Consider the following 115,343-nt stretch of genomic DNA (forward strand, 5'->3'; position numbering starts at 1 on the left):
GATAGATCGAAAAACATCCACACTTCGGACAGTTTTTGTTGTGACACCTTCAAAAACTCCCTTTTCCTCAAATCTATCATAAACTTATACGAAATCTACCCACACCTTTTTGATCATTATGCCAAATATAACGATACTGACTCGATTTTGCGCTGTGTCTAACCTATTGATTCCAAACGATTTTGCAAACTTCGACCGATTTTGGATCGCCAAAAGCAAAAAATCGGGATTCCAGCGCCAAGGGGAACGCAAGCCTTATCGGCTTGGCTTATGGGCAAAGATATCGACATTTTCCCATCCGGCGACATCAAGGGCGGCGCGGGAAGGCAAAAAGTCAAAGGCCGCCTGAACATAAGCCTGACGCTTTTCGCGGAGCAGCATGGCATCCAGTTTTTCTTTAAGCTGGTGCAGGTGCAAAACATCCGAGGCAGCATAGAATTGCTGTTCTGGGGTCAACGTTTCCGCGCCCCAGTCAGAGGTTTGATGTTCCTTGGACAGTTCAAGCCCCAGCAAATCGCGGCATAAATCTTTCAGACCATGGCGATCGGAAAACGTCCGCGCGATTATCGAGGCTATCTTGGTGCAGTAAATAGGGTGCGGCATCACGCCAAGATGGTGAAAGATCGTAGCCAGATCGGCGCGGGCAAAATGAAACAGTTTGGTGATGGCTGGATCGGCCAGCATCTTTTTCAAGTTGGGCGCGTCATAGCCGTCTTTGGCGAATTGAACCAGATGGGCCGTTCCATCGCCGCAAGAAAACTGCACAACGCACAAGCGGTCGCGCGTGACGTTCAAGCCTAGCGATTCGGTGTCCACCGCGACGCTAGAGCCGAAAGGCAGGTCAGCGGGAATATCGCCTTTGTGCAGAAAGATTTCTGGCTTGGCCATGGTCGGGAACTTTCCTGTGCCGAAGAAAACGAGAGACAGCCCCTTGGATAAAAGGGGTTATCAATCCTCATGGTGCGCCCAAATGGAATTATATCGAACTTTTCAGACGCCCACGAAGTCATTAACACAATGGTTGAGTGGAGCGCAATCTTAAATAAGCTTCAGCAAAATCAGCCGGCTAGCAATATAATTGGTTCTTGTCCAACCATGCTTGGTAAGGACAACCACGACATATCATGAAAGTATTAAATCAAGCAAGAAAATCGAGCAAGAAAATGATAGAATGACGATCAAGAAAGGTCATTGTGATGAGTTATTTCAAACCAGTTATTGCTTCTGAACTTAATACTTACAAAAGCACGCGCCGCGAAAAAATAGGGATATTGGCAAGCTTTGCTTTGGCTGCAACTGCTGTTTGCGTTGGCGCCGCTACAGCATCAACACCGTTGGTGAGTTTATTGCCAGCTATGGCTCATAAAGCTGTTACAATAGCGGGCCTAATGGCTGGCGTTTCTATCATCACACGATTTTTACTGACAAAAAAGGAAGTCTCTTCTTGGAATCGTGATAAATATGAAGATCTTCAACAAACTGCTAAAGAATATAGCAATAAGATGGGTTTACATGAAACGCCTCAGATACGTATATGGCGAAAAAATGTTCCCGTAGGGCCAGCCGCAGCACCTTTCTTTCATAAGTTTGATGTAATTTTTAATGAAGACTCATTTGACCGATACAATCAAGCGCAATTAAGGGGAATCTTAGGTCATGAAATGGCTCACGTGAAGAAAAACCATATGTGGAAAACACAGAGCCTCAATATTCTTGCGATGTGCGCTTCCGTTATGGCTCCCGCATTTGGTATATTGGCACCTCTCTTGATTTTTTCTTCAGCGCGTCGGAACGAATTTCAAGCTGATCGAATTGGTGCCGTTGTTTCACAAAATCCCCTCTCATTAGCATCTGCACTAAGAACGCACGAAAATAATTCTTCTAGAGAAAAATTGCATGATTGGCATTATTCTTCTGTTCCTCAGAAACTTGGGAAATGTGCTCTTGCACCAGTGCGCACGATCTTGAAAGGTTGGGGCTATTGGTTCTTGACTGTTCATCCAGCTACAGAACGACGCATTGAACGACTGGAGACCATGGATAACCCACCTTCAAAATACAGGAGTGATTCAGTGAAAGCCAGATTGGTTAGATTAGCTTTGTAATAATAACTTTTAGAACTGCGCTCGATTTTCTCGAAAATCCGCAGAAACTCTGGGTTTCTGGCGACCTCATAGCCCAAAAAACAGTCCTAAAACTCGCCTTTGACGAGAAACTCAGATACCAAAAAAACGAGGGTTATCGAACTGTGCTAACCTCCCGTCCTTTCAGGTTTTTTCGGCTCTTGAGTGCCGATAACTCAATTTTGGTGCCCAGAAGAAGACTCGAACTTCCACGACATTGCTGTCACAGATACCTGAAACCTGCGCGTCTACCAATTCCGCCATCTGGGCATAAGAGAAGCCTAGGTACGGCCTTGGCCGCCCAAAGTCAAGCCTGTCAGGGAATAAAAAGAAAACGATGGGGTCATTGGTTAATACAGGAGTGAAACTAAAAAAGAAGCTGACTCAAGGGGGATGGGGGCTTATAAGGCAAAATAGAAGATTTATTATAGAAGGGCGGGGACAATAAGAATGACAAAAAAAATAGATGATTTTGGATTTCTGTTGGATTTGGACGAAAAAGGTTTGAGAGAGGCGTTGTCCCAATCGCATCATTTGAAAAAGATTGTTGGAAGCCCTGCTCAAATTAAAGAGCTTTTATGTGTTCTCCATTCTCTCGCCCAAGAACGGGCGCAAGAGCTGGCGTTAGCGGGAGGAACAACAGGGCCATCTTTTTCTACGGACCCCTTTTCGGGAAAAGAGGCTTTAGCCCACCGGTGGCCTCGGGGAAGCAACGTTCGGCCAGAGTTGTCTGTGGCTCAAGCGGCCATCCACACCCAAATTAAATCGCTTGATTATGGGATTGATACGGCCACTCATTTTTTTGGCATGTATACCGCTGGGCGGCCCGATGTTTTTCTTTTTGTGCCACCCGCTGAAAAGCAGCCGAAGAAGGTGGAGCGCGTTGTTCTGGATCTTACGCGAGGAGGCTATCTGACAAGACCTATGTGGAGCGATGGACATTTTAACCCCAGCTGTGTTCGAAAAGACGAGCGTGGCCAAACCCGTTTGTTGAGCGTTGAGGATCAAGGCTTGTTTTTAAGCGGTCAGTTTAAAGCGTTTAAGAAAGAATCTCCCGACAAAAACCTCTCTTATTTTTCAAAGCTTTATGTTTGTGACAAGATGTTTAGTCCGCTGGTTCATGATGGGAGCCAGTTTCTCCACCGTGGCGATCCAAAGCGCCAATCCAACAAACTTCCCCTTGTCTGTGAATAAGGGATGAAACGTTAACCAAAAGCGTGTATAGAGGTGGTTCCATCGAATCCTCTCTTTCCGGCAGGCGGTTATGTCAACTTTTGACGCCTCTTATCTCAACTCGATGCTGTTGGACACGACGGCTAAGTCCAACTCGCTTGTCTATCAGCGTGACGTCAGCCTTCCTTTGAACATCTCGCTTGATACAGCGAACAACCTTGGCACGCTCACGACCGATGAAACAGAGCTGAACGTCAAGGCGCAGGTCATGCGCGAGAATCCTACTCACTTTTATAAATTTACGCTTGATGGGTCTTCCATCAAGATGAGTTTTTCAAACATGACGGGCAGTTCTGGCCTAAGGGTTCAGTTGTTGAACAGTTCGGGCAAGATTGTGGCGGATAATTCGTCGACGGCATTAGAGGCTTTGCAAACGGCCTATAAAAGCATGTCGTCCAGCAGCGGCTTAAATCAAAACGCAGGCGATTATTCGATTAAGGTGACGTTTGACGCGGCGCAGCTCCGCTCCGTTCCTCAACAGTATTCGATCAGCCTTTATTCAGGCACCCGTTTTTCTACCAGCTATCAGACCGTTGCCAAGGCGCAGACCTCTGAGAGGCAATCTGCTTTGGTCGACGATACCATGACCTTTTCGTTAATTAACGCGCAGGCCTATGAAACGGAAACGGCGCATGCTGCCAATGAAACGGTGCTTAGCGCCATCAATATCGGTTGGCTTTATGAAAACAAGGCGGCGTTGTCGGTTTCCAGTCAGCTAACGGATGTGTGTTCAGCGCAGTATTATTCGTTTACTCATCAAAAGGGCGAAACCTTGAAGCTGGCGTTTAACAATCATACAGGAACAAGCAAAGCGCGGGTTCAGCTTTATGATTCATCAGGAACGCACCTGCTGGCCGATTCACACGGCACAGAAGATCAACAAGCGGCCTATGCGGCGCTGTCGTCGTCAACTGGCCTTGATGCGCCCGCGAACCCGTATGTGATTAAGGTTTCGTATGTGGCGGGTGAGCGAGAAACAAGGCAGATTTATGATTTTAAAGTTTTCTCTGGCACGTCTTATGACTCACTTTACTCTACCGCCGTTGGGACGGAATCGGCCAAAAACGCGTTGGCTAATGGCCATTTAACGATGAACTACAGCATGAAGGACTCAGCGGTTTCCTATCTTATGAGCATGTCTCAAGGTGACGAAATCAGCATTATGGATACGCTTAGCCAAACAATTTAGAGTCTTTTATCACCAAAACAAAACCGTCAGGTTGATGCCGCCAAAGCGATCAAGGTGACCAACCTGTCCATCAAACTCTTTCGTGCGCTGGACGAGGGCAAGGTCAAGCCTGGCGGCATCTGACCAAAACAGCGACCCGCCCACTGTAAAGTCGGCGACAAAAGGTTTCTTATCGACGTGTGGGCTAGAGGCGAACGTGTTGCCATCAAGAAAAATGTTACGCGCCACAGCGCGGCCTTGTGTTCCGGCGAAAAGATACCAGCCAAACTTTCCGTTGAGCTGCTGCGAGTCAAACCAGTCTGTGCCCGATGGACCTGGGCGAATACGGCTGGGGCCATAATCGGCGGCAAGGTTCTGGCCAAAACGAAGAAGCGCCGTGCCTTGACCATAGGTCATAATGTTACCTGCGCTTGCTCCCAGTTCCGGAATGATATCAACGGCCAGATTGCCGTAAAGAGGCTGCTGAAAGCGCCACTTGCGCCCATAGGTCAAAATGACACCCGGCTCGTTCTGCAGCTGATTTTCCCAACCCATTGACGGTTTGACATTGATAAACTGATGATAATCATTCTGCGTTACGCCCCCCAATGCCCAGCGCCCCACGACACCTGCCTGCACTTCAAAGTTTTCCAGCGTGTGATGGGTAGGCTGAACGCTTTCTTGAAGCAAGCTCGCCCCCGTATAAAACCAAGCGCCATAAGGACGATCCTTAACGGAAGGGGTGACACGAGATGTGTTTTGCGGCGTGAAAAGACTCTGCCCAAACATAAGACTATATTTTCTTTTCTGAGATTCATTTGAGAAAATGGGGAGGACACTGCCGAGCGATAGAAAAGATTGATCCCAAAAACCATCCGGCGTTACGCGCCCTGATAAATAAGAAAGACGCGCGCCTTGGGTGTAATGACGGTCATCGTTTGAAACGTACCAGTCATTTTCATTAATAAGTTTGAGACGGCCATAGTTGTTATCGCCATCGTTTGCCGTCGTCGTTTTTCCCATGGTAGGGGGTCTTGTTTCTTGATCTGTTGCGCACGCCACCTTGCTACCGAAAGAAAGAAAACAAACGACAAGTGTGAGAGAAAGAACGAGTCTATATAGAAGCGACATGTATTCCTCATCATCATTCAGAAGTTTGACTAAAAAAATGGTCGGTGGATTCCTGATAGATTAGGAAAACACCGTGTGCTGTATTTGGCAGAGTTTTGATAAAAATACGATGTGTCGTAAGAGCCCGTGGATAAGAAACATATAAGGATTTGCATTGAATAAATGGTTATTAAGGATGCCAACCACTTTAAAAGAAGGATGAATTTACTTTTCTCGCTATGCGCCACCTTATGTGATACTAAATAGCTCTGCTGTGCGGTGCCTGAATTAACCCGAAAGGCTCTGAATGCAAAAAAACAAAAAAAAGATTTTAATCATCGATTCCGATCCCCAACTTCAAAAGATGATGTCCATCCTTTTGGAGCCGGAAGAGTACAAAGTTATAGAATGTCTAACGGGAAAACAGGCGTCGCGCTTCTGCCTATCCACAAAACCTGATCTCGTTCTTCTTGCGCTCACGCTGCCGGATATGGATGGCAAAGAAGTTATTACCGCCATCCGTGAATGGTCGCAAGTGCCCATTATTGTACTGACAAAACGCGCCGGAGATGACGATGTTATTAAGGCATTAAATTGTGGCGCGAACGATTATGTTATCAGGCCGTTTAACGCCGATGTTCTTATGGCAAGAATTAATGTTGCTTTACGAAGCGCCGTGGTAAGTGAAACGGGCGAGCCAGAAATCAAAAATGGCCCCTTACGCATTGATCTCGTCAAGCATCAGGTTTTTCTTAATGATGTACTGCTGGGTTTCACGTCCAAGGAATATAGTTTGCTGCGTTATTTCATCGTCAATCGTGGCCGTATGCTAACGCATAAAGAGATTTTGAAAGAGGTTTGGGGGCCTGCCCACGGTGATGATACGCAGTATTTGCGTGTCTTTATCGGACAGATACGCGCCAAGATCGAAAAGGATTTTATCCTGCCAGCGCTTATCACAACGGAGCCGGGGGTCGGGTACCGGATGGAGTTGGCAGAAATTGCGGATTTATGCCCCCTTTCCGACCGCCGAACTATAGAGGAGCGCCGTGCATAGAAAATGCGCCGCTCTTTGTTCAAGAGCGGCGCATTAAGGATCGTGTTGCCGTTATTGCTTGCGCGCCCAAGCCTTAAGATCAGTCATCCATTTGTCTAAGGTTTTGCCTGATTTTTGCAGCAGAGTCGGGTCTTTCTTTGTGATCACGTCTCTCATGTCTTTAACTTCTTTACGCATCTCGACAATGCCTGCTTGATGGGCTTTGTAGGCATCATCTTTTTGCATTTCATCAAGCGCGTCATCGGCATGACCTAAAGCATAACGCGCGCCATCATAGTTTTGACCTCGCAGAAAGTTTTGAGCGATGCTGATATTGTCATGGGCCTTGTCAACAGGAATGGAAACAGTATTGTCAACACTTACGACGGCATCAGTCAGTTCGCCAAGTTTTGTTTGAGCCTCTACAAGTTTGCCTTCCTTCACATAGGCTTCCGCTTCTGTAAGATAGGTCTCAGCCTTATCGTTGCTGAGGTCAAGGGTCAGCATAACAATCTCCGCGTCGCTGACGGCCAGACTATTTCTCGCCCATATTGGCCCATCGCTGACTTCTTTAATCTTCATGGGGCCAGCCTCAAGGGGGAAATAATTATACTTATGGACAGTATCGAACGTGTAATTAACACGACCTGCCGTTACGTTTTGAACGCGCCGTTGATCCGTTGTTGCACTGGTGATAAGGACAACCATGTTACGAGCTTGGCTAATGTGCTGCTCTGCTAAAGCTGCATTTTTCATAGCTAAGGCTACACGCGCATAGTTGACGTGGGCCACAAAGTTTTGTGCGGCAACGCGGGGATCAGAAACCGCATCGCTGCTGATCGGCGCATTGGCTTTAACAACAGTATTGGTTGTGATGGTGTTCGCGGCGTTAGCATACGGTGCCTGCGCCAGCATAAAGCCGGTGCTAAGCATCGTCGTGATAAGAAGAGTTCGTGTTTTCATGGTTGATTTCCTTTTGTTGGATTGATCGTGACGGTGTCGTTTAACGTTAGAGTGACTAAAAACCATCAGGGCATATGCTGCCCCAATGGTTCTTCGTAGCAGGACAGAAAGCTAGGCTGCCTTGTTCGGCTTATTTGTGCCCGAGCATGTTGGGCAGGCTTTTTCAAACGTCTTAATGCGTTTTTCGGCAACTTCTTTGGCGACGCCGTACTTTTCTTTCAAAACGCCGAAGAACTCTTCCTGTTTACCGTTGTAGAGCATAATGTCGTTATCGGTCAGCTTGCCCCATGTTTTTTTGATTTCGCCTTTAACCTGCTCGAACTTGCCTTCGATTTGTTCCTTATTCATAACAATCTCCTTTGTTAAAGTTTTGTTTAACGCTGCGGATGCAGTCGTTCCATGCGTCATGCCCCATTTTTCCGGCAGCGTTAGGCCGGAGCACGACAGATTTCTCCAAGCACCTCGCCACAAAGCTTGTGATTGGTATGTGAAGCCAGATCGCCAAGGGTAACGATTCCGACCAGACGCTTGTTTGAATCGAGAACCGCTAGTCTGCGAACTTTATTCTCACCCATGTTTTTCGTAACGGCATCAGCGCCGTCCGTGTCGCGGCAATACAGAATTTCAGAGCTCATAACCGTTTCAGCCGTTGTGTCTGCACAGTTATGCCCTTTTGCTATACATCTGACCGCAAGGTCGCGGTCGGTTATGATTCCAACAATTCTGTCTTCGCTGATAACAAGGACACAGCCACAATCGCGATTTTGCATCTTCTGCGCGACCTCAGTTAAATGCGCCCCCGGAAGAACAATCTCAACATTCTTACTCATAATATCCTTGATAGTTTTCGAAGACTTTTCAATTTTGATTTCCACGGCATTCCTCTTTCAACATCTTCTGATGTGATGATGTGTGCATTTTTCTATTGACTTAGTTTGTCGAGCTTTGCATTAGGAAGCGATACGCAATGCGAACCCCTGCATAAGGATGCAGTAAGGCAACTAGGCACAAGTCAATTTTGTTAAAATCCTTATGCAAAGAAAATAGGCTGCGCGATTTTCAACATCGATTCATTACAAGGCGAGGCCTAGTCTGTTGATTGTGAGCGCTATACAAAGCGAAAAAAACGAAAAGGGCGCACCGTTTAAACAAACAGCTTTATTATAGGGGAATACAGATGAACACTTATCTGACAAGTCCACCGCAAAGCTATCCCACAGATTTTTTTATGATCGACGATGAGTTTGATTTCTTCGATATAAAAAACGGCGTTGACGGCGCCTTACGAGACGCGATCACGTTAAGTTGCGACGAGCAACGCTTAGATACATGAAACATAACCCAATGGAGGATATTATGAAAAAACTAAACTATGCAACACTCTCAATCGCCATTCTCGTTCTGCTTTCTGCTTGTGGCAGCAAAACAAGCGACCGCACACTCAGCGGTGCAGGTATAGGTGCTGGCGTAGGCGCGGTCAGTGGCGCTCTTATGGGAAGTCCCGCGACGGGTGCGCTTGTTGGCGGTGCCGTTGGTGCAGCAGCAGGCGGTCTAACCAAGCAAGAAGACATCAATCTTGGCGACCCCATCTGGAGGTAAGAGATAAATCCCAGCTTAAGGAGAGCAACATGCTAAGATACATGATTATCTTTTTTCTTCTTGCCGTTTGCGCCGCTTTTCTTGGATTTGGCGGACTCGCTGCTGATTTCGCAGGCATCGCCAGGATTCTGGCGGGGATATTTATTATCCTATTCCTCGGAACGCTCGTTTATCAAATCATAACGGGGCGCAGGGCAAATCTGCCGCCTTTATAAAAAATGTAGACCAGACCAATTGCTGAAATAGTGATGAACTCAACAGGACAACCGAAAGGATATTCCCATGACATACCCCCTTACAAAAAAGCTTGCGATGCTTTTAACAACATCCACGCTCGCGTTAATAACGGCAGCTTGTTCATCCGAACAAAGCCCCCGAAACTTTTATGCCACATCAGGCCCATCAAGCGTCTATGTTGAAGAAGCGCTTGCGGATCAAAATGATTTGACGATGTTTTATCAAGCGCTGCATGTGACAGGCGTAATTAATGAACTTAACGACAACACGGAATATACCATTTTTGCGCCGACAAATGCTGCCTTTTCTCAAATTCAGCCGCGTGTCTATCCTTGCTTTTACGTAGCACAATGCCGTCCCCAAGTTGCCGCTATTTTGCGCAACCACATCGTGCCAAGGAATGAGAGCATTGAGCGTTTCTCTAGATGGGGTGGCAACATCCCAACAATTGGCAATCGTCGTATTGACGTTGAAGAGCCCTATAAAGGCCACTTCACAGTCGAAGGTTATCGCGTGCTCTATCAGAATGAAGGCAGTGATGCGAGCCGTGTCAGAGGCAACAAAATCAGCCTCTATCGCATTGATGGCGTAATTGCCAGTGATCAAGATATGGTGCCGTTTCGTACCGTGCCGTTTGTTGCTATGCCTGCGGGTGTGATGGAAAAGACGGTTACAACCTACCGCACGCCGGTGTCTTCTTCCTATGCACCACAAACCATTATGCCAAACGGCTATTGGGTTCCGGGAGGGTATGCAACCAATCCGGTTGTTTACACGAACGAATATGATGATGTGCCAGACAGCATAACAGAGACGACAACGGTCACGCATACGACAACCAAGTAAGAGAATCTCGCTCAACGTCACAGGCTTCGTAAAATTCCTAAGGGAGGCGTAAATGGTTCAGAAAATAGTTAAGGCAACGTTGGTTATTCTTATCGTCGGCGTTATCGCGCTTGTCGGCTTTAGGGCCCTGAATATGAGGGACCAACGCACGACAGGGCAAAGAATGGGCGACGCCGTTGATGCTGTAAGTGACGGTGTCGATAACGCCGGTCGTCAATTGAAAAATCGCACGCCGGGTGAGAAACTGGGAGACGCGGTTAAGGATGTTGGCGATGACATTAAAGAAAAGAGTGCACCCTAAAATAGGGGGGATAGCTATGAAGGGTCTGTTCATACCATCTATCGTTATTCCGTTTGTCTTATCCTTTTTTGTTGTGGCTCTTGGCTGGATGCGCAGCGTGCCTTAAGTGTCGCGGGGCGTTTGATTTTGGATCAACCCAACCTAGGAAAGGAAAAAGAATGATAAACATACCGTTTACCTCTTCTACTCGCTACCGCGCTTTTTCCATGGAGTTTACGGCTCATTTGGATGACCAATATGTCGAAATGAATATCCTCACGGATAAAGGACGTCCCATCACCGTTGTTTGTGACAAAAGCTCCATCCTATCGATGCAAAATCATATTAAGCAAATGGTTCAAGCCTGTCCCGAAATATCAACGTGGGGTTCTTACAAAGACACGGGTGGTTTTCAGGATAATGCCGCAGGCTCTTAATTTCTCAAGCTCAAAAAAAAGGAAGGTCGTCATGAAAAATCTACGCTCTATCTCCTATTTTATGGCCGTTGGTGTGCTTGGTCTTGCGCTTGGCGCTTGTTCGATGTTTTCCGGTCATGAAACATCTGGTCAATACGTTGACGACACCACGATTACCACAAAGGTAAAGGCCCAAATCTTTGATGACCCGTCCCTTAAGGTTTTGCAGGTCAACGTTGAAACGATGAAGGGTGTCGTTCAGCTTAGTGGTTTTGTCGATTCCAGGCAAAATGAGGCCAAGGCCGTTTCTATTGCGCAAAAAGTTAGAGGGGTTGTCTCGGTCAAGGACGATCTTGTGGTGAGGTAAAGTGCCCCCTTCGTCTTCGCCTGTGGCCCCTCCAGCCGTTGTAAAAACAGAAGACGACCCTATCGATCCCGCCGTCATTGTCATTCATGAGCAAGCGTTGAGCGCGCGCGTGAGGCGCTATGTTGACCTGTTATCAACGGAACATCCTTTTAATAAGGATATTGTGTTCGACAAAAGGGATGTGTTTCATGAACTAAGCGGGTTTTGGCCCATAGTGCCGACGTGGGAAGCGGAGGAACAAAAAATATGGGGCTACATTTCTAACGCTGTTCAATCCGTTACTGCCGCCGGAACAAACGAGCGTGTCTTGCTACAAATACGTGTTAGCGCAGAGCCTTTGTCATCGACGACGCAGGTTGAGTCAGATGAAGCGATGGCAGTGGTTGCCTTTGACGGCGTGCACGGCGATATGAAAAGCTGCCTTGTCCCGCCCATGGCGGATGTTCCCGATCTAGAGGCCGAACAACCTTTATCGGGGATATTGGTGCTTTGCCAGCCTTTTCAAAAACTAATTGGGAAAGATGACGATGAGCATCTTTATGGGGCGAAGGCGGGGGCTCTTTATACTCGTCGCACATTGGACAGCCCTCTTTCTACAAATACTTTTCGTGGAACCAGCGCCGAATCGCTCATGGTTGAGCAAGCACAACGGACGCAGTTTGACATTGATAGGGGTGCGATACTTGCCGCCGCTGCGGCAGCGCTTGCTGCTTCGGCGCTTGACGACGAGAACCTGCTTGAAAAGGCAAGGCTTGAGGTGGAGCAACTTGAAATCAGACAAAATGAAGAAGCTGAGATTCTTAAGGGTAAACAGGAAGATGAGGCGGCGACGAGCGTTTTGTCAGGGGATGTTATGCCGGCTGCAGTTGTTGCTGCAGCTGAAGCAACCGAACCAGCCTTTGAAGAAAAGAAAACCAATCAAGGACTTTCGCCTGCTTTGGAAGAAAGCAATGGCTTAACGGAAATTCTTCCTGCTGCCGCTATTATCAATAATGCAGCAGAGACCGCGCCACCCGTCGCGATGGATACTGTGAGGATAAACAGCGAAAGCGAGACAACGCCTGTCTATCCAGATGATGGTAGCAGGCTTTCAACGCGAGAAAACGAAAGCGGGTTTGAGCGTCGCTTCACCGACGATATCGCCCCTGCTGCCATAATGGCTACCCCCATTGCCATGGCCGCTTCTGGTTCGAAGAGTCTTCCATTGACAGCGGCGACTATGGCACCGCCTCAGACAATTATTGAAGCAACAGTTGATCCAACCCTGTTAATGCCCGCACAGGTCGAGACTGTTGTTTCTGATTTGCCCCATCCTACTGAGCAACCTGCTGTTGCCCAACAACCTATGCCGCAAGACACGACAAAAGTTCAGGATCCCGCTGCCCTTGATGTGATCCAGTCCGTTAATAAAAGCGTGGTAACAAGGGATGTGGTCGCCGTTGGATCAGTGCTTTCTGCTGCGGATTTGGCAGCTCCCTTCGCGGCAGAGGCAACAAGTGATCTTTTGCAAAAAGAACCACACAGACCCCTGACTTCTCCTGTTGCCGCTGCTGATGCGGGAGGGGAGAGTCCTGTCGTTCAAGAGAAATTACCCGTAGGGGCTGAAAGCCTTCCTACGGACTCCTTGGGATCCTTAGAAACTTTGCATCTTGCCACCATGGACGCCGAAGAAGGGAACGACGTGACAGAGCCGCTCGCCGCTGCCAAAAGTGCGGAGTCAGCGACGACATCCCTTCACGGTGTTGAGCCTCCCGTTGCGGCGGCTTCTCCTGCGCAGGACCTTAATGCTCTTGAAAAGACGGCGAGCCTTCCTGTGACGGGCATGGAAACGATGGCCGCTCAGAAGGAGCTTGGCCCTGTCGCGCTCAACGAAACCGTGGCTCAAACACGACAAATAAATGAAGCCATGGTTAGTAAAACTTCTTCTTTTGCTGAGGCTGAACTATCGCCGCCTTCTGGCATTTTGAAGAGCGCTGCGATAACGAAAAACCTGCCCTTGTCTTCAGGAGCTTTTCCCGAACTTATGGCGCATCTGGCTTTATCGGAAAAGCATGACCCGCTGCTTTCTGTATCCGGAAAAGGGGCGGCTGCATCAAGCGATCAGGACGCTCTGTTTCAACAGCATGGCCCCGTCGCAGCGCCTGTTAAGACCGCTGGTTCTTCTGTAAAAGGGGTCTCTTTGCTGGCCATGCTCCAGCCTGTGGCAAGACCCCCATCCCTTAAAGGCGCGGCCTCAAATCTGGGACACGAGACCCCAGTAGCGAGCGTCAAAAAAAGACGCAAGAAAAATGATTCTGAATTGCTAAAAAAGAAAGAGGTTATAGGTAAAATGGTTTTGAAAAAGCAAAGGGGGCTTGTCTTGGCTGCTAAGGGACATCCGCCCACCCTAGAGAATGATAGCTAGAAAAAGGCCCCTCCCCGCGACTTCATCCCATGCCTTTTGTTGACGAAAGGTTGACGGAGCGCACAAAAGCAAAAGCGCCCGAAAGGGCGCTTGTTGTATCTTTTTGATCTTTGGTTGCGGGGCTGCGATTTAGCTCTAACTTAACTAGCCCATAACGAACGCGAAATGTAGGATTCTCACCAACCCAACGCTCGATGAGCTTTGGCTGTTATTGCCGCCAAGGATCCTTCGTAAATGACTTGCCCCTTCTCAAGGACATAGGTGCGGTCGGCCAACGCGGCGGCGGTGTGCTGGTTTTGTTCGGACAGTAAGATAGCCAGCCCTTCGGCCTTCAGTATTTTGATCGCATCCGTGACTTGCTGCACCACGATGGGGGCAAGGCCTTCCGTTGGTTCATCAAGAAGCAGACAGTCGGGATTTCCCATTAAGGTGCGCGCCACTGTCAGCATTTGCTGCTCGCCGCCCGAGAGTTGTCCGCCCTGACGATCACGCAGCTCGTACAATTTGGGGAACAACGCGAAGATGCGTTCTGCCGTCCACGGCTTGAAGCCATCGCGAGGCGGTTGCGTCCCCGTGATAAAATGTTCAAGGACGGTGAGCGTGTTAAACACGCGCCGCTCCTCAGGCACATAACCGATGCCAAGCCGCGCACGACGATAGTTCTTTAGCTTGTGGAGGTTGGTTCCATGATAGGTAATTTCGCCGCTGCTGGCCGGAATCATCCCGATAATAGCCTTCATCGTCGTCGATTTCCCCGCACCGTTGCGCCCCAGAAGAGCCACACATTCACCTGCGCCGACATGCAGATTCACATCGCGCAGAATATGCGCCTGCCCATAATGGGTGTTCAGGTTGGTAAGGGTGAGCATTACTTTTTCCACTTGGCTATATTTTCTTCAGGGGACGGCAGAAACTCTTGCACATCGATATACTCAGGGTTCACGATTGTTGGGATACCATCCACGAATCCTGTCTGCCCAACCCATTCGCCCAAGGTAGACAGACCATCCGCGCGGAACCTGATTGTGCCAGATGGAATTGTGAAAGCGCTTCTGCGTAGAAGTGCGGCGACTTTATCGGGATCATCGGATCCGGCCTTACTAATCGCTTCGGCCAAAATCTTCAAAGTGCTGTATCCCATAAAGGCCTGTAAATAGGGCCATTCATCATAGGTCTTTTTGAACTGTGCGGCAAAAGCTTTGCCCATGGGATCGGTGAGATTCTGCGCGGGAAAGCCTTGAAATGAATACCACCCCACGGGCGCTTCCTTGCCGAGGGGACGCAGATATAGATCAGCGCCACAAATTGGCGATATAACAAGACGATCTTTGAATAGGCCACGCTTGCCAGCCTCGCGAACAAAGCGAGCATAATCGCCGCCCCACATAACAGCAAAAAGGGCATCTGGCTTCGCACGAGATAGGGCCTGTGATGTTGCCCCTGCTTCAAGCTTGCCTATGGGGAACCACTGTGTTTCAACAAATTCAACGGAGGGATCTCGCTTCTTCATTTCTCTTTGAAATCCCGCGACTATTGAGCGGCCCATTTCGTAATCTGCCGACACAATGGCCCAGCGCTTTTTGCCCATGGGGGCAAGAAACTTGCCATAATACCCCGCCCAAGCGCTTGTCGGAGGGCCAAGTTGAAAATACAGGTTGTGGCCACCTTCCTCATTAAGTTTGGAGCTTCCTCCTGCGCCCTTGACCATCAGCATGTGGTTTTGCTTGGCAAACTGTGAGGCAGCAAGGCTCGTATGGCTCAGCAGCGTGCCGAAAAAGATTTTAATTCCTTCACGACCTTTAAATTCTTCAAGGGCTTTGATGGTCTCCGACGGGCTGGATTTGTCATCGCGTGAGATGACGGCAAGAGGATGCCCAAGCACACCACCTGCAGCATTAATTTCCGTCAATGCCATTTTCCAACCTGCATTCCAATCTTTGGCTTGGTCGGGCACAGTCGTGTTGGGATATAACTCGCCAATTTTGATTGGCGTTTTTGTCGCCTCCTGCGCGGCAGCGGGAAGCGCGATGAGGGTCAGCAGGGCAATGGCGAAGAGATGGTTTTTCATCGGTTTTGTTCCTTTCACTTTTTCCATTTTGCCATGTTCTCTTCCGCGCTCGGCAGGTATTTTGCTGGATTGACATATTCGGGGTTCAAGATGGTGGGGACGCCATCACGGAAGCCTGTATAACCGACCCAATCACCCATACTTGAAACGCCATCAGCGCGGAAAGATAACATATTGCCCGGCAGGTCAAATTGGTTGGCTTTTATATAAGTTACGACCTTGTCAGGGTCATCAGAGCCGACGGCATTGATGGCCTGTGCAAGGATTTTGACAATACCATAGCCATACAGGGAAGAAAGGTCGGGGTCGTCGCCGTAGGCTTTCCTGAAGTTTGTGACAAAGGTCTTATGACTTTGTCCCTCGATCTTGTCGACGGGATAGCCATAAGCCGAGTACCATCCAACGGGTGCCTCGTTGCCAAGCGGCTTGATAAAAGCGGAGTATCCCGGATAAGGCCCAATGACAAGGCGATCATTAAAAAGTCCGCGTTTACGACCCTCGCGTACAAATTTTAGGTAATCAGTTCCCCACATGACAACGAAGATCCCATCGGGTTTGGCGTGGGCAACGGCTTGCGTTACGGCACCCGCATCAAGTTTACCGATGGGAAAATATTGCGTTTCGACAAACTCAGTTTGCGGGACGAGTTGTTTGATGTCGCGCTGAAAACCATCGATGACAGAACGGCTCAACGCAAAGTCGGGGGCGACAAAAGCCCAGCGTTTTTTGCCGGATTGGGCTGCCTTTTCTGCCAAAATTCCCGCCCATGTGTCACACGGCGGCTGGATTGTCAGATAAAGATCATGCCCCGCTGTCGTCGTAAATTCGGAGGAACCACCGTGGCCCCGAAACAACAACATGTGGTTTTGTTTAGCGAACGTTGAAGCCGCCAGTCCGACATGGCTGTGCGCCGTGCCCATAAAGAGCTTGATGTGCTCTCTGCTTTTATAATCTTCAAGGAGCTTGATGGCTTCGCTGGGGTTGCCCTTGTCATCACGTGAGACAATTTCCAAAGGATGGCCCAAGACGCCGCCCGATGCGTTCACTTCATTCAAGGCCATCTTCCATCCTTGCTGCCATTTGACAGCAAAGTCATGCATGACTGAATAGGGAAACATCTCGCCGATTTTAATGGGTTCCTTCGCCGGCGTCGCGGCCCACACGGGTGCGGCGAGGAGAAGAACAGCAATAAGGGTGGTAAGCTTTTTCATAGAGATGCCTTTCTCCCCGTTACTTCTGCTGCGGACGGACGGTTTTGACGTAGTCATCACCTGGATAGAAATTGTCACCAGATTCATACATCCAATCAACAAGAGCGGGTTTTCCGTTCTTCAAGCCAATTTTCCCGACCCAAAGGCCAAGGTTGGATTGGTTGTCCGACGCGCGGTAGGTGATCGGCCCGACGAGGCTATCGAACGTCATGCCCTTCATCGCTGCGGCAACGGCATGAGGCTCCGTTGATCCGGCCTTTTCAATCGCCTTGGCCATCGAGATCATCGCGTTGTAGCCCGTGAAAGAAAACCAACCCGGATCGGCGTTGTACTTCACACGGTATTTCGCAAGGAACTCTTTATGTGCAGGTGTCGTTATTTCGTCGAGGGGATAGCCTTGCGTGATCCATCCCATAGGCGCTTCCTTGCCTATGGGACCAAGTCCGCCCTCAGGTTGTCCTAAGAGGACGCTTACGACAGAGCGATTTTCGAACAGCCCTCGTACTTTGCCTTGGCGAATAAATTGGGCGGCATCGCTGGCAAAGTTGCAAACAAAAATAGCATCTGGGTTGGCGTGTTTAAGCGCCGATACAACGGCTCCAGCGTCTATTTTCAAAGTAGGATGATACTGCGTCGCGACAAACTCGACATCAGGGCGGCGTAGTTTTAAGGCCTTCTGAAATTCGGCGACAAGCGAATGACCAAACTCATAGTCTGGTGCGACAAACGCCCAACGTTTTGCGGGAAGTTTTGCGGCAGCTTCGGCTAACGCCCCACCAAACATATAATTTGGTACGTCGAAACGGAAGGCTAAATCATGCCCTTCTTCCCATATTTGTTTGTTTGTCCCATTAAGAGCTTTTAGAAATAAGACGCCGTGTTGTTTGGCATAGCTTGAAACCGCCAAGCTGACATTATCTGCTCCGGTTCCCAATAAGAGCTGAACCCCTTGCCGTGTAACAAGTTCTTCCACGTCGCGAAGCACTTGTTCTGGGGAGCCATCGCCACCATCGCGTGAGATCATTTCAAGCGGTCTGCCTAATACGCCGCCTTTTGCATTGATGTCTTCAAGAGCAAGCTCAAAGCCACGCCTTTGATTTACGGCCATGAGATTCCAAAACTTGGCTTCGGATATCTCCCCAATCTTGATTGGCTCTTTGCCTGTGGCTACTGAATCCTGCGCGGCCCAAGCGGGTGCGGCGAGGAGAAGCAAAGAGAGAAGAAGGGCAAGGCGTTTCATGGGGGTGGTTCCTTTCACAAAGGGAGTGCTTGTGTTCATCAATCTTGACCATTTCCTAAATAAACATCGCGGACGGCTTTGTTGGCCTTGATGTCTTTGGCGTTGCCACGCGCGATGATCTCGCCGTGGTGCATGACGATAATCCAGTCGGCATAGCCAAACACCGCGCTCATGTCGTGCTCGGTGAACAAAACGCCGATGTTGTGCTTTTGCGCGATGGTCTGGGTGAGACGCATCAAATCGTCACGCTCATGAATGCCCATGCCCGCCGTCGGCTCATCCATCAAAAGGAGGCGCGGTTTACAGGCCAGCGCCATTGCCAGCTCTAGCCGCTTGAGATCACCATAGGCCAGCGTCGCGCTATGCCGCTCGGCTTGCGCCGTGAGACCCACCATTTCCAAATAGCGCAAAGCCTCTTTCTTGGCATGAGCATAGGCATGGCCCCACAGCCGCATCCAAATCTTGTGCCGCGCGATCAGCGCCATTTGCACATTCTCGGCCACCGTCATGCTGGCAAAGGTTGCCGTGATCTGGAACGTGCGCCCGATCCCCATCCGCGCAATGCGGCGGGGCAGGCGGCCCGTAATGTCGTGAACTTCGGATCGATGATCATGCTCAAGCTCGCCTTCTTCCTCAAGGGCGATGCGCTGCCTAGTCGTCAGCGCCTTGGGGTTGAACAGGACGCTTCCGCCGTCCGGCTTTAACTGCCCATTGATGCAGTTGAAAGTGGTGGTCTTGCCAGCGCCGTTGGCCCCGATCAGGGCCACAAGCTGTCCAAGGCGAATGTCGAACGACACATCGCTCACGGCTTCAACCCCGCCAAACGATTTGCGCAGGCCAGATACTGTCAGAAGCGGTGGAGAGAGCCTAGGTTTCATTCGTCCTTCTTACCTTCCGCCGCCTTGGCGCGTTGCTCAAGTATCCATGCGTCTGGGGGTGAGTGATCATATACGTGCTCAACGTGCCAGTTCAGAAGAGCTCCCTTACCGTCCTTGACTCCCGTCATCCCAACCCAAAAAGGAGCGTTAGTTGTATGATCAACTTTTCGAAAGCTTTCCTCTCCGAACGGGGTTGGAAAGGAGAGTTGTTCAAGAGCTTCCCGTATTTTGACGGGATCGGAGGCTCCGGCCTGACGCAGCGTCTTGGCAACAGCTTGAACCGCGCTATAACCCGACAAGGCGTAGAACTTCATCCTATCCTTAAATCTGGCATTATAGGCCTGTCTAAACTTTACGAAGCCTTCGTCCTTGATATCGTCAACCGGAAAGCCGACCGTAAACCAGCCTGACGGCGTTTCCTTGCCCAACATATCAAGGCTCTCAGGCCATCCTGCTATTGGCGAAATGATAATGCGATCCTTGAATAAACCGCGTTTATTCCCCTCACGAACGATCTTGGCGAGATCGCTTGAAAACAAGTAGATGAAAAGCACATCGGGCTGAGCGTGCTGAAGCGCCGCGACGGTGGGGCCAGCCTCTAATTTTCCAAGAGCTGGCCATTGCTCAACAACCCATTCGGCGTTTAATCCAAGTTTTTCGGCGCTATACTTGGCCATTTTAACAGCGGCACGACCGGATTCATAACTTGGGGCGACCACAGCCCAACGTTTTCCCTTAATTTTGTCGCCGTATTGTTTAACGGCTTCCTCTATGGCGGCTGATACCCACATATAACTTCCGGCCGCCGTGCGAAAAATGTAATCATGTCCGTTATCCCACATGATGGTGTCAGCCGTGGCACAGGAATTAATAAGGGGAATATGGTTTTGTTTTGCCCAGCCGCTGATGGCCATCGTCGCATTAGAGACGTTGCAATCTAACAGGACGGAAACTTTTTCACGCGCAACAAGATCTTCCGCCGCCTTTACACCTGCCGCAGGATCACCCTTGCTATCAATACTTATAAGGTCAAGCGGACGTCCGTTGATGCCGCCGGTCTCATTAATTTCATCGACAGCCAACCGAACAGCGTTTTGATAAGGAACAATATACTCAGTAATCTTGCTATAGCTCGTGATATCCCCGATCTTGATCGGCTCACCCGTTGCGGGAGAGGCAAGAACGGGGGAAGCCAGTAAAGCCAAACCTAAAACCAAACCTGCAAGCTTTGCCATAGTATCATTCCTAATTAGGATAAATCGAATCATTCTTATTTCGCCACCGCCGTTTTGGCGCGCTGCTCAAGGATCCAAGCGTCAGAGGGCGAGTGATCGGCGGCGTTCTCAACATGCCAGTTCAGCAATGCTCCCTTGCCATTTTTGATGCCAGAAACGCCGACCCAGAAGGGCGTGTTGGCCTGATGATCGATCTTGCGGAAATGACTCGTGCCGAACGGTGTTTCATAGCTGATGGTTTCCAGTGCCGCACGCAGTTTCTCAGGTTCAGGTGACCCCGCTTGGCGAAGCGCGGCGGCGATGGCCTGAATGGTGCTGTACCCTGTAACCGTATAAAACTTGATCGGTTCCTTGAACTTGGCTTCAAAAGCCTTGCGGAACTTCAGAAAGCCTTCGTCCTTAATCTCATCGACAGGAAACCCGACGGAAACCCAGCCGCTCGGCATTTCTTTTCCCAGAAGTTCAATATGATCGGGTACGGCAACAGGCGGTGCAATGACAATTCTGTTTTTGAAAAGGCCACGCTTGTTGCCTTCGCGCACAAACTTGACCACATCCGTGTCAAACAGAATGTTGAAGATGATATCCGGTTTACTGTGTTCCATTGCCGCAATGGTCGCGCCAGATTCCATCTTGCCAAAAGCGGGCCACTGTTCATCAACCCATATGGGTTTGAGGCCGTGTTGTTCGGCTAGCATTTTAGTGACTCTGACGATTGATTGCCCAAACTCAAAGTTTGGCGCGACGATGGCCCAGCGTTTGCCCTTGAGCTTGTCGCCATAGATTTTCTCGGCTTCATTCAGGACGGCGGATGCCCACATATAGCCACCTTGCCCCGTGCGGAATGTGTAATCATTGCCACCTTCCCAAATCGTGCTGTCGGCTTCTGAGCAGGCATTAATAAACGGAATCTTGTGATGCAAAGACCAGTTTGCGATTGCAAGGGAGTCAGCCGATGAATCACAAGTTATCAGAATGTGAACCTTTTCACGGGAGACAAGCTCTTCGGCAAATTTGACAGCTGTGGCAGGATCAATGTTGCTGTCGCGATGATAGATTTCTAGCGGGCGGCCATTGATGCCGCCAGCAGCGTTGATCTCGTCGATGGCCATCTGCGTTGCATTTTTGTAGCCGATGACATAATCACCAAGCTTTGCCCCTACATTAATATCCCCGATCTTGATCGGCTCACCCGTTGCGGGAGCGGCGAGGACAGGGGAGGCCAATAAAGCCAAACCTAAAACGAGTGCGGCGTGTTTTTTCATGTGCGGTTACTCCGTCTTTTTGATGAAACGTTTGTTGAAGGCGCCCACAATGCCTTGCGGGAAAAAGATAACGATGGATAGGATGATGAGACCAAGGAATAGCCGCCAAAGCTCGCTCACGCGGCTGATCTCACTTTCCAAGAAAATATAGATGACGCTTCCGACCAGAGGGCCAGAAAGGGTATTTAGACCGCCGAGCAACGTCATCACCATGGCATTGAGCGTCGTGTGAATGTCGAGTGAGGTTGGAAACACGCTACCCTTGCTATAGGCGAACAGGGCTCCGGCAAGGCCTGCGAAAGAGCCTGCAAGCCCCATGCCCATCCACTGCAAGCGTCGCCCGTTTAGGCCTAAAGCCTCGGCGCGTTTGGGTTGATCGCGCACGGCACGCAACGCATAACCGAATGGCGTGAAGATGAAGTAACGCAGCAATAAAATGCCAGAGCCGCATAGGGTAAAGGTCAGATAGTAAAACGCCGTCTTGTCACTGGCCCAAGGCGCAGGCCAGATGCCCAGCAAACCGTTATCGCCACCCGTCACTTCGTACCATTGGAAACAGACAGCCCACACCATTTGTGCAAAGGCAAAAGTGAGCATCGCCAGATAGATCCCTTGCGAACGCACGCAAAACCATCCAAAGATGAGCGCCCCTAAAATGGCGGCCATGGGCGCGGCGACAAGGGCGAGTGGCATGGAAATCGCAAAGTATTTTGTCAGCAACGCAACGGCGTAAGCGCCAAGCCCGAAATAAAGGGCATGGCCGAACACGCCCACGCCTCCGGGGCCGAAAATGAAGTGCAAACTGGCGGCAAACAGTGCCCAGATCATAATCTCACAGGTCAGAACAAGGCCGTAATCACCAACAAACAACGGCATCGCAAGCATCACCACGCCAACCGCGAGGCCAACATAACCGGCCCATCGCGGGGAGGGGCGCATGGCTCCATCTGCTATAGGGTTGGGCGCGGTGGTGGTGTCTTCGGCGCGGCCAAACAGGCCATAGGGCTTGAAGATTAAAACCGTGGCCATAATCAGGAAAAGCAGGACAAGAGTGATCTCGGGAAAGAGCAAAATGCCAAAGGCGCGAACGACACCGACGATAATGGTGGCCAAAACGGTGCCGCGCAGGCTCCCGAGGCCGCCGATCACGATGACGACAAACACGTCAATGATCATATTCATGTCCATCGACAGACTGACGCTCTCTCGCGGCAGTTGCAGCGCGCCTCCGAGGCCAGCCAGAAAGCTCCCCAAGGCAAAGACAGACGTGAAGAGCCATTTTTGATTGACACCTAGGTTGGCCAGCATCTCACGGTCTTCTGTCGCGGCGCGCACTAAAACGCCCCATCGGGTTTTATACAAAAGAAGATAAAGGAACGTGATGACCGTAACCGCTAAGGCGATCAGAAAAAGATCATAACTGGGGAAAGATTCGCCCAGAAGCTGAACAGCGCCATCCAATCCGGGCGCTTGTGGCCCCAGCAAATCCTCAGGCCCCCAAACGTGCAACGTAATGTCCTGAACGATCATAAGGATGCCAAACGTCGCCAGAAGCTGAAATAGTTCGGGCACATGGTAAATGCGCCGCAGAATGACCATTTCAATTCCCGCACCAATGACGGCGGTTGCGCCTGCTGCCAAAAGCAATGATCCCCAAAAACCGATGCTTTCGGCCCCCAGCCACTGTACGAGGCTATAGGAGATATATGCGCCCAGCATGTAAAGACTGCCATGCGCAAAGTTCAGGATGCGCGTCACGCCAAAGATTAGGGAAAGGCCGCTGGCAACAAGAAAAAGGACGGCGGCGGATGATAATCCGGTCAGAAGCTGGATAAGAAGGAAGGACACAACCGTTTACCACCAGTGTAATTTAACCAGATGCGAAGTTACGTAGAAATGCCGTAAATATCAAGGTGCTATTGGTTGACTTAGACACAAGAAGACAGGAATAGGGGGTGTTGGCTACGCTCATGACAGCCGCTTTTTAGCTGTTCGAGCTTGTTGTGCTGTATTGTGAGAAGGGGTGCCGCCAGTGTGCCACGCAATAAAAAAGAGCTCGCTGTGATCAGCTAAGCTCTTGTTTTGTTGGTTGCGGGGGCCAGATTTGAACTGACGACCTTCAGGTTATGAGCTGCCCTTAGGCGCTTTTCTCAGCAGTACGCTGGGCTGCGCGGAATTGCTTTTTGTTACGATATATCAATACGTTAGTTGACTTCCTTCGCCCTAAAGAGCGACTATCAGGTTATCAGCTTTTCTCGCCGTTTAGAAGCCTCTTGCTTCCACAGTGCTTCCACGAACGGCGGGCGAGGCTGACAAGAACCATATCACGACAGGCTCTATCGCTGTGGCACGACTGACAAAACGCATATTGGAATCCGCCGAGATCAAGGCCAAGGACTATTTCATCTTTGACGTTGAATTGCCGGGGTTTGGCCTGCGGATCATGCCGTCGGGGCGCCGGATAATCTCGTCGGCTCGCGCATTGGTGGTCGTCAGGGTGATAAAGAAGCCTTTCTTCTTTTTCGGCGTGTCGGTTGCGTCATGACGGCTGTTCAGAAGTTTGATATCCGCGTCCTCGACCGAATTGTTACGGATTTTATTCAGTAAATTGATAAAGGTCGGATCTTTCTGGCGATAAACCTTCTCAAGCTCCACCACCTCCAGCTTCGCATCTTTCAGCGCATGAGCACTGAAGAAATAAGGCGTTTTGTAATGTGTCGTGAACAGTTCGCGCTCATTCGATGAAACCACTGGCGGCAACTGATAAGTTCCTCCACGTCCGTGATGCCATCGGCATCGGCCAGAGAAAAGAACTCTTTATCAAGCTGCTCGGCTGGCAGAGTCAAACACGACACAGGCCGATTGATGGCGGCATCTCAGGCATTATTCGGAAAAGATGCAGATTTGCCGTCGCATACTATCGTTGCGGCGGCATTTTTTGCTATCTTATGGCTTCAGAATGAACCTGATCTCTTCTCAAAAAGCTCAACGAGCATAATCTTAATGCGGCTGTTTTCGTGCGAGTGGAGAGACTCTCTGCCTGATATGTCCCCGTTTGACATCCTTTTGGTGATCGTTCATCGGATGAATAGCAAAGCTTTTAAGGCTTATACCACGGATTGGCTTAAAGGACACTTCCTCTGGGAGGCCCACATAAGTTGGGCCGAGAGAAAAAATCAAAAGAAGCGATAGCTCCTCGGTCAAATTAAATGACCCCAATCGCAATTCTTCGTACCCATATATACGCTTGATTACGCTCTGGTTTTCGCCCTCTTGCTTCCACAGTGCTTCCAAATGTGGGAAATCGGAACAGGAGAGGAACAAAGCGGCGTTTTTTACGACTGTAACTATTTGAATTATTTGATAATTCTGGTTGCGGGGGCCAGATTTGAACTGACGACCTTCAGGTTATGAGCCTGACGAGCTACCGGGCTGCTCCACCCCGCGACACCAAGAATATAGTTTAGCGATCCCTTTGTCTTGTGTCCTTCGCTTACGCTCCGGACGGGCCCGCGTCACCCAGAAATAAAGAAGCTGACGTATGGAAGCTCCTTTTATCAAGAGAGTGCTCTTTTAGAGCCAGAATCCTTTTGAAGCAAGCTTTTAAAACGCTGTTTTTGCTTTCTGTGCTTGTTTCCCTGAAAAAAGAAGGAAAAAGACCCTATGGCTTGATTAAACTAATCCATTTGGTAACGTTTTTGTTATGTTCCGTCAGCGTTTTTGCAAAGGCATGCCCCCCCGTGCCGTCTGCGACAAAATAAAGGAAGTCGCTTTTCTCAGGATGCAACACGGCCATCAAGGCGGCGCGTCCCGGATTGCAAATGGGTGTCGGCGGCAGCCCCGCGTTGACATAGGTGTTGTATGGCGAGCTGGACATCAGATCGGCATGGGTCAGCGTGCGCCCCAGCGCCCCTGTTCCCCCCGTCAGCGCATAAATGACCGTCGGGTCGGATTGCAACGGCATGGACGACCGCATGCGGTTGATAAAGACGCTGGCGACCAAGGGGCGTTCGCTGGCGTGCTTGCCCGTTTCTTTTTCAACGATGGAGGCGAGGATCAGCGCGTCCTGTGGCGTCTTGAGCGGCAGGGTTTCCTCGCGGTTTTTCCAAAGCTCCTCCAGCATCGCCCGCGCCTCGCTTTGCATGCGGGCGATCACGCTTTCGCGGCTGTCGCCGTAGCTGTAGCGATAGGTCTCCGGCATCAACGAGCCTTCGCGGGGCACATCCTTAATTGTGCCCGTTAAGGCCGAGGCGCTTTGCAAGATTGTCGTAATTTCATGCGAGGTGAGGCCTTCGGGGGCTGTGATCTGACGCAAGACGGTCTTGCCCTCGCGCAGCGCGCCCGTCACATCCAAAACATTCATGCCGACGGCAAACGCGTATTCCCCCGCCTTAAGCTGGTCTTTGGCCATAAGGCGAGAGGCAAGGCGAAACAACAAAGGATTGATCAGCACGTCGTTTTGATCGAGAAGCGTTGCTATTTCCTGCACGCTGCTGCCTCGTGGAATGATGACCGTTTTGGATTCCTTCATGGGGCCGGGAAGGTAGAGGGACAAAAAGAACAGTGGCCCTGAAAAGAAAGTCACAAGAGAAATGAACAAAAGAACATAGGGAAAGATGACGCGCTTTTTGGCGGGCTCTGACGGCGTGGCAGGGGGCGCTGGAGGAGGGGGAGCGGCTTCGTTCAAGGATAACCCATGGGGTAAGGGGGCAGGGGAAAAGATCGTGACGTCTTCTTTAAACTTTCGAATACGAACAATGGTGTTAACACACGGGCCTGATGGGGCGCAATCTTAAACAGGCGTTAGCCGTCTGCTATGGAAAAACCTGCACCGCGCCACGAGAAAGAAGCGTTTGAACAAAAGGACAAGGCTGCGTCCGGCTTGGCGAGCCGCAAGGCTGGGCGGTGATGACTTTGCCTTGAGCATAAGCCAGTAGCATGCGCAAGGTCGAAGCATAACCAGACGTTAAGGCAAACGGATCATCCTGTTCGCCCAGCGTCATGCGTTCATCTTGGCGATGGCTTCCGTTCCGATGAGGAATGAACAACACGCTTGAGGCCCGCCCGCTTTGTTGCAGGATGGCGCTGTCATGGCCGGGGCCGGACGGCATTGTTTGGAATTTAAGCCCAAGCTGTTCTGCCGCGCTGGCAAGGCCGCTCACCAAAGCAGGGTTCATTTGAATGGGTTTTTGAAGAAGGACATCCTCTTCTTTTATGGTGAAGGTAAGGCCGCGTTGTTTTGCAACGGTTTGTCCCGTGCTTCGGACGATTTCCATCGCCATTTGGAGAGCGCCTTCATCGCTGCTTCGAATATCAAAAAGAACTTCGTTGTTGGGCGATACAATGTTGAGGCTGCCGCCCCCTTTGACACGCGTGTCGCCAAAAGAGAAAGTGAGGTCGGGGGTTTGTTGCCGAAGGAGAGCCAAACCTTCTTCCAGTTTAACCATGAAGTGCGCTCCGCCTAACACGGCGTCATGTCTCTGCGCTTGGGGGCAGGCCCCCGAATGGTCGGCGCGACCATCAAAACGCACATAACCGCAGCGGTGGGTTCCTTTGATGCTGTGAACAATGCCGATATCAAGCTGCGCATCGGCGAGATCGTCGCTTTGCTCGATATGGGGTTCTACGAACGCGGCCATTTCTTCGTGCGGCATCAAGGCGTGAGAGGCAAGGAGGGCTTCTTGTAACTTTTTTGTATCAAGGCCGTGGTGAGTCTCCATCGCATAGGCCAAGGTTTCGCCAGAGCCAAGTTTGTCTTGCGCTATCAGCGCTGCAAGGGGGAGGCGACCCGTAGCGGCTTTGGCGCTGACCGCAAACTGGAAGCGTGAGCTTTCTTCGTTGGGGAAAAGAACGGTGACCAAAGGGGCATGAAAGGGGATCCTTTGGCGCGCCACGATTTCCATGGCTTGAAGACCCGCGATAACACCCGCCATGCCATCATATTGCCCGCCGTTAGGGACGGCATCCGTATGCGACCCCATGGCCAAGGCGGCCTTGGCGCGATCCTGCGGGTCGGTGGGTTCCATAACAATGTAACACGTCCCCGCTAAATCTTGATAGGCGATCGCGCCAAAGGCGTTATGGGCTCCTTGGCATAAAAGTTGAGCGGCCTGCCGCGTTTCTTTCGTATAGCCCAAGCGATTAACGCCATGGGCAAGCGCATAATGTATTGTGGCAAGGCGGGCAAAAAGGGTGCGGGAAAAGATAAGGTCTTCTTGTGTCAATGTTGTCATTTTAAGTCAGCCTTTTTATGGTTTAATAAAAAGTAAGCGAGGCAAACAATATGAAAAAAACCCAAGGCGATCCATAACAATCAGCGTTAATGGCTTTTTTTACGCACAGCATATCCGATAAACAAGCCTAAGGGCGTTCTCAAAAACGCGTTAACCATAAGAATTTTTTTGCGCAATTATATCGCGCATAATATACGTTGAATTCACAGAATTACAATCATGCGCGGCGCATATTTGTATTTAGGAGAACGATAATGAGCGAACTTATCATCGATAAAAAGTCTATTGCCTTGGCCATGAGAGTCTTGGCGCGTAATGCGCAACAAGATCCAGCGGCTTTTCAAACAGAGGTAAACGTCTTTGCACAATCCAGCCCAACTGAGTTTTCTGCAATTCAAAACGCGATGCGGGAAGTCGGTTTGGAATTTGGTGGCGCATCCGTCACTTCGACAACCGCAGTCACTGAGAATTCGGTAAGAATCTCGGATTCGTATATCGGTAAAAAATATGGCAATGAAGAAGGTTTGTTCCTTGGCTACTTCGATTTGGGGAATGACGTAGGCGAAAAGCCCATTTTCGTTCTTGAACTCACAAAAGAAAGCATGACGTTCGTTCATACAGTGAAGGCACAAGGCACTCTTCCGAATGGATACGTTGCTGATCCGTATACCTATGATGCGAGACAGGGGTTGCGCGAAGGTAAAACGGTTATTGCAACTTTTGATATGGTTATGGCCGCGTATAAGGAACAAGACAAATTCGAAGAGAACGGCAAAAACGGTAAGCCTCAGAAGATGTTTAAAGATGCTGGATGGGTTTTAACCAGTTCGCCCCATCCCGTCAATCCTTACGGTGTAAGGATCGTCGGTTTCAGGGTCGGGGGCGTCGACTGGGGCTTTAAAGGCTACTTTCTTGCGCCTAGCCTCTTGGTGCGCACGGCGTTAACCCTTTAGTTATTTAATTATTTTCTTTCTGTCCGCGCGAAGAGGGCGGCGGATTTGCCGCAGCGTGGCATCGTCGCGATACTTTTTTGCGCAGCCCGCGTACACGTGCGCGGGCTGTCGTTGTATTGCTCGGTTGTGAACTTACACTTCGCGGAAGTTCGAGCCTGCGTGACAGACAAAAGCTAACAAAAAAGCCGCCCATAGGGCGGCCATTTGTTAGCTGGTGCGCCCAAATGGAATTATATCGAACTATTCAGACGCCCACGAAGTCATTAACACAATGGTCGAGTGGGGCGCAATCTTAAATAATCTTCAGCTAAATCAGCCGTCTATGAACGCGCCCGTTTTATAGAGCGGTGCGGGTTTAGTTTCCGATCTGAGATTCAAATCGTTAAGATTTTAACCTTTGGCTTTGCCATCCCATTCACCCCAGAAAACAAGGAGCACCGCTATGGCGTTTAGTACAGATGAAGCGCACATGATGGATTTGAGGCGGCAAGAAATTACCTTATCCCCAAGGGCATGGATGCGCCCGACAGGGAGCGTAGCGAAGGGTTGTCACCACCTTAAGAATACCATAGAAGGCAGATGTAGGTTTTTCTATTTAAAGTAACACATTGTTAGAGAAGAATCTCCTAAGGTGAGGGAATGCCCACTCCTTATTCAGAGTAAGCCATGGGGTCTTCACCAGAAGATAGCAGCACAGACTATATCCGCTTTGCTTACGAAGAAGGTGCCGTTGCGGCTTTTTTTCTTGCCGATGAACTTATCGTTCATTGCAACGGGGCGGCCGTAAAAGCCTTTGGCATGAAATCAAAAAAAGATTTGATCGGCCAACATCCGGGCGTTCTATCACCTAAATACCAACCGGACGGAAGAACGTCGGCGCAAGCAGCCGCTGCGCGTATTAGTGAATGCCTTCAAAAAGGGTCGGCGACTTTTGAATGGATTCACAAACGCCAAGACACAGGTGAAGTTTTTCACGTCATCGTAACGCTGACCTTGGGACGGGTGCATGACAAAGACATGGCGATGGCTTCTTTTCAGGATATCAAAGAGCTTGTGGAAGCCAGAAAAGCGCGTGAGGAAGTTGCCAAGAACCTAGAAAATGAAGTTCAAGCGTTGGAGACAGCCAAAAAACAAGCCGAGGCCGCCAATCGTGCCAAAAGCGATTTCTTAGCCAATATGAGTCACGAAATTCGTACGCCTATGAACGCTGTTTTAGGCCTCTCCCAGCTTTTGTTAGAAACAGACCTAAAACCGGAACAGCATTCATGGGCGCAGATCATTTATCAATCAGGGGATGGGCTTCTTGGTTTAATCAACGATATTTTGGACTTCACTAAAATCGATGAAGGACAACTGCGCCTCGAATCTATTGATTTTGATCTTTGCTCCACCGTTGCTGATGTGACGGACGTGCTCACAATTAAGGCGTGCGAAAAGAAATTTGAATTAATCGTGTCCTTTGCTAACAACCTGCCTCACCATGTTCTTGGCGATCCAGGGCGGTTTAAACAAATCCTTTATAATTTGATTGGCAACGCGATCAAATTTACGGCGCATGGACACGTTCTCATTAATATGAGCCTCTTAGAGGAAGATGAAGAAAATATCACGCTGCAAATAGGCGTCGAGGACACGGGCATAGGCATCCCCAAAGATAAGCTTGATTATATTTTTGAAAAATTCGCTCAAGGAGAAGAATCAACAACGCGTCGTTTTGGCGGCACGGGCTTAGGACTTGCCATATCGCGTCGTCTCGTCCAGCTCATGGGCGGCCAGATGCGGGTTACAAGTGATGAGGGGGTCGGCTCGGCTTTTACATATGATTTGCATCTCAAACGCAGTCACCATAAAGATGTAACCAGTTTACTCCCAGAAGTCGTCTTAAAAAACAAGCGTGTTTTGATCGTTGATGACTATGACATTAACTGCATGATCATTAAAAAAAGCTTGGACAGCCTTTTCTTGCGCTGCGACGTGGCTGTTTCGTTCGCACAGGCCAAACAAAAAATTAAAAATGCGATCCAAGAAAACGACGCCTATGATTTCGCAATTCTCGATTACAAACTCGATCAAGAGGATGGCTTGATCTTATGCCAAGAGATCACGCGCTCTGACGGCTTCAAGCCGTTACCTCTGGTGATCATGCTTACAGCCTATGGGCGCTTTATCTCGCTTGATCGCATGACAGAGGCTGGCGCTTCCGGCTTTCTGGTCAAGCCCTTTTATCCAGTCCAGCTTGAGGCGGTCTTAAAGCTCATGTGGCAACGGCGAGAAGAAAAAGGCTCCCCCCTCATTGTTACGCGGCATACGATCATCAAGATGATGGAGGAAGATGACGCTGTTCCTCAAGAAAAGGCCAATCTTGAAGAAATAAGAATCCTGGTCGTCGAAGATATGCCCGTTAACCTTATGCTGATGACGAAGATTTTGGACAAATATGGCTGTCAGGTTGATACCGCAGATGGCGGCGACGAGGCCATAGAAAAGGTCAAGAAAAATCATTACGACATCGTCTTTATGGATTGCCAGATGCCTGAGATTGATGGCTATACGGCGACGCAAAGAATAAGAGAATTTGAAAAACCGCTAGGCCAGCACACAACAATCATTGCGTTAACCGCCGATGCTATGACAAGCGACAAAGAGTGCTGCCTTCTTGCGGGAATGGATGATCACGTGGGCAAGCCGTTTAAACAAAGCCAACTGATCGAGGCAATAAATAAGTGGTGTCATAAAGGAAAGTAAACCGTTCCTATCTTAAATTTTCTCCCACAAACGCAAAGCGTTTAATAGATGGTGCGGTCAAGAAGACTTGAACTTCCACGAGATTTCTCCCACAGCGACCTCAACGCTGCGCGTCTACCAATTCCGCCATGACCGCACGGGGCTTATCGCCAGTAGGAGGGTAGGGGTAGCAGATCACGGGCAGGTAAATCAAGCGCCTTTTCAAAGAGAATTATGGAAAAAGGAGGCCGGATATTGAGCTTTGGCCTATGGATGGGGTAGGTTGTGCCCATGATCAATCCGAAAACCCCAGTTTCTCCCTTCGAGTGGAAGGTTTCCACGGGCCTTGTGCCCTATGAGGAAGCCTTGGCCGTTATGGACGCTCGCGTGGACGCGGTGCTCGCGGGGGGGGCGGGTGAGCTTGTCTGGTTGCTGGAGCATCCGCCCCTTTACACGGCGGGCACGAGCGCCTGCGCGGAGGAGCTGATCGATGCGGCGCGGTTTCCTGTTTACCAGACGGGGCGCGGCGGCAAGCATACCTATCACGGCCCTCAGCAGCGGGTCGTATATGCGGTGATGGATTTGACGCGCCGCGATCGCGACCTGCGTGCCCATGTCTGGCGGCTAGAGGAATGGGTGATCCGCACGCTGGCCGCGTTTGGCGTGAGTGGCGGGCGGCGCAAGGGCCGTGTGGGCGTTTGGGTCTTGGCGGACGGGCAGGATAAGAAGATTGCCGCGCTGGGCGTGCGGGCGCGGCGTTGGGTGACCTCACACGGCGTGGCGATCAACGTGAACCCCGACCTGTCCCATTTTGCGGGTATTGTGCCGTGCGGGATCAAGGGCTATGGCGTCACGTCGCTCCACGATTTAGGCGTTTGTGCCTCGATGGATGAGGTTGACGCGGCTCTTCAAAGGCAATTTAAGGGCGTGTTTCTGGCGCATAAAGCCGGAGATAATGCCCAACTCATTGAAAATGATGGATAAAACAAAATAGAAACAACCCTTGACGGGTGGTATGATTCCTGCTATTGACATTACCACGCGGAGCTTTGTCCGGATTCACCTCCCTACGCTAAAGCTTCGGGAGGCAGGGGGATTCAGGATTTAGCATTCGGCATTCAGGGAAGAAGGGGCTTCGTCGCGGCGCGAGGCCTTTTTTGTTGCCCTTTCCGTCATCCCCGACACGCGGAACGCGCAGATCGGGGACCCAGGGGACTGGGCAATGAACGAACGATGGTGAGCGCGGATAGATCGGCTGGATCCCACGTCCATTTTCTTTCGTCTTGCTTCGCCGCGCCGAAGAGAAAATGTCTTGGGATGACGAAAAAGAAGAAAGGCTTCGTGGCGGCGCGAGGCCTTTTTTGTTGGGCGAAGGGAAAGGTGGTGGAAAGAGCGGCGTGCTTTCCGTTACGCCCATCCGTCATCCCCGACAAGCGGAGCGCCAGAGGCGTTCTGCGCAGATCGGGGATCCAGAGGACTGGGCGATAAACGAACGATAGTGTGCGCGGAGAGGAAAACTGGATACCGGCTTTCGCCGGTATGACGGTAGGAGCGTGGCGGGGATGACGGAAGCAAGGCTTAATGATCCACCGTGGTCACGGTTGTTTCGGCGCGGAAGGTTATGGCGGAAATCGTGCCGCCTTTTTGGCCGTAAGCTACTGTTGTTAGAGGTTCAAGGGATCCTGTTTCACAATCAGACCCTGTGCAAGAGGCGACGTCAGGGCGTTCAACCGCATAGGCTACGCCTCCCGATGATCGTGAAAAGTCGTGAGGAAAGCTTATGGTAAGGGGTTGAGCCAGCTCATGAAGGGAGCCGCAGGTTATTTTAAACACGGGGGCTGTATGAGGCCTTCCATCCGGCAGGTTCAGGCGACCCTTTTGAAGGGCCACGGTGACGAGGGTGTTTTGGAGCAGCGCCCCCGCCGGAAAGGTTAGCGTTGCGCCGTAAAGGGGGGAGGTCTTTTGGTCAAAAACGATACTGCCGCCCTCTGGGCCAAGAGACTGGCTTGTCAGGGTTTCTAAGGGGCCATATTCAAAATAAGCGCCGCGTTTGGGTTCTTTTGCATTGGCGGCAAGGGGTGACGTCAGCAGAAAGGCAAGAGCAAAAAAAAGAGCAAGATGAACACTGTTTTTTTTCATCTTGCTCTCCTTGTTTTTATAAGGGCTGTGCCTTTAGGCGCGGCTTTTGGCCAGATCGGCTAGCTGACGCTGCAGGTTGGCGATTTTTTGCTGCATGTCGTCGGCCCCTGTGCTGGCGGCCGCGCTGGCGACGCTAGGCATTGGCGTGTTCGTCGCGGCAGGCGCTTCGGTACGGGGCTTGTTGATATTGGTCACCGAGGCCGAGGGAGACTCCGTCGTTGTTTTACAGCAAGTGCTGTCGTTCTTGTTGGCGCTGGCCGAGCAGCAAGAGGCGGCGGGGGCCGTGTCATGGCTGCTTTTTGTTGAGCAGCATGAAGCGGTTGATGGTTTAGAAGACGTTGTGGACGAAGAAGGTGTAGCGGCCTCGGTCGTGCTTTCGCTACCGCCCAAGATGGAGCCCATATTAAACGGCGTGAACATACGCATGGTATTTTCGAACATGGACATGTTTTGCTTGCCCATTTCCTCAAGCGTCGTGCCAAAGGGGAACATGCCGCCGAAGGTGTTTTTGTAATGATCGCGGATTTGATCCTGATTGCCTGTGAGCATATCCATGCTGTGTTCAAGGTATTTGGGAACCATCCACTGCAAATTGTCGCCATAAAAGCTGATCAACTGGCGCAAAAAGCCAATGGGAAGAAGGTTTTGCTGACCCGTTTTGTTTTCTTCTTCGACAATGATTTGCGTGAGAACGGAGCGCGTGATGTCATCGCTGGTTTTGGCATCATAGACGTTAAAGGTTTCGCCCGCCTTGACCATCGTGGAGAGATCCTCCAGCGTGACATACGAACTGGTCGCCGTGTTGTACAGGCGACGGTTGGCGTATTTCTTGATGGTGATGCTCTGCTTGGCCGTTTGTGCGCACATGATTTTGTTCCCGCGTGATGAGTGAGGACTGAAGGGAAAGGATGGGGGCAACGACGCGCCCGAATCCAAGAAAGGAAGATTAACCAATTTTCCCCATCCTTGGAAAAAATACAAGAGCCTTTTAATCTTTTGGTAAAGATTTTTTGAGTTGTGGCAATTGGGAATCGCCGCCAAGGAGATTTGATCACCATTTACATTTGGAAAGGAGCGTGTTTTAGTTATGTCTATGAGCAATCAGGATGAAAACGAGAAGCCTCGCGCGGACTGGGGCCAGCTGGCGCAAGAGGCGCTGGATTTGTGGCAGAGTCATTTGACCTCGCTTGCCTCCGATACGGCGGCCAAGGACGAGATGGCGCAATTCGTCGCGCCCATGTCCCAGATGTTTTCACAGTGGACCACCATGATGCAAAGCGGCTTCGCCAGTGTGATGCCACAAGATTGGGGTGGGACAGCAAGTGCCCCCTCTACCGATGATCAAGAAACGCCTTTCACGGCGGCTTCGCCCGAGACAACAACCGAAGCGGCGCAGACAGGGGCAGAGCCGGTTGCACAGACAGCGCCGCAGGACGAGCCGTCAAAGGATCAACCCCTAGAATCGCTGCCGACCAATACAGCCTCAACGCAAAATCAAACTGAAGCGAAGGCTCCAGAAGTGACCGCAGCAGCCCCCGTTGCGGTTTCGCCTATCGTTTATGTGCCGAACAAGGAGGAGGAAAGCCTTGCACCCCCTTCAAAACCAGCCCCCGTTGTTGAACGACCAACCGACATCGCCAAATCCGTCCACGGCGAACAGGGCGTCCGTCGGCGCGCCGCTCTTGCCGATGGCACTGGGGACTTGGCTCAGCTTGCCGGCCGTTTGGCCAAGCTTGAGCGCGAGTTGGAGACCCTGCGCGCCCGTCCCAAGCGCTCTGCAAGCGATGGTAGCGCCGTGGCTGAGCCAGATGCCGATGCCGAAGGCTCTGCCGTTGGAGATGATGAGCGCGTGGCTCGCGCCCGTTCGTGACAAGCTCCCTGACGATCTAACCATTGAGGAATCTGCTGCGTTGATGCAAGCCGTGATGGCCGAGGCGTTGTCGCGGCTGGAGGCGTTTATGGCGGGCGTTCGCGCCTATCAAGAGGTACAGGCTGCGCCCGTTGATCGCCGCGACGCGCAGGTTATTTGGCAGGCGGGCACGACGCGCCTTTTGGATTACGCACCGGACAATAAGGCGGGTAAGGTGATTTTGGTTGTCCCCTCGCTGGTCAATCGCTTCGCGATTTTGGACATTGATGAGGCGCATTCGTTCCTGCGCTTTCTGGCGGCGCAGGGATTTCATCCTTTGGTCGTTGATTGGGATGCTCCCGCGCAAGAGGAAAAAGACTTCGCGCTATCGGATTATATGACGCAGCGCCTTGTCCCTGTCCTTGCCACCGCCAAAGTAAAGGCCGGTGGCAAGCCTGTTCATGTCATGGGCTATTGCATGGGCGGGGTCCTTGCGATGGCGCTCGCCCTTATGAAGCCGGACGAGGTCAAGACGCTGACCTTGATGGCAACGCCGTGGGATTTTGGCGTGGGCGGTGTGGGCGGGGTTCCCGCCGCGCATACGCCGGCAGGACGTTTCTTTCTGGATCATGCGTTGCAGATGCAGCCATACTTGGAAAAGGCGGGCATCGTGCCGCCGTCGATTCTGCAAATGGTGCTGACCGGATTCCAGCCCTTGCAGATTTTGCAAAAGTTCACGCGCTTCGCCTCGCTAGAGCCGCAAAGCGAAAAGGCGAAGAGGTTCGCGCTGACGGAGGATTGGCTCAATGATGGCGTGCCTCTCACGGTTTCCGTCGCGCGGGAATGTTTGCAAGAATGGTATGCGAAGAATGTGCTGGCCTCTTGTGCGTGGAGCGTTGCGGGTGTGCGCGTTGATCCCGCTGCGCTGACGATGCCGTGCTATGTCCTTGCGGCGAAGCAGGATAAAATCGTGCCGCCTGAAAGTGCGTTGCCTTTGGCGGAGCTCATCAAAGGCGCAGCGCTACATGAGCCGGACATCGGCCACATCGGATTGATGGTGGGCGATAAGGCGAAGACTTTGGTGTGGGAGCCTTACGTTCAGTGGCTGCTTCGCAATAGAACCGCGTGAGACTGAATCCTAACGGGCGCGCATCAAGCCCATTGCCGGAAGTGCGGTGGTCACAAGGAACAGGCTGCCAAGGCAAAGAAAACCCGTTTGGATGTTCGTGAGGTCAATAAGGTGCCCCATGCCTGCGGAAAAGGCGATGAAGACAAGGCGTCCGCTCATGCTGGTGACTGACAGCACCGTGGCGCGGATGGAGGAGCCAGTGTTTTTATGCAAAATATCTCTAAGGAGGGGGATCGATAAGCCCCACAAAAAAGAGTTCAGAAAAACAAAAGGCAGCGACCATAGGCTTTGCAAAAGGCCGATGGCAACCATGCACGTGCCCATAAAAAGGGGAAGGGCCAGCGCAAAGCGTTCGCCCATCTTTTTGTCAAGGGGGTGAAGGGCTTTGCTTCCCAACGCGGTCATTAACGAGCACGTGGCGGCAAGAAAACCGAAATAGGTCACGGTAATCCCGATCTTGCTGTAGAGCAGATATTCCATCCAATAACCGATGATGCCAAGGCCGTTGATCAGCGCCATGTAAAGCGTGGCGTTGCGCAGGATGGGGTGCTTGGCGCAATAGAGGACGGTGCGGCCCATGTCCTTGGCATGTGCTTTGGCGTTTTGGGATTGGCTGGATTCTCGTTTAGGTTCTTTCGTCGCAAGAGCAAGCGGCAACAACACTAACGATGTGAAAACGTTGACGACAAAGGGAAGCGTGAGCGAGATGGTGGCCAAAAGGCCGCCCAGAATGTTGGCGATGCCGCTGCCAATCTCTCTTAGGAAAAGGGCGGTTCCTTCGATGCGTTTATGTTCCTTTTCGCGCTTTAGCTCTAGTAGCGTGTCATAAAGAAAGGAGGAGTCGGTGCCAGAGCGGAAGGCAAGGGCAATCCCCATGATCGTCTCGGCCCCCGCAAAGGCCCAAAAGGTATGGGAAAAGGCATAAACGGTCATGCTCACGGGAATAAGCGCCGAGCCGATGACAAAACATTTTTTGCGTCCGATAACGTCAGAGAGATAACCCGTCGGGATTTCCGATAAAGCCGTCACCACGGCAAAGATGGTTTCGGTCAAAAAGATTTGTGTGGCGCTGAGGCCGTTGGACTCAAAAAACGGAACAAGGATAGCAATATGAAGCCAGAAGTTGCTAAAGAAACGATCCGCCTGAAGCTTCCAGATATTGCCCGCGATGTTCATAATAACTAACTTTCTTAGACCCTTTATGGTATTAGCGCGTCTTCGCTGACGTTATACTTCTTGAGGAAATTTATAAAGAGGGCTCTGTTTTCCGGTGTTGTTGTGTCGGTCATTTGCTGCACGAACGCGCCCCATCGGGTGTCGCCCTTCTTGTTCGGGAAGGACATGGTCGCGGTGAAAACAGGCGTGTCCTCATAGCGGCGAACAACGTCCGGATTGTTACGCATATAATTCAGCGCCGAAAGATGCTCGTTTAGCAAGACATCCACTTTGCCGTATTTAAGGTGGTTATAAAGATCGGCCAGAGACGACGTTTGGGGAAGGCTTGTGATGGTGGATTTCGGAAAATACTCCAGCGTTTTGGGCGATGTGAGATAGCCATCCATCACGGCAAAACGCGCGGTTTGCATTTGCGCCTTGGTAATGGTGCTATTCTTGGCAACATAAAGATAATAAGGCAGCTTGCCAAAGCTTCCGGCAAAATCAAACTGCTTGCGGAAATCATCATTCGGGCTGCATGGCACGCAAAACATATCAATGCGATTATAGTTGATGGCGGGCAGAATTTGATCAAACCCAACCTCTATATCCCATACGATTTTCTTGCCCACACGCGCGGCGGTTTGCTCCAGATAATCGACGGTCAGGCCGCTCATCTTGCCCGTGTTGGGGTCTTTGGAGATATACGGCTCATAAATCCAATAGCCGCAGCGGATGTTCCCCGTCTTCTCGACGCGATCAAGGACGGAAGGCTGCGCCTCGGCTTGGTCTGTCTTTGCGGGATGGGACGTAGGCAAAACCACCCAGAGCAAACCCAAAGCGCCAAGAAGCGCCAATCCCAAAACCGCCTTTTTCATCGCTTTTCTCCCAGATTATTTTGATTAGGCTACCTTAAAATGTGTGTTGAGGTAATTAAAAATGTTATCTGACCCTAAACCTCCCCCATTTTTGGCACGCGGCTGAAGGAGATCTTGGAGCGGATGATGGATCCAGAGTTGCCAAAAACAAGCGTGCCGCGTCCGTATTTTTCGTTGAGGCGATCGACGGCGGAGGTCAGCGCGGCGTTTTTCGGACGGTCGAACAGATCATATTGATGCGACGCGACGGGGACAAGATCGGCCAGCGTCACACCGATGCGAAGCGGGCGGAGAGGCGGCGCTTGCGCCCACAATTGTATCAGCGTTTGCATCAGTGCGCGGGTGTCTTGCGTTTCCTTAAAGCGCAGGTCTTGCACAAAATAGCCCATCTGCCCCGTCCATTTGATGTCGAAGATCAGGCGGCGGCAGTAAAAGCGCTCATCGCGCAGGCGCAGCGCCACACGCGTCAGAAGTTGGCGAATAATGGGCGTTGCCTTGATGATCGTGCGCTCCTCGGGGGGCAGGACGTGCTGATGCCCCATGCTGCGGCGCGGGCGCGTGGGGGATGGCAAATCCGCGCCATGGAGCAACGCGTGAAACCGCGCCCCCATAACGCCGCCCCACACGCGGCGCAAGGTGGCCGCGTCGGCCTCCCACAAGGCGGGCATTGTCGTGATGCCGTGGCCTGCGAGGCGGGCGTTCATGTTCGGCCCAATGCCGCAAATGGCCGAAGGCTTTAGATGGATGATGGCGCGAGGCATATCATCGGGGTGCAGGATCGTGAGGCCGTCCGGCTTTTGCATGTCAGAGGCAAGCTTGGCCAGAAGCTTATTGCTCGCCACGCCGATGGAGCAGGTGAGCTGCTCACCGAGCCTCTCGCGCATGGTGGCCTTGATGCGGGCGGCCAGCGCGGTGGCGGCGGCAGGCGTTTGCTGCGTGCGATCCAGAAGGCAGGCGACCTCATCCACCGACATGACGTCTTCAACGGGAAGGCATGTTTCAATCGCTTCGATAAACTGGTGATGGATGGTGACGTAGAGTTTCGGATGCGCGGGGACAAGGATCAGGTCGGGGCACAGCGCCCGCGCCTCACGAATGAGCGTGCCTGTCTTGATGCCACACGCTTTGGCCTCATAACTGGCCGCAATCGCGCAGGTGCTCTCTGCCTCCATCGGCACGACGACGATGGGCTTACCGCGCAGGGCAGGGTTCGCCTGCTGCTCGCACGACGCAAAAAAGCTGTTCATATCCAAAAACAGCCAGCGCAAAAGGGGCGCATCCCCTTTGCCCAAACCCTGCACATTGTTCATGGTTTGTTCTATATAACGGTTGGGGCTAGTTTGGCAACACATCCTTGAAAAGAGAGATTTACCACACAGTCGGAGATTAAAAAGAGATCACTCTTTCTCGGAGAACCGCTTTTGGAAGTTTTGGAGCGGGGCGAGAGAAACAATATCGGTTAGGTTATCTTTCTCATAATAGCTGAAGGGGTTGTCCAATTCCTTGATCAGCAGCACCATGTAAATAAGGACAAAGGAAACAAAGGCCACGAAAAAGACGCTCTCGTGGAAGGGTTTTATTTCCGTGAAGATAAGACCAAGGCACAGGACAAAGGAAAGAATCTCGGCAATGGCATAGCCTGCTGGGTTAAAGTCCGTTTCGCGAATGGTGTGAATGCGCGTGATGATGCGGCGCATGTTGCTTTGTTCTTGCTTCAGGCGAGCAATAAAATTGGCTTGGGTGAGCGGTTCGAGCGCCAGAAAAACAGTGTTCAGCGCCGAAAGCTTGCCGAAAAGCTCAGCCGTCTTTTCTTTTTTGTAAAGCCAATCCATTAAGGAGTCGGTGAGCATGTGAACGTGGTGGATCAGATCCGTTGCCACGGGACTTTTTTTGTTGGCCAAGATAATGGATGCCTCATCCAGCAGAACTTCAAGGCTGCATGCGAGCTCGCCGGGCAATTTTTCACTTTCTTTATAGTCGCTCAGCACACCCGATATCAAAAAGCCGATTAAGAAAACATTGGCAGATATAAGAGCGCCCATTAACGGGCTGAGGGATAAAAACTCACCCCCCAAAGTGTTGGCGGTAAACTTTATAAGAATAATAAGGACAACAAAAGGAATGACGCGGAACGTCAAGTGCCATTTAAGGGAGGAAAAGACGGACATAATCGGGAATCCTTATGTAGAAGAAACTTGTTGATAACACGGTTGTTAAATTTGTTTCCACAAAAAACGGCGGGAGAGGATCCCGCCGTTTTTTCTTTAAAGAAAGAGAAAGGCCTTAGGCTTTTCCCTTATAGATCGCGATGAGTTGTTCAAGGAGCTTGAGGGCGTCCTCACGCGGGCGCTGGAAGCAATTGCGTCCGATGATCGAGCCATTACCGCCGCCAGCATAGATGGCTTTGGCATCGTCGATTACGCTGTCCTCGCCCTTGGCCGCGCCGCCCGAGAAAACAACGATGCGCTTGCCGTCATAGCAGCACTGCATGATGTGACTGACGCGCTCGGCCATCGTCGCGACAGGGATGCTTTCCGATTCATAGACCTTCTTGGATTCTTTGAAGCCCAAGAAAGCTGTTGGCAGCTTGACCTTGATGATGTTTGCGCCAAGCAGGGTGGCCATATGAGCGCCATAGGCGATCACGTCCACGGCCATCTCGGCATCCTTGCTCAGATCGCCACCGCGAGGATACGACCACACGACAACGGCCAAACCCTTGGCCTTAGCTTCGCGTGATAGGTCGCGGATTTCCTCGAACTGGTTATACATATTGTCCGAGCCCGGATAGATCGTGAACCCGATAGCCGCGCAACCTAAACGCAGCGCGTCATCGACGCTGGCGGTAACGGCTTGATCCGCGTTTTCTTTTTGGCGCGAAAGGCTGTTGGCGCTGTTCATCTTGAGGATGGTGGGGATTGCACCCGCGAAGGTATCGGCTCCAGCGGCCAGTGAACCTAGCGGCGCGGCGTAGGCGCTTAGCCCCGCGTCAATCGCCAGCTTATAGTGATAATGGGGATCATAAGCAGCGGGATTGACGGCAAAGCAACGGGCGGGGCCATGCTCAAAGCCTTGATCGACAGGCAGAATGACCATCTTGCCTGTGCCGCCCAACTTGCCCGCCATCAGCATGCGCGCCAGATTGGCTTTGGTTCCGGGCGTTTCGCCTTCATAGTTGTCAAGAATTTCACGGACGCGGCGGGTTAAGCTCATCATCATCCCCTTGGTTGGTGTGTTAAATAACGGATTGGCAAACTAATCGATTTGCGCCGTTTTGTCCAATTCTGTCTTTGCCGTTTCCTAAAACTGGAGTAGATTCCTTCGTGAAACAACAAAAATCCGTGAAAATGGAGAAAAGGAGTCGCCGTGAAGCGTCTTGATTCAACAGCGGGCATTGCTATTGGCCCGATCCTTTTTGTCCTTGCGATGTTGGGGATATTGGCCACTGTATTCGCCTCGGGCGGCAGTAGTAGCCTTGGCTCGGCCGGCATTACGGATCGCATCACGGCGGACGTGGTGGGGCAGGCGAACCTTATCCGCTCAAAAATGAGCGAATGCCAAATGCAATACTTGGTGAACGGAACCAACTTTGCCAGCGCCCCTTGCGCGAGCGACCCTTATCCCTGTTCGGATCAAACGGACGGGACGCTTGTTTCCGCGTTGACGTGCCCGAACGACCCTTTGACGGGCGGCGGAGCCGAGCAAGGGTTATGGACGGGCTTGCGTCCTGCCTCGCTGCCCGTGGCGAGTCAGGGGATGAATGCTTGGATGTATATCAACGCGGGCGAATCCGGCGGGCGTTGCATCTGGACTGCGCCAGCTAGTGGGAATAGCAGCGCCGCCATTGTTGACGGGCTGACGCGCGCGGTTAATAAGTTTACGACGCAGGAATTGTCGTATGATAGCGGCAGCGCCTCGCAGAAGTTTGTCGTCTTTATCACGCGCCCGACGGGGGCTGCGGATAGTCATTGCACCGTGCCGTGAGGGGTCTGATGAGAACCACAAGGCTTGTTGTGGCGGCGGTTGTACTTGGTGGTCTAGCGGCTTTCCCTCCAGCGGCTTTTGCCGCGCCGCAGACGTCGCTGGCTATGCACGGGATGGCCAAGCAAGCGGAAGGCTTCACGCACTTTTCCTATGTTAATCCTGAGGCTCCCAAGGGGGGAGTTCTACGGCTTGGCGTTGTCGGCTCGTTCGATAGCTTGAACCCGTTTATCGTGCGTGGAACCGTGCCGCAGTCGCCAGCTTTTGGCCTTTTCGCGTCAGTGGCTGTGTATGAAAGCTTGATGGCAAGAAGTTGGGATGAGCCGTTTGCGCTGTACGGTCTTTTGGCGCAGTCGGTTGAGGTTCCAGAGGATCGCTCATCGATCACTTTTCACCTGAACCCATTGGCTAAGTGGTCGGATGGTCAGCCTGTGACAGCGGACGATGTTCTGTTTTCCTTCACGACGCTGCGTGATCAGGGTCGCCCCAACCATCGCACCTATTACAAAAAGGTGGACAAGGCCGAAAAGCTGGATGCGCTGAGCGTCAAGTTTTCTTTCAAGCGTGAGGCGAGCGGCGCATGGGATCGCGAGATGCCGCTGATCATGGGGCTTATGCCTGTGCTCCCCGCGCATGATTGGGCGGATCGGCCTTTTAACCAGACAACGCTTCGCCTGCCCGTGGCCAGTGGCCCCTATCGCATCACGAAGGTCGATGCGGGACGCAGCGTGACGCTCACGCGCAATCCTGATTACTGGGGACGCGACCTGCCCTCGCAAAAGGGGATGTATAATTTCGATGAGGTGCGGATCGATTTCTATCGTGACGACAGCATTGCCTTGCAAGCGTTTAAGGCGGGCGCGTTCGATTTACGGCGCGAGCCTGACCCCAAGAAGTGGGCAAGGGCCTATGAGCATCCCGCCGTGAAAGACGGGCGTATTGCGAAAGAGCGTTTTGTTCACAAGCGCACCGAGGCGCTGTCGGGTTTTATCCTCAATACGCGCCGCCCGTTGTTTAAAGACGTGGCGCTGCGTGAGGCGGTAGGGTTGGCATTCGATTTTGACTGGATTAATCGCACGCTGTTTCAGGGGCTTTATAAGCGCTCGCAAAGTTTCTTTCCGAACTCTGAACTGGCAGCAAACGATGGCGCGGCGGACGAAAGCGGTGGTGAGGATGCGCAGCGCGAGCAGCTTTTGAAGGCGGCGGCTCTTTTGAAGAAAGCGGGTTACGCCATGCGTGGCGAGAGCCTGTATTCTCCGGCGGGGGAGGCGGTGGCGTTTGAGGTGATGCTCAGCGACCCAGCGGAGGAAAAGGTGGCCTTGGAGTGGGCGCGGGGGCTTAAGCGGCTGGGGATTGAGGCGCGGGTGCGCACGGTGGACAGCGCCCAGTATCAAGCGCGGCTGAACGGGTTTGATTACGATGTGACGACGGGGCGCTGGTTTAATTCGCTCTCGCCCGGCAATGAACAAATGTTTTTCTGGGGCTGCGCTGCCGCCAAGCAAAACGGTAGCCGCAATTATGCAGGTGTATGCGATCCCGTGATTGATGCGCTGGCGGCAGCCATTCCGGCGGCGCGGTCAAGGCAGGCGTTGGTGGAAGCCACACGTGCCTTGGATCGCAAGCTGATGGCGGGGCATTACGTTGTGCCGTTTTATTATCTGGGCGCGGATCAGGTCGCGTATTGGCAAGCGCGCTTTGCGCATCCTGCCACAACGCCTCTCTACGGCCCCATCTTAGAGAGCTGGTGGAAGCCATAACCGTCAGCAATCCCACTTCCGACTTCGTTTAATGGGCTGTTGAAAATGTCGTTGAGCGAGAAGAAAGCCAAAGAAAATTCTTGTCGGACATCTTCCTGCATAGGGGGGGCGCGCATGTATAGGGCAACAGTTATTAAAGGTCGTTGGTTGGCAAATGCATGCGCCTGTTAAAGGCGTCGCTTCTTGCTAACTCGCGATCCTTTGCTTCTAACGCTTGGCCCGTTAGAATCTTGTTAGCTATTTGTTGCTTTTCTGGTTCTAAGGTTAGCCCTTTGGCCAGCATTGTTTTTAGCACAGGAAGCATAAGCGGTCTATTTTTGTCGTTCATCTCCACCTTTTCTGCTAGTTCATCGAAGGCCATTTGTAAGGATTCTTGATCGAGAACACCGCGTTCTTCGAGCTTGTCGATCAGATTAAGAATCTGAGGGGTTGAAACCTTGTTAAAATGACGAGCCTTGATTGCTTCGGCAAGATATCCCGACTTAACTTCTGCTCCCGCCTCTACGTAAATAAGGCCGACATCGATATTACCTTCGCTAAAAGCTGTCTCGATCGGTGTTCTCTGGCTATACTCCTGATCCCTTACGTTGATCGGATATTTCTGGTCAGCGAGATATTGGGCAAATGCTTTTCTTTTTCCTGCTTCCTCAGCATTGTTATTATTTCCAAAACAGCCAGCCACCATATGTGCGTAAGTTGGCACATTTAATTTGGCAATGGCGTCTTTAGCCAAGCCACGTTGTTCTAGCCATTTAAAGGCGGGAAGGTCGAACTTCCCCGCGACTTCGTGGCCTGCATTTTGTTTCGAGCGATCTGTAACATTAACATCCTTAACATAAGGCAAAACAGCTTCCATCATCGCAATAGCTAAATGGGGGCGGTGATAAGGATCTGCGGCGCTTACAAAATGCGCGTCTTTAATTTCTACGCCAATCTCGGCCAACTTCGGAACCATTTCTGAACGTCCCCATGTTAGAGTATTGTCCATTGTCCATTCCGAAACCAAATCAAGAGGATTGAGGCCTTTTTCCTGCATATTGGCAACCAAAGCGTCGAATAGCTGAATGCGTTGCGTCGGAGTGTAGAGGTCTGTTTGGTAGTTCTTATGGCGCCGCTCTGAGGATTCTTTATTATACGCATCATCAATGAAAGCCTTAATATCTGCCATTGAGCTCGGCGTCTCTTGCGCAGATTCAGGGACACGGGCGGTCAACAAAAAGTCGAGGGCTTTTTGCTCACGGTTTCCAAAAACCTCTTTCCGTCCTGCGGTAGCCTCTGCGCCCGTCTGGGCTAAATACAGTGCGGCATCAAAGGACCCATTATGCAGCGCAACCATAAGGGCATTTGTTGTCTCTTCTGGTTGAGAGACGCCTTGGGGGCCAAAGCAAATTGTGCCAGAGCCGAGTGTGATATTAGCTTTAAAATCTATATCAGCTCCTTTACTGCGGAGACGTTTCATCTCTGAAACATCGTTGTTTCCAGCAGCGAAAATAAATTCGATCGAGAGGTCAGCAACCTTTTGTGGATCGGAAGGCGGTGTGTCAACTCTCGGCGAAGGCGTAAAAAGGGCGGTTGAGAGGTTTTTCAAGAGAGAAATAATTTTCATTTTTTAATCCCGTAAGAATGCGTATTTTCTAGTACTGCGGCAATTATAAGTAATTTGCACGCGGAAGGGATACTTAATTAAATAGTTTCATGGTTCCGGAGGCTGGCTATTAACCAAAGGTGGGACATTCTGTCGTGCCTCTCTACGGCCCCATCTTAGAAAGCTGGTGGAAGCCGTAACCGTGGGGCATATGGTTAAAATCAGACGCTAAAAGGGTGGTTAAGGGGTGTTTCCGATAATGTAGGCGAAATATCCAATTATAATGCCTCTCACGGGGCTTAGGATGAGGCTGGACGCGTTATTTCGAGTCCTCGGCCACCTACCCGGCCAAGAAAAGTGTTAACGCGCTCTAGGCTCATTTAAATCGATTTTGTCTGGTGGCTCCATATACGGCCAAAATATACAGCCGATCCGAAATAAAATGATGTCATCTTGTTGATGAAACACTGCACCCGTCATCCCGCACGCAGTTCCGCGCTTAGCGGGACGAAGATGCGGGATCCAGTTGAAAGTTTTTTCTGTCCACAATCCCAATCGTCAGGTTTTGTTGAAACGAAGAGAATTCAACTGGATCCCGCATCTGCGCGATGCTTACGCATCGCTTCGTGCGGGAGGACGAAGAGGGAGAGCGTATATCATCCCGTGGAGTCTTTTTTGATCACTCTATTCTGGATCAGCTATAGCCTATCCAATAAACATCTTACATAACCTCGTGATGAAATCCAAAAAAACCCCGCTGGATTGCTCCAGCGGGGGTTTTATTCGTTGGGCCTGAAGGGTATAAGGCGCAAGGAGCGCCTTACCCCAACAGGTCCAGCGGCGGCTGCCGCTTACTCTTCTTTCTTTTGCGCACGCTTGATGGCTGCGCCCAAGATATCGCCAAGTGAAGCGCCTGAGTCAGACGATCCATATTCGGCCATAGCCTTCTTCTCTTCTTCGACTTCACGCGCCTTGATCGACAGGTTGACCTTGTGCGCCGCTTTGTCGATGACAGTGATCTTGGCGTCGACCTTTTCACCGACCGCAAAGCGATCCGTGCGTTGGTCGGCACGATCACGTGCCAAGTCGCCGCGCTTGATAAAGCCAGAGAAGGAGTCCGCTTGATCGCCCAAGCTGACTTCGATCCCGCCATCGTTAATCGCGGTCACAGTGCAGGTCACAACGTCGCCCTTCTTGAAGTTGACGGCCATGCCTTCGAACGGATCGGCGGTCATCTGCTTGATGCCCAAGCTGACACGTTCCTTTTCGACGTCGATGTCAAGAATCTTAACGTCGACCATCTGGGCCTTCTGATAGGCTTGGATGGCTTCTTCGCCAGCCTTGTCCCACGACAGATCCGACATGTGAACCATGCCGTCGATGTCGCCCGGCATGCCGACAAACAAACCGAACTCGGTAATGTTGCGGATTTCACCCGACAGCGTTTCGCCAATCTTGTGGTTCGCACGGAACGATTCCCACGGATTTTCGATGCACTGCTTGATGCCAAGGCTAATGCGACGCTTGGACAAATCGATGTCCAAAACGATGACTTCGACTTCTTGGCTTGTGGCCACGATCTTGCCCGGATGCACGTTCTTCTTTGTCCATGACATTTCGGAAACGTGGACGAGGCCTTCAATGCCCGGCTCTAGCTCAACAAATGCGCCGTAGTCGGTGATGTTGGTGACGCGGCCCTTCAGCTTGAGGCCAGCGGGGTAACGCGCAACGACGCCTTCCCAAGGATCGGCTTCCAGCTGCTTCATGCCAAGGCTGATGCGCTGTGTTTCGGCGTTAAAGCGGATGACCTGAACGGTGACTTGAGCGCCGATTTGCAGGACTTCCGAAGGATGGTTGACGCGCTTCCACGCGATATCGGTGACGTGCAAAAGACCGTCCACACCGCCCAGATCGACGAACGCGCCGTAATCGGTGATGTTCTTGACGACGCCTTGCAGCACTTGGCCTTCCTTAAGGTTGGCCACCAGCTCACTGCGAGCTTCGGCGCGCGACTCTTCAAGAACGGCGCGGCGCGAGACAACGATGTTGCCACGGGCGCGATCCATTTTCAGAATCTGGAAGGGTTGGGGCGTTCCCATAAGCGGCGTGATATCGCGCACGGGACGAATGTCAACTTGGCTGCCCGGCAGGAACGCGACAGCGCCCGAAAGGTCAACCGTAAAGCCGCCCTTGACGCGACCAAAGATAACGCCAATGACGCGCTCGGCCTTTTCGTGAAGCTTCTCAAGAACGGTCCAGCTTTCCTCACGCTTCGCTTTTTCGCGAGACAATGAAGCTTCGCCATTGCGATCTTCCATGCGTTCCAAGAACACTTCGACGGTGTCGCCAACCTTGACTTCGGAGGGCATGCCCGGTGCGGCAAATTCTTTTAAGGGGACGCGGCCTTCGGCCTTCAGACCCACATCGATGATCGCGCAATCTTTTTCAATGCGCGTGATAAGGCCCTTGATAACAGTGCCTTCCATGCTGCCTTTTTTACCAAAGGAGCCTTCGAGCAGTGCGGCAAAGCCGCTTGTGGGCGCATCCGCGCCGACCATGTCTTCTTTGAAAAGACGTTTTGCACTTGATTTAGCCATGTTAGATTTTCTCTTTCTGATCCCTTGGGATCGCCCGCCTGCCTGTTAAGGCCTCCGGCACGATGCAGGGTTTTTGAAAACCCCGCTGCTTTCGGTTTTGCCCCGATCAAGGGGGCGTTGCAGTCAGATAAGGAAAAACAAAAGAGGCTGAAAGCAGGGCTGTTCTTTTGTTTCGTCTTCATCCGTCGCCAGCACCATGCCGACTAATTTATCTTTTTCTCCACAATCCCGACCGCCTTTTCAAAGGCCTGATCCGCATTCAAATCGGATGTGTCCAGTAGGACAGCATCAGCCGCCGGTTTTGTTGGAGCGGTTGCCCTTGAGGCATCACGCGCATCACGCGCCTGCATGTCTGCAAGAACAGCGGCCTCAGTAACATTTTCGCCCCGTCCCTGCAACTCAAGAAAGCGCCTATGGGCCCTTATTTCCGGTGCGGCTTCGACAAATATCTTAACGTTTGCATGGGGCGCGATCACCGTGCCGATGTCACGGCCATCCAAAACCGCGCCTTTTTTGCCCAGCGGTGGGAGCGCGGCAAAATCCTGCTGGAATTTCAACAGGGCATTGCGAACGCCTTGGATGGCGGCGACCTTAGAGGCGGCGTCGGAGGCAGCGGGGGTGCGCAAAGAGCCGTCCGCCTCCATAGCCTGAAGCGAATGAGGGTTAAGGGCGAGGGCTGCCTTTTCGGCTGCAGCGGGGTCAGATGAATCGCCGCCTGCCTGAAGGACGCCAACCCCCACGGCACGGTAAAGCGCCCCTGTGTCAAGGTAGGCATAGCCCCAATGCGTCGCTAGGCGGCGGGCGATGGTGCCTTTGCCTGTGGCGGCAAGGCCATCCACGGCAATGATAATCGGAGGGGTTGTCATAGGGGCCTTTATAAAGTCAGGGAGAAAAAGAACAAGCCTTTCTTATGCTGCTTCCACATGCTGCGCGGGATCAAAGGTCGGCGTGGTGGCCATGAAAAGCACCATATTGCCATTCCATGCGAATTTTTCTTTATTTTCGATAAAAAGAACATCGCCCTTGGTAAAGGCGGTTTCTTTGTCCGTTGTGATCAGCGTGCCAGAGCCTTCCAGCACATAGACAAGCTCTTTACATTTTTGATTGATGACAAAGCCTTGTTCGGGATAGCGCCCCTTGATTACCGCCACGCCACTGCTGATTTCCCGATCATGCGTTTCGTATTCATGGATGGTCACATGGCTGAGCGGCTGGAGGGTGATCCGCTGATTCTCTTTAATGATTTCCATTGAGGACATTCCTTTTGGGGGAGGGAAGGAATTATAAAAAAAGGCTCGCCGGTTGGCGAGCCTTTTTAAAAGCATAAAGCAAAGGAAGCTTACGCAGCCTTGGTGTTGGCAACGGCCACTTTCTTTTCCATGGCTTTGCGAATCTTCAAAACATCATCAGACAGGCGGCTTTTGCGAGCGCCCAAGACCCAAGCGTCGATCCCGCCATTGTGTTCAACCGTGCGGATGCCGCGAGCGGTTAGGCGCAACGTTACGGCCTTGCCCAAGATGTCGGATGGGAATGAGCAAACTTGCAAGTTCGGCTGCCAACGGCGGCGATTCTTGTTGTTCGCGTGACTAACGCTGTTTCCAAATTGCGGCTTCTTGCCGGTTACGCTGCATACACGTGCCATGTTTTCCTCGGCGGGAGTGTCCCGCAATCTTCAAAAGGTGAACCCAAAAAAAGCAACGCTGCCGCCAGCCCAAAACCGGCGCAGTGATCGCTTAGAGCGGCGATTTATAGGGGGCGAGGCCGCGTGAGTCAAGCTTTCCTGCTCTCTTTTTTGCTATTCCTGCTTTTTGCCCGTCATAAAATAGTTAATGGCGGTTTTTTCTTTTCTGATCGCAAAGTGCCGTGACAGGGGATTCAGGGCAAAGCCCGTGCAATCAAGGGGTTTTATGGAATGCTCTTCCCAAAGCGCGGCAAGCTCGGACGGTTTGACAAAGTGATCCCAATCATGGGTTCCGGCGGGAATCCATCCCAAAATGTACTCGGCTGCCACGACGCCTAGCAAAAAGCTGCGCTTGGTGCGGTTCATCGTCGCGACGATCACAAGGCCATTGGGTTTAAGAAGGGTGGACACAGCGGTCATAAACGATTTGATGTTGGGGACATGCTCAACGATTTCCAGTGCAAGAATCACGTCGAAACGTTCCTTGGCTTGGGCGAGACCTTCTGCCGTGTTTTGGCGGTAGTCGATGGACAAACCAGCCTGATGGGCATGATCTTTGGCGATTTCGATGGCCTCGGGCGAGGCATCGATTCCCACCACGTGGTAGCCTTGGGTGGCCATGGCCTCGGCCATTAAGCCCCCGCCGCAGCCGATATCAAGGACGGACAGCGTGGCCGCTTTCTTTTTTAGGAAGGCCGCATCAATTTGATTGCAGACATACTGCGTTCTTAAAGGCATCAGGTCATGCAAAATGCGAAAAGGGCCGTGCGGATTCCACCATGCGTGTGCTTGCGCCGAGAACCTTTCGACATCGTCCGCGCAGACGCTGGATAAAAAAGCTGTGGACATTATGGCCCTGAAAGCAAAAAGGAGGTTGGAAAACGCGTTCTTTGTGCCATAACATAAGCCTCTTCATCATAGGAAAACAAGGGTAGAGCCATGGCTCTTTTGGTAGTGAAATTCGGCGGCACATCCGTCGGCACGATAGAGCGGATCAAAAACGCCGCCAGCAAAGTTGCCGAAGAAGTGCGCCGTGGGCATAAGGTTGTCGTCGTTGTCTCGGCCATGGCGGGCGCGACGGATCAGCTTTTGGCCTATTGCCGCAGTGTCACGCCGCATCCCAACCCGCGAGAGATCGACGCGATCGCGGCGACGGGTGAGCAGGTTTCTGCGGGGCTGATGGCCTTGGCTTTAGAGCAGCGCGGCCTGAACGCCCGCTCGTGGCAGGGCTGGCAGATGCCCTTGCTGACCGATAATGATCACACCAAGGCGCGGATTTTAGAAATTAACACGAAAACCATGAAAGAGCGCCTTGATAAAGGTGAAGTTGCTGTCCTTGCGGGCTTTCAGGGCATTGGCGAGGATGGCAGCATCACAACGCTGGGGCGTGGCGGCTCGGACACGTCGGCTGTTGCGCTGGCTGCTGCATTGGGCGCGGATCGCTGCGATATTTATACGGACGTGGACGGCGTCTATACGGCGGATCCGCGCATTGTAAGCGATGCGACGAAGCTTTCGAAAATATCGTATGAAGAAATGCTAGAACTGGCGGCTCTCGGTGCCAAGGTTCTGCAAACGCGCTCCGTCGAAATGGCGATGCGTTATCGCATGCCGATCCAAGTGCTCGCAACCTTTGCCAACAAATTCGGCAGCGATCTGCCTGGCACTCTTGTAACCGATGAGGATGAAACTATGGAAAACAATCCTGTTACGGGCATCGCCCATTCTTTGGGGGAGGCGCGCATTACTTTGGCTGACGTTTCCGATAAGCCGGGGGTGGCTGCTGCCATTTTTAATGCTTTGGCGCAGGCAGGAATTAATGTCGGCACGATTGTGCAAACGGGCTCCCAAAACGGCCATACGACGGATCTGTCCTTTACTGTGCCGCGTGGCGATCTTGAAAGAGCCGAGGAAACTTTAAAGGCCGAGCAAAGCGCTGTAGGGTTTACGGCCCTTTTGGCGGATAAGGATATTGCCAAAATCTCGCTCGTTGGGTTGGGGATGCGGACGCGTCCGGGTGTGGCCGCGCTGATGTTCAAGACGTTGGCGGAAAAGGGCGTTAATATCCAGTCGATTGAAACATCTGAGATCAATATCAGCGTGCTGGTCGCCGCCGAGTATCTTGAGCTGGCGCTGCGCTCCTTGCATAAAGCGTTCGGGTTGGATAAGGAGTAAGCGCTTGTTGACAGTTTCTTCTACGGCTTTGGCTTTTTGCCGTAGCGAGATTGTGATCAGGTTCTAGTAACAAAATTGTTTTGTCATCACACAGGTGAATTGATCCCATGGTAACTATTTCTTCCCGTTTAAAGCCGCTCATGCAGCGTGGCTGTGATTTTCTGGGCACAAAGCTGGCCGTGATGGGCGGTGCGATGAGCTGGGTGTCTGAGCGCAATCTTGTCGCCGCGATTTCCAATGCGGGTGGTTTTGGCGTTTTGGCCTGCGGCTCGATGACGCCTGACCTTCTTCGTACAGAGATTCAAGGAACAAAGACCCTTACCCGCCTACCTTTTGGCGTGAACCTGATCACCATGCACCCGATGCTTGATGAGCTCATCGATGTGTGCCTTGAAGAAAAAGTCGGCCATATCGTTCTGGCGGGCGGCGTGCCTTCGGCTCCCGCCATTAAGCGCATCAAAGACGGCGACGCGAAGGTGATTTGTTTTGCTCCTGCTTTGTCTCTTGGTAAGCGCATGATCCGCAATGGCGCCGATGCCCTCGTGATTGAGGGCATGGAAGCGGGCGGCCATATTGGCCCCATCAGCACCACGGTGCTGGCGCAGGAAATCCTGCCCGAATTGCACGATAAAGTGCCTGTTTTTGTCGCGGGCGGCATTGGGCGCGGTGAAGCTGTCGTGTCCTATTTGGAAATGGGTGCAGCGGGTGTGCAGTTGGGCACGTTGTTCGTTTGCGCCACCGAATGTATTGCGCACGAAAACTTTAAGAAGGCCTTTATCCGTGCCGCCGCGCGGGATGCCGTGCCGACACAACAGATTGACCCGCGCTTTCCCGTCATTCCCGTTCGCGCCATCGTTAACGAAGGCACGAAGCTCTTTATGGAAAAACAGCGCGAGGCGATTGTCAAGTTTGACTCGGGCGAACTCACCAAAGAAGCGGCGCAGCTGGAGATTGAACATTTCTGGGCGGGCGCATTGCGCCGCGCAGTTGTCGACGGTGACATTGAAAACGGCTCGGTCATGGCGGGGCAGATTGTTGGTTTGGTCAAGGAAGAGCAACCTGTTGAGACGATCCTTACCGAACTCGTCCGTCAAGCCGAGCAGGCGCTGTTGCACCGAGAGTTGTAAGACACGTCAAACGATCCGTTTTTCTTCTAAGGAATCCCCCATGCCTGAATCCATCAAAATTACCCGTGCGTTGATCTCTGTTTCCGATAAGACGGGTCTTGCCTCTTTGGGCAAAGATTTGGCGGCGTTGGGGGTCGAAATTCTCTCCACGGGCGGCAGTGCCGAGGCCTTGCGGCAGGCGGGCGTGCCCGTGGTCGAGGTCGGCGATTACACGGGCTTTCCTGAAATGATGGATGGGCGCGTCAAGACATTGCATCCCAAGATTCACGGCGGCCTTCTGCAGGTGCGTGATAATGACAAGCATCTGTCCGAGGCCAAGAAGCACGGCATTCCGCCCATTGATCTGGTGGTTGTCAATCTGTATCCGTTCCGTGAGACGGTAGCAAAGGGTGCGGACTTTGAAACGTGCATCGAGAATATCGATATTGGCGGGCCCGCGATGGTGCGCTCGGCCGCGAAGAACCACGCGTTTGTGACGATTGTCACCGATCCCGCGCAATATGACGTTCTACGGGCCGAGCTGCGGGATAATCGTGGCGGCACGACGCTGCCCTTCCGCAAAAACTGTGCGGCGGCGGCCTATGCCCATACGGCCAGCTATGATGTGGCTGTCAGCGGTTGGTTTGCGCAGCAGCTTGGGCAAGAGTATCCCGACACGTTGACGGTGTCCGCTTCCTTGCGCCAATCTTTGCGCTATGGCGAGAATCCTCACCAAACGGCAGCCTTTTATACGACGGATCTGTCACGCCCTTCGATTGCTACCGCGATTCAGGCGCAGGGCAAGGAGTTGAGCTATAACAACATCAACGACACCGATGCGGCGTTTGAGCTTGTCAGCGCGTTTACGGACTTGCCCGCAATTGCGATCATCAAGCACGCCAACCCTTGCGGCGTCGCGGTGGCCGATGATTTGTGTGAGGCTTATAAACGCGCTCTTGCCTGCGACAGCACCAGTGCCTTTGGCGGCATTATCGCGTGCAACCGTCCTTTGGATGGCAAGACGGCGGCCGAAATTGTCAAGATTTTTTCGGAAGTCGTGATCGCGCCCGATATGGACGACGAGGCGAAAGAGATTCTGGCGACAAAGAAAAACGTGCGCGTTTTGCTGACCCGCACTATGCCCGATCCTTTGGCTAAGGGGCGTGTGATGAAGTCCGTGACGGGGGGGCTGCTTGTGCAATCGCGTGATAACCTGATCCTCGATAAGGCCGCTTTGAAATGCGTGACCAAGCGCCAGCCGACTGAAGCCGAAATGCGCGATATGATCTTTGCCTTTACGGTGGCCAAGCATGTGAAGTCGAACACCATCGTTTATGCCAAGGATATGGCAACGGTGGGTATCGGCGCGGGGCAGATGAGCCGCGTGGACAGCGCTCGTATCGCGGCGCGTAAGGCGCAGGATGCCGCGACGGCCTTGGGCCTTATGCAGCCTTTGACCAAGGGCTGTGCGGCGGCATCGGACGCTTTCTTCCCATTCGCGGATGGCCTTTTATCGGCGATCGAAGCGGGCGCAAGCTGCGTGATCCAGCCGGGCGGCTCTATTCGTGATGAGGATGTGATTGCGGCGGCGGATGAGGCTGGCATCGCCATGGTGATGACGGGAATCCGACACTTTTATCATTAGGCGAACATGTCGTCGATTTTGCTTTGATCAAGGGCGACGGTATAGCCGTGAACGATGGCAGCGCCGTCATCAATCATGCCCTGCAACTCCATAGAGTGCAGGTTGGCCATGTCTTTAAATTTATCCATTTCATCGGCCTCCATTGTTTGACGGAGCCTTAGGCGCGTTTCAACGATGAGCATGCTCATTTGCGTTGCGATCTTTTCAAAGCGTTCGCGCAGCTCTGGGGGCGAAACCTCATAACACTCAATTGCCAAGGGCGCAAAACCAAGGCCACTTTCCATGAAGTGCTCACGGTAGGTTTTAAAATCCCACTTGTCGATGTCGTCCAGAAGTTCGGGCATATCGCCAGCCATGCCAAGCATCATAACCACTTCGTTGAAGTGGTTGAAGTAGTCCGTGGACAAAAGTGAGCGGGGATCGATGTTCGTTCCCTCAACGCGCTCTTTATATTGTTCTAAAGAAGTCATGGCGGCTCATTGTGAGGGAGCAGGCCTAAGAATTAATTAAAAATAGGATGAATGGAGCGCGAAGAAAGCAAAATTTCTTCGTTTCTTTTTGATGTAGAAAGGGGTCCATATAATAATAGATATTTTAATGAAGCAGCAAAATCGAAACATTAAAATAAATAAAAACAGAATGTAATTCCGTTAAGAATAACAATCTATAATAAACAATGTTATAGCAGGTTTCTCTATACAAAGGCCATACATCTATTGTTGTATTGTGTTAAGACAAGGCTTCTTTTCTTTAAAAAGGGACGGTTTTTGTGTTTTATATTGAGCGCGCTCTAACGGCTTGAAAAAAATGTACGAAATCGCAACGACCCGTGCTAAACCTAGAGTCGGAAAGACTTTTGGCAAGCTCACGATTCGAGGCATGTTATGGCGACGGTAAAAAAGAACACGGCAAAACCGCAAAAAACGGCCACGGCTAAAGCCGCTCCTAGGCCGCCTGCAAAAACAGGTGCGGGATCGAAAAAGAGCGCTGTGCCTGCCCAAAAGAAAAGTGTGGTTGCCCCCTCTTCTGCCAAGGGATCTTCTTCCCCCGTGATGCGGCCTGTGGCCAGTCCGGCAACAGCGCGGTTGCCCGCCACGATGCAGGCCGTTGTTGATAAAAACGAAATTGGTGAGGTGATCTACCGTTTTGCAAGGGGGCTTGATCGCATTGACGAAACGCAATTGCGCTCGGTTTTCCACCATGACGCGACTATTGATTTGGGCCCAGGGATGTTTCAAGGCACATCCAACGATTACATCCATTGGGTTGTTGGCGTGATGGGGCAGGTTCGCTCCTCCCATCATTTGATCGGCAACATTCTCCCGATGCTGGAGGGCGACGTGGCTTTGGTCGAGTCTTATGCTACCGCCCATTTCCGTATGGATAAGCCAACGGGGCGTGAGGATGTGTTTATGGGCAGTCGTTATCTGGATCGCTTTGAGCGCCGTCCTTCGGGCGCGGCAGGTGTCTGGAAGATTATGCATCGTAAGCAGGTGCTTGATTGGGTGCGTACCGAGGCGGTGGCAGATATTTTCTATCACCAAAACCCCGACGCGCTGTGGAGCTATCGCACTAAGACGGATCCTTCCTATCAAATGGCGCAGTTTCCGGGCAGTCAGTCGGGCAGCAAGCTCCCCGCGTTCCTTGGTCGCCGTTATGAGACCAAGAGCGTGAAGTTTTAAGAATCTCTGACAACCCATTAACTATAAAATATCGTTCTGAAAGTAATTGCGTCTTGCTATGTCTCCGCTGTGATTTTTCAGGTTTTTATGGAGAAGACAATGGACAAGAAAGAAAACATGACAGTCGATTATTCGTTAACCGTGCCTTTTATTAAGGTCATCGATGTTCTGACGGCTGGCCTTCAGTTTTTTGCAGGGAGAGCCATGGGCACGAAAGAGATGACGAAGACAGACTATGCTTTAACGGGCGCTACCATTTTGGCCATTGCGGCTTTAGCGACGAGCCATCAGTTTTACAATGCCTATGTTGAGTTAAAGCCTGTTGAGGCGGAATTTAAGGCCGCCCAGATGCAAATTAACGGTTATGTGAAGGAAACAGGGCAGGGGCAATGGAGCTGTTTAGAGAAGGGGCAGAAAGTCACCTATGATGGCCAAGTTGTTAAGAGAGATGAGCCCTTGCGCCAACTCATTGATAAAGGGATTAAAGAAGGCACTTGCCGCGCTAGTCTTACCGTGAAGCCGTCGTTGAGCACGCCCGCCCCGTTATAACCCGATGCTTTTCCTTGCCATCCTGTCGCCTGTCTGCCATAAGCTGCCCGCTAGGGGTTTCAGGGGATAGTCGTCTTGTTGGGTGATATCGACGTTTTTTTGCGCGGCCTTGGTCTTGGCGTGATGGTGGCGGCTCCTGTAGGGCCGGTTGGTCTTTTGTGTATCCGGCGCACGATTCAAAAAGGTCTTTTGGTGGGTTTTGCCTCTGGCTTTGGGGCCGCTTTTGCCGACGCGTTTTTCAGCGCGTTGGCGGCGTTTGGTGTCACAGCGATTACGGACATCCTACAGACCTATAACGACCCGATCCATGTGATTGGTGGGGCGTTTCTTGTTTTTGTGGCGTGGCATACTTGGCACGACAAGCCACGCGCTGCCGATACGAAAGAGGTTGAGAAAAAGTACCTGCAACGCGTTCATCTCAAATTGGGCGGTGCGCTTAAGGCGATGGCGACAAGTTTTATCATCACCCTAACAAATCCGGCGACGGTGTTTGGTGTGATGGCGGTGGTGGCGACGTTTGGTGGATTGAAACACCGCCTAGAGGCGGGGGTAATGATTGCGGGGATTTTTGCGGGATCGTCGCTGTGGTGGTTGATGTTGAGTGGCGGGGTGGCTTTGTTGCGCAACCGCTTTACTGAGCAGCGTGTGATGGTGCTGAATCGTGTGACGGCGGCGGCGTTGGGGCTGATCGCTTTCTGGGCGTTTTGGGCAGGCTTGAAGAACTTTTTATAATAAGAAAGATGAAAGAGAAAGACAATGAAACTTCGTAACATCGCCATTATTGCGCACGTTGACCATGGGAAAACGACGCTTGTGGACGCTCTTTTGCGTCAATCCGGCGTCTTTCGCGACAACCAACAGGTTGCCGAGTGCGCGATGGACAGCAACGACCTAGAGCGTGAGCGCGGCATCACCATTTTGGCGAAATGCACGTCGATCATGCACGGCGATATGCGTATCAACATCGTTGACACCCCCGGACACGCCGATTTTGGCGGCGAGGTGGAGCGCATTCTGTCGATGGTCGATGGCGTTGTTCTTTTGGTGGACGCGGCCGAAGGCCCCTTGCCGCAAACGAAGTTCGTGGTGTCGAAGGCTTTGGCGATTGGCCTGAAGCCGATGGTGATCATCAATAAGGTTGATCGTCCTGACGCACGCGTTAATGAAGTGCATGATGAGGTTTTCGACTTGTTCGCCGTTCTTGACGCGACGGATGAGCAATTGGATTTTCCGACGCTGTTCGCTTCGGGTCGTCAGGGTTGGGCTGTTGAAAAGTTAGAAGATGCCACGAAGGAAGATAAGGATCTCACGCCGCTTTTTGATCTGATTCTCAAGCATGTGCCGGCTCCGGTTGTTGATCCTGATGCGCCGTTTACGATGTTGGCCACGCTGCTTGAGGCCAATCCCTATCTGGGCCGTTTGCTGACGGGTCGCATTCAGTCGGGTCGCATTAAACCCAACATGGCGATCAAAGCGATGCGGCACGATGGCACGCTCGTTGAAACGGGCCGCATTACCAAGATTTTGGCTTTCCGTGGGCTGGAGCGCGTCGCGCTTGAAGAGGCCGAGGCGGGGGATATTGTTTCTATTGCTGGTTTGAGTAAGGCGACCGTGGCCGACACGTTGGCCGATGCTGTGGTGACCGAGGCGCTGCATGCACGGCCCATCGATCCGCCGACGATTGCGATGACCTTTTCGGTGAATGACTCGCCGCTGGCTGGAACCGAAGGCGATAAGGTGACAAGCCGCATGATCCGTGACCGTTTGATGCGTGAGATCGAGGGCAACGTCGCCATTCGCGTGAACGAAACGGATCAAAAGGACAGCTTTGAGGTTGCAGGCCGTGGCGAGTTGCAGCTGGGCATTCTTATCGAGACGATGCGCCGCGAGGGCTTTGAGCTGACAATCAGTCGCCCGCGCGTTTTGTATCAGGAAATCGATGGCCAAAAGATGGAGCCGATTGAGGAAGTGCAAATTGATGTTGACGATCAATTCTCGGGCAACGTCGTGAGCAAAATGTCCGAACGCAAGGCTGAGCTGACAGACATGCGCCCTTCGGGTGGCGGCAAGGTTCGCCTTACCTTCCTCGCTCCGGCACGCGGCCTTATTGGCTATCACGGCGAGTTTTTGTCGGACACACGCGGGACGGGCATGATGAACCGTCTGTTCCACAGCTATATGCCCTATAAGGGGCCCATTCAGTCGCGCCGCACGGGCGTGATGATCTCGAACGCCAAGGGCGATGCCGTGGCCTATGCGATGTGGAAGCTGCAAGATCGCGGCCCCATGATCATCGTACCGGGCGTCAAGGTCTATGAGGGCATGATCATCGGCGAGAACAGCAAGGACAATGATCTGGACGTGAACGTGCTGACCGGCAAACAGCTGACCAATATGCGCGCTTCTGGCAAGGATGAAGCCATCCGCCTGACCCCGCCCCTGCAACTCACCCTTGAAAAGGCTATTGCCTATATCAACGATGATGAGTTGGTGGAGGTTACGCCCAAGACCATTCGTCTGCGCAAGCGCTACCTTGACCCCAATATGCGTAAGCGTATGGCCAAGAAGTCGGACGACTAAACATACTGAAAACAGTTCAAGCGTTGGCTAACGGCAAAAAAACAAACGGGATCCCCGCTTTCCCCCTACGCTGCTTCGCAGCTTCGGCGCGACAGGTCGCGGGGATGACGATAGAGGGTTAAAACTAAACACACATCCTGTCATTCCCGCGAAAGCGGGAATCCCGTTTTCTTTTGATTTTCTTGTCCTATTCTTCCAACTCTTGAAGTGTGGCATAGGTAAGAAAAAGGACTGACAGAGCCTCTTGCCCTGCCTGCGTGCGGGCTGCTATGCTGGCTCTTGTGGATCGCGTTCGTATGATTCATAATCATTTTGGCGGCAGGGCTCTGTCCTTTCGCTATCCTCTGGTTGTCAACCGTTCCTCATCATCCTGTTCCTTGTAAGGGGGCTTTTTACCTATGACCTTCGCCGACAAACACCCCACGGAAGTTCTCGCCAATCTGGTTCCCATGGTCATTGAGCAAACCTCGCGCGGGGAGCGTTCATTCGATATTTATTCCCGCTTGCTGAAGGAGCGCATCATTTTTCTGATGGGGCAGGTGGATGACCATATCTCTAGCCTTGTGTGCGCCCAATTGCTGTTTTTGGAGTCCGAGAACCCGAACAAGGAAATCTCAATCTATATCAATTCGCCGGGCGGCGTGGTGTCATCGGGCTTGGCCATGTATGACACGATGCAATATGTCAAATGCCCTGTCTCGACGGTGTGTATGGGGCAGGCATGCTCCATGGGCTCGCTTTTGCTTTGCGCGGGCGAAAAGGGCAAGCGTTTCTCGCTGCCCAACAGCCGCATCATGATCCATCAACCGTCAGGCGGCGCACAGGGCCAAGCGACGGATATTGAGATTCAGGCGCGTGAGATCCTTAAGCTGCGTGTTCGCCTGAACGAGATTTATGTTAAGCACACGGGGCAGACGCTTGACGCCATTTCGGCGGCTGTGGAGCGTGATAACTTTATGTCGGCGGATGAAGCCAAGGCCTTTGGGTTGATCGATGAAGTCGTGAACAAGCGCCCTGAAGCGCCAGAAGGTGAAAAAAAGGCAGCCTGAGGGGTTCTTAATAATCAGGTAACCAACGACCGTTAGGGTGGCTTGAGTTACCGTTTGAGGGAGTAAGTCGTTATGACGACAAAGAGCAGCGACACGAAAAGTACTTTGTACTGTTCATTCTGTGGCAAAAGCCAACACGAGGTTCGCAAGTTGATTGCGGGGCCGACGGTGTTCATTTGCGACGAATGCGTTGAGCTTTGCACGGACATCATTCGCGAAGAAAGCAAAACGACGTTGGTGAAGTCGCGCGATGGCGTGCCTGTTCCCAAGGATATCAAGGCCGTTTTGGATGATTATGTGATCGGGCAAGACCACGCCAAGCGCGTGCTCTCGGTTGCCGTTCACAACCATTATAAGCGCCTTGCGGCGGGGGCGCGCAGCGGCGAGGTTGAGCTGGCCAAGTCCAACATCCTGCTTCTTGGGCCCACGGGCTGCGGCAAGACGTTGCTTGCGCAAACGCTGGCGCGGATTATCGATGTGCCCTTTACGATGGCGGACGCCACGACGCTGACCGAAGCCGGTTATGTCGGTGAGGACGTTGAGAACATCATTCTGAAATTGCTGCAAGCTTCCGACTACAATGTCGAACGCGCACAGCGCGGCATTGTCTATATCGATGAGATCGATAAGATTAGCCGCAAGTCCGATAACCCTTCGATCACCCGCGATGTGTCGGGCGAAGGCGTGCAGCAGGCCTTGCTGAAAATCATGGAAGGCACAGTAGCTGCCGTTCCGCCGCAGGGTGGGCGCAAGCATCCGCAGCAAGAGTTCTTGCAGGTTGATACGACCAACATCTTGTTTATCTGCGGCGGCGCTTTTGCGGGGCTGGACAAGATTATCTCGGCGCGTGGGCGCGGCTCCTCCATCGGGTTTGGCGCGGATGTGCGCGGGCCGGATGAACGGCGTCAGGGCGACATTTTGCGTGAGGTTGAGCCGGACGATCTGCTTAAATTCGGCCTGATCCCAGAGTTTATCGGGCGTTTGCCCGTTTTGGCGACGCTGTCGGATTTGGATGAATCGGCCTTGGTCGATATCTTGACGACGCCGAAGAACGCTATCGTCAAACAGTTCCAGCGGTTGTTTGAGATGGAGAATATCTCTTTGGATGTGACGGAAGACGGCCTAAGCGCTATCGCGCAGAAGGCCATCATCCGTAAGACGGGCGCGCGCGGCCTCCGCTCGATCATGGAAGGCGTTTTGCTGGAATCCATGTTCGATCTTCCCGGATCGGAAGGCATCGAAAAGGTTGTGGTCAACCGCGATGTCGTTGAGGGTAAAGCCAAGCCCATCGTCGTTCACGCCGAGCCTAAGGCAGCCGAAGCCAGCGCTTAATCAAAGAAAACAAAGGTACAAGCCACATGAAAAACAAACTTTCATTATTGGCTGTGGTCTTGGCGGCTCTTGCGCTGGTTGTTTCCCTTGGGCAGCCCAAAACGGTAGGGACAATAACAGCCAAAAAAGAAACAGCCTTTGAGCGCGTCATGCGTACGCGCACACTGCGTTGCGCTTATTCGGTGTGGCCCCCCTATCTTATGATCGACCCGAACACAAAGCAGATTAGCGGCTTTGATCATGATATTATGGAAGCCATTGGCAAAGCGGCCAATCTTAAAATTGAATGGAAAGATGAAGTTGGATTTGGAAACTTTCCTGAACAGCTAAGCAGTGGCAAAGACGATGCGTTTTGTGTCACGGTTTGGGTTAGCGCCATGCGCGCCCAGCGGGTTGAATTAACAACATCCCCAGATTATGCCTCGCTTTATGCTTATGTGCGTGAGGGTGATACGCGTTTCGATAACACCCTTAATTCTCTAAATAATGAGAGTGCCACGATTGCCCTTGTGGATGGCAGCACGCAAAAGGCCGTTGCGGATGGCTCTTTCCCTAAGGCCAAGCAATATGCCTTGCCCGGCGATTCAGATGGATCTCAAGTTCTCATGGCGTTGGCGTCCGGCAAAGGTGATGTTATTTTTGCTGATGAGTTTATTGTGCATGAATACAACAGCCACAATGCCGATAAGCCACTGAGGCGGGTTGCCGGAGCGGCGGCTGTTCGTGTTTTCGGCAATGCCTTTAGCGTAGCTAAAGGCGAATGGGAGCTGCGCGACCTTTTAAATGCTGCCCTGACAGAGCTGCAAGGAGCCGGAATCATCGATCGTATTCTCAGTAAATATGAGGTTACGTCCGGTGCCATTCTTCGCGCTGCGCCCTCTTACGCAAAATAGTGTTTGCCTCTAGGTGTCGTTCACGCCGAGCCTAAGGCGGCCGAAGCCAGCGCTTAAGCTTCTTTAAGAGAGCCTTGTTGCGACAGGGTCCTTAAGGGCTTGGTTAATGAGGTGTGCTCAAAATTATTCCTTTTTGAGCCTTGGCCGCTCCTTGAAAGTCAGGCCGCGAGACACCAAATCAACGGCAGGTTATTCTGCCTTCTTTTTCCTATTTTTTTAGGGGCGATTCAGGCATGATCACAAAGTGATTTGGGGTGATTTGCGCCCTTTGAAAGGATGATGTCCATGGTTGTTTCTTCTCCTGCAGGGGCCCTTTACCCCGTCCTGCCACTCCGCGATATCGTTGTGTTTCCCCACATGATCGTCCCGCTGTTCGTGGGCCGTGAGAAATCCGTGCGGGCGCTCGAAGACGTGATGCAAGAAGACAAGCATATCCTGCTGCTGACCCAAAAGGACGCCTCGCAGGACGATCCCACGCAGAACGATTTGTATCTGCAAGGCACAATTGGCACGGTTTTACAGCTGTTGAAGCTGCCTGATGGCACGGTCAAAGTGCTGGTGGAGGGCGGGCAGCGCGCGCGCGTCGTGCGCTTTACGGAAACCCCCGATTTCTTTCAGGCCTTTGCCGAACCCATTGAGGAATACACGGGCGATAAGCCTGAGCTGGACGCGCTCTCGCGCGGCGTTGTCTCGCAGTTTGAGCAATACATCAAGCTGAACAAGAAAATCCCGCCAGAGGTCATGGTTACGCTGGGGCAGATTGATGATCCCGCGCGTCTTGCGGATACCATCGCTTCGCATTTGGCGCTGAAAATTGCCGAGAAACAGGCTCTCTTAGAGATCACGTCCGTTAATGATCGCTTGGAAAAAATCTTTGGCCATATGGAAGGTGAGATTGGCGTTTTGCAGGTTGAAAAGCGCATCCGCACCCGCGTCAAAAAGCAGATGGAGAAGACGCAGCGCGAGTACTATTTGAATGAGCAGATGAAGGCCATTCAAAAGGAACTGGGCGAGGGCGAAGACGGCAAGGACGAATGCTCTGAGCTGGAAGCCAAGATCAAAGAAACCAAGATGACCAAGGAGGCCAGCGAAAAGGCTTTGAGCGAGCTGAAAAAGCTGCGCTCGATGTCGCCGATGTCGGCGGAAGCCACGGTGGTGCGTAACTACCTTGACTGGATGCTGGGCATTCCTTGGCAAAAGCGCACCAAGACGCGCCGCAACATCAAAGAAGCGCAAAAGATTTTGGACGTTGATCACTTTGGCCTTGAAAAGGTCAAGGAGCGCATCCTTGAGTATCTGGCGGTGCAGCAGCGCCAAGGCAAGCTGAAAGGCCCCATCCTGTGCCTCGTTGGCCCTCCGGGTGTTGGTAAAACCTCGCTGGGCAAGTCCATCGCGCGCGCGACGGGACGCACTTTTGTGCGCATGTCGCTGGGCGGCGTGCGTGATGAGTCCGAAATCCGAGGCCATCGCCGCACCTATATCGGCTCGATGCCCGGCAAGATCGTGCAGGGTATGAAGAAGGCCAAGGCCTCGAACCCGCTTTTCCTTTTGGATGAGGTGGACAAGCTTGGCTCTGACTGGCGCGGCGATCCATCCTCGGCTTTGCTAGAGGTGTTGGATCCCGAACAGAACAACACTTTCAACGATCACTATCTAGAGGTCGATTACGATTTGTCGGACGTGCTTTTTGTTTGCACCGCCAACTCGCTGAAAATGCCTCAGCCGCTCCTTGATCGCATGGAGATCATCCGCCTGTCGGGCTATACCGAGGACGAGAAAATCGAAATCGCGCAGCGCCATTTGCTGGCGAAGGTGATGAAGGAACATGGCTTGAAAAAGACCGAGTTCTCTATCTCTGAAGACGCGCTTCGCGATATCGTGCGTTACTACACCCGTGAGGCAGGCGTGCGTAGCCTTGAGCGTGAAATGGCGACCTTGGCGCGTAAGGCGATCAAAGAAATCCTTGTCAAGACGACCAAGACGATTCACATCACGCGCCGCAATATCGAAAAGTATTTGGGCGTCAAAAGGTTCCGTTTCGGCGAGGTTGAGGCCGATGATTTGGTCGGCGTGACCACGGGTCTTGCGTGGACGGAAGTGGGCGGCGAGCTTCTCTCAATTGAAGCGGTGGCGCTTCCGGGGAAGGGCAAGATCACGATCACGGGCAAGTTGGGCGACGTGATGCGCGAATCCGTGCAGGCGGCGGAAAGCTATGTCAAGGCGCGCGCGGCGCAGTTCGGTATCGCACAAAGCATTCTGGAAAAGCGCGACATCCATGTCCACGTTCCCGAAGGCGCGACGCCTAAGGACGGCCCCAGCGCGGGCGTGGCGATGGTGACGTCCATTGTCTCGGTCCTCACGGGTATTCCTATCCATAAGGACGTGGCGATGACGGGCGAGATCACGCTGCGCGGGCGCGTGCTCCCCATCGGCGGGCTTAAGGAAAAACTGCTGGCGGCGCTTCGCGGCGGCCTGACCACCGTTTGCATCCCCAAGGAGAACGAGCGTGATCTGGCCGAGATCCCCGACAACGTCAAGAAGGGGCTTAAGATCATCTTTATCGCGACGGTGGATGAGGTTTTGAAGGTTGCCCTTATGCGGCCTCTTGTTCCCGTGGTGTGGGAAGACGACAGCGTCCTTGCCGACAAAGCGCTTGCCACCACGAAAGAAAAACCTGCGGAAGGCAAAGGCCTGCGTCATTGAAGCTTGTCCACGAACGTCTTTTTTGTGTGAAGAACGGCGTGGATTAATTTGATTTTCCTGTGTTTTTTCTCATCGCACGGCGATTGCGCGTGAGGGGAAGGGGGCGCATGGCCATAAAAAAGGGCAGAAAAGCTTGCTTTTTTAACCTTTCCAAGGATTGACACATAAAACCAACAGCGCCTAGAGTCTTCCCTATAAAAGGCGTCGCTGCAGGATTTGAAGGCTTAGGCTAAAAATCTTGGTGCAAGGGCCGCACTCTAACGAAGGGGAGAACACCGCCGTGAACAAGAACGAATTTATCGCCGCTGTCGCTGACAGTAAGGCGCTGGCCAAGCTGGATCTGTCCAAGACCGCCGTGGCCACCATCATCGATGCTGTACTTGACACGATTGAGGGTTCCTTGAAGAAGGGCGACGAAGTTCGCCTCGTCGGGTTTGGTAATTTCTATGTTGCCAAACGTGCCGCTTCCAAGGGCCGCAACCCACGCACGGGTGAGCCTATTGCGATCAAGGCGTCCAAGTTGCCCAAGTTTCGCGCGGGCAAGCAGTTGAAGGACACTGTTAACGGCGTCAAGAAATAAGCCTGTTTAAAACGGTAGGAAAAAGCGTTCCACGGATCCCCTTTGCGAAAGCAGGCGGGATCCGTGGCCGTTTTGGCGGTTGGTTAGGGGGATAAGGCTTAAGACAAGTTTTTGGATTCAAAGTCCAAAACGAACGAAATAAAGCTGTATTTCTTCTCAAAGTTTGCTAACAAGGACGCGGGTAGGGGCAGTTAGCTCAGCGGTAGAGCATCTCGTTTACACCGAGAGGGTCGGGGGTTCGAAACCCTCACTGCCTACCAAAACAAAAGGGAAGCCAATTGGCTTCCCTTTTGTTTTGGTAGGCAGTGAGGATTGCCGAAGCCCATAAGGGGGTTCGATGACGAGCCATTCAAAAAGCGCCCGCGAACGCGTACGCGGGCGCACAAAATATAAAAGCATGGCGAAGACACCGCGCCGCCGCAAAGCGGCAAGCGAAACCCTCACTGCCTACCAATAAAAAACCGACCCTTTGGGTCGGTTTTTTATTGGTTAGATTTGGGTGTTTTGAACCCCCGAGGAAGGGGGCGACAACAAGCTGTTCATTGACGATGCGCGGACGTGTACGCGCATCGGACAAAGAAAAAGAACAGCGCAGTTGCCACGAGCCGCGCTCCGCGCGGCGAAGTAAAACCCTCACTGCCATTATGCAAACTATCGTAAGCCAAACAAAGGCTTTGAAAAACTGAGTGTGGAAGATGCTGCTTGGCGTCCAGGGGCACACATTCGCAACCCTAGAGAATTTTTCTTCGGTTGTATGGCGTGTGGAGCAAAACCACCATCGGCTCGGATTTCATTGCACAGAACGTCGCAACTTTTTGTCGTTACAAGTCGAATGCGTTCGGGTGATATCTCGGTAAAACACAAGACCTCCGGTATATGATGGGAAAGCTTTTGTTTAATGTAGGAGGATAAGTGAACTGAGCTATTCCAGTAGTCCCTTTTTGTCTTCATCAGCGTTGCTTCATCGGTTTCATTTTTCCCCCGATACTCTGCCCTTATATTTGGCGAATAATCGGCAACGCGGACATCATCGCTAGAAGAAAGGGTTATCTCAAGCAGTGAGATTGTTTCCCCAATATCTCGTAAGACTGTTTCAAGTAGCGGTTCGTCATAATGAAAAGTATTCTCACACCAGCTGTGATCCATGGGGTCTAAAAGACCAAAAACTGCCCCTTCGGTTGCCTCTGGCAAACCCATAGCATACCCCAATGAAAGTGAAATGACGCGCTTCTTAGGCACAAGACCTGCCTTGGCATTATCTCTGTTTCCAAAAATCTGGGTTAACCGCTCTGCATTTGTATAATGATAAAATTTCATGCATTAATATTATCAGAACAGTTTGAAAGTAATTACTAAAATCGATCAGGAAGCTAAGTCGTACCCCAGAATTTTGGTTCGTATCTATATAGTTAGCAAGCCTTGCTTCTACCCAATAGCATTGATTCTATTAAACCATCTTTCCTTTTATACCGAGAGGGTCGGGGGGCGACAACAATCTCTGCAAAAAAAAGGGCATAGCACCGCACTGCCTACCAAACAAGAACGGCCTAGCTGCCCCCCCCGCCCATTAGACATCTTGCATAACCTTTAAAAATCATGTCATGCCCGCGAAGGCGGGCATCCAGAGGTTTCAATACCCAAGTTTATCGCCCAGTCCTCTGGATCCCCGCCTGCGCGGGGATGACAGAGAATGGGTTATGCAAGAGGTCTATTGATATTCCCGCGCTACGCGGGGGCCAAGGCTGGTCATGATTTCATAGGCGATGGTGTGGGCTTCGGCGGCTATGGCATCGATGGTGCGGTGAGGGCCAATGAGGGTTGCCTCGGCGCCGATAGGGGTTGCCGCTTCGGGAACAGCCGTCACATCAATCGTAATCAAATCCATCGAGATGCGCCCGACGATGGGTGCAAGGTGCTGCCCGATCATCACGCTCCCTTTGTTGCTCAGCGCGCGGTGATACCCGTCGGCATAGCCCATCGCCAGCGTGGCAATCCGTCCTTGACGCGGCACAGTATAGGACGCGCCATAGCCCACGGTCATAACCGCGTCCACGGGGCGAACCTGCACGATGGGGGCGCGAAGCTCCAGCACAGGGCGCATGGGGTTAGGAAGGTGCGGGGTCGGGTTGCCGCCATACAGCGCAAGACCCGGACGGACAAGGTCGAACAGATAATCTGTGCCCCAAAAAATTCCCGATGAATTACACAGGCTAACGGGCGCGGGTGGTAAACGCCGCAGGATGGCTTTCATCTTTTCCAACTGCTGCGGCGTCATGGGGCTGGTCACATCGTCGGCACAGGCGAAATGGCTGACCCAAGCTTTGATGGCGAGGCTCTCTAGCAATTCCGGATGGTCGGCCAAATGGTCTTGCTCTTGCGGCGAGAGGCCAAGGCGGTTCATGCCCGTATCAAGATGGATCATCGCCTCAAGCCGCATTTCCTTTTTCCGCGCCAAGGCCGTCCATGCCTTCAGCGCGGGAAGCGAATTGATCATGGGCGTAATCTGTGCGGCGAGGGCTTCTTCCTCATGGACGGGATCGATGCCGTGAAGGGCGATGATGGTGGCGTCTTGGATGGCTTCGCGCAAGGTCAAGGCTTCTTCCACGCTTGCGGTGAAGAACGTCTGGCATCCCGCTTGGCGTAGCGCACGCGCGATGGGGATCATGCCAAGGCCATAGGCATTCGCCTTCACTGCCGCGCCGACAGAGGCGGGAGCGGCTCGGCGCTGCAAAAAGCGGTAGTTTTCGAGCAAGGCATCAAGATTGATAAGGGCGCGAGGAGTCATGGCCGCCAGCATAAAGGGAAAGAATCTTCCTTGGCAAGGGGCGCATGGAAGCGGGCAACAAAAAAGGCCGCACCCCCGAAAGGATGCGGCCTCTTTTTGTTAGGCCTTAGCTATAAAGCCAAGGGCGCTAAACCTTACTGCGCAATCACAGAAACAGCGCGGCGGTTTTGAGCCCAAGCGGCTTCGTTGCTGCCCAGAACGGCAGGACGTTCCTTGCCATAGCTAACCGTCTTGACGCGGCTGGCGTCGATGCCAGAAGCAACAAGGTAGTTCTTGGCGGCTGTCGCGCGACGTTCACCCAAAGCAAGGTTGTATTCGCGTGTGCCACGTTCGTCGGCATGGCCTTCCATCGTGATCGAAACCGCAGGATACTTCTTCATCCAAGCGGATTGACGATCCAATGTGGCGCTAGCCTCAGAGGTCAGATCGGACTTGTCAAAGCCGAAGAAAACGCGGTCGCCAACGTTGACAACCAAATCTTCTTGCGTGCCGGGACGTGCAACGCCCATCTTGCCACCAGCGCCGTTGCCGTTGGCATCAGCAGAACCGTCGTCAACACCCGTCGTATCGCAAGCCGAAACCATAACGAGTGCCGCCATTAGACACAGAAACTTTTTAAACATGGTCTTCTCCCTTTGTGAACCTCTGGCGGAGTGGGGCAAAAAAGTCCGACTTTTCTGCCTTGGCCGAGATGATTGTGATTGTTGTTGAAGATTGCTTGCGGGAACCCGCTTACAACCCATGACCTTGCCCCCTTCTTGTCAGAAGAACTTTCTGATGAAAGAAAAGCAACAAAACCGAGACCAAGTTAACTCTTGGGGTCGCGGGAATCAAGGGGCGTGTTTCTTGATTAGGAAATAAAGAATAAACCGCTAAGAGTGAGTGGCCAAATCGCCACAGAAAGTGGCAGAAATGCCTGAATTGTGGCACAAGGCTGTGTGCTCTGCCACAATTGTGCCTTAAAAGAAAAAGCCGCCCCTCTTTTAAGGGACGGCTTTTTCTTTTTACAAAAGATGATTCCTTACGGAATCAGCGGTGACCAAGCGGGGTCAGAGGCATCCATCGGCGTGGGAACCTCGCGCTCATTATAGCCCGTCAGATCAATGCTATAGAGCTTGGCGCTCTTGCCGCGTCCCCCCGGCCCTGTTGGCAGATCCTTGAAGTACATCAAGACGCGGCCGTTGGGGGCCCATGTGGGGCCTTCGACGTGATAGGCCTCGGTCAGCAAGCGCTCGCCCGTTCCATCGGGGCGCATGACGCCGATATAGAAGCGGCCTCCATGCTGCTTGGTGAAGGCGATCAAATCACCGCGAGGCGACCAGACCGGCGTGGCATAACGGCCCTCGCCAAAGCTGATGCGCTTCACGTCGCTGCCGTTTGCCGACATCGTGTAGATTTGCTGGCTGCCGCCGCGATCCGATTCAAAGGTAATGCGGTTGCCATCGGGGGCATAGCTTGGCCCCGTATTGATGGACGGGTGGCTTGTCAGCTGCGTGGTTTTGCGCGAGCGCAAATCCATCGTGTAGATGTCCGAGTTGCCCCCCTTCGACAGCGAGAAGATCACCTTATTGCCACCGGGCGCAAAGCGCGGGGCAAAGGTCATGTTCTCGAAATCGCCCAAGACTTCCTGCCGTCCGCTATCGATATTGAACAGGTACACGCGGGGGCGGTTGTTATAGTACGCCATATAGGTGATTTCTTGAAGCGTAGGTGAGAAGCGCGGCGTCAGGACAAGGGCGCGACCATCGCTGAGAAGGCGGTGGTTTTCGCCATCCTGATCCATGATGGCCAGACGCTTAACGCGGGCTGTGCCGGGGCCGCTTTCCGCAATATAAACGATGCGCGTGTCAAAGTAACCGTCTTCGCCCGTGATACGTTTATAGATCGCATCCGCGACAATGTGCGCGACGCGCCGCCAGTTGTTGGGAATGGTGAAATAGGCAAGACCCGTCATTTGTTGTTCGCCGAAAACGTCCCACAGACGGAACTCGACTTTCAAACGGCCATCGGCTTGCGCCTCAATGCGTCCGACGACAAGAGATTGAGCGTTCAAAACGCGCCAATCGGCAAAGCGTGGCGCAACCAAAAGGGAATCGCGATCCTGAATAAAGGATTTGGGATCAACGGCAGAGAAAAGGCCAGAGCGTACCAAATCCGCCGACACCACCTTGGCAATATCGCGGCCAAACTGGGCTTCGTTGCCGCCCGCGCCGTAAAAGGCGGGGATGGCGATGGGGATGGGCTCCACCACGCCGCGCGTGATGTCGATGCGAACCTCGGCCTTGGCGGGCGCGGCCGCCAGAAGCGGTAGGAGGAAAGCGAAAAGAGCAAGAACGCGGTTGGTTTTGTTCATGGTCATAACATGTCCCTTGGGTCAAAATTAAAGCGGATGGTTTTCCATTGCTCGTATTGATCGGGCGGTAGGTCGAGTGGCGTGCATTTCGGATGATGAAGCGCGCGCATGGCGGCCTCGGCAGCGGCGCGGAAGTGTGAATCAGTTGCCATGCGCACCTTGTCCACCACTTCAGCTGTGCGGACTGTACGATCCTCGTTCACTTCAATCAAGACCTCAACGATCAATTCTTGCGCGTTACGCGCGCCGATGGGCATGTTCCAGCACCCGCTGATTTGGCGGCGCAAAGAATCCTCTTGGCTGATCGTCAGGCGGTCGGACAACGCGGGGCCTTGGTTGCTGGCCGCGCCTGTCTGGGCCGCACCATCGTTTTTCTTGACGTCGGGGCGGGCATCCTCAGTCTTGGGGGCCGCAGGTTTTAATTTAGCGACGTTTTTCAAGACGCTAGCCAAAGGATCCACCTGCGGCTGTTGCTTGGCAACTTCCTTGGGCGGCGTTGGCGGCGTGGGCTTGGTGGAAGGCTTGGGAAGGGCGGCATCATCAGGCGCAGGCACATCCTTGGCGGCTGGCTTGGGCGGCTCCACAGGCTTGGGCGGCTCTGGCTCCTTGACTTCGGGCGCAGGCGCGGGTTTGGGGGGCGCGGTTTTCGCGGCCTCTTGCTCTTCAGTGTCCTTGATACGGGTGTTGGTAATCGCGCCAATCTCGACGATATCGACGGGAACAGGCCGCCACGGCGGCGCGGGTGGCGGCTTGAAAAAGCTGGGGATGCCAAAATACAAAACAAGCATCGCCCCGACATGCAAGGATGTCGAGATAATGATTGGTGTTTGTAGATTTTCTTGGCGGGTCATCAGGGGACAGAGTTCAGAGTTCAGAGTTCAGGGAAGGAGAGAGCTTCTTTTCTAGACCAGCGAGCAATCCGTTAATCATTTTTTCGATTTCAGAGAGTTCACTTATCAAACAAGATATATCGTGTTCCGGCGCATAACCCAATTGTTCTGCAATCATAATTTGTGTCTCAAGTTCAGCCGCCGAACCATACGAGATATTTGTAAACCGGATAAACTCTCGCGTTGTTCTTTTTGCGTGGCCTTCGGCCAAATTGGAAGGTATGGATATGGCCGCGCGACGCATCTGGCTTGTCAAACAATACAATTCTTCTTTAGGAAATGTTTTCGTCAGACGATAGACCTTGACGACAAAGTCCATTGATCTTTTCCAGACAGCTAGATTTTTGTGCCCCATCCCAAGCGTGCGACATGGCTGATTCCCTGAGCTCTGAACTCTGATCTCTGAACTCTGATCTCTCATTTCTTCTTCCCCCTCGTCGGCTCTGGCGTGGGCAGCTCAGCGACAAGGGCAACCTTGGAAAAACCAGCGGCGTTGATGGTTCCCATGACTTCCATGATGCGGCCATAGGCGACGCCCCTATCGCCGCGCACAAAGATGCGGGCATCGGGATTGGACCCTGTAATGGCTTTCAGCTTGGCGACCAGATCGTCCAGCTCAGACTTGGATTCCTGCAGGTACACGTTGCCTTTCGAGTCGATAGAGATAACCAAAGGCTCCTTATCCTGCCGCACCGATTGCGCTTGCGCCTTGGGCAAATCCACGGGAACGGCGACGGTCAGCAAGGGCGCTGTCACCATAAACACGATCAGCAAAACCAGCATCACGTCCACAAGCGGCGTGACGTTGATATCCGCCATGGGGCGATAGCCGCCGCGCCGTCCGCGCCGGTGGCCGCCTCCGCCAGATTGCATGGTTCCGCCCGCCATTAGTTTTCTTCCATGTTGCGCGACAGGGTCGCCATAAAGTCGTTGGCGAAGTTTTCAAGCCGTGCGCCATAGCGACCAATCTCGGTTGAGAACTTGTTATAGGCTGCCGTGGCGGGGATGGCGGCGACAAGGCCGATGGCCGTGGCCAAAAGGGCTTCGGCAATACCGGGAGCGACAACGGCGAGGCTGGTGTTTTGTGCCGCCGCGATGCCGATAAAGCTTCGCATTATGCCCCAAACCGTGCCGAAAAGACCGATAAACGGCGCGACCGAGCTAACGGACGCCAAAAAGGTCATCCATGTTTCGATGAGCGCCATCTCGCGCCCGATGGTGACTTGCAGCACGCGGTCGATGCGGTTTTGAATGCTGGTGCGGCCTTGCGGCGTGGCGAGGAGGCCCTTATCGTTCGCGCTGCGCCATTCCTTCATGCCCGCGACGAAAACGGCCTGCATAGGATCGGCGGGGCGCTTGATTTTCTCGTACAGCATATCAAGGGAGCCAGCCGACCAGAAACGCTCTTCAAAAAACTCGGCGCGGTTTTTAAGACGCGATATTTTTGAGATTTTGTCAAAGATCAAAGCCCAAGTGAAAACGGAAATGCACAAAAGGCCAAGCATCACGGCTTTGCCGACCAGATCCGAATGGCCAAAGAGGCCAAACAGCGACATATCAAGCGGCGCGACCGATCCGGCCAGTTTAACGGTATCAACAATAGGTTGTGGGTCCATCGGGTTTTAGCTCCTTGTCGTATTACTAGAAATTCGTCATCCCCGCGAAAGCGGGGATCCAGAGGACTGGGGAATTAACTTAGGTGTTAAACCCACTGGATTCCCGCCCCCTTTTTTTCGCCCGCCGCACAGGCGGCGGGACGAGGGCGCGGGAATGACACTGTGCAAATTGATTCAAATCACCCCATAAACCCCTCAAGCTTTTGCCGCCAATCGGGGGGCAAGCGCAAGACCTTTCCGTCATGTGTAACGGTAACTAGTGTCACTTTTATGGCAACGAGGGTTTCTTCGCCACGCTTTATATTTTGGGTCATGGTCAGGCTCGCGCCGCCCAAACGATCCAAAGAAGTCGTTACGGTTAGCCAATCATCAAGCCGAGCAGGGGCTTTGTAGTCCGCCTCAAGGTGTCGCACGACGAAAAGAGGATCATCCGCCGTCCACAAAGCGCCTTCCCGCCCCGTGACGACCCGCAAAAACTCCGTCCGCGCCCGCTCGGCAAAGGCCAGATAGCGGGCATAGTACACGACCCCGCCCGCATCGGTGTCCTCATAATAGACGCGCAGGGGGAGTTCAAATACGAGATTTGGGAGGGGGAGTTTTTTCATATGGTTAGTGTTGGCTTAATTTATAGGCGGGGGCAACGTGTAACAACGAATCTGCTCCATCTTTATACCGATATAGAATATTTTCAATCTGGCCGCTGTCGAGCAGTTCTTGTGTGGCCGTATTCAGCATTCTGCGCAGTTTATCCTGCCCTTGAGCAAGAGCAATAGTGTTGCCAAACACGCGAAGGGGGGCTTGCGCAAGCACACGGCGAATCTTTCTGGGATTGTGATCCATGAACATCTTGGCCGTTGCGCGGTCGGTAATGAAAACATCCGCCTTTTTCGTTATCAGCGACATGAAGGCATCTGATGGAGCGGTCATTTGTGAAAGCTGAAGCATTTTTGCTTTTGGAAAGTCATTTGTCGCGACCATACCACCAACTTCGCCATCAATCGCAATGATGGTAACTGATGGATCGTTAATTGTCTTAATGTCGTTGTCGAACCGTTTGTCCTCCGCACGAACGTATATATCTTGGGCTATAAAATATATTGGGTTTGTAAAATCAACCTGTCGAGCCCGTGAAGCATTAGGCCAGACCGAAACGCATTCGGCATCGATCCGTCCTGTTTCCAAAGCGACCGGAAAATCTCCCGTTCCCGTTTCTTCCGCCCACTCAATTTTGATGTGAAGCGCTGTCCCAAGCGCAGCCATGTAATCATAGAACAATCCTGACATTATCCCCGTTGTCGGGTCTTTCGCGATAAAGGGTGGCCAAACAACGTAACCACACCGCAGCGTGTTGGTTCTTATCACTCTCTCATACGCGGATTCTTTTGGCGCGGCGGTTGTCGTGGTGGCGGGGCGCAGCGCAAAGTTTTGGATGCCCAGTGCGATCACAACGGCGAGAAGGATAGTCCCAAAAGTTGAATGGTGTTTCATCAAAGTTTCTTCCGTTTGTTTTGATGGGGGCGTGGGGTGCCTTCCTCGTAAAGGCGTAAGGGGCGCCTAGATTCTCGGTTTAGGGGAAATGATGCCTTTCCCATAGTCTTTGCCTGTTTCCGTTTTTAGTATCCTGTCGACAACGCCGTTGTCGATTAAATCATACAAGGACGCATTGATGACGTTCATTAAGGCCGTTTCGTGAATGCCCACGGCGATGACGCCCGAAAGGGTATTAAGAGGGCGCATAAGCTGCACTTGTCGAAGCGCCGTCGCCTTATTGTTTTCATTGTAGAGGGACAGGTTGCTGGGGCCGCTGATCGTAAGGTCAGCCTTCTTCATCGCGACATCAAGGAAAAGCTGATCCTCGCCGCCTACAGTGCCGCGATAAACAAGTGTGGCCTTGGGGAAAAAGCGCTTGGCGATGGCTTCCGAAAGGTCGCCCATGTTCACTTCGATCTTGATGTCGGGACGATTGATGCTGTCGGGATTATTGTCAAAGCGCGTATCGTTTTTGCGAACATAGGCTTCGATGGCTCCATAGGAGAAGGGGGTTGAGCCAAGAAGAACACGTCCGCGTGCCGGTGTCATGGCCATGCCTGTGCAAAAGGCGTCGGCTTTGCCTGTTTGAAGTGTCGGCGTGATGTCGCCAAAATCAATTTCCGGCCCCCATACGACATTAAGGCCTGTGGCCTTTTCAACCTCGGCCATAAGAGCGGGTGCAATTCCGCCCAGTTTGCCTGTGTTTGGGTCTTTGCTGATAAAGGGCGGGTAGAGGGCGTAGGCGCAACGCAGCGTGTTGGTGCGCATCACCCGATCATACGCGGATTCTTTGGACGCGCTTGCCGTGGTGGCGGGCCGCAGCGCAAAGTTCTGGATGCCCAGTGCGATCACAACGGAGATCAAGATAGTCCAGATTGCAGATTGGTTTTTCATCGAATTTCCTTTCGTTCATCTTGATAAGGCCGCGCGATGGCCTGATAGTGTTTTCCGGCGATCAGGCCGTTCTTTGTCAAAATCTGTTCAACAACGCCAAAATCCAATAAATCGCTGATGATTTTATCAAGGGTATTTGCCCAAACGATATCGTCAACTTTTGTGCCGAAAAGTGTGAGTCCAAGTGTAATAAGAGGCTTGTTGTCCCAGCTCACCTTTTTCAGGGAATTAGGGTTATAATCCAGAAACCGTGTTGCTGTTAGTTGCTCAGAAACGGTTGCATCATCTTTGCCGTTCTTTACATCCATAAGAACCTGTCCTGCTCCCAGTATCGCGGGCAGGCTGTTGTGATGGGCTTGGGGAAAAAGTGTCGTAGCGAAATACCGCGCCGCCGATCCATCCAAGGATAGTATAGACGTATCTGGTTTGTTCAGAATATCGCGCGAGGCGTTAAACCGGTTATCTTTCGGGCGAACATAAATGTCGAAACTGGCATACAAAACAGGCGCGGCAAAGTGTGCCAGAGGCCTTAAAAAAGGCCCCGGAATAAGGGGACCACAAACGGCATCGACTTTGTCGGAATTAGCAAGCGAACCGAAGTCGTCGAAAGACGCTTCCTGTTGCCACACGATTTCCGCGCCCAACGCCTCCCCCACCTTGTTGATAATATCGACAAACGCACCGCTCATAGCGCCCGTGTTGGGATTGCGTTCAATAAGCGACGGCCAAATCCAATAAGCGCACCGCATTTTCTTAGTGCGCATAACGTGATCAAGGGTGGATTCTTTGGACGCGGCGGTTGTTGAAGGGCTTGGTCGCAACAAAAGATTCTGCACGCCCAGTGCAATTACAACGGCAATAAGAATGGTCCAAATGGCAGAGTGGTTTTTCATGGCGGGCCTCTTCTATTCTTCTTCTTCAGTTTCACTAAACAAAAGATTGGTCTGGATTGTCTTCGGCACTGTCAGTCCCAGATGCTTGTACCCCGTTTCAGTCATCATGCGGCCACGCGGCGTGCGTTGAAGGAGTCCTTGCTGGATTAGGTAGGGCTCAATCACTTCCTCCAGCACGTCGCGCTGTTCGGACAGGGCGGCGGCGAGCGTTTCAACGCCCACGGGGCCGCCTGTGTAATGCTCGGCAATCATGCTCAAATAGCGGCGGTCCATCGCGTCAAAGCCGCGCCCGTCCACCTCAAGGCGCATAAGCGCTTGGTCGGCCAGCGCGGCATCGATGGCTGTGGCCTTTGCCACAGCGGCGAAATCGCGCACGCGCCGCAACAGGCGCCCCGCCACGCGCGGCGTGCCGCGTGAGCGCTTGGCAATCTCATTCGCGCCGTCTTGCGTGATGGCCAGCGCCAGCTTGGTGGCGGCGCGGTTGACGATGAGCGCTAATTCCTCGACGGAATAAAACTGCAGCCGCAAAGGAATGCCAAAGCGCTCACGCAAAGGCCGCGTGATCAAACCGCTGCGCGTCGTCGCGCCGATAAGGGTAAAGGGCGGAAGGTCAATCTTGATCGAACGGGCGGCAGGCCCCTCGCCGATCATCAGGTCAAGCTGGAAGTCCTCCATCGCAGGATACAGAATTTCCTCAACGGCGGGGGAGAGGCGGTGAATCTCGTCGATAAACAGAACGTCGTGGGGCTGCAGGTTTGTCAGCAGCGCGGCAAGGTCGCCTGCGCGGGCGATCACCGGCCCCGATGTGCCGCGAAAGCCAACGCCCAGCTCATGTGCGACGATTTGCGCCAGCGTCGTTTTGCCGAGGCCGGGCGGGCCAAAGAACAGGACGTGATCCATCGCCTGTCCGCGTCCTTTGGCGGCGTCGATAAACACGCGCAGATTGCCGCGCAACGTTTCCTGTCCGATAAAGTCGGTCAGCTTATCGGGGCGTAGCGCGACATCGTGTGCGGTGGCCTCATGCGGCACTTGTGTCGGCGTGATCAAGCGGTCAGGGGGAGGGGATGTCATGCGGTTCCTTGCCTGTTAGACAGTTCAGCCAGCGCGGTGCGGATCAGCGCGTCGATCCGTGCGTCCGCGCCCAGCTTTTCATAGGCGGCCGAGACGGCGGCAAAGGCTTCCATTCGGCGATAGCCAAGGTTGAGCAGCGCGGAAAGCGCATCGTCGGCCACGCCGCCTTGGGGTAGGGCGGCGACTTTCGATGCGCCCAGTGAGGCGGGCAGCGCCAGATGGGCGACCTTGTCTTTTAGCTCGGTTACAATGCGAAGACCTAGCTTTGGCCCCACGCCATCGGCGGCGGTCAGTGCCGTCTTGTCGCCGGAGGCAATCGCGCCGATCAACCGTTCGGGGGACAGGATGCCAAGGATGGCCAGCGCGACTTTCGCGCCGACGCCTTGCACGGTGGTGAGGAGGCGGAACCAACCCTGTTCATTCACCTCGGCAAAGCCGAAGAGATTGATGGCGTCCTCGCGCACCTGCGTCTCGATCCATAGCGCGGCGGTGTCGCCGACCTCGCCCGCTAGGCGCAACGTGTGCGCCGAGACGGATACCAAATAGCCAACGCCCTGCACGTCAAGGATCAGGTGCGTGCCGTCGATTCTTTCGATCCGTCCTGTCAGTTTACCGATCATGCGGGCGAGCCTTCCCCTAAATGCTGAATGCCAAATGCTGAATGCTTTTTATGATGCGCATGACAAATGGCGATGGCAAGGGCATCGGCAGCGTCAGGAACTAACTTCCCCGTTTGGGGCAAAAGAAGGTTGATCATCGCCTGAATCTGGCCTTTGTCCGCGTGGCCAAAGCCTGTGACCGTTTGTTTGATGGTGTTGGCGGAATACTCGGCGACGGCCAGCCCGGCCAAAGCCGCCGTCAGCATGGCCGCGCCCCGCGCCTGCCCCAGTTTAAGGGCCGAGGCCGCGTTTTTGTTGACAAAGGTTTCCTCAATCGCGGCCTCATCGGGCGTATGGGCGGCGATGATTTGATTAAGCCCTTCCGCCAGAACCTTAAGCCGCTCGGCCATCGGCAAGGTCGGGTCGGGATTAATCCGCCCCGCCGCCAGAAAGGACAGGCGGTTATCCTCTTGCCGGATCACGCCCCATCCCGTGTGGCGCAGGCCCGGATCAATCCCCAAGATGCAGCGAATCACTTTCATAAAAGAGAGGATAGGCGGTTTGCTCCGTGGGGGCAAAAGAAGAACAAAGAAGAATAAAATAAAAGAGGGCAAAAAAACACCGCCGCAGGGAGGTCATCGCTGCGGCGGCGGGTAGGGCGGGGATTCCCGCCTGAATGACGCTTAGATATGAAGTTGTTTTGGATTAAGCCTTTGTCCTTTTTTGCCCGCATGAGGCTGTGAGGAGCTGGGAGAAACAAACTCACGCGCTGCGCGTTGAAAGGGCGTTTTTGAGGGCAGCTTGAAATCCGGTTGGATTCCGCCGTGAAATAAACTTGTCATCTTAAACCTCCCTTCCGGCACGAAGCCGGAGAATTATCCATTGAACTCGACTATGCCCCCATCATAGCGCGAAAAGGTTAGGATTGGGTTGATCTTGGATAAAATACCGGCTTTCTTTTCTTGGCAATTTGTTTACCATAAGGGTGGAAGGGATGGATTGCGGCGAAAGTGTTTCTTGCCGTTTTATTCTAGCCCTACCCTTTTAGCGTCATCCCGTACGAAGAGATGCGTGAGCATCGCGTAGATACGGGACCCAGTTGAAAGCTGTTGTATTCTGTAAGCACCTTTAAATATCGTCCCCAGTCCTCTGGGTCCCGCATCTTCGCCTAGCGCTTCGCGCAAGGCTTCGCGCGGGATGACGAAAGGAAGACGTTCCCTGAACCCTGAACTTTTAGGACATTTGCATGATCGATCTTTTCTGGTGGCACTGGGCGCTTGTCGGGTTTGGCTTTATTCTGGCCGAGCTTTTGCTGCCCGCCTTTGTCCTGATTTGGTTTGGTCTTGGCGGCTTTTTGGTGATGGCCGCGCTGCTGCTTTTGTCCTCGCTTTCTCTCGCCGCGCAATTGCTGGTCTGGACTCTCTCATCGATTGGTATGATGCTGCTCTGGTTCCGCGTTTTCAGGCGCGGGAGCCATAAAAGCCTTATTGGCCGTTCCTCGGCCAACCTTGTGGGCGAGATTGGCATGATCGCGGAAGGGGTCGCGCCGTTCAAAGCGGGCAAAGTGCGTTTCCAAAAACCTATCGTTGGCTCTGATCTGTGGGACTGCATGGCTGACGAAGAAATCATCGCGGGCACGCGCGTGCGCGTCGAAAGCGTCGAAGGTAACTCTGTCATTGTCAAAAAACTGGAAGGATAACCGCCATGAACCCCTCACTGATTTTCGTTATTGCGCTTTTCATTTTTGTGTTTGTCACGTTGGCGAAGGGTATCCGCATCGTCCCGCAGGGCGAGGAGTGGATTATCGAGCGCCTTGGCAAATACAATGAAACCTTTATGCCTGGCCTGAACATCATGATCCCCTATATCGACCGCGTGTCGCAACGGGTGGTGACCAAGGACGTGCTGCTTGACGTGCAGGAACAGGAAGTGATCACGAAGGATAACGCCGTGATCCTGACAAATGCGATTGCCTTTGTGAAGGTGACCGATCCGGTTAAGGCCGTGTACGGCGTCGTCGATTTTGCGGGCGCGATCCGCTATCTGATTATGACCACGTTGCGTTCGATTGTGGGCGAGATGGAACTTGATCAAGCGCTGTCCTCCCGCGATCAGATCAAGACGCGCCTTCGCGAGTCCATTGCCGACGAGGTTCTGGATTGGGGCCTGACCGTTCGCTCGGTTGAGATTCAGGACATCAAACCTTCGCCTACTATGCAAAAGGCGATGGAGCTGCAAGCCTCAGCCGAGCGCGAACGTAAGGCGACGGTGACGAAGGCCGAAGGCGATAAGCAGGCCGCGATTTTGCAAGCGGAAGCGCGGCTGGAATCCTCGCGCCGCGATGCGGAGGCACAGATTGTTCTGGCCGATGCCTCGGCGAAGGCGATTCAAATGGTCATGCAGGCCTCTGCCGGAGCCGACACCTCGCTCGCCTATTTGCTGGGCGAGAAATACATTCGCTCGATGGAGAAAATGGCGACCTCGCAAAATGCCAAAACGATCCTTTTGCCCGCCGATATCCAGGATACCGTGCGCGGCCTGATGGGGCGGATGAGAGGGGCGTAAAAGGCTCTTTTATCCTTCCAAACGCCTATTTTCATGCCCATGCCGTAGGGCGTTAGGGCAACAGGCGCCTGCTTAATGAAAGCGAAGACGGCGTGGCCGTTCGCTCGTCATTGAGTAAGAATTCTCGGCGCAAAGTAATGGGCAGCGCTGGCAAGAAAGCCTGTGGAATGTACGGGGGGAAGGCTTGGCTGTTCTGGTTGCGGCTTGGTCAGCGGGAGCATAATGGCTAGCGCAGACCCGTACCTGTCTTGAACAGCCTTGATGGATTTAGCTTTTTCAATTTCATTCATAACCTTATCGGCCTCCTTGGCAGACATGACCCCTTGAACCGACCGATAGACTTGTTCGCGTTCGTTGTTGCTAAAAGGGTTGCCAATATGCTGATCCAAGGTTTGGCGCACATCCTTATACCCCTCTCCCACAATACGAAAGTTAGGCGTGTTTTTTGTTTCGGCGATAACCGTATAGGCGTTATAAAAATCACGTGCCGTAAGAGTGCCTGATACCTTTGGATTATCCTCCATATTTCGAAGCATGGATACCACGTCGAATTGTGATGTGGTTTCGTTTGCGGAGGACATCGTCACCACGGTTGATCCCTTGGGCAGCGCGTTTGCGCTGGGAAGGCCAGAGCCTGAATGACAAGGCAAAACGACCAGATCGACAGGGTTACCCCTTGCCGCATGCGCGACTGTTTTATAAAAGATATCGCCGTCCATGGTGTTGTACCCATCGTTATAGAAAACGAATTTGCCGTTTATTATATCGCCATGAGCCATCATAACGATCGTGGTGTGGTCATTAATAATGTCAGGTTTTTCTAAGCTTTCTTTAATTTCCTTTAAGCTGAGTGGGTCGGAACCATTCCCGATGACAACTGTTTTTGCGCCGACGGACGTGAATGTGCCTTCGGTGAGGTCTGTAAAGACTTTTCCAAAGAAGGCATTAGGCATGGAAATAAGGACGATGTCATGGATCTGCGCAGCGAGATCGGCTTGGGCCTTCGGCGCCATGACTGTTGTGCCTTTGACAGCGCAACCTGAGGCAACAGCCGTCAAAGAAAGCGCGATGAGCTTAAACACAAAAGATTTAACATTATAATTTATTGTCACAAGCGATTGGCCTTATATTTCTTGTAAAAACACGAAGCAATGGGTTGGTTTATCCAGACAGACACGTGTAAAAACTATCGACATAATGTCTTTAGCTAAAAAACATGTTCCCGTATACTACCATAATACCCGTACGAAAAAAATACATTCATCCGCCTTCGCTGCTACGGCGTGACGGGAGGCGCGAAGAGAAAGTTTTCTGGGATGACGGAAGACGGAAATTTGAGATTGAGTTTCTTCCCTTTGAACGCCTTTTTCACCCCCAAGAACCGACGTCGGCCAGACCCGTCCTTTAGAATGCCTTTTGCGGGCGTTTTAAGGGGTGCTGGACGCGCTATCTTGACCCTTCCGCTACCACCCTAGCGCAGGAATTTACCCCCTCTCAAATTGCCTTAAAACACACAGAAACGCTATGCCTTTTTGGGTTCGAAACAACCCAAAAATTAACCATAACGCTCCCTTCTTTTCGCATAGGGATGACAAGGCGGGGAGGCTATGCGAAAAGGTTGTCTTAAGGGAGAAACCATTTGCTCGTTCTCGGCATAGAAACCAGTTGTGATGAAACGGCGTGCGGCATCGTGACCGATCAGGGCGCGGGGCAGGCGCGTGTTCTGGCGCATGTTGTGGCGACGCAGTTTGACGAGCATCGCCCCTATGGCGGCGTCGTGCCGGAAATCGCGGCGCGTGCGCACTTGGGCAAAATCGATGAGGTCGTGCGCCGCGCTTTGTCGGATGCGAACGTGACGTTGGATCAAATTGACGGTATCGCGGCGACGTGCGGGCCGGGCCTTATCGGTGGCGTGATGGTCGGCGCGATGACGGGCAAGGCTTTGGCCGCCGTGTCGGGCAAGCCGTTTATCGCGATCAATCATCTTGAGGCGCATGCGCTGACCGCGCGGCTCACGCATGACGTGCCGTTTCCCTATCTGCTGCTTTTGGTGTCGGGCGGGCATTGCCAGCTTGCGCTCGCCGAGGGCGTGGGGCGCTTTCGCCGCCTTGGCACGACGCTGGATGATGCGGTGGGCGAGTGCTTTGATAAAAGCGCGAAGCTGCTGGGCCTTGGCTATCCGGGCGGGCCTCTTTTAGAAAAAGCAGCGGCAGGTGGCAATCCCAAGGCCTTTGATCTGCCGCGCCCGATGATGGGGCGCGAGGGCTGCGACTTTTCTTTTTCCGGCCTAAAGACGGCGGTGCGTCTGGCGGTGGATGCGCAGAAAAAAATTATTCCATCGTCAGAAGATGATGCATGGTGTGAAACAAAAACAACACCGTCATTCCGGCGACCTGTCGCGCCGAAGCTGCGAAGCAGCGTAGGGGGAAAGCCGGAATCCAGCTGCGCCGCGTCCGCGGCGCAAGAGAGCCTTTTGCCTCGCGGACGCTCGGCGCTGGATCCCGCTTTTCAGCGGGATGACGCGTGTGTTAGGGACAACAAAACGCCCAAGCCTTTGTCCGAAACCTTTGTGGCCAATATGGCCGCCAGCCTGCAGGCCGCGATTGCGGCGATCCTTGTGGATCGTACACGGCATGCGTTTAAGGCGGTGGAAGGGATATCCGACAACAATCCCGTCACTCCCGCGAAAGCGGGAGTCCCGTTTGTTTTAACAAGTAAACGGGATCCCCGCTTTGCCCTTTCGCCCGCCGCAAGAGCGGCGGGACGAGGGCGCGGGGATGACGAAAAAGAGTTAAGTCAGCCCGTTACGGCTCTTGTGGTGGGCGGCGGCGTGGCGGCGAACGAGGCCATTCGCACGGCGCTCACGGCGCTGGCCGCCGAAAACGGCGTGCCTTTTCTTGCGCCGCCGGTTTCCCTTTGTACCGATAACGGCGTGATGATAGCATGGGCGGGGCTTGAGCGCTTGCGCCTTGGCCTTACCGACGGGCTTGATTTCCGCGCACGGCCACGGTGGCCTCTGGATGAGATGAAAAAGGAAACAGCATGACTCAATTTCAGCATTTTGGCGTGATCGGTGGCGGCGCGTGGGGCACGGCGCTGGCGCAAGCGCTTATCCGCGCGGGGCGCGACGTGACGCTTTGGGCGCGTGAGGCCGAGGTGGTGGATGCCATCAACAACGCTCATGAAAATTCTGTTTATCTGCCCAACGTGCCGTTGGATGAAAAGCTGAAAGCCACCGCCGATCTGGCCGTGCTTGGTGCGTGCGAGGCGTGGCTGTTGGTCACGCCCGTACAGCATACGCGGGGCGTGTGTGCGCAACTTGATGCCGTTGCTGCTTCACGTTCCATCCCCATCGTGCTTTGCTCCAAGGGCATAGAGATGGGCACGCTGAAATTCCCTTCGACCGTGGTGAGCGAGGCTCTGGCGGGGCAACCCGTCGCGGTGTTGTCGGGGCCAAGTTTTGCTCTTGAGGTTGCCAAGGACATGCCGACGGCGGTGACGTTGGCGTGTGAGGACGAAGCGTTGGGCGCGGCGCTGTGCCAAGCGATTAGCTCTCGCACCTTTCGCCCCTATGGCAGCGCGGATGTGCTGGGCGCACAAATAGGGGGCGCGATTAAGAATGTGCTGGCCGTGGCGACGGGCATTGCATCGGGTTGCGGCATGGGCGAAGACGCTCGCGCCGCCCTGATCACGCGCGGCCTTGCCGAGATGATGCGTCTTGGCGCGGCCTTGGGCGCGAAGGCCGAAACGCTGATGGGGCTGTCGGGCCTTGGCGATCTGGTTTTAACCTGCTCCTCCACGCAATCGCGCAATATGTCGCTGGGCATGGCCTTGGGGCAGGGGCGCAAGCTGGCCGACATTTTGGCCGAGCGTAAAAGCGTGGCTGAGGGCGTGCCCACGGCAGCCTCGGCGGCGGCGCTGGCGCAGCTTAAGGGCGTGGATATGCCGATTGTGCAGGCCGTGGACGCCATCTTGAACAAAGGCGCGCGCGTGGACGACGTCATCGCGGGCCTTCTGGCAAGACCGCTGAAGGCGGAGAGAAGTTAACAAAACTTCTATGGTTAACGGGTGACGAAAGTATTTAGTTGTCTCTAAAATTTGATAATGTGCCTCCCTCAATCAGTTTTGTTTGAATTATTGCCAACGGAGAAAAAACATGAGTGCTCTTAATAATTTTTCTGAAATCGAAATTGTTGCGATTGATAACCAAAATCGTGCGGGCGGCAATGGCCGCCTGAATGGTATTCTTGGGCATTTTAACAAGAAGCACAAGACAGAACTCCAAAGGTACGGGCGTGATGTTGTAAAGAAAACGCTTATCCCACCTAGCTCATCGGATGGGAAAAACCCGATCAAAATGATTAAGGCTAACGTTGGCATGGGATGTAGGATTTCCTCGACTATTGATAACGCGATTTGGCTTAGTCGTGAACTTGCCTTTGCACCCGTTCAGTTTGATTTTAACGGGGAAACAATTACGGTTAAAGGGAAAGACCGTCCTCAAGAAATTGTACAGCAGAGGAATGAAGCACAGGCTAAAGCCCGCAAGCTCTATCAAGCTGAACGCGAGGCTTACGATAAATCGCTTGAAGGAATCTGGGATCGGGAGCGAGAAGAAGCTAAGCGCCTAGCGCGTAAAGAGCTGTTGGCTAAAGCACAGATCGTTATTGATCGCACCACTCTTGAAATTACCGACAATAAGGCATGGGCAACGCGTGTTCAATCCGACAAAGAGTCGATGTACAAAGGCGGTATTACGCGGTTCGCCGAGCGTTGGGGTAAGCTGATGCAAGCTTCTTTGAGAACATTGGACAGAAAAGATGGCCACACATTCGAGAGTATTGCCAAGGCAACGGAGCGTTTGGCGGATGATAGAGTCAATTCAGGGCACGTGTATAATTGTGCCGTCGCGCAATTGGCGTCTTCTTAGGTCTTCGGCGAACAACTTCGAAAGATGCACAATAGACAGTGTGGCGTTTCTGAAGATCAAGATGATGGCAGTGTCATTATCCCATCGCTTTTAAGATCGACCAGCAATGGCTTCGGAGCCGTTTGTGTTGGTGGTTCATCGAATCTGGGAACAGGTGAGCAAAAGCAACTCGCCGGAAGCAGGCCTTCTATGCAAAAACGCCGTCTTATGCGTCGCGCCAAGCATCGCAAGGGTAAGTTGTTGTATATGTTCGGTTAAGACGCGAAGGGCGGAGCGGGCGTAGTTATTACGTCTGTAAAAACGTGCGCTCCGTGCCATCCAAAATAAGGCAGGTCAGGTGGCCAGAGGCATAGGCTCCTGTATCGATGCCGACGCGGTTAGCTCTGATGTCAGGTTCGGGACTAATGGTGTGGCCATGCACGACGACCTTGCCGAAGTCGGCGGTTGAGGCCAGAAAATCGCCGCGCACCCACATTTGATCCTGCGGCTTTTGCTTTTCCAATGAAATACCCGCCCGCACGCCCGCGTGGACGAAATAATAATCGCCATAAGTTACGGCGAAGAGCGTATCTTCCAAAAACGCGCGATGGGCGGGGGGCACTTTTTCCACAAGGCTTTTGTGCAGCACGTCCATCTTGTTTTCTTTGACTCCTCCAAAAACGCTTAGGCCATAACTGGCCGCCGTGGCCGTGCCTCCTAATTGCAGCCAAACGGGGGCGACCGATAAATCGCCCTTGATCATATCCAGCAGCATGTTGTCATGGTTGCCGCGCAAAAAGATGGGGGCAAGGCCTGCGGCAAAGCCGCCCGTCAGGCGCTCAATCACGCCGCGCGAGTCAAGGCCGCGATCAACATAGTCGCCAAGGAAGATCAGCTTCCCCTTTTTGTCCGCATGGTTTGTGGCGTCCGCCTCGATCATCGCCAGAAGACGGTCGAGCAAGTCTAGGCGGCCATGAATATCGCCGACGGCATAAAGCCGCGTGGCGGCGGGCGTGGAAGGACGGGTCTTGTTCATAGGGCCTATTCTAACCGTCCCCCTTTAAAAGCGCGATAGTCTTGTGAACAAAAAACAGATATTTTGGGTAACCCTGCCGTCATGTTGCCCCCTTCGTCATCCCGCATCTACGTTCCGCTAACGCGTCACTTCGTGCGGGATGACGCTATTCTTGGGATAGGTTTATACAAAAGAGCTAATAGTTTCTCCTTGAAATAAGGCTGTTTTTGTGGATACTTGTTCTTATGACGAAGCCAAGCAGCCCTTTCACCATGAACACCGCGCTCTCTTTGAGCCTCGCGGCGCTGCTTCTTGCGCGTTCAGCGCGCACATAAGGCTTCCTTTCCCCCAAGCTATCGGACTCCCTTTTTAAACAGCAACGGTGATTGCCATGTTGAAACAGCCATGCCTGAAATATAGGCGCTTTGCGGCTATGCCCTTTCCTCAAAGGACGTGGCCGAATAAGATCATAACCCAAGCTCCCATCTGGGCCAGCAGCGATTTAAGAGATGGCAATCAGGCCATTAAAAAGCCGATGGATGTCGTCACAAAACTGGCCTTTTTCGAAAGACTCTGCGCGATAGGGTTTAAGGAAATCGAGGTCGGTTTTCCTTCGGCCTCGGAGATTGATTTTGCGGTTGTGCGCACGTTGATCGAGCAGGATTTGATCCCCAGGGATGTTTGCATCGGGGGCTTAACCGCGGCTGTCCCCGAGCAGATTGATAAAACGATTGAGGCTTTGGCAGGGGCGAAACGTGCCAACATCCATGTATTTGTCGGCACGTCGCCTCAATTCCGTGACACTGTTTTTAAAAAGTCAAAAGCAGAAATCATGCAGATGGCGATCACGCATGTCCGTTACATTAAAGAGCAAGTGGCCCGCCATCCCGAAACGGAATGGGTGCTGCAATTCAGTCCAGAGGCTTTCTCGCAAACGGAAATGCCCTTTATTTGTGATGTGTGCAATGCCGTCGTTGACGTTTGGGGGGCAACGCCTGAACGCAAAGTCATCTTGAATCTGCCGGCAACGGTTGAGGCTTGCTCCCCCAACCAGTACGCGGACATGATCGAATGGGTGGGCAGCCATCTGGAAAAGCGCGACAGCTCTGTGTTGAGTTTGCACACCCACAATGATCGTGGGACGGCTGTGGCGGCGGCGGAAATGAGCCTGTTGGCAGGCGCGGATCGCGTCGAAGGCTGTTTGCTGGGCAATGGGGAGCGTACAGGCAATATGGATTTGGTCACGCTGGCCTTGAATCTGTATGGGCAAGGGGTTGATCCCAAGCTGGATTTTTCGAACTTGGAGGAGACGAAAAAATTCGTTGAATCCTGTACGGGGATCCCGACGCATGCACGCCATCCTTATGCGGGCGACTTGGTCTTTACGGCCTATTCGGGAACCCACCAAGGCGCGATCAAAAAAGGGCTGGCGGCGATGGAGACCAAGGCTTTTTGGGATGTTCCCTACTTGCTGATCGATCCCAAAGACATCGGGTATGGCTATGACAAGCTCATTCGCGTCAACAGTCAGTCCGGCAAAGGGGGCGTAGCCTATCAGTTGGAAACGCATTACGGCGTGCTGCTGCCCAAGGCGATGGAAAAGCCCTTTAGCCTTGTCGTTCAAAAGGAGGCCGAGGCCACGGGGGCCGAGGTCGATCCCCGAAGGATTTGGGAAATCTTCCATCAAGAATACCTGAATGACCCACGCGCGGTGGTTCGCTATGTCGGCCATACCTTGTGCGACGCGCCGGATTCGGGGCTTCAGGGCGTATCGTTGACGGTCGCTGTCAAAGGGCAAGAGATGACATTCCAAGGCGAAGGCAATGGCCCGATTGATGCGGCTGTTCATGCCTTGGCGTTGCCCGTCGATGTTCGCGTGTATGAAGAGCGCTCTTTGGGGCAGGGGTCTAACGCGCCCGCCTTGGCTTGGGTCGAGATGGCCGCGAAGGGTCAGGCCGCTCCGTTTTTCGGTGTGGGCCTTAACGACAACACCGTCACGGCGTCGATTCAGGCCGTTGTCAGTGCCGTCAATCAGGCCGTTAAACAGGGTGGCGTTGACATAACCGTGCCTTGCCGTAAGGCACGGCCTCAAACAAAAGGGGTTCAAAAGCTGATTGTTTAAGAAAAAGCAAGGGACGGTTCTTAACGGGGCTGTCCCTTGCCTTTTTCCTGTTTGCGCCCTCTTGTGCTTTGCGGGTTTAGCCCGTAAAGTCCCGCCCATGACGAAAACAACCGATCCTCAGGGGCTTGCCTTGCCGCCCGACATTGCGGCGATGAGCTTTGAAGAAGCGATGGCCGAGTTAGAGAAACTTGTCCGCCAGCTTGAAGATGGTCGTGCCAAGCTTGACGACGCCATCGGCGCGTATGAGCGCGGCGCGCTTCTTAAACGCCATCTTGCGGCCAAGCTGCAAGAGGCGCAAACGCGCATCGAGTCCATCACGGTACTGGATGACGGCTCGGTCAAAACGTCCCCCCTTTAACCCGCTTGTTTTAAGAAAAAGAGAAAAGACCACCATGCCTTCGATCAGCCCCTCCCTTTCTGCCGCCATGGTTCATGCGGCGTCTTCTGTCGTTGAAACGATGGAGCGTATCCTTCCCAAGTCCGAGTTTGCCGAACAGAAACTGTTCGATGCCATGCGCTACAGCGTTCTTGGCGGCGGCAAGCGCTTGCGTCCGTTTCTCGTCTTGAACACCGCGCAGATTTTCGGCGTGGATGAAGATTGTGCCCTTCGCGCGGCGGCGGCCATCGAATGTCTGCACTGCTATTCTTTGGTGCATGATGATTTGCCCGCCATGGACAATTCCGAGCTGCGTCGTGGCCAGCCGACAGTGCATATCAAATTTGATGAAGCGACAGCCGTGTTGGCGGGTGATGCCTTGCTGACCATCGCGTTTGAGATTCTGGCCGATCCCCGCACGCATGAGGATCCCAATGTGCGCTGTGCGTTGGTGTCGGCGCTGGCGCGGGCGTCGGGTGCGAATGGCATGATTGGGGGGCAGATGCTCGACCTTATCGCCGAAACGACGGCGCTCGATATCGGCGCGATCACGCGCTTGCAGCGCATGAAAACGGGCGAGTTGATTGCTTGCTCCACCGAATTGGGCGGCCTTTTGGGTAAGGCCTCACAGCAGCATTTGGCGGCGCTTCGTGCCTATGCGCATGATCTGGGCCTCGCGTTTCAGATTATCGACGATCTTTTGGATGCCGAAGGCACACCAGGGGAAACGGGCAAGCCGACAGGGCGCGATGAAAAGGCGGGCAAGGCGACGTTCGTTACCATCCTTGGCGCTGACCGCGCTCGTCATCAGGCGAAACTTTTGTCCGAGCAAGCTATTCAGCATCTTAGCATTTTCGAAGGCCGCGCCAAAAACCTTGAGGACGTCGCCCGCTTTGTCGTGGATCGCAAGGCCTAACTTAACCGGCAATCAAACTGCGAAGCCATGCCACAAAGGTTCTTTTGGGAGGTCTTTTAGGAGCGTGGGGTTTTGCGGCTTTGGGGTGGCTCTTGGCGACGAAGGTCAGAATTTCCGCTTTTGTAAGGTGGCGTGGTTTTTGATCATCCTCGCAACGGGCTACAAGAACAGCGGCCACCGAAGGCCACTGTTTTTTGATTTCAGAGGGTTCTTTGACCGTCACACTAGTGCCATCTGGACTTAACTCCCCTAAAATGAGATAGGGAAAACAGGCATAGCCTGTGTCTGTGCAGCCCGCAGGGCCAAAATAGGCGTCTGTCATGAAAAGCCTCCAAATGTTGACATAGCGCCACTCCAAAAGCCCCAAAAGTGCGACCGCGCTCCGCGCGGACAGAAAGAAAATGATTAAATAACTAGAGGGTTAACGCCGTACGCACCATGAGGCTAGGCGCACGATTGAAGTCTATAAGGCTCCAGTCGCGGTCCCCGCCCCTGAAAGCGACGATCCGTACATCGAAAGGACTGCCGGGACGGGGCGAACTGGTTAAAACCCATCCGGCATATTTAAACATTTTCTTAAATGCGCCTTTGTTTCTCTTTTCGTACGCTGCATATACAATATCAAACGGTGCGATAACCGTTTTACCTTTGCGCAACCCCTGTCTCGCATCATAGGTATACGGATCAGCAACGTATCCATTCTGTAGATTACCTGTCATTTTCACGGTTTGATTGAACGTCAGATCATCATTTGTTAGATCAACAACAAAGATGGGTTTTTCGCCTACGCCATTCCCCAAATCAAAGTAGCCAAGGAACAAACCTTCTTCATTACCATATTTTTTACCGATATACGAATCCGAGATTCTTACCGAATTCTCAGTGACTGCGGTTGTCGAAGTGACGGATGCGCCGACAGAAACCATGTTTGTCGGTGGAACAAGTTGGTCGACTATGTCTCTAACCTCGTCAGGAGACTCAGTAATAAGGGCTGTTAAAAAAGCCCTCCCGGCGGCGGTAATTTTGCATGACATAAAAAACTCCTATAAAAAATATGTTCGACCATGATTATTGAGAGGCGACAGGATGAAAGCAATAAGAATCTATAATTAATTTTCAGAAGCTTGAACGCACCAATACACACACCAAGTGTCCCTTTTTCTTATTTTATGCCCCATTTTAATAAGAAGAGGGTTCTTAAGCCGTCCCCTTTATCATAATTTAACAAAATTCCTTGTAAATGGCCTGCGCCTAGCGAATAAAAAGGAAGTATATCCAAAACAGGTCAAGAGTTGATCATTGGAACAAAACAAACGGGATGCCCGCTTTCGCGGGCATGACGGGGTTTTTGTTTTGTTTTAATCCTACTCGCGTCATCCCCGCGAAAGCGGGGATCCCGTTTTCTTTTGACTATCTTGCTCAATTATCCCAACTCTTGAAGCGGAAGGGATATATGTTAAAGGATTCCTATGAAAAAAGCAGAAATCACCTCCCGCGCTATTGCCTTTGATATTTTGCAAATGGTTTTGCGAAAGGGGCAGGCCTTAGATGAAGTTATGGCGCGTCATGAGCCTCTCTCCGCCTTGGAAAAACGTGACCGCGCTTTTGTCCACGCCCTTGTGGCCTGCACGCTCCGGCGCTTGGGACAGATTGACGCGGCGGTTAAGGCTTGCCTTGAAAAACCGCAAGAGGTCAAAGCTATTGTTATGGATCTTTTGCGTCTTGGCGCGGCGCAAATCTTGTTTTTGGGAACGCCCCATCACGCCGCCGTCGATACGATTGTCGAGGTTGCGGCGGCGGGCAGTGCTACCCTTCCTTACAAAGGCTTGATCAACGCCGTTTTGCGTCGCCTGACCCGCGAGGGAGAAGCGATGGTCAAGGCGCAAGATGCCGCGCGGCTTAACACGCCCGATTGGCTCTGGCTGTCGTGGCGGCAGGCTTATGGAACAGCGTTGGCGCGGGAAATCGCGCTGGCTCATTTAGGGGAAGCGCAGACCGATCTTTCGGTCAAAAGCGATCCGCAGGATTGGGCGAAAAAGCTTGGTGCGACCTTGCTGCCGACGGGAAGCCTGCGCCTTGATGGTGGCGTCGCGATTCAGGATTTGGAAGGATTTGAGGAAGGCGCGTGGTGGGTACAAGATGCCGCTGCGGCGATTCCCGCCACACTTTTAAAGGACATTGATGGCCACCGTGTTATGGATCTTTGCGCCGCTCCGGGTGGAAAAACATTACAACTCGCCGCGCGCGGCGCGCGCGTGTCAGCGGTGGATCGCTCGGAAAAGCGGCTTGTACGGCTGAATGAAAATCTGGCGCGAACCAAGCTGGAAGCTGCTGTTTTTTGCGCTGATGCGTTGACTCTCAAGCTGGGCGATAAGGTGCATAATGTTCTTTTGGATGCGCCGTGCAGCGCGACGGGCACAATCCGCCGTCATCCCGATGTGCAGCGCCTTAAGACGCCAGAGGATGTAACGCGTATGGCCGATTTGCAGCGCCGTCTTTTGGATCATGTGGCGGCGGATGTTTTGGCCGCAGACGGCACGATGATCTATGCCGTCTGCTCCTTGCAGCCCGAAGAGGCCGAGGGGCAGGTGGAGGCTTTCCTAGAACGCCACCCGCGATTCAGGCGCGATCCCATTCTGGCCGAAGAAATTGGGGAAAGCAGCGCCCTCTTGACGCCCGTAGGCGATGTTCGCTGCCTGCCCTGTCACTGGCCAGAAAAGGGTGGCCTTGATGGCTTTTTCGTGGCAAGGTTAACAAAAAGAGGAGCTTAGCCCCCATAACCTTGTTGGGGGTGGTTTTTTTGGCAATCGATTCAATTGGTTGCCATTGTGTGTTGTAGCCTACGTCAGATAAAATGATTCAAAAAAACGGGATCCCCGCTTTCGCGGGGATGACGGTAAGGGGTTAAATTAAAACATAAATCCTGTCATTCCCGCGCCCTCGTCCCGCCGCGCTTGCGGCGGGCGAAAGGGCAAAGCGGGAATCCAGTTTGTTTTCTTTTTTTATGATCACTTTATCGGAGATAGGCTATAAGAATTTCTTTACTTAACGATCCTATCCTGACGCCTTCACTTTTTGTCGTTTTCTTCCTGTCCCTTAACCAATGAGGTTCTTTCCATAAAAAAAACAGCCCTTTTACTATCGCTCTCTCTTTTTCTGATACCGTCTTTCGCCCAGGCGGCGGTTAATTTTGGCGTTGCCTTTAATCGGGGTGAGCTGAAATGCCGCGAGGAATGGGCTGAAATGATCCGCTATCTTGAAAAAGAAGTAGGGGAACCCGTCACTTTATTTCCTGTCAACATCGACTCGGCTATTCAGGCTTTTACCGATAAAAAAGTTGATTATCTTGTGACCAACCCCGTGATCGCTGTCGTTATTCACGAAAAACACAGGGCGCAACCGTTGGTGTCGATGAACACCAAAAAGGGAACTGAGTTTGGAGGAGTCATCTTTGCCAACAAGGCCAGCGGCATCACGAAGCCTGAAGACATGAAGGGCAAGAAAGTCATGTCCTATACCAAGGACTCGGCTGGCGCGTACACTTTTCAGGTTTATGAGCTGATGAAAAAGGGGATCAATCCGGAAAAGGATTTTGCCTCTTTTGTCATTGCCAAAAAACAGGATAGCATTGCTCTGGCGGTGAAGGCTGGCTTATTCGATGCTGGCTTTGCCCGCACGGGCATCTTGGAAGCGCTAGTTAAAAGCGGTGCGGTCAGCATGGATGATTTCGTGATCGTCAATCAGGTCAAGGATGCCTTCCCCGAAGTGCATTCAACGCCGCTTTATCCCGAATGGATGATCCTTGCGCAAGAGGGGGCCGACCCTGCTATCACACAGAAGCTCAAGACCGTGCTTTTGGGTGTGAAGGCCGATTCGCCTGAAGCGCAAAAAGCCGAGATCCAAGGGTTTGTTGCACCGCTTGATCTTGCTGCGCTGACGACAGTTCTGAAAGAGCTTAAGGCCCCACCTTTTGATCAATAAGAGATGTTTTGAAAGCCCCTTTGTTTCACGGCTACGAAATCAGGTTAACAAACGCCTTAAAATCACCCTCCCACATGGGGCGGGCGATTTTTATGACATTCTCCTTCGTCATTAACCTAAGTTCGTGTTTTTGAACAGAAGCTCTTGTTTTTTATAGGGCTAGACCTTAGGGTCTTGTCATGAAACAAACCCTGCGCCTTGCCCCGTCCATTCTCTCTGCCGATTTTTCCTGTTTGGGGGAGGAGGTTCGCGCTATCGATAAGGCTGGCGCGGATTTGATCCATATCGATGTGATGGATGGCCATTTCGTTCCGAACCTGACCATCGGCCCTGCCGTTGTTCAGGCGCTGCGTCCCCACACCGCCAAGTTGTTCGATGTCCATCTTATGATTGCGCCAGCCGATCCCTTTATCGAGGCCTTTGCCAAGGCAGGCGCGGATATCATCACGGTGCATCCGGAAAGCGGCCCTCATCTGCACCGCACGCTTCAAACCATTAAGGCCTTGGGCAAGAAGGCGGGCGTGGCCCTTAATCCCGCGACGTCCTTGTCCGTGATCGAAGGCCTTTGGGGTGATATCGATCTTGTGCTGGTGATGTCGGTGAATCCCGGATTTGGCGGGCAGTCCTTTATCGACTCCCAACTTGAAAAAATTAAAGCGCTGCGGGCGATGATCGATGCCAGCGGGCGCGTTATTGATCTTGAGGTTGATGGCGGGATCAATATAGAAACAGCGCCGCAAGTGGTTTTGGCTGGAGCCGATATACTGGTGGCGGGTACGGCCGCATTTGCCGGCGGCGCGGCGCGATATGCTGCCAATCTGGCCGCGCTGCGCGGTTAAACAAGGGGACTTGGGCGCGTATGGATAATAGCCCCGTTAAGATGCTTCAACAAATCAGACGGCGCGTTCAGGCCGTTACTTATGGCAACCCTCTTTATCGCCTGATGCTTGATCAAGGCTCTGTGCCGGATCGGTTGAGGCTTTCCATCCCTGATCCTTGGCCGGGTGATGCCAAGCTAGGGCAGGCGCTGATCGCCAGTCAGCCCGCTCTTTTTGATGATGCAGCTCCCTTTGGCGAGATGGGGCGGAAAAGCCTTCTTACGTTTGATTTTCTGCGCGATCTGCGGGCGGTCGGGAGCGATCTGGCGCGGCGTAAGGCCGTTTCCATGATTCACGAATGGCTAGAGGATCAAGAAGAATGGGATGAAGATGCGTGGGCCCCCGATGTGCTGGGCGCACGCCTTGCCAACTGGATTGCCTTTTTTGACTTTTATGGCAGTGCGGCCAGTCATGACTTTACGAAGAAAATGATTGTCAGCATGGTGCGCCAATTGCGCCATTTGATCCATGTCGCACCCGCCCACTTAACGGGGATTGAAGGACTTTGCGCGATCAAGGGGCTGGTCTATGGCGGTCTGGCGTTGATTGATGGGCAGCGAGCCTTGGGAATCGCGCTGACTCTACTGACCCGCCAGATCGATGCCGAAGTTTTGCCCGATGGCGGCACTGTTTTTCGCAATCCCGTCCTTCATGCCGAGATGCTGCGTCTTTTGATCGATTTGCGCACGGCTTTGCGCGTGGCACAGATGGAAATGCCCGCCGAGTTGACCTTGGCAATTGCGCGGATGGTTCCCGCGCTTAAGTTTTTCCGGCATGGCGATGGGGGGCTTGCGCTGTTTAATGGCGCACGCGAAGGGTCGGCGCTGACCCTTGATGCGACCTTGACGATGGCCGAGGTTAAGGGGCGCGTTCTCAAGCGCCTTGCCCATATGGGCTATGAGCGTTTGACAGCAGGGCGCAGCCTTCTTTTGGTGGATAGTGCTGGCCCGCCGCCGCGCCCTTATGATCAAGGGGCGCATGCGGGCCTTATGAGCTTTGAGTTTAGCGTTGGGCGCGAGCGTCTGATCACCAATTGCGGCGCACTAGAAAATCACGACCCTGCATGGCGGCGAGCCTTGGCGGCGACGGCGGCGCACAACACGGTGACACTGGGGGATACCAACGCGTGCGAGGTGTTGGTAGAGGGCGGAATAGGGCATCGTCCCCGCACCGTGGATTTGCAGCGCTATGAGCAAGAAGGCGTGCAATATGTCGATATGACTCATGACGGTTATGCGCCACGCCAGCGCGTCATGCTACAGCGTGTGCTGGCCTTGACGGAAGAGGGTGACGAGCTGCGCGGCAAAGATGTTCTGATGGGGGCCTCGGGCCGCGATTTTACGGTGCGCTGGCATATCCACCCCGATGTGAACGTGATGCTGGCGCAAGGCGGCGGCTCGGCGTTGCTTCGCACGCCTTCGGGCAGCGGGTGGCGCTTTCGGGTTCATGGAAGGTTTGGAGAAGGATTAGGGCTGGAGGCAAGCGTCTATTGCGCTCACGGGGCTCCTCGTCGTACGCTCCAGTTGTTTGTGACGGGGCGGACAACCGAGGAGCCGTTGTTTGTGGAATGGACGCTAACCCGCGAAAAAACAAAGAAAGGCAGTCGGGCATGAAAACGATTTCTTTAAAGACCAGTCAGCGTGGGTTCTCTCTGACAGAAACGGCCATTGTTTTTGGCGTGATAGGGTTAGTTCTGGCGGCCATTTGGGCGACAGCCAGTGTCGTGCGTGAGCGGCAACCCATTCAAGACACGGTTCAGCTTGTGACCGAAATTGCCAACAATGTGCGTGGCGTTTATTCGGGTTTTTCCAACTCTACGGCCGCGCCCCCGTCGACGCCGAGTGCGCAGGTTGCCGCTGGTCTTTTTCCTGACAGTGTCGTCAATAAGGCTGAGGATGATACCATCAATGCATGGGGTGGGACGTTTTTAATCCAGTTTCCTGCTGCGCCGCGCTATGGCTTTTCGATTGAGATGACCTTGCCCGCCACGATGGACAAAACCGATAGGCTTACAGCTTGTCTTGGGATGATTACGCGCTTACCTGCCACGGCGACGAATTATGGGGGTGGCTTTGCGGGGTCGCTTCCATCAGGATTGGTCGCGATTGACCCTACGCAAAATAATTCTCCTTCTCTTGCTTTTGTTCGCAATGGCGGGGCATGGGTGCCTGTCACGAAAAAAAGCGTCAATCAGATTACGACTGATACGACGGACTGCACTGGCGTCGCATTTTATTATAAGCTTTAGACGTTTTTTCGTCATCCCGCGCCCCTCTACGCCCTTCGGGCTTCGCGGGGCAGGCAGCGGATGGCGCGGAAGCGTCATACCAACCGCTATAATAAACGACACATGGACGGACGAACCCACTGCGTCATCCCGCTGACCCTGCTTCGCTCTGACGAGCTTCGCAGGGCTGAAGCCTAGCCCGGCGAAGCTGCGGAGCAGCGTAGACGGGAAAGCGGGATCCAGCGCCGCGCCCCGTGTCAAGCACGGGGCAGGCTAGCGCGGCATAATACCAAAAAGCGAATGAAGTGACTCGTAGAGAAAAAACAAACGGGATTCCCGCTTTGCCCTTTCGCCCGCCGCAAGTGCGGTGGGACGAGGGCGCGGGAATGACGGTGTTTTTTATGGCGATATTTCCCTTTAGCGTCATCCCCGCGAAAGCGGGGATCCCGTTTTTCTTGTTGTTTTTGCGTGTCAGTTCATAGGCGGATTGGTATAAGACTCTTATGCGCCGTGGACATGGCGCGACTGGATACCGGCCTTCGCCGGTATGACGGAAAAAGACCTTAATAAAATGGGCTTTAGACGCTTCCGTTTTCGCGTTCTTCCATGCGCTCATAGTGGCGCAGATAGCGATCCGTGATCAGCTCGGTACGAAAGATAATGCACACGTCAATCGTGTTGAACTGTTGATCGATGTACGCGCCGTCGCCAATGGCGCAGCCCACGCGCAGATAGCCCTTGATCAAGGGCGGCAGGGCGGCAAGGCCCGCTTTGGGATCCAGCTTGACGATATTGTTAAACTCTAGGCTGTCCAGCGCGGCTTCGGGATCAAAGGCTTCCTTGGGCAGGCGGTTCATCTCCACATACACATCCGGCAAAGCGCGGGCGCGAAGCGCGGGCGGCGCTAGGTGATAGTGATACAAATAGGATAACGCGATCTTGTGGTCTTCGGGATCGGTTCCGTGAAGGCTGGCGCAGCCGAACATCAGTTTGATGTTGTGGCGGAACATATAGGCGGCAAGGCCTTTCCACAAAATGTTCATCACAATGCCCGTGCGATAATCCTTATGAATGCACGAGCGACCCAGCTCTAGAATCTCGCCCTCATAGTTAAGCAGGGGGGTGATATCAAACTCGCTGGCGGAATAGAACGCGCCGTTCTTGGCTGCGGCCTCGCGGCGGATCAGGCGATAGGTTCCCACAACTTTCCGCTCGGCCTCTAGCGCGTTGTCGATAACCAGCAAATGTTCACAGTAATCGTCCATAGCATCGAAGTCGCGCCTTTGCGCCTCAACCTCTGGGGAGGGACGTGCGCCCATCTCTTCGAAAAAGACTTGATAGCGAAGCTTTTGGGCGGCGATGATTTCTTGGGGGGATTCCGCCATCCTGACTTGAAGGGAGCCAACGGTCAGGTCTTTTTCAAGCAAGGCGAGAAGTTTTTCTTGGCGCATAACTATCCTTTGTCAGGCGATGGAATCGGAGCTGGGATCAATAAAAAAAGCGCCCGCTTTCTATATCATGGGCGTTCGCGTGGCGCAAAGCCTGAAAAGGAACAGAGGTCTGATGTTCCAAACTGCCTTAAAAAACAAGGGCCTTGCATGAAAATAGACCTCTTGCATAACCTTTAAGAACCATGTCATGCCCGCCCCCGCCTTCGCGAGGACAGGCTCCGGCGGGCATCTAGGGGGTTCAACACCCAAGTTTATCGCCCAGTCCCCTAGACCCCCGCCTGCGGGGGGGGGGGACAAAAAATGGGTTACGCAAGAGGTCTTATCTAAACGGAAACTGCTCTAGTGGTGGAAACGACAGGAGATGGATCCCCCTGCGCTGCTTCGCAGCTTCGGCGCGACAGGTTGCCGCGCTCCCGTTGGTCGCTCGCAATGACGGGAGATATTATGGAAATTACTCGATTTGGCTATAAAGTGCTGCCCGCCGCTGTTTAGGCTGCCTTCTTACCGGTGCGACGCGCTGTGCCAAGGCCGATTTGCTTGGCCAGCTTGCTTCGCTGCTTGGCGTAGTTGGGCGCGACCATGGGGTAATCGGCGCCAAGGCCCCAGCGCTCGCGATATTGTTCAGGGGTCATGTTGTAGGCGGTCTTTAGGTGACGCTTGAGCATCTTCAGTTTTTTGCCGTCTTCAAGACAAACAATGTATTCCGGCATCACCGATTTGCGAACGGGAACGGCAGGATCGGGACGCGCTTCGGGCGCGGCGATGTTCGCGCCAAGGCGCGACAGGTTTTGATAGATAGTCGCCATCACGGCAGGAAGCTCGGCGGCGCTGACGGTGTTGTGGCCGACATAGGCGGCAATAATCTGAGCGGCCAAAGTCAAAACTTTTTCGTTGCTGGCGATCTCGCCGCTTGATTTTTCAACGGCATGTTTCTCGGACATTATAACTCTCCTCAATAGGGCAAAGGTCGAATCTTAGGCGCTTTTACGGCGCGGGTGCAGATGTATGCCTCCCGTTTGTCTTTGTTGTCAAGGGCGGGAAGGGCACTATTTCTGCCCTTTTATTAAAAGGACTAATCAAGAAAAGGGAGAAAGAAAAAGAATTATTGTATTACGGCTAATAATCCGTCTTTTAATTCACAGGCGTGATCCATGCGTGCCGCCAGCGCGTGATTGTGGGTGGCCATGAGCAAACCAAGGCCTTGATGGCTGACAAGGTCTTGCAAGATGGCAAAGACATGATCGGCCGTGTGGGGATCAAGGTTGCCCGTTGGTTCATCCGCAATCAAAAGGGCGGGGCGATTGGCTAAGGCGCGGGCGATGGCGATGCGTTGTTGCTCACCGCCCGAAAGCTGCGAGGGGCGATGACTGGCGCGGGCGCTTAAGTCGATGAGGGACAAAAGTTCATCGGCGCGTTTGCCTGCATCCTGTCGCTTCACACCCGCGATCATCTGGGGGAGCATGATGTTTTCACGCGCCGTAAATTCGGGCAGCAAATGATGATATTGATAGACGAAGCCGATGGCTTGCCGCCTAAGCGCGGTGCGTCCTTCGTCGCCAAGACTGTCTGCCTTTTGTCCGTCGATCAAAATTGCGCCTTCATCCGGCTTTTCCAAAAGCCCCGCGATTTGCAAAAGCGTGGATTTGCCAGAGCCGGACGGGCCGATCAGGGCAACTTTCTCGCCACGCTCGATGGTCAGTTGGCAACCGCGCAGAACATCCAGCTTGCCTTCGCCTTGCGTAAAGCTGCGGCGAATGTCTTGAAGGTGAAGGGCGGGACTACTCATAGCGCAAAGCCTCCACGGGGTCGAGACGCGCCGCCCGCCAAGAGGGATAGAGCGTAGCAAGGAAGGAAAGCGTTAACGCCATGACGGCAACCTGCGTGACCTCACCCCAGTCCAGAACGGCGGGCAGGTGCGAGAGAAAATAAATCTCAGCCGAAAACAAATCGGTTCCCGTCATTTTCTGCAAGGCTTGACGAATAAACTCGATATTTTTGGCAAAGGCGATGCCCAAAGCAAGGCCAACGCCTGTTCCCAAAACGCCGATGGACGCGCCCGCTAAAAAGAAGATACGCATGACCATGCCGCGCGTTGCGCCCATGGTGCGCAGGATCGCGATGTCGTGGCCTTTGTCTTTGACCAGCATAATCAGGCCAGAGATAATGTTAAACGCGGCCACCAGAATGATGAGGGTGAGGATGAGGAACATCACGTTCTTTTCTACCTGAAGCGCGGTGAAGAAGCTGGAGTGGCTTTGCTGCCAATCCAAAAGGCGCGTGGGTGTGCTGCCCAGCGCCTCAACAACCGCCATCTTCGTATGATCGAATTTGTAGGGCTGCGTGATGAAAATCTCTAGCGCCGTTATGCCGCCAAACGTGCGGAAGAACGTCTGGGCTTCTTGCAAGGGCATAAAGACAAAGCCGTTGTCATATTCATACATGCCCACGTCAAAAATCACGCCGATGGGGTACGCCTTCATGCGCGGGGCCGAGCCGAACACCGTCGCCTTACTGGTGGGGGAAATGAGAGTCAGGCTGTCGCCGACATGAAGGCCAAGGCGCTGTGCCATGCGTGCGCCAATCGCGATCTTGTCGCCGTTAAAATTGGCCAGCGAGCCTTCGGCGATATGCGTTTTGATAATAGTGCGACTCGCAAAGACCTCTGGCAAAATGCCGCGCACCATCGCGCCCGATGCTTCGCCTCTGGCTGTCACCAGCGCTTGTCCCTCGACGGAAGGCGACACTTCCAAAACTTGCGGCACGGCGCGGATTTTGGCGGCCAGCGCGTCATAGTCCGTGAGGGGGAGGCCGTCTTGGCTATACACATTCAGATGGCCGTTTAGACCAAGGACGCGGTCGAATAATTCGGCGCGAAAGCCGTTCATCACCGCCATCACAATGATGAGCGTGGCCACGCCAAGCCCGATGCCCAGCAGCGAAAACCAGCTAATGACCGAGATAAAACCCTCTTGCCGCCTTGCGCGCAAATAGCGAAAGGCCACCATGGTTTCAAAGGGGGAGAAAGGGGTCATCATGTGATAAATCCAGCGAGTTCAAGGGGGCTTATGCTTAGTTCCCGTTCTTAAATTTATATGAAAACTTTTCAATTTCAGTTTTGAAATTGGAAATCTCATGCAAGTGGCTGGGGGTTTTTGTGAGTTTATAAGAAGCGTTTGCCTTTTTCTCCATGCTAACCAAATTTCCTGCTTTGCCTGTAACAACATCGGCTTTTGACCAGACACCAAAGTACAAATTTGCTGGGCACACACCCAAACATAGCAATGCTTGATATTCTCGATGGTATCTAATGTGATTGAATTGAAAGTGATTGCTCGTATCTTCAGTGGCTGTTTTTAATTCAAATTCAATGTCATTAATTTTAATATCCCAAGGGCTTTGTGAAAGTCGTTTTCCATTGGAATTCAGGGGAAATGAACATGGGATGATTAATTGGGCACACAATCTTTCTATAAAGGTTTGACCGACACTTCCCACCTTTGTATTGTTAATTGTTTTAATTTTTCCCAAAATGGCGCCATCCCATTTTTTTTCATTATCGAACTCTGTCAACACAGAAGCAAATAGGCCTATAAAATCACACATCTGTAAACCCCGCTTCTGTTAGAACGGCCCTAATATGACACATGCTTATATGACGACAATTATGGCTAGCAAGATTACTGTGTTTTTTCCAGTCGGCCTTGCGAAGGATTTTTATAATCTCGCGTTTTTTCTTCTTAATAACCATCCCATAACCACACACATATCGGACTTGGTCAAAACTAGTAACAAGAGTTGGAGGATTGGTATAAAAAGTCCGTTGCAAAAAGAAATCAGCTTCACTTAATCTTGTTTGCCCACAAAGACGTTCTTTCCTCATATCTACGGTGAATAAGTCAATATATTGATCACAAGTTTTTGGGGCAGGTTTAGTGTTTCCTTCCTTGCGTGCCCATATTTGCCATAGAGCATTAACTTTGACGCTTTTCCCATCAACGCTCACAAAACTATCGGGTGGCAATGGCGAAGAGTGAATAAGGTTTAGTCCTTTCACCCTATCCTGTACATTGCTTTTCCCCCTGCTTTGAAAGGCCATAGGAACGATAAACCCAACGTAATCAGAAAACAAGGACGCGTGATTTAGAAAGGCCAACGCAAGCCAAGCCCTATACCCGAAGGGGGGGTTTCCTATAGAGGCATAGCGATAGCCGTTCTTTTTAGGCCCCCACGAGAGAAAGTCGCTTAAGATAAATTCTGGCCTATAATTGAAAACATCAATTCCAATACGACGATCATCTGGCAATAAATCATAAAAAGCCCCAAGACCAGCAGAAGGCTCTACAAACTTATAATGAGATATGTCTTCGCCCTGTGCGTTCATGTGCTTTATCAAAGATTTCCAGCATTTTTCTGCAACATCTGGACGCGTGAAAAATTGATCTAATCCTACATTCTCAACGTCAACCCATGTGGGTATATAATCACTGTTTTTCCATGCCTTGTTTCGAATTTTTACGGCAACATCAAGTTCATTTGGTTTGTTAATTTGATGGCCCCGAATTTTGGAGGTAATTTGATCAAGCATCGTGGGCTGAAAGGACATAACAAACTTTCCTATGCTGTAAGGGGGGCTTGATAAGCAAGGCGTTAACCGAAAGATGTTTCTTTTTAACTTTCGATTCGACGTACAGTATGCCACTCAACATTCTTATCGTTAAGTTAATTTTTTTCTAAATGCCCATCTTAATACGCTCTTGCAAAGATAACGTCTAGCGTGGCGGGTTTGCCGGTTAGGACGCATACGCCTTCACGGCCATCCTGATCGAACGGGATGCAGCGCACGGTCACGCCCAAAACGTCCAGCTTGGCCAGCGAGGTTTCATCGCCGCACCATTTGGCGCGGATAAAGCCTTGGCCGCCTGTAAAGCCGCCGTCCTCATCCTTGCTGAAATAGGCTTCGAACGCCGCCCAGTCCTTAATGTTGGAGACAAGGCGCGAGGCGCGGAAGGCCGCCGCCGTATCGAACAGCGCTTGCTGAATCGTGGCCAGCTCTAGCCCGATGTTGCCGACAAACGTGCCGCGTTCGTCAAAGCGCTTGCCGTCTTCCAGCTTGTCGCGGCGCGTGACGCACACCTTGCCGCTGGCGATATCCTTCGCGCCAATCTCGACGATTAGCGGCGCGCCTTTCTTAATCCAGTCCCAACGCTTTTCGCTGCTTTGGATATCGCGGGCGTCCACCTTGACGCGCAGAGGCGTGCCCTCCAGCGTTTCGTTGAGCAAATCGGCCTTTAGCTTTTCGCAGGCGGTCATAATTTCATCCTTGGGCGAATCCTCGCGCAGGATCGGGATAATCACAACCTGATAGGGCGCAACGCGTGGCGGCATTTTCATGCCGTTATCGTCGCCGTGAGTCATGACAAGCGCGCCAAGCAGCCGCGTGGACACGCCCCATGATGTCGTGTGGACATAGTCCAGCGAGCCTGTGCGGCTTTGGAATTGAATGTTGCAGGCTTTGGCAAAGCTGTGTCCCAGATAATGCGACGTGCCCGCTTGCAAGGCGCGGCCATCTTGCATCATCGCTTCGATGCAATAGGTGTTGACCGCACCCGGAAAACGCTCAGCCGCGATCTTCTCACCTGTGATAACTGGGACGGCCAAAACTTCCTCACAAAAGGCGCGGTACACTTCCAGCATTTGCTTTGTTTCATACATTGCGTCGTCTTTTGTCTCGTGCGCGGTGTGGCCTTCCTGCCAAAGGAACTCGGCTGTGCGGAGCAAAATGCGTGGCCGCATTTCCCAGCGCGACACGTTCGCCCATTGGTTCAAAAGAAGCGGCAGATCGCGATAGGACTGAATCCATTTGCTCATGGACTCGCCGATGATGGTCTCAGAGGTCGGGCGGATGATAAGCGGCTCTTCTAGCTCGCCATCAGGAACCAGCTTGCCGTCCGCGTTTTTCGTCAGGCGGTGGTGGGTGACAACGGCCATTTCCTTGGCGAAGCCCTCGACATGATCGGCCTCGCGTTGGAAGTAGCTCAGCGGGATATACAGGGGAAAATAATAATTCTCATGCCCCGTATCCTTAAACCGGCGATCAAGGTCATGCTGCATTTGCTCCCATGTGCCGTAACCCCATGCTTTCAGGATCTGGCAGCCGCGCACGCCCGATAGCTCGGCAATGTCGCTGGCGCGCACGATCTTCTGGTACCACTCGTTATAGTTTTCCGCGCGGGTGGGCGAGATGGCGGTCTTGGGGGCTTTGGTGTTCATGGTTTTCATCACTTCATTAAAGGAAGGAATTACCATACGGCATTTTTGATCCGTTTTCTATACGCTTTTTGCGCTTATTTCGTCGGTTTCAGGCACAATACGGCCAGATTATCCTGCTGCGCATCGGAAAGGGGTTGGCCGTTGAACAGAACCTTATCTCCCCGCAGGGTGAGCGTTCCCAGTTGAATGTCGTTCCTTGCCATGGCCGAGGCGGGCAGGGCGGAGGCGTCCATTTTCAAAAAGCTCATCAAATCGACGGTAAGCGGGATGGTCAGTTCGTCCGGCAGGGCAAAGGTGTTAGAGTTATCCAAATCCGCAGGAACCACGGCTTTACCGTTCACGTCCACTCCAGCCTGATAGGCCATGTCGGCGCTGGGCGTGTGTTTGACAAGCTGCTGGCAAAACCGGTCATCGACGGCTGGCGCAGGGGCGGCGAGGGTAGAGACGCTCGTTATAGAAAATAAAACAAACACCGTCATCGCGAGGCGCGAAAGCGCCGTGGCGATCCAGCTTGCCGCGCGTCCGCGCGGCAGAAGAGTCATATGCGCCGCAGACGCGGCGCAGCTGGATTGCTTCGTCGCATTTGCTCCTCGCAATGACGTTAAAAGGAAGAGGTTGTTTCTTAATCTCACCTTATCCCTCCAGTCCCTTTCGTGCGGCATCAAGCTTGGTGATCATAGAGGTTGCGTTTTCTTTGCGCTCGCGATGTTCGTCCAAGATTTCCTGAGGCGCGCGGGAGACGAAGTTTTCGTTCGCCATCTTGGCGTCCACCTTTTTAATCTCGTCCTGCCACTTCGCAATTTCCTTGGCGAGGCGCGCTTTTTCCTGCGCGATGTCGATCACGCCTTCCAAAGGCAGAATGAGCGTCGCTTCATCGACCACGGCTTGCGCGGCGTTCTTGGCTGCCGCATCCGTGAGAGTCATGTCGCTAAGTCGCGCCATCTTCTTGATGATTGCGTCATGCGTGGCAAGGCGCGTTTTTGTCGTCTCGCTCGCTCCCTTGATCAAAAGCTTGATTTGCGCCCCTGCCGGAACATTCAGCTCGGCGCGGACGTTGCGCACCGACGTGATCAAACGCGTGACCCAATTCATTTCCGCGCCCGCGTTTTTATCAATGGCGATAGAGGAAACAGGCCACGCGGTTGTGATCAAAAGCGTGCCGTCGCCGACGATTTGCTCCCACAATTCCTCGGTGATAAAGGGCATAAAGGGGTGCAGAATCTTTAGCATTTGCGCGAGCACCCACGCCGTCGTGGCCTTGGTTTCCGCCGCGATGGCCGCATCGCCGCCTTCGGCCAGCAAGGGCTTCGTGAACTCCAGATACCAATCGCAGAACGTGTTCCACACGAAATCGTAAACCGCATGGGTGGCAAGGTCGAAGCGATAGGCGTCAAGATGCGCGGCCACGGAATCCGCCGCCGCCATCGTCTCGCCGATGATCCATTTGTTGACGGTGTGCTGGGCGCTGGCGGGATCGAACGCGGCATCCCACGCGCAGCCGTTCATCTGGCAGAAACGCGCCGCATTCCACAGCTTGGTGGCAAAGTTGCGGCTGGTTTCGATGCGCGAGGTGGCAAGTTTAATATCGCGTCCCGGTGTGGACAGGTTCGCCAGCGTAAAGCGCAACGCATCGCAGCCATATTGGTCAATGGTGACCAAAGGATCGATGATATTGCCCTTTGACTTTGACATCTTCTGGCCTTTTTCATCGCGAACAAGCGCGTGGATATAAACCTTGCGGAAGGGCACATCATCCATAAAGTGCAGGCCCATCATCATCATGCGGGCAACCCAGAAGAAGATAATATCAAAGCCCGTGACCAGCACATCGGTGGGATAATACCGCGCTAGCTCCGGTGTTTTCTCTGGCCAGCCCAGCGTCGAGAACGGCCACAGCGCGGAGGAAAACCATGTGTCCAAAACGTCTTCATCACGCGTGAGGGTAACTTTGTGGCCATGTTTTTGTTCAGCTTTCGCATGGGCTTCCGCTTCGTCATGCTCGACAAAGACGTTGCCTTCTTCGTCGTACCACGCGGGAATCTGATGCCCCCACCAAAGCTGACGGCTGATGCACCACGGCTCGATATTGCGCATCCATGCGTAATAGGTGTTCGTCCATTGCTCTGGCACGAATTGGGTGCGGCCATCTTCAACGGCTTTCAGCGCGGGCGCGGCGAGTGTTTTGGCATCGCAATACCATTGTTCGGACAGCCACGGTTCAATGGGCACGCCAGAGCGGTCGCCATGCGGAACCGTGTGAACGTGCGGCACGATTTGATCCAAAAGCTCAAGCGCCTCCATATCCGCAACGATCATCTTGCGGGCGGCAAAACGCTCCATCCCGCGATATTTTTCCGGCACGTCGTCATTCAGATGCGCGTGCGCGTCAAAGATGTTGATGATCTCCAGCTTGTGCCTTTTGCCGACGGCAAAATCGTTGAAGTCATGCGCGGGGGTGATCTTCACCGCGCCCGTGCCTTTTTCAGGGTCGGCGTACTCGTCGCCGATGATGGGGATAAGGCGTCCCACCAGCGGCAGCTTGACCCTCTTGCCGATCAGGTGCTTCAGCTTCTCATTTTCGGGATGAACGGCGACGGCGGTATCGCCCAGCATCGTTTCGGGGCGTGTGGTGGCGACGATGATAAACTCATCTGTGCCTTCAATCGGGTATTTGAAGTGCCACAGGTTGCCTTTGACTTCCTTGGCCTCTACCTCCAAATCGGAAATGGCGGTCAGCATCTTGGGGTCCCAGTTCACAAGGCGGTTGTCTTTATAAATCAGCTTTTCATTATAGAGTTGCACGAAAACCTTGTTCACGGCCTTGTTCAGCGCGGGGTCCATCGTGAAGCGCTCACGCGGCCAATCGAGAGAAGCCCCCAGACGGCGCAGCTGCTTGGTGATTGTGCCGCCGGACTCGGCCTTCCATTCCCAGACTTTTTCCAAAAACTTCTCGCGCCCCATCTCACGGCGGCCAACATTGTTGCCTTGCGCGGCCAGTTGACGCTCCACCACCATTTGCGTTGCGATGCCCGCGTGATCCGTGCCCGGTTGCCACAGCGTGTCCTTGCCCTTCATGCGCTGATAGCGGATGAGCGTGTCTTGAATGGTAAAGGTAAGACCATGCCCCATATGAAGGCTGCCCGTCACGTTGGGGGGCGGGATCATGATGCAATAGGGTTCCGCCTTAGATGTTGGATCGCAGGCGAACGCGCTGGCCGCTTCCCACTTGGGATACCATTTGGCTTCGGTGGCGGCGGGGTCGTAATTCTTTTCGATAGGCATAGAAGGGATCCTGTACTTTTATAAATTGTTCACGGGTTTCAAGATAAAACGGAAAAGACCCCTAAGTCCACCCGAAAGCAGGAGAAAACGATGCCTTATCGCGATCTTTCCCACCAAGAAATCCTCGCCCTTATGGCCGATGTCCACACCATTGCTCTTGTGGGGGCCAGCGATAAGGAAGACCGCGCCAGCCACGGCGTCATGCGCTTTCTGCAAAGGCAGGGCTATCGCGTCATTCCCGTTAACCCAGCTTTGGCGGGGCGGGAGCTGCTCGGCGAGGTCGTTTACGCCAATCTGGCCGACATTGCCGAGCCTATCGATATGGTGGATATTTTCCGCAATAGCGAGGCCGCAGGCCCTATCACGGACGAGGCCATCGCCAAGGGCGCAAAGGTCGTGTGGATGCAGCTGGAGGTTGTTAACGAACCCGCTGCCGAGCGCGCTCTGGCCGCTGGCCTAAGGGTCGTCATGAACCATTGCCCCGCCATGGAGCTGGGGCATTGAGGGGGCGTCCTAGGCCGTTCTTTTGGGCGCGGGTTTTTCCGTGATCGCATAAGCCTTGCCGCTTGGCGTGAACGAGGCGAACAGCGCATCGATAGAGGCGGCATAAAGCCCGTCGCGGTGCTGCGACGGCGTGGCATACTCCGTGTCCAGATGCAAAAAACCGAAAAAGAGCCCCTGCAAAGCAGCCGCCGCTGTGGCGGGAGCCCATGGAGCGGCCAGTTGGCCGTTCTTTTCGGCCTGATGTAAAATACGGATTAGGCGATCACGCACGCGATTACGCGATTCCGTGTTGCTGGCGCTTAGGGCTTGCATCTCGGCAACATATTCGCAGCGTTGTGTCAGGATGGTAAAAACACGCCGCCGCATCGGATCGTTCAGCATGGCGTGAAGAGTCTCTAGCCCCGTTTTATGGAGAAGGCCCAAGGGGTCGTCGCTAGAGTCCTGAGCTAACCGCTCTAAAAGAGCCTCGTTGGGTGAGAAAACCTCGGTCGCCAAGGCCGTCAGCAAAGCCACCTTGTCCTTAAAATGCCAGTAAATCGCGCCGCGCGTCACGCCCGCAGTTTCTGCGATTTCCTGCAAGGACGCCCGCGCCACGCCGCGTTCGTAAAACACGGTTGTGGCCGCGGTCATAATGGCCTCACGGGTCTTTTGCGATGCTTCTTTTGTTTTACGGGCCATTGGATGTTCAGGGGTTAGGGTTCAGAAAAATTATCCTCCCCTTGCGGGAGGGTCGAAATTGCGTAGCAATTTCGGGGAGGGGTTAGAATTTGATCAGGCATGACAGTTTGACCCCTCCCCGAAAAATTATCCCCCTTCGGGGTCTTATTTTTCGACCCTCCCGCAAGGGGAGGGTGATTTTGACTTGTTTACTCTGTTAAAAGTGAACTGTTTTGGGGATAGTCTCTAGCCTTCCTTGATCATTTTTTCTCTTGACAAACATACATACATGAATGTATGTTATCAACTGAATTCTTGAGGAGGATTTGAAATGCCGATGGATTGTTTGGTTAATTTTCTGTTAAAGTGCTTTACCTGCTTGGGAAATAGGTGCGCTATCAGGGCGCTTTTTTCCCGACCCCATCCCGCGAAAGACTATAACATGATGAAATTCAACACTGTTTTTCTTTCGTCTTGGCTTTTGGCCGCTTTGCCTCTTTTGGGCGGTTGCGCCGTTGGCCCAGACTTTAAAACGCCGGAGGCTCCGACTGTCGCTTCCTATGGCGAAAACGGGATGCCAAAGGCCACGGCTGGTGCCAAAACCTCGCTGGGCGGCGTTCAACGCTTTTTGGCGGGCGGCGATGTGCCTGCCGCGTGGTGGACTTTGTTCGAATCCGCGCCGCTCAACGATTTGATCACGCAAGCTGTTAAAGCCAACCCGTCGCTGGAAGCCGCCCGCGCCTCTCTTCGAGTCGCGCAGGAAACGGCGACGGCAAGCTACGGCGGCTTTTTCCCATCACTGGATGGCAGCGCCTCGGACAATCGCAAAAAAACGTCGGCGGCAGGGCCATATACGCTGTACAACGTCGGCGTTTCTGTTTCCTATACGCCCGATATTTTTGGCGTGACGCGTCGCACGACCGAGGCGGCGGATGCCGCCGCCACCGCGCAGCGGTTCGAGCTTGAGGCCGCCTATTTGACGCTGACGGATAATGTTGTCACGACGGCGGTACTAGAAGCCTCGCTGCGTGAGCAGATCAAGGCGACACAAGAGATCATTGCCGCGCAGAAAAAACAGTTAGAGCTGACAAAAGCGCAGCTGGACGCCGGCGCTATTGCGGCGCCTGCCTATCTGGCGCAAGCGGCTACCGTCTCGGCCAGCGAAACGGCACTTCCTCCGCTTGAAAAGCAATTGGCGGCCTCGCGGAATTTGATGGCGGTGTTGCTAGGGCGTTTCCCCAGCGAAGGCGTAGGCGCGACCTTCACGTTGGCTTCGTTCAAGCTGCCCAGCGATTTGCCGCTCACGTTGCCCTCCAAACTGGTGGAGCAGCGCCCCGATATCCGCACCGCGCGCGCCAATCTGGAAGCCGCCAATGCCGAGATCGGTATCGCGATGGGCGCAATGCTGCCGCAGTTTCCTTTGACGGCTAGCTATGGCGTGAGCGCGGGCGAAATCGCCAGCCTGTTCACGCCCGGCACGGCTTTGTGGGGGCTGGGTGCGGGCTTGCTGCAACCACTCTTCAAAGGCGGCGAACTCCTGCACAAAAAACGCGCCAAAGAAGCCGCTTTTGATGCCGCTGCCGCGCAGTATCGCGCCACCGTTCTGGCCGCCTTTCAAAACGTTGCCGATAGCCTGAAAGCTTTGGAGAGTGACGCCGCTTCGCTGAAGGCGCAACTGGCGGCTGAACAAGCCTCGGCCCAGTCGCTTGCGCTAACGGAAACGCAATTCAAGGCGGGCGCGATCAATTACGTCGCCCTTCTGGCCGCGCAAAGCTCTTATCAAACCGCCAAGATCGCGTTGATCAAGGCTAAGGCCTCACGCCTGTCCGATACCGCCGCTTTGTTTCAAGCGCTGGGCGGCGGCTGGTGGGGACGGACAGCAGAAAACGGAGAAGCCCAATGAAGAAACGCATGGCTATCATGCTGGTTTTATGCGTCCTCGTGTTAGGGGGCGTATTTGGATTTAAACTCTTTGGCAAGTCGATGATGATGAAGGGCATGGCGGCGATGAGCAACCCGCTTCAGACGGTTTCGACCATCACGGCCACGTCCCTGCCTTGGCAAAGCGAGCTTAAGGCCGTGGGCACGCTGCGCGCGGCCAAGGGCGCGGATCTGTCGCCCGAAATCGGTGGCATTGTGGAAAATACCTTTATGGAATCCGGCCAAGATGTGGATGAAGGTACGGTTTTATTCCAACTGCGCAGCGGTGACGATATTGCCAAGTTGCAGGCTCTTGTCGCGCAGGCGAGGCTGGCCGAGCTTACCGTGGCGCGTGATCAGGCCTTGATCAAAACGCAAGCCATCAGCCAAGCGACGCTAGAGACCGATATGGCGGGGCTGGAAAACCTGAAGGCGCAGATCGAGGCGCAAAACGTCACGCTGCAAAAGAAAACAATTGTCGCGCCTTTTTCGGGACGCCTTGGGATCCGGCAAGTCGATGTCGGCCAGTTTGTACCTGCGGGCACGACGATGGTGACGCTGCAACAACTGGATCCTTTGTTTATGGATTTCTTTGTGCCGCAACAGGAGCTGGCGAGAATTCAGGTTGGCCAGAAACTGGCCGTAAGCGCCGATGCTTATAAGGATAGGATCTTTGAGGGCGAGATTGTGGCCATCGGGGCCAAGGTGGATGACAAAACGCGCAACATCGACGTGCGGGCGTCGCTTAAGAATCCAGATAAAGTCTTGCGTCCCGGTATGTTTGCCTCAGCGGCGCTATCCACGGGCGCACCGCAAGCCTTTGTGACGTTGCCGCAAACGGCGATCACGTTCAATCCCTATGGCAGCACGGTTTATATTATCAAGGACGGCGGCGTGGACGAGGGCGGGAAGCCCAAGAAAACTGCGACGATGACCTTTGTGGAAACAGGCTTAACGCGCGGCGATCAAATCGCGGTTTTGAAGGGCGTTGCCGAAGGCGATGAGGTCGTGACCGCAGGACAACTTAAGCTGCGCAATGGCTCTTCCGTGATTATCAATAACACGGTTGTGCCGACGAACGATGAAAATCCGGCCCCCAAGGATCGATAAGTCATGAATTTCACCGAAATCTTTATCCGTCGTCCTATTCTGGCCACCACTGTCAGCTTGCTGATTTTGGTTTTGGGGCTTCGCGCCGTTTTTATGCTCCCCATTTTGCAATACCCGCGAACCGAAAATGCGGTGGTCACGGTCACAACCGTTTATTATGGCGCGGATGCGGATATCGTGGCGGGCTTTATAACCACCCCGCTTGAAAACGCTATCGCGCAGGCGAACGGCATCGACTACATGACCTCTAACAGTCAAAGCGGCGTTAGCACGATCACGGCCAATTTGCGCCTCAACCACAATTCCAACAACGCGCTGTCGGAAATCACGAACAAGGTGAACTCGGTCATCAATCAATTGCCGCCGCAGGCGCAAAAGCCCGTGATTTCGATGAGCATCGGCCAGACCATCGCCGCGATGTATATCGGCTTTCGAAGCAATAGCCTTTCGCGGGGCAGTATTTCCGATTATCTTTTGCGCGTCGTGCAACCGCGCTTGCAAGCTGTTGAGGGCGTTCAAACGGCGGCGATTTTAGGGGCGCAGAACTTTGCCCTGCGGGCATGGCTTGATCCGGAAAAATTGGCGGCTCATGGCTTGACGGCGGCTGACGTGTCGGCGGCTTTGGCAAAAAATCATGTCATTTCCGGCCTTGGCATGACCAAGGGTCAAATGGTGCAGGTCAGCCTTAGTGCTTCCACCGATCTGCGTTCCTTGGACGAATTTCGTGAGATGATCGTCAAGCAAGAAGGCGGCGCGATCCTTCGCCTTAAGGATGTGGCCAACGTTACGCTTGGCTCTGACTCGTATGATGAGCGGGTTGGCTTTGACGGCAAGGATGCCGTTTATATCGGTATTGAAATCGCCCCTACCGCCAATTTGCTGGATGTGATCGGGCGTATCCGAACCGTTTTTCCTACCATTCAGGATGAGCTTCCCACAGGGCTTGAGGGCGAAGTCATTTATGATTCCACAAAGTTCGTCAACAACGCGATTAACGAAGTGGTGTGGACGCTGGGTGAAGCGGGGCTTATCGTCACGCTGGTCATTTTTCTGTTCCTTGGCTCGCCTCGTTCGGTTTTTATTCCCACGATTGCCATCCCGCTTTCGCTCATCGGCGCGTTTACGATGATGATGCTCTTTGGCTTTTCGATCAATCTTTTGACGTTGCTCGCGCTTGTTCTGGCCATCGGCCTTGTCGTCGATGACGCGATCATCGTCGTAGAAAATGTTGACCGCCATATGGAGGAAGGGCTTTCGCCCCTTGACGCGTCGATTAAGTCGGCGCGTGAGTTGGCCGCCCCTATTTTGACTATGACGACGGTTTTGATTGCCGTTTATCTGCCCATCGGCTTTCAAACGGGATTGACGGGCGCGCTCTTTACCGAGTTTGCCTTTACGCTTGTTGGCGCGGTCACCGTCTCCACGATTGTCGCCCTGACGTTGTCGCCCATGATGTGTTCGAAGTTTTTAAAGCCGCATCGCCATGAAAGCACCGTCTGGCACGAAGAGCTGGTCGATTGGCTGGAGGTGAAGTTTGAGCATCTGCGCCAAAGGTATGAGCGCGTGTTGGATCGCAGTTTTAATTTTCTTCCCGTCACAGTCGTTTTCTCTGTGATCGTTTTGGGGAGCACTTATTTTCTGTACACGACCTCACGCGCTGAGCTGGCCCCGCAAGAGGATCAAGGCGTGGTCATGGCCTTTGCCACCGCCGCGCCCGACGCGACGCTAGAGCAGCGCCTTTTATACTCCCGCGAGGCGTATAAGATGTTTTCTGCCTATCCTGAAACCGAGCATGCTTTTCAGCGCGACTTTGTCGGCCAATCTTTTTATGGCATGGTGCTGAAGCCGTGGAATAAGCGTTCGCGCACGTCTAATGATCTTCAGCCGCTTCTTCA

Annotated in this window: 107 protein-coding genes, 4 tRNA genes and 1 pseudogene (1 of these 112 running past the window's edge); 49 read left to right on the forward strand and 63 right to left on the reverse strand. The window is 53.0% G+C overall.

Translation table 11 applies throughout. The annotated features are described in order from the left end of the window. Positions 1-255 precede the first annotated feature (255 nt). Complete coding sequence (locus WC612_04390; GenBank protein MFA6280012.1) at positions 256-888, reverse strand: ribonuclease D; 633 nt, start codon at positions 886-888, stop codon at positions 256-258. Positions 889-1,196: 308 nt separating this feature from the next. Here WC612_04390 and WC612_04395 point away from each other — a divergent pair, with 308 nt between their 5' ends. Beyond that, the gene (locus tag WC612_04395; GenBank protein MFA6280013.1) at positions 1,197-2,105 is read left to right on the forward strand and encodes a M48 family metalloprotease; all 909 of its coding nucleotides are present in this window, start codon (positions 1,197-1,199) and stop codon (positions 2,103-2,105) included. A gap of 201 nt (positions 2,106-2,306) precedes the next feature. On the opposite strand, the gene WC612_04400 is transcribed toward WC612_04395, so the two are convergent. Continuing rightward, positions 2,307-2,393, reverse strand: a tRNA-Leu gene (locus tag WC612_04400). Positions 2,394-2,573: 180 nt separating this feature from the next. On the opposite strand from WC612_04400, the gene WC612_04405 reads away from it, so the two are divergent. Continuing rightward, positions 2,574-3,317: a hypothetical protein gene (locus WC612_04405; protein MFA6280014.1), complete on the forward strand. Its 744-nt coding sequence runs from the start codon at positions 2,574-2,576 to the stop codon at positions 3,315-3,317. A gap of 70 nt (positions 3,318-3,387) precedes the next feature. Continuing rightward, a complete protein-coding gene (locus tag WC612_04410; GenBank protein MFA6280015.1) occupies positions 3,388-4,545 on the forward strand; it encodes a hypothetical protein in 1,158 nt (385 codons plus the stop codon). A 9-nt stretch (positions 4,546-4,554) separates the two neighbouring features. Here the strand turns inward: WC612_04410 and WC612_04415 are convergent, their stop codons facing one another. Continuing rightward, the gene (locus WC612_04415) at positions 4,555-5,655 is read right to left on the reverse strand and encodes a lipid A deacylase LpxR family protein (protein MFA6280016.1); all 1,101 of its coding nucleotides are present in this window, start codon (positions 5,653-5,655) and stop codon (positions 4,555-4,557) included. A 286-nt stretch (positions 5,656-5,941) separates the two neighbouring features. Between WC612_04415 and WC612_04420 the strand changes: the two genes are divergently transcribed. After that, positions 5,942-6,691 (forward strand): response regulator transcription factor, encoded by a 750-nt coding sequence (locus WC612_04420; GenBank protein MFA6280017.1) that lies wholly within the window; start codon positions 5,942-5,944, stop codon positions 6,689-6,691. 51 nt (positions 6,692-6,742) lie between these two features. Here the strand turns inward: WC612_04420 and WC612_04425 are convergent, their stop codons facing one another. The 3 genes from WC612_04425 to WC612_04435 all read right to left on the reverse strand — a co-directional run bounded on the left by WC612_04425 (position 6,743) and on the right by WC612_04435 (position 8,463). Next, positions 6,743-7,633, reverse strand: a complete 891-nt coding sequence (locus WC612_04425) for a YfdX family protein (protein ID MFA6280018.1) — start codon at positions 7,631-7,633, stop codon at positions 6,743-6,745. A gap of 111 nt (positions 7,634-7,744) precedes the next feature. Next, positions 7,745-7,981, reverse strand: a complete 237-nt coding sequence (locus WC612_04430; GenBank protein ID MFA6280019.1) for a CsbD family protein — start codon at positions 7,979-7,981, stop codon at positions 7,745-7,747. Between the two features lie 80 nt (positions 7,982-8,061). Next, entirely contained in the window at positions 8,062-8,463 is a 402-nt protein-coding gene (locus WC612_04435) for a CBS domain-containing protein (GenBank protein MFA6280020.1), read from the reverse strand. Between the two features lie 526 nt (positions 8,464-8,989). Between WC612_04435 and WC612_04440 the strand changes: the two genes are divergently transcribed. From WC612_04440 to WC612_04470, 7 genes are all read left to right on the forward strand, one after another. Continuing rightward, positions 8,990-9,232 carry a YMGG-like glycine zipper-containing protein gene (locus tag WC612_04440; protein MFA6280021.1) on the forward strand — a complete coding sequence of 81 codons (243 nt, stop codon included), beginning with the start codon at positions 8,990-8,992 and terminating at the stop codon, positions 9,230-9,232. 29 nt (positions 9,233-9,261) lie between these two features. Then, complete coding sequence (locus WC612_04445) at positions 9,262-9,447, forward strand: DUF1328 domain-containing protein (protein ID MFA6280022.1); 186 nt, start codon at positions 9,262-9,264, stop codon at positions 9,445-9,447. 67 nt (positions 9,448-9,514) lie between these two features. After that, the gene (locus WC612_04450; GenBank protein MFA6280023.1) at positions 9,515-10,315 is read left to right on the forward strand and encodes a fasciclin domain-containing protein; all 801 of its coding nucleotides are present in this window, start codon (positions 9,515-9,517) and stop codon (positions 10,313-10,315) included. A 52-nt stretch (positions 10,316-10,367) separates the two neighbouring features. After that, positions 10,368-10,616 carry a hypothetical protein gene (locus tag WC612_04455; protein ID MFA6280024.1) on the forward strand — a complete coding sequence of 83 codons (249 nt, stop codon included), beginning with the start codon at positions 10,368-10,370 and terminating at the stop codon, positions 10,614-10,616. Between the two features lie 158 nt (positions 10,617-10,774). Next, a complete protein-coding gene (locus WC612_04460; protein MFA6280025.1) occupies positions 10,775-11,032 on the forward strand; it encodes a hypothetical protein in 258 nt (85 codons plus the stop codon). A gap of 31 nt (positions 11,033-11,063) precedes the next feature. Then, the gene (locus WC612_04465) at positions 11,064-11,378 is read left to right on the forward strand and encodes a BON domain-containing protein (protein ID MFA6280026.1); all 315 of its coding nucleotides are present in this window, start codon (positions 11,064-11,066) and stop codon (positions 11,376-11,378) included. A 1-nt stretch (position 11,379) separates the two neighbouring features. Beyond that, entirely contained in the window at positions 11,380-13,782 is a 2,403-nt protein-coding gene (locus WC612_04470) for a hypothetical protein (GenBank protein ID MFA6280027.1), read from the forward strand. A 176-nt stretch (positions 13,783-13,958) separates the two neighbouring features. Here the strand turns inward: WC612_04470 and WC612_04475 are convergent, their stop codons facing one another. From WC612_04475 to WC612_04530, 12 genes are all read right to left on the reverse strand, one after another. Then, positions 13,959-14,651, reverse strand: a complete 693-nt coding sequence (locus WC612_04475) for an ABC transporter ATP-binding protein (protein ID MFA6280028.1) — start codon at positions 14,649-14,651, stop codon at positions 13,959-13,961. After that, complete coding sequence (locus tag WC612_04480; protein MFA6280029.1) at positions 14,651-15,850, reverse strand: ABC transporter substrate-binding protein; 1,200 nt, start codon at positions 15,848-15,850, stop codon at positions 14,651-14,653. The genes WC612_04475 and WC612_04480 overlap by 1 nt, the downstream gene beginning before the upstream one ends. A 14-nt stretch (positions 15,851-15,864) precedes the next feature. After that, positions 15,865-17,061 (reverse strand): ABC transporter substrate-binding protein, encoded by a 1,197-nt coding sequence (locus WC612_04485; protein ID MFA6280030.1) that lies wholly within the window; start codon positions 17,059-17,061, stop codon positions 15,865-15,867. 19 nt (positions 17,062-17,080) lie between these two features. After that, the gene (locus tag WC612_04490; protein MFA6280031.1) at positions 17,081-18,301 is read right to left on the reverse strand and encodes an ABC transporter substrate-binding protein; all 1,221 of its coding nucleotides are present in this window, start codon (positions 18,299-18,301) and stop codon (positions 17,081-17,083) included. Positions 18,302-18,339: 38 nt separating this feature from the next. Then, on the reverse strand, positions 18,340-19,179 hold the full coding sequence (locus WC612_04495) for an ABC transporter ATP-binding protein (protein MFA6280032.1): 840 nt from the start codon (positions 19,177-19,179) through the stop codon (positions 18,340-18,342). Further along, positions 19,176-20,414 (reverse strand): ABC transporter substrate-binding protein, encoded by a 1,239-nt coding sequence (locus tag WC612_04500; protein MFA6280033.1) that lies wholly within the window; start codon positions 20,412-20,414, stop codon positions 19,176-19,178. The genes WC612_04495 and WC612_04500 overlap by 4 nt, the downstream gene beginning before the upstream one ends. Positions 20,415-20,449: 35 nt before the next feature. Continuing rightward, positions 20,450-21,679 (reverse strand): ABC transporter substrate-binding protein, encoded by a 1,230-nt coding sequence (locus WC612_04505; protein ID MFA6280034.1) that lies wholly within the window; start codon positions 21,677-21,679, stop codon positions 20,450-20,452. Between the two features lie 6 nt (positions 21,680-21,685). Continuing rightward, positions 21,686-23,527: an ABC transporter permease gene (locus tag WC612_04510; protein MFA6280035.1), complete on the reverse strand. Its 1,842-nt coding sequence runs from the start codon at positions 23,525-23,527 to the stop codon at positions 21,686-21,688. Positions 23,528-24,076: 549 nt separating this feature from the next. After that, positions 24,077-24,439 carry a hypothetical protein gene (locus WC612_04515; protein MFA6280036.1) on the reverse strand — a complete coding sequence of 121 codons (363 nt, stop codon included), beginning with the start codon at positions 24,437-24,439 and terminating at the stop codon, positions 24,077-24,079. Positions 24,440-25,049: 610 nt separating this feature from the next. After that, positions 25,050-25,126 (reverse strand) — tRNA-Met (locus WC612_04520). A 214-nt stretch (positions 25,127-25,340) separates the two neighbouring features. Continuing rightward, a complete protein-coding gene (gene mltG, locus WC612_04525) occupies positions 25,341-26,366 on the reverse strand; it encodes an endolytic transglycosylase MltG (protein MFA6280037.1) in 1,026 nt (341 codons plus the stop codon). 127 nt (positions 26,367-26,493) lie between these two features. Further along, the gene (locus tag WC612_04530) at positions 26,494-27,912 is read right to left on the reverse strand and encodes a M20/M25/M40 family metallo-hydrolase (protein MFA6280038.1); all 1,419 of its coding nucleotides are present in this window, start codon (positions 27,910-27,912) and stop codon (positions 26,494-26,496) included. 254 nt (positions 27,913-28,166) lie between these two features. Between WC612_04530 and WC612_04535 the strand changes: the two genes are divergently transcribed. Both WC612_04535 and WC612_04540 read left to right on the forward strand, forming a co-directional pair. Continuing rightward, positions 28,167-28,865 (forward strand): hypothetical protein, encoded by a 699-nt coding sequence (locus tag WC612_04535; protein ID MFA6280039.1) that lies wholly within the window; start codon positions 28,167-28,169, stop codon positions 28,863-28,865. 666 nt (positions 28,866-29,531) lie between these two features. Then, entirely contained in the window at positions 29,532-31,610 is a 2,079-nt protein-coding gene (locus WC612_04540; protein MFA6280040.1) for a response regulator, read from the forward strand. Positions 31,611-31,659: 49 nt separating this feature from the next. Here the strand turns inward: WC612_04540 and WC612_04545 are convergent. Continuing rightward, positions 31,660-31,746, reverse strand: a tRNA-Leu gene (locus WC612_04545). Positions 31,747-31,880: 134 nt separating this feature from the next. On the opposite strand from WC612_04545, the gene lipB reads away from it, so the two are divergent. Beyond that, complete coding sequence (gene lipB / locus WC612_04550) at positions 31,881-32,573, forward strand: lipoyl(octanoyl) transferase LipB (protein ID MFA6280041.1); 693 nt, start codon at positions 31,881-31,883, stop codon at positions 32,571-32,573. Positions 32,574-33,167: 594 nt separating this feature from the next. Here lipB and WC612_04555 read toward each other — a convergent pair. Both WC612_04555 and phaR read right to left on the reverse strand, forming a co-directional pair. Then, the gene (locus WC612_04555; GenBank protein MFA6280042.1) at positions 33,168-33,728 is read right to left on the reverse strand and encodes a hypothetical protein; all 561 of its coding nucleotides are present in this window, start codon (positions 33,726-33,728) and stop codon (positions 33,168-33,170) included. Between the two features lie 33 nt (positions 33,729-33,761). After that, positions 33,762-34,595 (reverse strand): polyhydroxyalkanoate synthesis repressor PhaR, encoded by an 834-nt coding sequence (gene phaR, locus WC612_04560; protein MFA6280043.1) that lies wholly within the window; start codon positions 34,593-34,595, stop codon positions 33,762-33,764. A gap of 220 nt (positions 34,596-34,815) precedes the next feature. Between phaR and WC612_04565 the strand changes: the two genes are divergently transcribed. Next, on the forward strand, positions 34,816-35,598 hold the full coding sequence (locus WC612_04565; GenBank protein ID MFA6280044.1) for a hypothetical protein: 783 nt from the start codon (positions 34,816-34,818) through the stop codon (positions 35,596-35,598). Next, entirely contained in the window at positions 35,513-36,706 is a 1,194-nt protein-coding gene (locus WC612_04570; protein ID MFA6280045.1) for an alpha/beta fold hydrolase, read from the forward strand. Before WC612_04565 ends, WC612_04570 begins: the two co-directional genes overlap by 86 nt. A 9-nt stretch (positions 36,707-36,715) precedes the next feature. Here the strand turns inward: WC612_04570 and WC612_04575 are convergent, their stop codons facing one another. The 5 genes from WC612_04575 to WC612_04595 form a co-directional block, all read right to left on the reverse strand. Further along, positions 36,716-37,882 carry an MFS transporter gene (locus tag WC612_04575; protein ID MFA6280046.1) on the reverse strand — a complete coding sequence of 389 codons (1,167 nt, stop codon included), beginning with the start codon at positions 37,880-37,882 and terminating at the stop codon, positions 36,716-36,718. 23 nt (positions 37,883-37,905) lie between these two features. Further along, positions 37,906-38,739, reverse strand: coding sequence for a transporter substrate-binding domain-containing protein (locus WC612_04580; protein ID MFA6280047.1), 834 nt, complete (start codon positions 38,737-38,739; stop codon positions 37,906-37,908). A 74-nt stretch (positions 38,740-38,813) separates the two neighbouring features. Next, positions 38,814-40,049 (reverse strand): hypothetical protein, encoded by a 1,236-nt coding sequence (locus tag WC612_04585; protein ID MFA6280048.1) that lies wholly within the window; start codon positions 40,047-40,049, stop codon positions 38,814-38,816. 87 nt (positions 40,050-40,136) lie between these two features. Further along, complete coding sequence (locus WC612_04590; protein ID MFA6280049.1) at positions 40,137-40,907, reverse strand: hypothetical protein; 771 nt, start codon at positions 40,905-40,907, stop codon at positions 40,137-40,139. A gap of 115 nt (positions 40,908-41,022) precedes the next feature. Further along, on the reverse strand, positions 41,023-41,952 hold the full coding sequence (locus tag WC612_04595) for a class I fructose-bisphosphate aldolase (protein ID MFA6280050.1): 930 nt from the start codon (positions 41,950-41,952) through the stop codon (positions 41,023-41,025). Between the two features lie 153 nt (positions 41,953-42,105). On the opposite strand from WC612_04595, the gene WC612_04600 reads away from it, so the two are divergent. Beyond that, on the forward strand, positions 42,106-42,723 hold the full coding sequence (locus tag WC612_04600; GenBank protein ID MFA6280051.1) for a hypothetical protein: 618 nt from the start codon (positions 42,106-42,108) through the stop codon (positions 42,721-42,723). 8 nt (positions 42,724-42,731) lie between these two features. Further along, positions 42,732-44,477, forward strand: coding sequence for an extracellular solute-binding protein (locus WC612_04605; GenBank protein MFA6280052.1), 1,746 nt, complete (start codon positions 42,732-42,734; stop codon positions 44,475-44,477). Positions 44,478-44,610: 133 nt separating this feature from the next. Here the strand turns inward: WC612_04605 and WC612_04610 are convergent, their stop codons facing one another. The 6 genes and pseudogenes from WC612_04610 to ubiG form a co-directional block, all read right to left on the reverse strand. Then, entirely contained in the window at positions 44,611-46,083 is a 1,473-nt protein-coding gene (locus WC612_04610; protein ID MFA6280053.1) for a hypothetical protein, read from the reverse strand. Between the two features lie 830 nt (positions 46,084-46,913). Then, positions 46,914-48,659 (reverse strand): 30S ribosomal protein S1, encoded by a 1,746-nt coding sequence (gene rpsA, locus WC612_04615; GenBank protein MFA6280054.1) that lies wholly within the window; start codon positions 48,657-48,659, stop codon positions 46,914-46,916. 203 nt (positions 48,660-48,862) lie between these two features. Further along, the gene (gene cmk / locus WC612_04620) at positions 48,863-49,525 is read right to left on the reverse strand and encodes a (d)CMP kinase (GenBank protein ID MFA6280055.1); all 663 of its coding nucleotides are present in this window, start codon (positions 49,523-49,525) and stop codon (positions 48,863-48,865) included. 42 nt (positions 49,526-49,567) lie between these two features. Further along, the gene (locus WC612_04625; GenBank protein MFA6280056.1) at positions 49,568-49,909 is read right to left on the reverse strand and encodes a hypothetical protein; all 342 of its coding nucleotides are present in this window, start codon (positions 49,907-49,909) and stop codon (positions 49,568-49,570) included. A 194-nt stretch (positions 49,910-50,103) separates the two neighbouring features. Continuing rightward, positions 50,104-50,301: pseudogene (gene rpmB, locus WC612_04630) on the reverse strand (50S ribosomal protein L28). A 153-nt stretch (positions 50,302-50,454) separates the two neighbouring features. Next, positions 50,455-51,189 (reverse strand): bifunctional 2-polyprenyl-6-hydroxyphenol methylase/3-demethylubiquinol 3-O-methyltransferase UbiG, encoded by a 735-nt coding sequence (ubiG, locus tag WC612_04635; GenBank protein MFA6280057.1) that lies wholly within the window; start codon positions 51,187-51,189, stop codon positions 50,455-50,457. Positions 51,190-51,279: 90 nt separating this feature from the next. Here ubiG and WC612_04640 point away from each other — a divergent pair, with 90 nt between their 5' ends. The 3 genes from WC612_04640 to purH all read left to right on the forward strand — a co-directional run bounded on the left by WC612_04640 (position 51,280) and on the right by purH (position 55,266). Continuing rightward, on the forward strand, positions 51,280-52,515 hold the full coding sequence (locus WC612_04640) for an aspartate kinase (GenBank protein ID MFA6280058.1): 1,236 nt from the start codon (positions 51,280-51,282) through the stop codon (positions 52,513-52,515). A gap of 107 nt (positions 52,516-52,622) precedes the next feature. After that, the gene (locus tag WC612_04645; GenBank protein ID MFA6280059.1) at positions 52,623-53,642 is read left to right on the forward strand and encodes a nitronate monooxygenase; all 1,020 of its coding nucleotides are present in this window, start codon (positions 52,623-52,625) and stop codon (positions 53,640-53,642) included. 40 nt (positions 53,643-53,682) lie between these two features. Continuing rightward, complete coding sequence (gene purH, locus WC612_04650; GenBank protein MFA6280060.1) at positions 53,683-55,266, forward strand: bifunctional phosphoribosylaminoimidazolecarboxamide formyltransferase/IMP cyclohydrolase; 1,584 nt, start codon at positions 53,683-53,685, stop codon at positions 55,264-55,266. Here the strand turns inward: purH and WC612_04655 are convergent. Continuing rightward, entirely contained in the window at positions 55,263-55,736 is a 474-nt protein-coding gene (locus tag WC612_04655; GenBank protein MFA6280061.1) for a hypothetical protein, read from the reverse strand. The genes purH and WC612_04655 overlap by 4 nt on opposite strands. A gap of 414 nt (positions 55,737-56,150) precedes the next feature. Between WC612_04655 and WC612_04660 the strand changes: the two genes are divergently transcribed. The 10 genes from WC612_04660 to WC612_04705 all read left to right on the forward strand — a co-directional run bounded on the left by WC612_04660 (position 56,151) and on the right by WC612_04705 (position 66,894). Continuing rightward, positions 56,151-56,948 carry a nuclear transport factor 2 family protein gene (locus WC612_04660; GenBank protein MFA6280062.1) on the forward strand — a complete coding sequence of 266 codons (798 nt, stop codon included), beginning with the start codon at positions 56,151-56,153 and terminating at the stop codon, positions 56,946-56,948. Positions 56,949-57,047: 99 nt separating this feature from the next. Continuing rightward, positions 57,048-57,497: a hypothetical protein gene (locus WC612_04665; protein MFA6280063.1), complete on the forward strand. Its 450-nt coding sequence runs from the start codon at positions 57,048-57,050 to the stop codon at positions 57,495-57,497. Positions 57,498-57,575: 78 nt separating this feature from the next. Next, complete coding sequence (locus tag WC612_04670) at positions 57,576-58,229, forward strand: LysE family transporter (protein ID MFA6280064.1); 654 nt, start codon at positions 57,576-57,578, stop codon at positions 58,227-58,229. Between the two features lie 24 nt (positions 58,230-58,253). Next, entirely contained in the window at positions 58,254-60,077 is a 1,824-nt protein-coding gene (gene typA / locus WC612_04675; GenBank protein MFA6280065.1) for a translational GTPase TypA, read from the forward strand. Positions 60,078-60,475: 398 nt separating this feature from the next. Further along, the gene (gene clpP, locus WC612_04680) at positions 60,476-61,126 is read left to right on the forward strand and encodes an ATP-dependent Clp endopeptidase proteolytic subunit ClpP (GenBank protein ID MFA6280066.1); all 651 of its coding nucleotides are present in this window, start codon (positions 60,476-60,478) and stop codon (positions 61,124-61,126) included. A gap of 72 nt (positions 61,127-61,198) precedes the next feature. Beyond that, complete coding sequence (gene clpX / locus WC612_04685) at positions 61,199-62,458, forward strand: ATP-dependent Clp protease ATP-binding subunit ClpX (protein MFA6280067.1); 1,260 nt, start codon at positions 61,199-61,201, stop codon at positions 62,456-62,458. A 26-nt stretch (positions 62,459-62,484) separates the two neighbouring features. Then, positions 62,485-63,351, forward strand: a complete 867-nt coding sequence (locus tag WC612_04690; GenBank protein ID MFA6280068.1) for a transporter substrate-binding domain-containing protein — start codon at positions 62,485-62,487, stop codon at positions 63,349-63,351. A gap of 285 nt (positions 63,352-63,636) precedes the next feature. Then, positions 63,637-66,054 (forward strand): endopeptidase La, encoded by a 2,418-nt coding sequence (gene lon, locus WC612_04695; GenBank protein MFA6280069.1) that lies wholly within the window; start codon positions 63,637-63,639, stop codon positions 66,052-66,054. A 280-nt stretch (positions 66,055-66,334) separates the two neighbouring features. Further along, complete coding sequence (locus tag WC612_04700) at positions 66,335-66,634, forward strand: HU family DNA-binding protein (protein MFA6280070.1); 300 nt, start codon at positions 66,335-66,337, stop codon at positions 66,632-66,634. A 185-nt stretch (positions 66,635-66,819) separates the two neighbouring features. Next, positions 66,820-66,894: transfer RNA gene (locus tag WC612_04705), tRNA-Val, on the forward strand. A 391-nt stretch (positions 66,895-67,285) separates the two neighbouring features. Here the strand turns inward: WC612_04705 and WC612_04710 are convergent. From WC612_04710 to WC612_04785, 16 genes are all read right to left on the reverse strand, one after another. Continuing rightward, on the reverse strand, positions 67,286-67,951 hold the full coding sequence (locus tag WC612_04710) for a hypothetical protein (GenBank protein MFA6280071.1): 666 nt from the start codon (positions 67,949-67,951) through the stop codon (positions 67,286-67,288). Positions 67,952-68,342: 391 nt separating this feature from the next. Beyond that, positions 68,343-69,419: an alanine racemase gene (gene alr / locus WC612_04715; GenBank protein MFA6280072.1), complete on the reverse strand. Its 1,077-nt coding sequence runs from the start codon at positions 69,417-69,419 to the stop codon at positions 68,343-68,345. A 134-nt stretch (positions 69,420-69,553) separates the two neighbouring features. Next, a complete protein-coding gene (gene pal, locus WC612_04720; protein ID MFA6280073.1) occupies positions 69,554-70,042 on the reverse strand; it encodes a peptidoglycan-associated lipoprotein Pal in 489 nt (162 codons plus the stop codon). 398 nt (positions 70,043-70,440) lie between these two features. Further along, positions 70,441-71,778: a Tol-Pal system beta propeller repeat protein TolB gene (gene tolB / locus WC612_04725; protein MFA6280074.1), complete on the reverse strand. Its 1,338-nt coding sequence runs from the start codon at positions 71,776-71,778 to the stop codon at positions 70,441-70,443. After that, on the reverse strand, positions 71,775-72,623 hold the full coding sequence (locus WC612_04730; GenBank protein ID MFA6280075.1) for a hypothetical protein: 849 nt from the start codon (positions 72,621-72,623) through the stop codon (positions 71,775-71,777). The genes tolB and WC612_04730 overlap by 4 nt, the downstream gene beginning before the upstream one ends. 13 nt (positions 72,624-72,636) lie before the next feature. After that, a complete protein-coding gene (locus WC612_04735; protein ID MFA6280076.1) occupies positions 72,637-73,083 on the reverse strand; it encodes a four helix bundle protein in 447 nt (148 codons plus the stop codon). After that, on the reverse strand, positions 73,080-73,535 hold the full coding sequence (gene tolR, locus WC612_04740; GenBank protein MFA6280077.1) for a protein TolR: 456 nt from the start codon (positions 73,533-73,535) through the stop codon (positions 73,080-73,082). The genes WC612_04735 and tolR overlap by 4 nt, the downstream gene beginning before the upstream one ends. 14 nt (positions 73,536-73,549) lie before the next feature. Next, positions 73,550-74,278 carry a protein TolQ gene (gene tolQ, locus WC612_04745; GenBank protein ID MFA6280078.1) on the reverse strand — a complete coding sequence of 243 codons (729 nt, stop codon included), beginning with the start codon at positions 74,276-74,278 and terminating at the stop codon, positions 73,550-73,552. A 179-nt stretch (positions 74,279-74,457) separates the two neighbouring features. Next, positions 74,458-74,883: a tol-pal system-associated acyl-CoA thioesterase gene (gene ybgC / locus WC612_04750; protein MFA6280079.1), complete on the reverse strand. Its 426-nt coding sequence runs from the start codon at positions 74,881-74,883 to the stop codon at positions 74,458-74,460. A gap of 4 nt (positions 74,884-74,887) precedes the next feature. Then, positions 74,888-75,766, reverse strand: a complete 879-nt coding sequence (locus WC612_04755) for a transporter substrate-binding domain-containing protein (GenBank protein MFA6280080.1) — start codon at positions 75,764-75,766, stop codon at positions 74,888-74,890. A 66-nt stretch (positions 75,767-75,832) separates the two neighbouring features. Continuing rightward, positions 75,833-76,702 (reverse strand): transporter substrate-binding domain-containing protein, encoded by an 870-nt coding sequence (locus tag WC612_04760; GenBank protein ID MFA6280081.1) that lies wholly within the window; start codon positions 76,700-76,702, stop codon positions 75,833-75,835. Next, entirely contained in the window at positions 76,699-77,595 is an 897-nt protein-coding gene (locus tag WC612_04765; protein MFA6280082.1) for a transporter substrate-binding domain-containing protein, read from the reverse strand. Before WC612_04765 ends, WC612_04760 begins: the two co-directional genes overlap by 4 nt. A 12-nt stretch (positions 77,596-77,607) precedes the next feature. After that, positions 77,608-78,666, reverse strand: a complete 1,059-nt coding sequence (gene ruvB / locus WC612_04770) for a Holliday junction branch migration DNA helicase RuvB (protein MFA6280083.1) — start codon at positions 78,664-78,666, stop codon at positions 77,608-77,610. Beyond that, positions 78,663-79,286, reverse strand: coding sequence for a Holliday junction branch migration protein RuvA (gene ruvA / locus WC612_04775; GenBank protein MFA6280084.1), 624 nt, complete (start codon positions 79,284-79,286; stop codon positions 78,663-78,665). Before ruvA ends, ruvB begins: the two co-directional genes overlap by 4 nt. After that, positions 79,283-79,807, reverse strand: a complete 525-nt coding sequence (gene ruvC, locus WC612_04780) for a crossover junction endodeoxyribonuclease RuvC (protein ID MFA6280085.1) — start codon at positions 79,805-79,807, stop codon at positions 79,283-79,285. Before ruvC ends, ruvA begins: the two co-directional genes overlap by 4 nt. A gap of 141 nt (positions 79,808-79,948) precedes the next feature. Then, positions 79,949-80,107 (reverse strand): hypothetical protein, encoded by a 159-nt coding sequence (locus tag WC612_04785; GenBank protein ID MFA6280086.1) that lies wholly within the window; start codon positions 80,105-80,107, stop codon positions 79,949-79,951. A 404-nt stretch (positions 80,108-80,511) separates the two neighbouring features. Between WC612_04785 and WC612_04790 the strand changes: the two genes are divergently transcribed. Both WC612_04790 and WC612_04795 read left to right on the forward strand, forming a co-directional pair. Then, on the forward strand, positions 80,512-80,964 hold the full coding sequence (locus tag WC612_04790) for an NfeD family protein (GenBank protein MFA6280087.1): 453 nt from the start codon (positions 80,512-80,514) through the stop codon (positions 80,962-80,964). A gap of 5 nt (positions 80,965-80,969) precedes the next feature. Continuing rightward, on the forward strand, positions 80,970-81,830 hold the full coding sequence (locus WC612_04795) for an SPFH domain-containing protein (protein MFA6280088.1): 861 nt from the start codon (positions 80,970-80,972) through the stop codon (positions 81,828-81,830). 107 nt (positions 81,831-81,937) lie between these two features. Here the strand turns inward: WC612_04795 and WC612_04800 are convergent, their stop codons facing one another. After that, positions 81,938-82,942, reverse strand: coding sequence for a hypothetical protein (locus WC612_04800; GenBank protein MFA6280089.1), 1,005 nt, complete (start codon positions 82,940-82,942; stop codon positions 81,938-81,940). Positions 82,943-83,469: 527 nt separating this feature from the next. Here WC612_04800 and tsaD point away from each other — a divergent pair. The 4 genes from tsaD (at position 83,470) to WC612_04820 (ending at position 87,018) form a co-directional block, all read left to right on the forward strand. Continuing rightward, the gene (tsaD, locus tag WC612_04805) at positions 83,470-84,876 is read left to right on the forward strand and encodes a tRNA (adenosine(37)-N6)-threonylcarbamoyltransferase complex transferase subunit TsaD (GenBank protein MFA6280090.1); all 1,407 of its coding nucleotides are present in this window, start codon (positions 83,470-83,472) and stop codon (positions 84,874-84,876) included. Further along, positions 84,873-85,877, forward strand: coding sequence for an NAD(P)H-dependent glycerol-3-phosphate dehydrogenase (locus tag WC612_04810; GenBank protein MFA6280091.1), 1,005 nt, complete (start codon positions 84,873-84,875; stop codon positions 85,875-85,877). The genes tsaD and WC612_04810 overlap by 4 nt, the downstream gene beginning before the upstream one ends. Before the next feature lie 109 nt (positions 85,878-85,986). Continuing rightward, positions 85,987-86,760 (forward strand): hypothetical protein, encoded by a 774-nt coding sequence (locus WC612_04815; protein MFA6280092.1) that lies wholly within the window; start codon positions 85,987-85,989, stop codon positions 86,758-86,760. A 24-nt stretch (positions 86,761-86,784) separates the two neighbouring features. Then, positions 86,785-87,018: a hypothetical protein gene (locus WC612_04820; GenBank protein MFA6280093.1), complete on the forward strand. Its 234-nt coding sequence runs from the start codon at positions 86,785-86,787 to the stop codon at positions 87,016-87,018. 28 nt (positions 87,019-87,046) lie between these two features. Here the strand turns inward: WC612_04820 and WC612_04825 are convergent, their stop codons facing one another. Then, a complete protein-coding gene (locus WC612_04825) occupies positions 87,047-87,775 on the reverse strand; it encodes a metallophosphoesterase (GenBank protein ID MFA6280094.1) in 729 nt (242 codons plus the stop codon). Between the two features lie 370 nt (positions 87,776-88,145). On the opposite strand from WC612_04825, the gene WC612_04830 reads away from it, so the two are divergent. The 3 genes from WC612_04830 (at position 88,146) to WC612_04840 (ending at position 91,168) form a co-directional block, all read left to right on the forward strand. Next, positions 88,146-89,876, forward strand: coding sequence for a 2-isopropylmalate synthase (locus tag WC612_04830; GenBank protein ID MFA6280095.1), 1,731 nt, complete (start codon positions 88,146-88,148; stop codon positions 89,874-89,876). A 97-nt stretch (positions 89,877-89,973) separates the two neighbouring features. Next, positions 89,974-90,234, forward strand: coding sequence for an exodeoxyribonuclease VII small subunit (locus WC612_04835; protein ID MFA6280096.1), 261 nt, complete (start codon positions 89,974-89,976; stop codon positions 90,232-90,234). A gap of 34 nt (positions 90,235-90,268) precedes the next feature. After that, a complete protein-coding gene (locus WC612_04840) occupies positions 90,269-91,168 on the forward strand; it encodes a polyprenyl synthetase family protein (GenBank protein MFA6280097.1) in 900 nt (299 codons plus the stop codon). Between the two features lies 1 nt (position 91,169). Here WC612_04840 and WC612_04845 read toward each other — a convergent pair whose 3' ends face one another. Both WC612_04845 and WC612_04850 read right to left on the reverse strand, forming a co-directional pair. Beyond that, positions 91,170-91,490 (reverse strand): hypothetical protein, encoded by a 321-nt coding sequence (locus WC612_04845; GenBank protein MFA6280098.1) that lies wholly within the window; start codon positions 91,488-91,490, stop codon positions 91,170-91,172. Between the two features lie 91 nt (positions 91,491-91,581). Further along, positions 91,582-92,202 (reverse strand): hypothetical protein, encoded by a 621-nt coding sequence (locus WC612_04850; protein ID MFA6280099.1) that lies wholly within the window; start codon positions 92,200-92,202, stop codon positions 91,582-91,584. 435 nt (positions 92,203-92,637) lie between these two features. On the opposite strand from WC612_04850, the gene WC612_04855 reads away from it, so the two are divergent. The 5 genes from WC612_04855 (at position 92,638) to WC612_04875 (ending at position 98,275) form a co-directional block, all read left to right on the forward strand. After that, positions 92,638-93,939: a transcription antitermination factor NusB gene (locus WC612_04855; GenBank protein MFA6280100.1), complete on the forward strand. Its 1,302-nt coding sequence runs from the start codon at positions 92,638-92,640 to the stop codon at positions 93,937-93,939. A gap of 304 nt (positions 93,940-94,243) precedes the next feature. Continuing rightward, on the forward strand, positions 94,244-95,149 hold the full coding sequence (locus WC612_04860; GenBank protein ID MFA6280101.1) for a PhnD/SsuA/transferrin family substrate-binding protein: 906 nt from the start codon (positions 94,244-94,246) through the stop codon (positions 95,147-95,149). A gap of 179 nt (positions 95,150-95,328) precedes the next feature. After that, a complete protein-coding gene (gene rpe, locus WC612_04865) occupies positions 95,329-95,988 on the forward strand; it encodes a ribulose-phosphate 3-epimerase (protein MFA6280102.1) in 660 nt (219 codons plus the stop codon). A 20-nt stretch (positions 95,989-96,008) separates the two neighbouring features. Then, positions 96,009-97,640, forward strand: a complete 1,632-nt coding sequence (locus WC612_04870) for a heparinase II/III family protein (protein ID MFA6280103.1) — start codon at positions 96,009-96,011, stop codon at positions 97,638-97,640. Beyond that, positions 97,637-98,275 (forward strand): hypothetical protein, encoded by a 639-nt coding sequence (locus tag WC612_04875; GenBank protein MFA6280104.1) that lies wholly within the window; start codon positions 97,637-97,639, stop codon positions 98,273-98,275. The genes WC612_04870 and WC612_04875 overlap by 4 nt, the downstream gene beginning before the upstream one ends. 557 nt (positions 98,276-98,832) lie before the next feature. Here WC612_04875 and WC612_04880 read toward each other — a convergent pair. The 9 genes from WC612_04880 to WC612_04920 all read right to left on the reverse strand — a co-directional run bounded on the left by WC612_04880 (position 98,833) and on the right by WC612_04920 (position 109,257). After that, on the reverse strand, positions 98,833-99,705 hold the full coding sequence (locus WC612_04880) for a GNAT family N-acyltransferase (protein MFA6280105.1): 873 nt from the start codon (positions 99,703-99,705) through the stop codon (positions 98,833-98,835). Positions 99,706-100,193: 488 nt separating this feature from the next. After that, positions 100,194-100,646: a MucR family transcriptional regulator gene (locus WC612_04885; GenBank protein MFA6280106.1), complete on the reverse strand. Its 453-nt coding sequence runs from the start codon at positions 100,644-100,646 to the stop codon at positions 100,194-100,196. A 161-nt stretch (positions 100,647-100,807) separates the two neighbouring features. Then, positions 100,808-101,491, reverse strand: a complete 684-nt coding sequence (locus WC612_04890; protein ID MFA6280107.1) for an ABC transporter ATP-binding protein — start codon at positions 101,489-101,491, stop codon at positions 100,808-100,810. After that, positions 101,484-102,740, reverse strand: coding sequence for a lipoprotein-releasing ABC transporter permease subunit (locus WC612_04895; protein ID MFA6280108.1), 1,257 nt, complete (start codon positions 102,738-102,740; stop codon positions 101,484-101,486). The genes WC612_04890 and WC612_04895 overlap by 8 nt, the downstream gene beginning before the upstream one ends. A gap of 34 nt (positions 102,741-102,774) precedes the next feature. Then, the gene (locus WC612_04900; protein ID MFA6280109.1) at positions 102,775-103,308 is read right to left on the reverse strand and encodes a hypothetical protein; all 534 of its coding nucleotides are present in this window, start codon (positions 103,306-103,308) and stop codon (positions 102,775-102,777) included. Continuing rightward, positions 103,301-104,308: a hypothetical protein gene (locus WC612_04905; protein MFA6280110.1), complete on the reverse strand. Its 1,008-nt coding sequence runs from the start codon at positions 104,306-104,308 to the stop codon at positions 103,301-103,303. Before WC612_04905 ends, WC612_04900 begins: the two co-directional genes overlap by 8 nt. A gap of 140 nt (positions 104,309-104,448) precedes the next feature. Continuing rightward, positions 104,449-105,975, reverse strand: a complete 1,527-nt coding sequence (locus tag WC612_04910) for an aminoacyl--tRNA ligase-related protein (protein ID MFA6280111.1) — start codon at positions 105,973-105,975, stop codon at positions 104,449-104,451. A gap of 74 nt (positions 105,976-106,049) precedes the next feature. Then, a complete protein-coding gene (locus WC612_04915; GenBank protein MFA6280112.1) occupies positions 106,050-106,607 on the reverse strand; it encodes a hypothetical protein in 558 nt (185 codons plus the stop codon). Position 106,608: 1 nt separating this feature from the next. Continuing rightward, positions 106,609-109,257, reverse strand: coding sequence for a valine--tRNA ligase (locus tag WC612_04920; protein ID MFA6280113.1), 2,649 nt, complete (start codon positions 109,255-109,257; stop codon positions 106,609-106,611). A 90-nt stretch (positions 109,258-109,347) separates the two neighbouring features. On the opposite strand from WC612_04920, the gene WC612_04925 reads away from it, so the two are divergent. Further along, a complete protein-coding gene (locus tag WC612_04925; GenBank protein MFA6280114.1) occupies positions 109,348-109,761 on the forward strand; it encodes a CoA-binding protein in 414 nt (137 codons plus the stop codon). Between the two features lie 9 nt (positions 109,762-109,770). Here WC612_04925 and WC612_04930 read toward each other — a convergent pair whose 3' ends face one another. Then, positions 109,771-110,439: a TetR family transcriptional regulator gene (locus WC612_04930; protein MFA6280115.1), complete on the reverse strand. Its 669-nt coding sequence runs from the start codon at positions 110,437-110,439 to the stop codon at positions 109,771-109,773. 421 nt (positions 110,440-110,860) lie between these two features. Here WC612_04930 and WC612_04935 point away from each other — a divergent pair, with 421 nt between their 5' ends. The 3 genes in view from WC612_04935 to WC612_04945 are tightly spaced (at most 3 nt apart) and all read left to right on the forward strand, a layout consistent with a single transcriptional unit that may run on beyond the window. Further along, positions 110,861-112,321 (forward strand): efflux transporter outer membrane subunit, encoded by a 1,461-nt coding sequence (locus WC612_04935; GenBank protein ID MFA6280116.1) that lies wholly within the window; start codon positions 110,861-110,863, stop codon positions 112,319-112,321. Then, entirely contained in the window at positions 112,318-113,448 is a 1,131-nt protein-coding gene (locus WC612_04940) for an efflux RND transporter periplasmic adaptor subunit (GenBank protein ID MFA6280117.1), read from the forward strand. The genes WC612_04935 and WC612_04940 overlap by 4 nt, the downstream gene beginning before the upstream one ends. 3 nt (positions 113,449-113,451) lie before the next feature. Continuing rightward, positions 113,452-115,343: the 5' portion of an efflux RND transporter permease subunit gene (locus WC612_04945; protein MFA6280118.1), read on the forward strand. It continues 1,168 nt past the right edge of the window; the window shows 1,892 of its 3,060 coding nt (coding positions 1-1,892); its start codon is at positions 113,452-113,454; its stop codon lies beyond the right edge, outside the window.

The organism is Bdellovibrionales bacterium (assembly GCA_041662785.1).
Taxonomy (GTDB): domain Bacteria; phylum Pseudomonadota; class Alphaproteobacteria; order UBA9219; family UBA9219; genus UBA8914.

What these genes read in the sequence shown, in the direction of transcription:
- WC612_04390 (MFA6280012.1), bottom strand. Translation starts at nt 888, where the DNA reads ATGGCCAAGCCAGAAATCTTTCTGCACAAAGGCGATATTCCCGCTGAC.
- WC612_04395 (MFA6280013.1), top strand. Translation starts at nt 1,197, where the DNA reads ATGAGTTATTTCAAACCAGTTATTGCTTCTGAACTTAATACTTACAAA.
- WC612_04405 (MFA6280014.1), top strand. Translation starts at nt 2,574, where the DNA reads ATGACAAAAAAAATAGATGATTTTGGATTTCTGTTGGATTTGGACGAA.
- WC612_04410 (MFA6280015.1), top strand. Translation starts at nt 3,388, where the DNA reads ATGTCAACTTTTGACGCCTCTTATCTCAACTCGATGCTGTTGGACACG.
- WC612_04415 (MFA6280016.1), bottom strand. Translation starts at nt 5,655, where the DNA reads ATGTCGCTTCTATATAGACTCGTTCTTTCTCTCACACTTGTCGTTTGT.
- WC612_04420 (MFA6280017.1), top strand. Translation starts at nt 5,942, where the DNA reads ATGCAAAAAAACAAAAAAAAGATTTTAATCATCGATTCCGATCCCCAA.
- WC612_04425 (MFA6280018.1), bottom strand. Translation starts at nt 7,633, where the DNA reads ATGAAAACACGAACTCTTCTTATCACGACGATGCTTAGCACCGGCTTT.
- WC612_04430 (MFA6280019.1), bottom strand. Translation starts at nt 7,981, where the DNA reads ATGAATAAGGAACAAATCGAAGGCAAGTTCGAGCAGGTTAAAGGCGAA.
- WC612_04435 (MFA6280020.1), bottom strand. Translation starts at nt 8,463, where the DNA reads ATGAGTAAGAATGTTGAGATTGTTCTTCCGGGGGCGCATTTAACTGAG.
- WC612_04440 (MFA6280021.1), top strand. Translation starts at nt 8,990, where the DNA reads ATGAAAAAACTAAACTATGCAACACTCTCAATCGCCATTCTCGTTCTG.
- WC612_04445 (MFA6280022.1), top strand. Translation starts at nt 9,262, where the DNA reads ATGCTAAGATACATGATTATCTTTTTTCTTCTTGCCGTTTGCGCCGCT.
- WC612_04450 (MFA6280023.1), top strand. Translation starts at nt 9,515, where the DNA reads ATGACATACCCCCTTACAAAAAAGCTTGCGATGCTTTTAACAACATCC.
- WC612_04455 (MFA6280024.1), top strand. Translation starts at nt 10,368, where the DNA reads ATGGTTCAGAAAATAGTTAAGGCAACGTTGGTTATTCTTATCGTCGGC.
- WC612_04460 (MFA6280025.1), top strand. Translation starts at nt 10,775, where the DNA reads ATGATAAACATACCGTTTACCTCTTCTACTCGCTACCGCGCTTTTTCC.
- WC612_04465 (MFA6280026.1), top strand. Translation starts at nt 11,064, where the DNA reads ATGAAAAATCTACGCTCTATCTCCTATTTTATGGCCGTTGGTGTGCTT.
- WC612_04475 (MFA6280028.1), bottom strand. Translation starts at nt 14,651, where the DNA reads ATGCTCACCCTTACCAACCTGAACACCCATTATGGGCAGGCGCATATT.
- WC612_04480 (MFA6280029.1), bottom strand. Translation starts at nt 15,850, where the DNA reads ATGAAAAACCATCTCTTCGCCATTGCCCTGCTGACCCTCATCGCGCTT.
- WC612_04485 (MFA6280030.1), bottom strand. Translation starts at nt 17,061, where the DNA reads ATGAAAAAGCTTACCACCCTTATTGCTGTTCTTCTCCTCGCCGCACCC.
- WC612_04490 (MFA6280031.1), bottom strand. Translation starts at nt 18,301, where the DNA reads ATGAAACGCCTTGCCCTTCTTCTCTCTTTGCTTCTCCTCGCCGCACCC.
- WC612_04495 (MFA6280032.1), bottom strand. Translation starts at nt 19,179, where the DNA reads ATGAAACCTAGGCTCTCTCCACCGCTTCTGACAGTATCTGGCCTGCGC.
- WC612_04500 (MFA6280033.1), bottom strand. Translation starts at nt 20,414, where the DNA reads ATGGCAAAGCTTGCAGGTTTGGTTTTAGGTTTGGCTTTACTGGCTTCC.
- WC612_04505 (MFA6280034.1), bottom strand. Translation starts at nt 21,679, where the DNA reads ATGAAAAAACACGCCGCACTCGTTTTAGGTTTGGCTTTATTGGCCTCC.
- WC612_04530 (MFA6280038.1), bottom strand. Translation starts at nt 27,912, where the DNA reads ATGACAACATTGACACAAGAAGACCTTATCTTTTCCCGCACCCTTTTT.
- WC612_04535 (MFA6280039.1), top strand. Translation starts at nt 28,167, where the DNA reads ATGAGCGAACTTATCATCGATAAAAAGTCTATTGCCTTGGCCATGAGA.
- WC612_04540 (MFA6280040.1), top strand. Translation starts at nt 29,532, where the DNA reads ATGGGGTCTTCACCAGAAGATAGCAGCACAGACTATATCCGCTTTGCT.
- lipB (MFA6280041.1), top strand. Translation starts at nt 31,881, where the DNA reads ATGATCAATCCGAAAACCCCAGTTTCTCCCTTCGAGTGGAAGGTTTCC.
- WC612_04555 (MFA6280042.1), bottom strand. Translation starts at nt 33,728, where the DNA reads ATGAAAAAAAACAGTGTTCATCTTGCTCTTTTTTTTGCTCTTGCCTTT.
- phaR (MFA6280043.1), bottom strand. Translation starts at nt 34,595, where the DNA reads ATGTGCGCACAAACGGCCAAGCAGAGCATCACCATCAAGAAATACGCC.
- WC612_04565 (MFA6280044.1), top strand. Translation starts at nt 34,816, where the DNA reads ATGTCTATGAGCAATCAGGATGAAAACGAGAAGCCTCGCGCGGACTGG.
- WC612_04570 (MFA6280045.1), top strand. Translation starts at nt 35,513, where the DNA reads ATGGTAGCGCCGTGGCTGAGCCAGATGCCGATGCCGAAGGCTCTGCCG.
- WC612_04575 (MFA6280046.1), bottom strand. Translation starts at nt 37,882, where the DNA reads ATGAACATCGCGGGCAATATCTGGAAGCTTCAGGCGGATCGTTTCTTT.
- WC612_04580 (MFA6280047.1), bottom strand. Translation starts at nt 38,739, where the DNA reads ATGAAAAAGGCGGTTTTGGGATTGGCGCTTCTTGGCGCTTTGGGTTTG.
- WC612_04585 (MFA6280048.1), bottom strand. Translation starts at nt 40,049, where the DNA reads ATGAACAATGTGCAGGGTTTGGGCAAAGGGGATGCGCCCCTTTTGCGC.
- WC612_04590 (MFA6280049.1), bottom strand. Translation starts at nt 40,907, where the DNA reads ATGTCCGTCTTTTCCTCCCTTAAATGGCACTTGACGTTCCGCGTCATT.
- WC612_04595 (MFA6280050.1), bottom strand. Translation starts at nt 41,952, where the DNA reads ATGAGCTTAACCCGCCGCGTCCGTGAAATTCTTGACAACTATGAAGGC.
- WC612_04605 (MFA6280052.1), top strand. Translation starts at nt 42,732, where the DNA reads ATGAGAACCACAAGGCTTGTTGTGGCGGCGGTTGTACTTGGTGGTCTA.
- WC612_04610 (MFA6280053.1), bottom strand. Translation starts at nt 46,083, where the DNA reads ATGAAAATTATTTCTCTCTTGAAAAACCTCTCAACCGCCCTTTTTACG.
- rpsA (MFA6280054.1), bottom strand. Translation starts at nt 48,659, where the DNA reads ATGGCTAAATCAAGTGCAAAACGTCTTTTCAAAGAAGACATGGTCGGC.
- cmk (MFA6280055.1), bottom strand. Translation starts at nt 49,525, where the DNA reads ATGACAACCCCTCCGATTATCATTGCCGTGGATGGCCTTGCCGCCACA.
- WC612_04625 (MFA6280056.1), bottom strand. Translation starts at nt 49,909, where the DNA reads ATGGAAATCATTAAAGAGAATCAGCGGATCACCCTCCAGCCGCTCAGC.
- ubiG (MFA6280057.1), bottom strand. Translation starts at nt 51,189, where the DNA reads ATGTCCACAGCTTTTTTATCCAGCGTCTGCGCGGACGATGTCGAAAGG.
- WC612_04640 (MFA6280058.1), top strand. Translation starts at nt 51,280, where the DNA reads ATGGCTCTTTTGGTAGTGAAATTCGGCGGCACATCCGTCGGCACGATA.
- WC612_04645 (MFA6280059.1), top strand. Translation starts at nt 52,623, where the DNA reads ATGGTAACTATTTCTTCCCGTTTAAAGCCGCTCATGCAGCGTGGCTGT.
- purH (MFA6280060.1), top strand. Translation starts at nt 53,683, where the DNA reads ATGCCTGAATCCATCAAAATTACCCGTGCGTTGATCTCTGTTTCCGAT.
- WC612_04655 (MFA6280061.1), bottom strand. Translation starts at nt 55,736, where the DNA reads ATGACTTCTTTAGAACAATATAAAGAGCGCGTTGAGGGAACGAACATC.
- WC612_04660 (MFA6280062.1), top strand. Translation starts at nt 56,151, where the DNA reads ATGGCGACGGTAAAAAAGAACACGGCAAAACCGCAAAAAACGGCCACG.
- WC612_04665 (MFA6280063.1), top strand. Translation starts at nt 57,048, where the DNA reads ATGGACAAGAAAGAAAACATGACAGTCGATTATTCGTTAACCGTGCCT.
- typA (MFA6280065.1), top strand. Translation starts at nt 58,254, where the DNA reads ATGAAACTTCGTAACATCGCCATTATTGCGCACGTTGACCATGGGAAA.
- clpP (MFA6280066.1), top strand. Translation starts at nt 60,476, where the DNA reads ATGACCTTCGCCGACAAACACCCCACGGAAGTTCTCGCCAATCTGGTT.
- clpX (MFA6280067.1), top strand. Translation starts at nt 61,199, where the DNA reads ATGACGACAAAGAGCAGCGACACGAAAAGTACTTTGTACTGTTCATTC.
- WC612_04690 (MFA6280068.1), top strand. Translation starts at nt 62,485, where the DNA reads ATGAAAAACAAACTTTCATTATTGGCTGTGGTCTTGGCGGCTCTTGCG.
- lon (MFA6280069.1), top strand. Translation starts at nt 63,637, where the DNA reads ATGGTTGTTTCTTCTCCTGCAGGGGCCCTTTACCCCGTCCTGCCACTC.
- WC612_04710 (MFA6280071.1), bottom strand. Translation starts at nt 67,951, where the DNA reads ATGAAATTTTATCATTATACAAATGCAGAGCGGTTAACCCAGATTTTT.
- alr (MFA6280072.1), bottom strand. Translation starts at nt 69,419, where the DNA reads ATGACTCCTCGCGCCCTTATCAATCTTGATGCCTTGCTCGAAAACTAC.
- pal (MFA6280073.1), bottom strand. Translation starts at nt 70,042, where the DNA reads ATGTTTAAAAAGTTTCTGTGTCTAATGGCGGCACTCGTTATGGTTTCG.
- tolB (MFA6280074.1), bottom strand. Translation starts at nt 71,778, where the DNA reads ATGACCATGAACAAAACCAACCGCGTTCTTGCTCTTTTCGCTTTCCTC.
- WC612_04730 (MFA6280075.1), bottom strand. Translation starts at nt 72,623, where the DNA reads ATGACCCGCCAAGAAAATCTACAAACACCAATCATTATCTCGACATCC.
- WC612_04735 (MFA6280076.1), bottom strand. Translation starts at nt 73,083, where the DNA reads ATGAGAGATCAGAGTTCAGAGATCAGAGTTCAGAGCTCAGGGAATCAG.
- tolR (MFA6280077.1), bottom strand. Translation starts at nt 73,535, where the DNA reads ATGCAATCTGGCGGAGGCGGCCACCGGCGCGGACGGCGCGGCGGCTAT.
- tolQ (MFA6280078.1), bottom strand. Translation starts at nt 74,278, where the DNA reads ATGGACCCACAACCTATTGTTGATACCGTTAAACTGGCCGGATCGGTC.
- ybgC (MFA6280079.1), bottom strand. Translation starts at nt 74,883, where the DNA reads ATGAAAAAACTCCCCCTCCCAAATCTCGTATTTGAACTCCCCCTGCGC.
- WC612_04755 (MFA6280080.1), bottom strand. Translation starts at nt 75,766, where the DNA reads ATGAAACACCATTCAACTTTTGGGACTATCCTTCTCGCCGTTGTGATC.
- WC612_04760 (MFA6280081.1), bottom strand. Translation starts at nt 76,702, where the DNA reads ATGAAAAACCAATCTGCAATCTGGACTATCTTGATCTCCGTTGTGATC.
- WC612_04765 (MFA6280082.1), bottom strand. Translation starts at nt 77,595, where the DNA reads ATGAAAAACCACTCTGCCATTTGGACCATTCTTATTGCCGTTGTAATT.
- ruvB (MFA6280083.1), bottom strand. Translation starts at nt 78,666, where the DNA reads ATGACATCCCCTCCCCCTGACCGCTTGATCACGCCGACACAAGTGCCG.
- ruvA (MFA6280084.1), bottom strand. Translation starts at nt 79,286, where the DNA reads ATGATCGGTAAACTGACAGGACGGATCGAAAGAATCGACGGCACGCAC.
- ruvC (MFA6280085.1), bottom strand. Translation starts at nt 79,807, where the DNA reads ATGAAAGTGATTCGCTGCATCTTGGGGATTGATCCGGGCCTGCGCCAC.
- WC612_04785 (MFA6280086.1), bottom strand. Translation starts at nt 80,107, where the DNA reads ATGACAAGTTTATTTCACGGCGGAATCCAACCGGATTTCAAGCTGCCC.
- WC612_04790 (MFA6280087.1), top strand. Translation starts at nt 80,512, where the DNA reads ATGATCGATCTTTTCTGGTGGCACTGGGCGCTTGTCGGGTTTGGCTTT.
- WC612_04795 (MFA6280088.1), top strand. Translation starts at nt 80,970, where the DNA reads ATGAACCCCTCACTGATTTTCGTTATTGCGCTTTTCATTTTTGTGTTT.
- WC612_04810 (MFA6280091.1), top strand. Translation starts at nt 84,873, where the DNA reads ATGACTCAATTTCAGCATTTTGGCGTGATCGGTGGCGGCGCGTGGGGC.
- WC612_04815 (MFA6280092.1), top strand. Translation starts at nt 85,987, where the DNA reads ATGAGTGCTCTTAATAATTTTTCTGAAATCGAAATTGTTGCGATTGAT.
- WC612_04820 (MFA6280093.1), top strand. Translation starts at nt 86,785, where the DNA reads ATGCACAATAGACAGTGTGGCGTTTCTGAAGATCAAGATGATGGCAGT.
- WC612_04825 (MFA6280094.1), bottom strand. Translation starts at nt 87,775, where the DNA reads ATGAACAAGACCCGTCCTTCCACGCCCGCCGCCACGCGGCTTTATGCC.
- WC612_04830 (MFA6280095.1), top strand. Translation starts at nt 88,146, where the DNA reads ATGTTGAAACAGCCATGCCTGAAATATAGGCGCTTTGCGGCTATGCCC.
- WC612_04835 (MFA6280096.1), top strand. Translation starts at nt 89,974, where the DNA reads ATGACGAAAACAACCGATCCTCAGGGGCTTGCCTTGCCGCCCGACATT.
- WC612_04840 (MFA6280097.1), top strand. Translation starts at nt 90,269, where the DNA reads ATGCCTTCGATCAGCCCCTCCCTTTCTGCCGCCATGGTTCATGCGGCG.
- WC612_04845 (MFA6280098.1), bottom strand. Translation starts at nt 91,490, where the DNA reads ATGACAGACGCCTATTTTGGCCCTGCGGGCTGCACAGACACAGGCTAT.
- WC612_04850 (MFA6280099.1), bottom strand. Translation starts at nt 92,202, where the DNA reads ATGTCATGCAAAATTACCGCCGCCGGGAGGGCTTTTTTAACAGCCCTT.
- WC612_04855 (MFA6280100.1), top strand. Translation starts at nt 92,638, where the DNA reads ATGAAAAAAGCAGAAATCACCTCCCGCGCTATTGCCTTTGATATTTTG.
- rpe (MFA6280102.1), top strand. Translation starts at nt 95,329, where the DNA reads ATGAAACAAACCCTGCGCCTTGCCCCGTCCATTCTCTCTGCCGATTTT.
- WC612_04870 (MFA6280103.1), top strand. Translation starts at nt 96,009, where the DNA reads ATGGATAATAGCCCCGTTAAGATGCTTCAACAAATCAGACGGCGCGTT.
- WC612_04875 (MFA6280104.1), top strand. Translation starts at nt 97,637, where the DNA reads ATGAAAACGATTTCTTTAAAGACCAGTCAGCGTGGGTTCTCTCTGACA.
- WC612_04880 (MFA6280105.1), bottom strand. Translation starts at nt 99,705, where the DNA reads ATGCGCCAAGAAAAACTTCTCGCCTTGCTTGAAAAAGACCTGACCGTT.
- WC612_04885 (MFA6280106.1), bottom strand. Translation starts at nt 100,646, where the DNA reads ATGTCCGAGAAACATGCCGTTGAAAAATCAAGCGGCGAGATCGCCAGC.
- WC612_04890 (MFA6280107.1), bottom strand. Translation starts at nt 101,491, where the DNA reads ATGAGTAGTCCCGCCCTTCACCTTCAAGACATTCGCCGCAGCTTTACG.
- WC612_04895 (MFA6280108.1), bottom strand. Translation starts at nt 102,740, where the DNA reads ATGATGACCCCTTTCTCCCCCTTTGAAACCATGGTGGCCTTTCGCTAT.
- WC612_04900 (MFA6280109.1), bottom strand. Translation starts at nt 103,308, where the DNA reads ATGTGTGATTTTATAGGCCTATTTGCTTCTGTGTTGACAGAGTTCGAT.
- WC612_04905 (MFA6280110.1), bottom strand. Translation starts at nt 104,308, where the DNA reads ATGTCCTTTCAGCCCACGATGCTTGATCAAATTACCTCCAAAATTCGG.
- WC612_04910 (MFA6280111.1), bottom strand. Translation starts at nt 105,975, where the DNA reads ATGAACACCAAAGCCCCCAAGACCGCCATCTCGCCCACCCGCGCGGAA.
- WC612_04920 (MFA6280113.1), bottom strand. Translation starts at nt 109,257, where the DNA reads ATGCCTATCGAAAAGAATTACGACCCCGCCGCCACCGAAGCCAAATGG.
- WC612_04925 (MFA6280114.1), top strand. Translation starts at nt 109,348, where the DNA reads ATGCCTTATCGCGATCTTTCCCACCAAGAAATCCTCGCCCTTATGGCC.
- WC612_04930 (MFA6280115.1), bottom strand. Translation starts at nt 110,439, where the DNA reads ATGGCCCGTAAAACAAAAGAAGCATCGCAAAAGACCCGTGAGGCCATT.
- WC612_04935 (MFA6280116.1), top strand. Translation starts at nt 110,861, where the DNA reads ATGATGAAATTCAACACTGTTTTTCTTTCGTCTTGGCTTTTGGCCGCT.
- WC612_04940 (MFA6280117.1), top strand. Translation starts at nt 112,318, where the DNA reads ATGAAGAAACGCATGGCTATCATGCTGGTTTTATGCGTCCTCGTGTTA.